General features: G+C 68.4%; 117 protein-coding genes, 2 tRNA genes and 1 riboswitch (2 of these 120 running past the window's edge). Of the genes, 58 read left to right on the forward strand and 61 right to left on the reverse strand.

What is annotated here, in order from left to right; all coding sequences use genetic code 11:
• A protein-coding gene (locus FHR20_RS00555; RefSeq protein WP_167297768.1) for a family 43 glycosylhydrolase crosses the window boundary here: on the reverse strand, positions 1-1,440 show its 5' portion. Its footprint begins 171 nt before the window's first position; only the first 1,440 of its 1,611 coding nucleotides appear in the window; the start codon lies at positions 1,438-1,440; its stop codon lies beyond the left edge, outside the window.
• Positions 1,441-1,625: 185 nt separating this feature from the next.
• Between FHR20_RS00555 and FHR20_RS00560 the strand changes: the two genes are divergently transcribed.
• From FHR20_RS00560 to FHR20_RS00570, 3 genes are read left to right on the forward strand one after another with little or no spacing between them, the layout of a single operon-like run.
• Positions 1,626-3,260: a hypothetical protein gene (locus FHR20_RS00560; protein WP_167297769.1), complete on the forward strand. Its 1,635-nt coding sequence runs from the start codon at positions 1,626-1,628 to the stop codon at positions 3,258-3,260.
• A complete protein-coding gene (locus FHR20_RS00565; protein WP_167297770.1) occupies positions 3,242-4,828 on the forward strand; it encodes a Dyp-type peroxidase in 1,587 nt (528 codons plus the stop codon). Before FHR20_RS00560 ends, FHR20_RS00565 begins: the two co-directional genes overlap by 19 nt.
• Complete coding sequence (locus FHR20_RS00570; RefSeq protein WP_167297771.1) at positions 4,825-6,060, forward strand: cytochrome P450; 1,236 nt, start codon at positions 4,825-4,827, stop codon at positions 6,058-6,060. The genes FHR20_RS00565 and FHR20_RS00570 overlap by 4 nt, the downstream gene beginning before the upstream one ends.
• A gap of 3 nt (positions 6,061-6,063) precedes the next feature.
• On the opposite strand, the gene FHR20_RS00575 is transcribed toward FHR20_RS00570, so the two are convergent.
• On the reverse strand, positions 6,064-7,095 hold the full coding sequence (locus tag FHR20_RS00575) for an aldo/keto reductase (protein WP_167297772.1): 1,032 nt from the start codon (positions 7,093-7,095) through the stop codon (positions 6,064-6,066).
• Positions 7,096-7,409: 314 nt separating this feature from the next.
• On the opposite strand from FHR20_RS00575, the gene FHR20_RS00580 reads away from it, so the two are divergent.
• Both FHR20_RS00580 and FHR20_RS00585 read left to right on the forward strand, forming a co-directional pair.
• Complete coding sequence (locus FHR20_RS00580) at positions 7,410-10,553, forward strand: TonB-dependent receptor (RefSeq protein WP_167297773.1); 3,144 nt, start codon at positions 7,410-7,412, stop codon at positions 10,551-10,553.
• 129 nt (positions 10,554-10,682) lie between these two features.
• Positions 10,683-11,564, forward strand: a complete 882-nt coding sequence (locus FHR20_RS00585; protein ID WP_208413349.1) for an ROK family protein — start codon at positions 10,683-10,685, stop codon at positions 11,562-11,564.
• Between the two features lie 34 nt (positions 11,565-11,598).
• Here the strand turns inward: FHR20_RS00585 and FHR20_RS00590 are convergent, their stop codons facing one another.
• Positions 11,599-12,222 carry a DNA-3-methyladenine glycosylase family protein gene (locus FHR20_RS00590; RefSeq protein WP_167297774.1) on the reverse strand — a complete coding sequence of 208 codons (624 nt, stop codon included), beginning with the start codon at positions 12,220-12,222 and terminating at the stop codon, positions 11,599-11,601.
• Between the two features lie 63 nt (positions 12,223-12,285).
• Here FHR20_RS00590 and FHR20_RS00595 point away from each other — a divergent pair, with 63 nt between their 5' ends.
• Positions 12,286-12,603 (forward strand): 2Fe-2S iron-sulfur cluster-binding protein, encoded by a 318-nt coding sequence (locus tag FHR20_RS00595; protein WP_086130962.1) that lies wholly within the window; start codon positions 12,286-12,288, stop codon positions 12,601-12,603.
• 36 nt (positions 12,604-12,639) lie between these two features.
• On the opposite strand, the gene rlmB is transcribed toward FHR20_RS00595, so the two are convergent.
• A complete protein-coding gene (rlmB, locus tag FHR20_RS00600; RefSeq protein WP_167297775.1) occupies positions 12,640-13,386 on the reverse strand; it encodes a 23S rRNA (guanosine(2251)-2'-O)-methyltransferase RlmB in 747 nt (248 codons plus the stop codon).
• Positions 13,386-15,011 (reverse strand): M20/M25/M40 family metallo-hydrolase, encoded by a 1,626-nt coding sequence (locus FHR20_RS00605; RefSeq protein WP_167297776.1) that lies wholly within the window; start codon positions 15,009-15,011, stop codon positions 13,386-13,388. Before FHR20_RS00605 ends, rlmB begins: the two co-directional genes overlap by 1 nt.
• A 125-nt stretch (positions 15,012-15,136) precedes the next feature.
• Here FHR20_RS00605 and FHR20_RS00610 point away from each other — a divergent pair.
• A tRNA-Tyr gene (locus FHR20_RS00610) sits at positions 15,137-15,222 on the forward strand.
• 78 nt (positions 15,223-15,300) lie between these two features.
• Here FHR20_RS00610 and FHR20_RS00615 read toward each other — a convergent pair.
• The 3 genes from FHR20_RS00615 to rph all read right to left on the reverse strand — a co-directional run bounded on the left by FHR20_RS00615 (position 15,301) and on the right by rph (position 16,936).
• Positions 15,301-15,477, reverse strand: coding sequence for a hypothetical protein (locus FHR20_RS00615; RefSeq protein ID WP_167297777.1), 177 nt, complete (start codon positions 15,475-15,477; stop codon positions 15,301-15,303).
• Positions 15,478-15,569: 92 nt separating this feature from the next.
• Positions 15,570-16,226 carry an RdgB/HAM1 family non-canonical purine NTP pyrophosphatase gene (rdgB, locus tag FHR20_RS00620; protein ID WP_167297778.1) on the reverse strand — a complete coding sequence of 219 codons (657 nt, stop codon included), beginning with the start codon at positions 16,224-16,226 and terminating at the stop codon, positions 15,570-15,572.
• Positions 16,223-16,936 carry a ribonuclease PH gene (gene rph, locus FHR20_RS00625; protein ID WP_167297779.1) on the reverse strand — a complete coding sequence of 238 codons (714 nt, stop codon included), beginning with the start codon at positions 16,934-16,936 and terminating at the stop codon, positions 16,223-16,225. Before rph ends, rdgB begins: the two co-directional genes overlap by 4 nt.
• Positions 16,937-17,029: 93 nt before the next feature.
• On the opposite strand from rph, the gene FHR20_RS00630 reads away from it, so the two are divergent.
• The 4 genes from FHR20_RS00630 to FHR20_RS00645 all read left to right on the forward strand — a co-directional run bounded on the left by FHR20_RS00630 (position 17,030) and on the right by FHR20_RS00645 (position 19,517).
• Positions 17,030-17,533 carry a DUF6438 domain-containing protein gene (locus tag FHR20_RS00630; protein ID WP_167297780.1) on the forward strand — a complete coding sequence of 168 codons (504 nt, stop codon included), beginning with the start codon at positions 17,030-17,032 and terminating at the stop codon, positions 17,531-17,533.
• A gap of 81 nt (positions 17,534-17,614) precedes the next feature.
• Complete coding sequence (hrcA, locus tag FHR20_RS00635) at positions 17,615-18,655, forward strand: heat-inducible transcriptional repressor HrcA (protein WP_167297781.1); 1,041 nt, start codon at positions 17,615-17,617, stop codon at positions 18,653-18,655.
• Between the two features lie 10 nt (positions 18,656-18,665).
• The gene (gene grpE / locus FHR20_RS00640) at positions 18,666-19,220 is read left to right on the forward strand and encodes a nucleotide exchange factor GrpE (protein WP_167297782.1); all 555 of its coding nucleotides are present in this window, start codon (positions 18,666-18,668) and stop codon (positions 19,218-19,220) included.
• Between the two features lie 78 nt (positions 19,221-19,298).
• On the forward strand, positions 19,299-19,517 hold the full coding sequence (locus tag FHR20_RS00645) for a hypothetical protein (protein ID WP_086130971.1): 219 nt from the start codon (positions 19,299-19,301) through the stop codon (positions 19,515-19,517).
• Here the strand turns inward: FHR20_RS00645 and FHR20_RS00650 are convergent.
• From FHR20_RS00650 to FHR20_RS00665, 4 genes are all read right to left on the reverse strand, one after another.
• Positions 19,464-20,048: a JAB domain-containing protein gene (locus FHR20_RS00650; RefSeq protein ID WP_167297783.1), complete on the reverse strand. Its 585-nt coding sequence runs from the start codon at positions 20,046-20,048 to the stop codon at positions 19,464-19,466. The genes FHR20_RS00645 and FHR20_RS00650 overlap by 54 nt on opposite strands.
• A complete protein-coding gene (locus FHR20_RS00655) occupies positions 19,988-20,476 on the reverse strand; it encodes a hypothetical protein (protein WP_167297784.1) in 489 nt (162 codons plus the stop codon). The genes FHR20_RS00650 and FHR20_RS00655 overlap by 61 nt, the downstream gene beginning before the upstream one ends.
• Positions 20,477-20,517: 41 nt before the next feature.
• A complete protein-coding gene (locus FHR20_RS00660) occupies positions 20,518-20,874 on the reverse strand; it encodes a hypothetical protein (protein ID WP_167297785.1) in 357 nt (118 codons plus the stop codon).
• A 65-nt stretch (positions 20,875-20,939) separates the two neighbouring features.
• A complete protein-coding gene (locus FHR20_RS00665; protein ID WP_167297786.1) occupies positions 20,940-21,455 on the reverse strand; it encodes a helix-turn-helix domain-containing protein in 516 nt (171 codons plus the stop codon).
• Between the two features lie 435 nt (positions 21,456-21,890).
• Between FHR20_RS00665 and FHR20_RS00670 the strand changes: the two genes are divergently transcribed.
• From FHR20_RS00670 to FHR20_RS00690, 5 genes are all read left to right on the forward strand, one after another.
• A complete protein-coding gene (locus FHR20_RS00670) occupies positions 21,891-22,325 on the forward strand; it encodes a DUF1003 domain-containing protein (protein ID WP_167297787.1) in 435 nt (144 codons plus the stop codon).
• 83 nt (positions 22,326-22,408) lie between these two features.
• Positions 22,409-22,807, forward strand: a complete 399-nt coding sequence (locus FHR20_RS00675; protein WP_167297788.1) for a hypothetical protein — start codon at positions 22,409-22,411, stop codon at positions 22,805-22,807.
• Between the two features lie 31 nt (positions 22,808-22,838).
• Positions 22,839-23,648: a ferredoxin--NADP reductase gene (locus FHR20_RS00680; protein ID WP_167299304.1), complete on the forward strand. Its 810-nt coding sequence runs from the start codon at positions 22,839-22,841 to the stop codon at positions 23,646-23,648.
• 83 nt (positions 23,649-23,731) lie between these two features.
• A complete protein-coding gene (locus tag FHR20_RS00685) occupies positions 23,732-26,482 on the forward strand; it encodes a [protein-PII] uridylyltransferase (RefSeq protein ID WP_167299305.1) in 2,751 nt (916 codons plus the stop codon).
• 16 nt (positions 26,483-26,498) lie between these two features.
• Positions 26,499-26,882 carry a VOC family protein gene (locus tag FHR20_RS00690; protein ID WP_167297789.1) on the forward strand — a complete coding sequence of 128 codons (384 nt, stop codon included), beginning with the start codon at positions 26,499-26,501 and terminating at the stop codon, positions 26,880-26,882.
• Positions 26,883-27,037: 155 nt separating this feature from the next.
• On the opposite strand, the gene FHR20_RS00695 is transcribed toward FHR20_RS00690, so the two are convergent.
• Positions 27,038-27,898 (reverse strand): glycoside hydrolase family 16 protein, encoded by an 861-nt coding sequence (locus FHR20_RS00695; protein WP_167297790.1) that lies wholly within the window; start codon positions 27,896-27,898, stop codon positions 27,038-27,040.
• On the reverse strand, positions 27,898-28,431 hold the full coding sequence (gene infC, locus FHR20_RS00700) for a translation initiation factor IF-3 (protein ID WP_086127343.1): 534 nt from the start codon (positions 28,429-28,431) through the stop codon (positions 27,898-27,900). Before infC ends, FHR20_RS00695 begins: the two co-directional genes overlap by 1 nt.
• Positions 28,432-28,657: 226 nt before the next feature.
• Here infC and FHR20_RS00705 point away from each other — a divergent pair, with 226 nt between their 5' ends.
• Positions 28,658-30,157, forward strand: a complete 1,500-nt coding sequence (locus FHR20_RS00705; protein ID WP_167297791.1) for a glycosyltransferase family 39 protein — start codon at positions 28,658-28,660, stop codon at positions 30,155-30,157.
• Here the strand turns inward: FHR20_RS00705 and FHR20_RS00710 are convergent.
• Genes FHR20_RS00710 through thrS form a run of 4 tightly spaced genes read right to left on the reverse strand, consistent with a single transcriptional unit; the run spans position 30,123 to position 33,203 of the window.
• Complete coding sequence (locus tag FHR20_RS00710; RefSeq protein WP_167297792.1) at positions 30,123-30,572, reverse strand: acetyltransferase; 450 nt, start codon at positions 30,570-30,572, stop codon at positions 30,123-30,125. The genes FHR20_RS00705 and FHR20_RS00710 overlap by 35 nt on opposite strands.
• Complete coding sequence (locus FHR20_RS00715) at positions 30,572-30,898, reverse strand: YnfA family protein (protein WP_167297793.1); 327 nt, start codon at positions 30,896-30,898, stop codon at positions 30,572-30,574. The genes FHR20_RS00710 and FHR20_RS00715 overlap by 1 nt, the downstream gene beginning before the upstream one ends.
• Positions 30,895-31,215: a hypothetical protein gene (locus FHR20_RS00720; protein WP_167297794.1), complete on the reverse strand. Its 321-nt coding sequence runs from the start codon at positions 31,213-31,215 to the stop codon at positions 30,895-30,897. The genes FHR20_RS00715 and FHR20_RS00720 overlap by 4 nt, the downstream gene beginning before the upstream one ends.
• On the reverse strand, positions 31,212-33,203 hold the full coding sequence (gene thrS, locus FHR20_RS00725) for a threonine--tRNA ligase (RefSeq protein ID WP_208413472.1): 1,992 nt from the start codon (positions 33,201-33,203) through the stop codon (positions 31,212-31,214). The genes FHR20_RS00720 and thrS overlap by 4 nt, the downstream gene beginning before the upstream one ends.
• A 279-nt stretch (positions 33,204-33,482) precedes the next feature.
• On the opposite strand from thrS, the gene FHR20_RS00730 reads away from it, so the two are divergent.
• Both FHR20_RS00730 and FHR20_RS00735 read left to right on the forward strand, forming a co-directional pair.
• Positions 33,483-33,836 (forward strand): VOC family protein, encoded by a 354-nt coding sequence (locus FHR20_RS00730; protein WP_167297796.1) that lies wholly within the window; start codon positions 33,483-33,485, stop codon positions 33,834-33,836.
• Positions 33,826-35,220, forward strand: coding sequence for a class I SAM-dependent methyltransferase (locus FHR20_RS00735; protein ID WP_167297797.1), 1,395 nt, complete (start codon positions 33,826-33,828; stop codon positions 35,218-35,220). Before FHR20_RS00730 ends, FHR20_RS00735 begins: the two co-directional genes overlap by 11 nt.
• 43 nt (positions 35,221-35,263) lie before the next feature.
• On the opposite strand, the gene FHR20_RS00740 is transcribed toward FHR20_RS00735, so the two are convergent.
• Complete coding sequence (locus FHR20_RS00740) at positions 35,264-36,097, reverse strand: LD-carboxypeptidase (protein WP_167297798.1); 834 nt, start codon at positions 36,095-36,097, stop codon at positions 35,264-35,266.
• Positions 36,098-36,137: 40 nt separating this feature from the next.
• Here FHR20_RS00740 and FHR20_RS00745 point away from each other — a divergent pair, with 40 nt between their 5' ends.
• The 4 genes from FHR20_RS00745 (at position 36,138) to FHR20_RS00760 (ending at position 39,428) form a co-directional block, all read left to right on the forward strand.
• Entirely contained in the window at positions 36,138-37,535 is a 1,398-nt protein-coding gene (locus FHR20_RS00745) for a glutamate ligase domain-containing protein (protein WP_167297799.1), read from the forward strand.
• A gap of 365 nt (positions 37,536-37,900) precedes the next feature.
• Positions 37,901-38,311 carry a hypothetical protein gene (locus tag FHR20_RS00750; RefSeq protein WP_167297800.1) on the forward strand — a complete coding sequence of 137 codons (411 nt, stop codon included), beginning with the start codon at positions 37,901-37,903 and terminating at the stop codon, positions 38,309-38,311.
• A complete protein-coding gene (locus FHR20_RS00755; protein ID WP_167297801.1) occupies positions 38,308-38,511 on the forward strand; it encodes a helix-turn-helix transcriptional regulator in 204 nt (67 codons plus the stop codon). The genes FHR20_RS00750 and FHR20_RS00755 overlap by 4 nt, the downstream gene beginning before the upstream one ends.
• Before the next feature lie 5 nt (positions 38,512-38,516).
• On the forward strand, positions 38,517-39,428 hold the full coding sequence (locus FHR20_RS00760; protein ID WP_243857088.1) for an alpha/beta fold hydrolase: 912 nt from the start codon (positions 38,517-38,519) through the stop codon (positions 39,426-39,428).
• A 72-nt stretch (positions 39,429-39,500) separates the two neighbouring features.
• Here the strand turns inward: FHR20_RS00760 and FHR20_RS00765 are convergent, their stop codons facing one another.
• Positions 39,501-40,325, reverse strand: a complete 825-nt coding sequence (locus tag FHR20_RS00765; protein WP_167297802.1) for a DUF2171 domain-containing protein — start codon at positions 40,323-40,325, stop codon at positions 39,501-39,503.
• Positions 40,326-40,533: 208 nt separating this feature from the next.
• Between FHR20_RS00765 and FHR20_RS00770 the strand changes: the two genes are divergently transcribed.
• From FHR20_RS00770 to FHR20_RS00785, 4 genes are all read left to right on the forward strand, one after another.
• Positions 40,534-40,609, forward strand: a tRNA-Ala gene (locus FHR20_RS00770).
• Positions 40,610-40,859: 250 nt separating this feature from the next.
• Positions 40,860-43,955 carry a response regulator gene (locus tag FHR20_RS00775; RefSeq protein ID WP_243857089.1) on the forward strand — a complete coding sequence of 1,032 codons (3,096 nt, stop codon included), beginning with the start codon at positions 40,860-40,862 and terminating at the stop codon, positions 43,953-43,955.
• Positions 43,952-44,818: a CheR family methyltransferase gene (locus FHR20_RS00780; RefSeq protein ID WP_208413350.1), complete on the forward strand. Its 867-nt coding sequence runs from the start codon at positions 43,952-43,954 to the stop codon at positions 44,816-44,818. The genes FHR20_RS00775 and FHR20_RS00780 overlap by 4 nt, the downstream gene beginning before the upstream one ends.
• A complete protein-coding gene (locus FHR20_RS00785) occupies positions 44,805-46,622 on the forward strand; it encodes a response regulator (protein ID WP_167297804.1) in 1,818 nt (605 codons plus the stop codon). Before FHR20_RS00780 ends, FHR20_RS00785 begins: the two co-directional genes overlap by 14 nt.
• Here the strand turns inward: FHR20_RS00785 and FHR20_RS00790 are convergent.
• The 6 genes from FHR20_RS00790 to FHR20_RS00810 all read right to left on the reverse strand — a co-directional run bounded on the left by FHR20_RS00790 (position 46,619) and on the right by FHR20_RS00810 (position 52,751).
• The gene (locus tag FHR20_RS00790; RefSeq protein ID WP_167297805.1) at positions 46,619-46,942 is read right to left on the reverse strand and encodes a DUF3325 family protein; all 324 of its coding nucleotides are present in this window, start codon (positions 46,940-46,942) and stop codon (positions 46,619-46,621) included. The genes FHR20_RS00785 and FHR20_RS00790 overlap by 4 nt on opposite strands.
• Complete coding sequence (locus FHR20_RS00795; RefSeq protein WP_167297806.1) at positions 46,939-48,408, reverse strand: PepSY-associated TM helix domain-containing protein; 1,470 nt, start codon at positions 48,406-48,408, stop codon at positions 46,939-46,941. The genes FHR20_RS00790 and FHR20_RS00795 overlap by 4 nt, the downstream gene beginning before the upstream one ends.
• Entirely contained in the window at positions 48,405-48,707 is a 303-nt protein-coding gene (locus tag FHR20_RS00800) for a DUF3649 domain-containing protein (RefSeq protein ID WP_167297807.1), read from the reverse strand. Before FHR20_RS00800 ends, FHR20_RS00795 begins: the two co-directional genes overlap by 4 nt.
• 14 nt (positions 48,708-48,721) lie before the next feature.
• Entirely contained in the window at positions 48,722-48,856 is a 135-nt protein-coding gene (locus FHR20_RS22980; RefSeq protein WP_279589376.1) for a hypothetical protein, read from the reverse strand.
• Between the two features lie 158 nt (positions 48,857-49,014).
• The gene (locus FHR20_RS00805; protein WP_167297808.1) at positions 49,015-52,074 is read right to left on the reverse strand and encodes a TonB-dependent receptor plug domain-containing protein; all 3,060 of its coding nucleotides are present in this window, start codon (positions 52,072-52,074) and stop codon (positions 49,015-49,017) included.
• A 401-nt stretch (positions 52,075-52,475) separates the two neighbouring features.
• On the reverse strand, positions 52,476-52,751 hold the full coding sequence (locus FHR20_RS00810) for a hypothetical protein (RefSeq protein WP_167297809.1): 276 nt from the start codon (positions 52,749-52,751) through the stop codon (positions 52,476-52,478).
• A gap of 229 nt (positions 52,752-52,980) precedes the next feature.
• Here FHR20_RS00810 and FHR20_RS00815 point away from each other — a divergent pair, with 229 nt between their 5' ends.
• Both FHR20_RS00815 and FHR20_RS00820 read left to right on the forward strand, forming a co-directional pair.
• Positions 52,981-53,505 carry an alpha/beta hydrolase gene (locus FHR20_RS00815; protein ID WP_167297810.1) on the forward strand — a complete coding sequence of 175 codons (525 nt, stop codon included), beginning with the start codon at positions 52,981-52,983 and terminating at the stop codon, positions 53,503-53,505.
• 63 nt (positions 53,506-53,568) lie between these two features.
• Positions 53,569-53,750, forward strand: a riboswitch (yybP-ykoY riboswitch).
• 12 nt (positions 53,751-53,762) lie between these two features.
• Positions 53,763-54,332, forward strand: a complete 570-nt coding sequence (locus FHR20_RS00820) for a TMEM165/GDT1 family protein (RefSeq protein ID WP_167297811.1) — start codon at positions 53,763-53,765, stop codon at positions 54,330-54,332.
• A gap of 3 nt (positions 54,333-54,335) precedes the next feature.
• Here FHR20_RS00820 and FHR20_RS00825 read toward each other — a convergent pair whose 3' ends face one another.
• Complete coding sequence (locus FHR20_RS00825; RefSeq protein WP_167297812.1) at positions 54,336-54,959, reverse strand: response regulator transcription factor; 624 nt, start codon at positions 54,957-54,959, stop codon at positions 54,336-54,338.
• Between the two features lie 368 nt (positions 54,960-55,327).
• On the opposite strand from FHR20_RS00825, the gene FHR20_RS00830 reads away from it, so the two are divergent.
• The 15 genes from FHR20_RS00830 (at position 55,328) to FHR20_RS00900 (ending at position 71,115) form a co-directional block, all read left to right on the forward strand.
• A complete protein-coding gene (locus FHR20_RS00830; protein WP_167297813.1) occupies positions 55,328-55,939 on the forward strand; it encodes a TetR/AcrR family transcriptional regulator in 612 nt (203 codons plus the stop codon).
• A 388-nt stretch (positions 55,940-56,327) separates the two neighbouring features.
• Positions 56,328-56,717 (forward strand): hypothetical protein, encoded by a 390-nt coding sequence (locus FHR20_RS00835; protein WP_208413353.1) that lies wholly within the window; start codon positions 56,328-56,330, stop codon positions 56,715-56,717.
• The gene (locus tag FHR20_RS00840) at positions 56,714-57,988 is read left to right on the forward strand and encodes an efflux RND transporter periplasmic adaptor subunit (RefSeq protein WP_167297814.1); all 1,275 of its coding nucleotides are present in this window, start codon (positions 56,714-56,716) and stop codon (positions 57,986-57,988) included. The genes FHR20_RS00835 and FHR20_RS00840 overlap by 4 nt, the downstream gene beginning before the upstream one ends.
• A 79-nt stretch (positions 57,989-58,067) precedes the next feature.
• Complete coding sequence (locus tag FHR20_RS00845; protein ID WP_167297815.1) at positions 58,068-61,262, forward strand: efflux RND transporter permease subunit; 3,195 nt, start codon at positions 58,068-58,070, stop codon at positions 61,260-61,262.
• Positions 61,263-61,315: 53 nt separating this feature from the next.
• A complete protein-coding gene (locus FHR20_RS00850; RefSeq protein ID WP_167297816.1) occupies positions 61,316-62,716 on the forward strand; it encodes an efflux transporter outer membrane subunit in 1,401 nt (466 codons plus the stop codon).
• Positions 62,717-62,847: 131 nt separating this feature from the next.
• On the forward strand, positions 62,848-63,234 hold the full coding sequence (locus FHR20_RS00855) for an OsmC family protein (RefSeq protein ID WP_167297817.1): 387 nt from the start codon (positions 62,848-62,850) through the stop codon (positions 63,232-63,234).
• Between the two features lie 57 nt (positions 63,235-63,291).
• Entirely contained in the window at positions 63,292-64,017 is a 726-nt protein-coding gene (locus FHR20_RS00860) for a response regulator (RefSeq protein ID WP_167297818.1), read from the forward strand.
• A 29-nt stretch (positions 64,018-64,046) separates the two neighbouring features.
• Positions 64,047-65,348, forward strand: a complete 1,302-nt coding sequence (locus tag FHR20_RS00865) for a sensor histidine kinase (protein ID WP_243857090.1) — start codon at positions 64,047-64,049, stop codon at positions 65,346-65,348.
• 90 nt (positions 65,349-65,438) lie between these two features.
• Entirely contained in the window at positions 65,439-66,803 is a 1,365-nt protein-coding gene (locus tag FHR20_RS00870; RefSeq protein ID WP_167297819.1) for an arylsulfotransferase family protein, read from the forward strand.
• Positions 66,794-67,000 carry a hypothetical protein gene (locus FHR20_RS00875; RefSeq protein WP_167297820.1) on the forward strand — a complete coding sequence of 69 codons (207 nt, stop codon included), beginning with the start codon at positions 66,794-66,796 and terminating at the stop codon, positions 66,998-67,000. Before FHR20_RS00870 ends, FHR20_RS00875 begins: the two co-directional genes overlap by 10 nt.
• Positions 66,997-67,371: a hypothetical protein gene (locus FHR20_RS00880; RefSeq protein ID WP_167297821.1), complete on the forward strand. Its 375-nt coding sequence runs from the start codon at positions 66,997-66,999 to the stop codon at positions 67,369-67,371. Before FHR20_RS00875 ends, FHR20_RS00880 begins: the two co-directional genes overlap by 4 nt.
• A complete protein-coding gene (locus tag FHR20_RS00885) occupies positions 67,355-68,380 on the forward strand; it encodes a sulfotransferase (RefSeq protein ID WP_167297822.1) in 1,026 nt (341 codons plus the stop codon). The genes FHR20_RS00880 and FHR20_RS00885 overlap by 17 nt, the downstream gene beginning before the upstream one ends.
• A gap of 119 nt (positions 68,381-68,499) precedes the next feature.
• A complete protein-coding gene (locus FHR20_RS00890) occupies positions 68,500-69,516 on the forward strand; it encodes an SMP-30/gluconolactonase/LRE family protein (protein WP_167297823.1) in 1,017 nt (338 codons plus the stop codon).
• A gap of 124 nt (positions 69,517-69,640) precedes the next feature.
• The gene (locus FHR20_RS00895) at positions 69,641-70,384 is read left to right on the forward strand and encodes an NUDIX hydrolase (RefSeq protein ID WP_167297824.1); all 744 of its coding nucleotides are present in this window, start codon (positions 69,641-69,643) and stop codon (positions 70,382-70,384) included.
• On the forward strand, positions 70,381-71,115 hold the full coding sequence (locus FHR20_RS00900; protein ID WP_425057368.1) for an extensin-like domain-containing protein: 735 nt from the start codon (positions 70,381-70,383) through the stop codon (positions 71,113-71,115). Before FHR20_RS00895 ends, FHR20_RS00900 begins: the two co-directional genes overlap by 4 nt.
• A 49-nt stretch (positions 71,116-71,164) precedes the next feature.
• On the opposite strand, the gene FHR20_RS00905 is transcribed toward FHR20_RS00900, so the two are convergent.
• Positions 71,165-71,716, reverse strand: coding sequence for a hypothetical protein (locus tag FHR20_RS00905; protein WP_086128509.1), 552 nt, complete (start codon positions 71,714-71,716; stop codon positions 71,165-71,167).
• 421 nt (positions 71,717-72,137) lie between these two features.
• On the opposite strand from FHR20_RS00905, the gene FHR20_RS00910 reads away from it, so the two are divergent.
• Positions 72,138-72,704 carry a CHAP domain-containing protein gene (locus FHR20_RS00910; protein ID WP_167297825.1) on the forward strand — a complete coding sequence of 189 codons (567 nt, stop codon included), beginning with the start codon at positions 72,138-72,140 and terminating at the stop codon, positions 72,702-72,704.
• A 54-nt stretch (positions 72,705-72,758) separates the two neighbouring features.
• Here the strand turns inward: FHR20_RS00910 and msrB are convergent, their stop codons facing one another.
• The 4 genes from msrB to FHR20_RS00930 all read right to left on the reverse strand — a co-directional run bounded on the left by msrB (position 72,759) and on the right by FHR20_RS00930 (position 76,833).
• The gene (gene msrB / locus FHR20_RS00915) at positions 72,759-73,241 is read right to left on the reverse strand and encodes a peptide-methionine (R)-S-oxide reductase MsrB (RefSeq protein WP_167297826.1); all 483 of its coding nucleotides are present in this window, start codon (positions 73,239-73,241) and stop codon (positions 72,759-72,761) included.
• 50 nt (positions 73,242-73,291) lie between these two features.
• Positions 73,292-74,533, reverse strand: coding sequence for a cytochrome P450 (locus tag FHR20_RS00920; RefSeq protein WP_167297827.1), 1,242 nt, complete (start codon positions 74,531-74,533; stop codon positions 73,292-73,294).
• A gap of 144 nt (positions 74,534-74,677) precedes the next feature.
• On the reverse strand, positions 74,678-75,910 hold the full coding sequence (locus tag FHR20_RS00925) for an ABC transporter permease (RefSeq protein ID WP_167297828.1): 1,233 nt from the start codon (positions 75,908-75,910) through the stop codon (positions 74,678-74,680).
• Positions 75,907-76,833, reverse strand: a complete 927-nt coding sequence (locus tag FHR20_RS00930; RefSeq protein WP_243857091.1) for an ABC transporter ATP-binding protein — start codon at positions 76,831-76,833, stop codon at positions 75,907-75,909. Before FHR20_RS00930 ends, FHR20_RS00925 begins: the two co-directional genes overlap by 4 nt.
• Before the next feature lie 80 nt (positions 76,834-76,913).
• Between FHR20_RS00930 and queG the strand changes: the two genes are divergently transcribed.
• Positions 76,914-77,960, forward strand: coding sequence for a tRNA epoxyqueuosine(34) reductase QueG (gene queG, locus FHR20_RS00935; RefSeq protein ID WP_167297830.1), 1,047 nt, complete (start codon positions 76,914-76,916; stop codon positions 77,958-77,960).
• Between the two features lie 262 nt (positions 77,961-78,222).
• Here the strand turns inward: queG and FHR20_RS00940 are convergent, their stop codons facing one another.
• The gene (locus tag FHR20_RS00940) at positions 78,223-78,606 is read right to left on the reverse strand and encodes a hypothetical protein (RefSeq protein ID WP_167297831.1); all 384 of its coding nucleotides are present in this window, start codon (positions 78,604-78,606) and stop codon (positions 78,223-78,225) included.
• A complete protein-coding gene (locus tag FHR20_RS00945) occupies positions 78,603-79,295 on the reverse strand; it encodes an EI24 domain-containing protein (RefSeq protein WP_167297832.1) in 693 nt (230 codons plus the stop codon). Before FHR20_RS00945 ends, FHR20_RS00940 begins: the two co-directional genes overlap by 4 nt.
• A 56-nt stretch (positions 79,296-79,351) precedes the next feature.
• Between FHR20_RS00945 and FHR20_RS00950 the strand changes: the two genes are divergently transcribed.
• Complete coding sequence (locus FHR20_RS00950) at positions 79,352-80,350, forward strand: adenosine kinase (protein ID WP_167297833.1); 999 nt, start codon at positions 79,352-79,354, stop codon at positions 80,348-80,350.
• A 101-nt stretch (positions 80,351-80,451) separates the two neighbouring features.
• On the opposite strand, the gene FHR20_RS00955 is transcribed toward FHR20_RS00950, so the two are convergent.
• The 11 genes from FHR20_RS00955 to hisB form a co-directional block, all read right to left on the reverse strand.
• Entirely contained in the window at positions 80,452-81,993 is a 1,542-nt protein-coding gene (locus FHR20_RS00955; RefSeq protein WP_167297834.1) for an amino acid permease, read from the reverse strand.
• Positions 81,994-82,250: 257 nt separating this feature from the next.
• A complete protein-coding gene (locus FHR20_RS00960; RefSeq protein ID WP_167297835.1) occupies positions 82,251-82,580 on the reverse strand; it encodes an SMR family transporter in 330 nt (109 codons plus the stop codon).
• Positions 82,581-82,635: 55 nt separating this feature from the next.
• Positions 82,636-83,352 (reverse strand): MgtC/SapB family protein, encoded by a 717-nt coding sequence (locus tag FHR20_RS00965; RefSeq protein WP_167297836.1) that lies wholly within the window; start codon positions 83,350-83,352, stop codon positions 82,636-82,638.
• A gap of 26 nt (positions 83,353-83,378) precedes the next feature.
• A complete protein-coding gene (locus FHR20_RS00970; protein ID WP_167297837.1) occupies positions 83,379-83,756 on the reverse strand; it encodes a histidine triad nucleotide-binding protein in 378 nt (125 codons plus the stop codon).
• Between the two features lie 156 nt (positions 83,757-83,912).
• Positions 83,913-84,230, reverse strand: coding sequence for a phosphoribosyl-ATP diphosphatase (locus FHR20_RS00975; protein WP_167297838.1), 318 nt, complete (start codon positions 84,228-84,230; stop codon positions 83,913-83,915).
• Between the two features lie 57 nt (positions 84,231-84,287).
• Entirely contained in the window at positions 84,288-84,491 is a 204-nt protein-coding gene (locus FHR20_RS00980) for a hypothetical protein (RefSeq protein WP_167297839.1), read from the reverse strand.
• Between the two features lie 36 nt (positions 84,492-84,527).
• A complete protein-coding gene (locus tag FHR20_RS00985; RefSeq protein ID WP_167297840.1) occupies positions 84,528-84,788 on the reverse strand; it encodes a PEP-CTERM sorting domain-containing protein in 261 nt (86 codons plus the stop codon).
• Positions 84,789-84,911: 123 nt separating this feature from the next.
• Positions 84,912-85,682, reverse strand: coding sequence for an imidazole glycerol phosphate synthase subunit HisF (gene hisF, locus FHR20_RS00990; protein ID WP_167297841.1), 771 nt, complete (start codon positions 85,680-85,682; stop codon positions 84,912-84,914).
• A 109-nt stretch (positions 85,683-85,791) separates the two neighbouring features.
• Entirely contained in the window at positions 85,792-86,517 is a 726-nt protein-coding gene (gene hisA / locus FHR20_RS00995; protein WP_167299311.1) for a 1-(5-phosphoribosyl)-5-[(5-phosphoribosylamino)methylideneamino]imidazole-4-carboxamide isomerase, read from the reverse strand.
• A gap of 11 nt (positions 86,518-86,528) precedes the next feature.
• Positions 86,529-87,131, reverse strand: a complete 603-nt coding sequence (gene hisH, locus FHR20_RS01000) for an imidazole glycerol phosphate synthase subunit HisH (RefSeq protein ID WP_167297842.1) — start codon at positions 87,129-87,131, stop codon at positions 86,529-86,531.
• Between the two features lie 10 nt (positions 87,132-87,141).
• Positions 87,142-87,729 (reverse strand): imidazoleglycerol-phosphate dehydratase HisB, encoded by a 588-nt coding sequence (hisB, locus tag FHR20_RS01005; RefSeq protein WP_167297843.1) that lies wholly within the window; start codon positions 87,727-87,729, stop codon positions 87,142-87,144.
• 71 nt (positions 87,730-87,800) lie between these two features.
• Here hisB and FHR20_RS01010 point away from each other — a divergent pair, with 71 nt between their 5' ends.
• On the forward strand, positions 87,801-88,289 hold the full coding sequence (locus tag FHR20_RS01010) for an SspB family protein (protein ID WP_167297844.1): 489 nt from the start codon (positions 87,801-87,803) through the stop codon (positions 88,287-88,289).
• 38 nt (positions 88,290-88,327) lie between these two features.
• Here the strand turns inward: FHR20_RS01010 and FHR20_RS01015 are convergent, their stop codons facing one another.
• Positions 88,328-88,984, reverse strand: a complete 657-nt coding sequence (locus FHR20_RS01015; RefSeq protein ID WP_167297845.1) for a PilZ domain-containing protein — start codon at positions 88,982-88,984, stop codon at positions 88,328-88,330.
• Positions 88,985-89,106: 122 nt separating this feature from the next.
• Here FHR20_RS01015 and fumC point away from each other — a divergent pair, with 122 nt between their 5' ends.
• The 4 genes from fumC (at position 89,107) to FHR20_RS01035 (ending at position 92,159) form a co-directional block, all read left to right on the forward strand.
• Positions 89,107-90,495 carry a class II fumarate hydratase gene (fumC, locus tag FHR20_RS01020; RefSeq protein WP_167297846.1) on the forward strand — a complete coding sequence of 463 codons (1,389 nt, stop codon included), beginning with the start codon at positions 89,107-89,109 and terminating at the stop codon, positions 90,493-90,495.
• A gap of 182 nt (positions 90,496-90,677) precedes the next feature.
• Positions 90,678-90,872, forward strand: coding sequence for a hypothetical protein (locus FHR20_RS01025; protein ID WP_167297847.1), 195 nt, complete (start codon positions 90,678-90,680; stop codon positions 90,870-90,872).
• A gap of 50 nt (positions 90,873-90,922) precedes the next feature.
• Entirely contained in the window at positions 90,923-91,573 is a 651-nt protein-coding gene (gmk, locus tag FHR20_RS01030; protein WP_167297848.1) for a guanylate kinase, read from the forward strand.
• A 22-nt stretch (positions 91,574-91,595) separates the two neighbouring features.
• Positions 91,596-92,159 carry a hypothetical protein gene (locus FHR20_RS01035; RefSeq protein WP_167297849.1) on the forward strand — a complete coding sequence of 188 codons (564 nt, stop codon included), beginning with the start codon at positions 91,596-91,598 and terminating at the stop codon, positions 92,157-92,159.
• A 91-nt stretch (positions 92,160-92,250) separates the two neighbouring features.
• Here the strand turns inward: FHR20_RS01035 and FHR20_RS01040 are convergent, their stop codons facing one another.
• The 7 genes from FHR20_RS01040 to FHR20_RS01070 form a co-directional block, all read right to left on the reverse strand.
• Positions 92,251-92,928 carry an ATP12 family chaperone protein gene (locus FHR20_RS01040; protein ID WP_167297850.1) on the reverse strand — a complete coding sequence of 226 codons (678 nt, stop codon included), beginning with the start codon at positions 92,926-92,928 and terminating at the stop codon, positions 92,251-92,253.
• On the reverse strand, positions 92,925-93,158 hold the full coding sequence (locus FHR20_RS01045) for a hypothetical protein (RefSeq protein WP_167297851.1): 234 nt from the start codon (positions 93,156-93,158) through the stop codon (positions 92,925-92,927). The genes FHR20_RS01040 and FHR20_RS01045 overlap by 4 nt, the downstream gene beginning before the upstream one ends.
• Entirely contained in the window at positions 93,155-93,814 is a 660-nt protein-coding gene (locus FHR20_RS01050) for an HAD-IA family hydrolase (RefSeq protein WP_167297852.1), read from the reverse strand. Before FHR20_RS01050 ends, FHR20_RS01045 begins: the two co-directional genes overlap by 4 nt.
• On the reverse strand, positions 93,811-94,413 hold the full coding sequence (locus tag FHR20_RS01055; RefSeq protein WP_167297853.1) for an FMN-binding negative transcriptional regulator: 603 nt from the start codon (positions 94,411-94,413) through the stop codon (positions 93,811-93,813). Before FHR20_RS01055 ends, FHR20_RS01050 begins: the two co-directional genes overlap by 4 nt.
• Positions 94,413-95,672 (reverse strand): RluA family pseudouridine synthase, encoded by a 1,260-nt coding sequence (locus FHR20_RS01060; protein WP_167297854.1) that lies wholly within the window; start codon positions 95,670-95,672, stop codon positions 94,413-94,415. The genes FHR20_RS01055 and FHR20_RS01060 overlap by 1 nt, the downstream gene beginning before the upstream one ends.
• Complete coding sequence (gene crcB / locus FHR20_RS01065) at positions 95,669-96,046, reverse strand: fluoride efflux transporter CrcB (RefSeq protein ID WP_167297855.1); 378 nt, start codon at positions 96,044-96,046, stop codon at positions 95,669-95,671. The genes FHR20_RS01060 and crcB overlap by 4 nt, the downstream gene beginning before the upstream one ends.
• A 76-nt stretch (positions 96,047-96,122) precedes the next feature.
• Positions 96,123-96,857 (reverse strand): hypothetical protein, encoded by a 735-nt coding sequence (locus FHR20_RS01070; protein WP_167297856.1) that lies wholly within the window; start codon positions 96,855-96,857, stop codon positions 96,123-96,125.
• A 148-nt stretch (positions 96,858-97,005) separates the two neighbouring features.
• Here FHR20_RS01070 and FHR20_RS01075 point away from each other — a divergent pair, with 148 nt between their 5' ends.
• Together FHR20_RS01075 and FHR20_RS01080 are read left to right on the forward strand one after the other, a co-directional pair.
• On the forward strand, positions 97,006-97,599 hold the full coding sequence (locus FHR20_RS01075; protein ID WP_167297857.1) for an SOUL family heme-binding protein: 594 nt from the start codon (positions 97,006-97,008) through the stop codon (positions 97,597-97,599).
• A 46-nt stretch (positions 97,600-97,645) separates the two neighbouring features.
• The gene (locus FHR20_RS01080; protein ID WP_167297858.1) at positions 97,646-97,867 is read left to right on the forward strand and encodes a hypothetical protein; all 222 of its coding nucleotides are present in this window, start codon (positions 97,646-97,648) and stop codon (positions 97,865-97,867) included.
• Positions 97,868-97,939: 72 nt separating this feature from the next.
• On the opposite strand, the gene FHR20_RS22645 is transcribed toward FHR20_RS01080, so the two are convergent.
• Positions 97,940-98,461, reverse strand: coding sequence for a glycine zipper 2TM domain-containing protein (locus FHR20_RS22645; protein ID WP_208413355.1), 522 nt, complete (start codon positions 98,459-98,461; stop codon positions 97,940-97,942).
• Between the two features lie 95 nt (positions 98,462-98,556).
• Complete coding sequence (locus tag FHR20_RS01090; protein ID WP_167297859.1) at positions 98,557-99,381, reverse strand: class I mannose-6-phosphate isomerase; 825 nt, start codon at positions 99,379-99,381, stop codon at positions 98,557-98,559.
• Positions 99,382-99,500: 119 nt separating this feature from the next.
• Between FHR20_RS01090 and FHR20_RS01095 the strand changes: the two genes are divergently transcribed.
• Together FHR20_RS01095 and recN are read left to right on the forward strand one after the other, a co-directional pair.
• Positions 99,501-100,316 (forward strand): outer membrane protein assembly factor BamD, encoded by an 816-nt coding sequence (locus FHR20_RS01095; RefSeq protein WP_167297860.1) that lies wholly within the window; start codon positions 99,501-99,503, stop codon positions 100,314-100,316.
• A gap of 48 nt (positions 100,317-100,364) precedes the next feature.
• Positions 100,365-102,026 (forward strand): DNA repair protein RecN, encoded by a 1,662-nt coding sequence (recN, locus tag FHR20_RS01100; RefSeq protein ID WP_167297861.1) that lies wholly within the window; start codon positions 100,365-100,367, stop codon positions 102,024-102,026.
• A 31-nt stretch (positions 102,027-102,057) separates the two neighbouring features.
• Here the strand turns inward: recN and FHR20_RS01105 are convergent, their stop codons facing one another.
• Entirely contained in the window at positions 102,058-102,339 is a 282-nt protein-coding gene (locus FHR20_RS01105; RefSeq protein WP_167297862.1) for a TM2 domain-containing protein, read from the reverse strand.
• Between the two features lie 236 nt (positions 102,340-102,575).
• Here FHR20_RS01105 and FHR20_RS01110 point away from each other — a divergent pair, with 236 nt between their 5' ends.
• A complete protein-coding gene (locus tag FHR20_RS01110; RefSeq protein WP_167297863.1) occupies positions 102,576-102,932 on the forward strand; it encodes a hypothetical protein in 357 nt (118 codons plus the stop codon).
• Positions 102,933-103,023: 91 nt separating this feature from the next.
• Here FHR20_RS01110 and FHR20_RS01115 read toward each other — a convergent pair whose 3' ends face one another.
• The 3 genes from FHR20_RS01115 to tgt all read right to left on the reverse strand — a co-directional run bounded on the left by FHR20_RS01115 (position 103,024) and on the right by tgt (position 105,673).
• Positions 103,024-104,061: a cell wall hydrolase gene (locus FHR20_RS01115; RefSeq protein ID WP_243857092.1), complete on the reverse strand. Its 1,038-nt coding sequence runs from the start codon at positions 104,059-104,061 to the stop codon at positions 103,024-103,026.
• 125 nt (positions 104,062-104,186) lie between these two features.
• A complete protein-coding gene (locus tag FHR20_RS01120; protein WP_167297864.1) occupies positions 104,187-104,513 on the reverse strand; it encodes a hypothetical protein in 327 nt (108 codons plus the stop codon).
• A gap of 29 nt (positions 104,514-104,542) precedes the next feature.
• Positions 104,543-105,673, reverse strand: a complete 1,131-nt coding sequence (tgt, locus tag FHR20_RS01125) for a tRNA guanosine(34) transglycosylase Tgt (protein ID WP_167297865.1) — start codon at positions 105,671-105,673, stop codon at positions 104,543-104,545.
• 51 nt (positions 105,674-105,724) lie between these two features.
• Between tgt and FHR20_RS01130 the strand changes: the two genes are divergently transcribed.
• Positions 105,725-106,036 (forward strand): cupin domain-containing protein, encoded by a 312-nt coding sequence (locus tag FHR20_RS01130; protein ID WP_425057369.1) that lies wholly within the window; start codon positions 105,725-105,727, stop codon positions 106,034-106,036.
• Here FHR20_RS01130 and FHR20_RS01135 read toward each other — a convergent pair.
• Together FHR20_RS01135 and FHR20_RS01140 are read right to left on the reverse strand one after the other, a co-directional pair.
• The gene (locus FHR20_RS01135) at positions 106,005-106,937 is read right to left on the reverse strand and encodes a bifunctional helix-turn-helix transcriptional regulator/GNAT family N-acetyltransferase (RefSeq protein ID WP_167297867.1); all 933 of its coding nucleotides are present in this window, start codon (positions 106,935-106,937) and stop codon (positions 106,005-106,007) included. The genes FHR20_RS01130 and FHR20_RS01135 overlap by 32 nt on opposite strands.
• Before the next feature lie 83 nt (positions 106,938-107,020).
• On the reverse strand, positions 107,021-108,067 hold the 3' portion of the coding sequence (locus FHR20_RS01140; protein WP_167297868.1) for a calcium:cation antiporter. The gene runs 24 nt beyond the window's last position; 1,047 of the gene's 1,071 nt are visible here — the last part of the coding sequence; its start codon lies beyond the right edge, outside the window; the stop codon is at positions 107,021-107,023.

Genomic DNA, 108,067 nt, shown 5'->3' on the forward strand with positions numbered 1-108,067 from the left:
GGCGACGATGTGTTGCCGGTTGGTCACTCGCATCCGCAGCCGCCGGCCATAGGGGTTGGCCGGGCGCCCGCGCTCCATGCCATATTGGTGGGTCACGAAGCGCTTCTCGTCGAAGCCGAGCCCGCAATAGAGCTTCTCGTCATAGAAGAGCACCAGCCCCGCCGTGCCGCCCGGCGCGATCTCGATGTCGCATTCGAATGCATAGCCGGTATCCCCGGCGATCAGCAGCAGCGGGGAGGAGTCCGCCGGCGCCTTGCCCGATGCCTTCAACACCAGCGTGCCGGCTTCGACGGACACTCTGTCCGATTCGCCCGGCGCAGGCTTGAAGAAATTCCATTTCCGCCCGAGCGCGAGCGGGCCCGAAAAGTCGTCCGACAGCGCCTGGCCGTGCGGCACCGGCGCGCCGCCCCCGGGCTTGCGGATCGGCCGGGACAGGTCGCCGCCGGTCATCCGGAACCAGCCGTCCGCCGTCCATTCGATCGGATCGAGCAGCGCCTGGCGCCCCAGCGTCCAATAGCCGTTCTCGAAGCCGTGATAGACCGACCACCAGCTCCCGTCCGGCGCCTCGACCAGCGAAGCGTGGCCGCGCGACCACCAGGCCTCGTCGTTGCGGACGGTCCGGACGAGCGGGTTTGCGGGGCATTGCTCCCAGGGCCCGTGGATCGAGCGCGCGCGCGCCGCGATCACCATGTGCCCGGTCGGCGGGCCCGCCGTGCCGCCCACCGCGGTGATCATGTAGAACCAGCCCTTGTGGCGGTGGATCTTCGGCCCCTCGGGCGAGAAGCTTTCGACGTCCCATGTCTCGGGATAGTGCCAGGGGTCGTAGACATGCTCGACCTTGCCGATCGTGGACAGTCCGTCCTCGGAAAGGCGCACCCGGTCGCCGCCGGAGAGGAACAGCCAGCGCGAGCCGTCCTCGCCCACGGCGTGGCAGGGGTCGATATGGTCGTGCAGGCCCAGGTCGATCGGGTCGCTCCACGGCCCGTCGATGTGATCGGCCCAGATCACGAAGATCGAATTGGGGCTGGCCTTCACCGGGATGTAGAGGAAATAGCGCCCTGCATGCTTCTCCAGGCTCACCGCCCAGACCGCGCCGATGTTCTTCGTGAGCGCCGCCTTGCGCGGCTGCCAGTTCACCAGGTCGCGGCTGTGCCAGATGGTGAGGCCGGGATAGGAATCGAAGCTGGAGAAGGTCATGTAATAGTCCGCGCCGTCCTTCAGGATGGCGGGATCGGGATGGTCGCCGGCGAGCAGCGGGTTCAGGAAGCGCCCGTCGCCCAGGTCGCAGATGCGCTGATCGTCGAAGCCGCGCTTCCAATCGGGGGGCGGAGCGGCCGGAAGCGTCCGGTCGGGAGCGGCCCCCGCCTCGCCGGGCCGCAGCAGCGCCGCCGCGCCGCCCGCCAGAGCCGCCCCAAATGCCGCGCGCCGACTGATGTCCATGCAGTTCCTCTCCCTTTGCCGAAACTTATGACACCGATGTCATCCGGGGGGAAGGGGCCTCGACGATGCTGAAACAGCTGCCTTTGGTGTCCGTTTCGTCCACTTCGGCGTGAAGTCGAATATTTCCTATTATTGTTGGAAATGCCGTGCCTACAAACGTCGCACGTTTGAGGGGGCGGACGCGGATGCGGCAGACCACGCTATCGGTGGCACTTGAAGTGAAGCCCGAGAGCTTCGACCATCTGTCGGGCCTGCTCGACGCGCTGCGCGACCGGCGCAGCCAGGATCCGTCGGGGGGCAAGGGACCCTTCGCCGATTTCCTGACGACGGTGCCGGCGGTGCACTTCCTGTCGCTCAGCGTGTTCCCGGGCTTCGACTATGATCCGCTCTTCGTGATCGAGGCCAATTTCGACGGCGCGCCCGGCCCGTTCTGGGCGCAGCTGGAAGCCGCGATCGGGCCCGATCTCCGGAGCTTCCTGCGCTGCTGCAAGTGCCCGCTCGATCATACCGGCCCATTGTTCGACGCCGTGACCGCGGCGGACAGCCGGGCGCCGATCGCCCCCTATCTGGAGGCGCGGACGCTCACGCCCACCGTGTTCCACCACGGCAATCGCGGGATGACGCGCGACCGCATCCTGGACGAGGGCAAGCTGTTCCTCGCCACCCGTGCCGAGCTGGCGTACAGCAATGATGGCGGGCCCAGCCCCTATCGCAAGCTCACGCCGGTGGAGATCCATGCCCGGCTGCGCGCCGCGCTGCTCCCGCAATTCGGCTGGCTGGACCGGAAGGCGCCGCCGCGCATCCCGCTGGCGCAGAGCCTCGGCGACTATGCCCGGCTCGCCCTGTTCGCGCTGGCGCTGGTATTCGCGCTGTCGATTCCCGGGCTGATCCTGAAGAGCCAGCTCGCCTGGCCGCATTATGTGCTGCTCTGCCTGGCGCTGTTCGCGCTGTTCACCGGCATGCTCTACCGCATGGGCAAGGCACTGCCCGGCACGGCGACGCCGACGCGGTTCAGCTTTCTCGGCTTCTTCCTGAAGCGGCTGCTGGTGCCGGTGGCGCTCGCGGCGGCGGCCTATGTCGTGGTCGCCGCCTTCCTCGCCGCGCCTTTCTGGTCGGCGATCGCGCACCGGCCCTTCTGGGCGGCGTGGCGGGACATGGCGATCTGGGCCGGCTGGAGCGCGGGCAGCGTCGCGGTGGTGGTGGCGGGCCTGCTCGTCTGGTTGCGCTGGCTCGAACGGCGCGACGCGTCGCAGGACGCGCCGCCGGTCGATCCCCGGATGCTGCGCGAGATGGCGCGGCGCGAGGACTGGATCCCGCAGAACCACATGGGCTCGGTGGTGCTGATCAAGCCGGGCGTGCTGCGTACCGCGATCATCCGCGCGGGGCATCTCGGCCTGCACCTGCTGCTGCGCGTGCTGCCCAGGACGCGCCAGGGCTATCTCGGCTCGATGCGGACGATCCATTTCGCGCATTGGGCGCGGGTGAACAACAACAGCCGGCTGATGTTCTTCTCGAACTTCGACCAGACCTGGGAAAGCTATCTCGACGATTTCATCGAGAAGGCGCATGCCGGCCTCACCCTGGCCTGGAGCTGCGGGGTGGGTTTCCCGCCGACGCGCTTCCTGGTGAAGGACGGCGCCAGCCATGGCCGCCAGTTCAAGGAATGGGCGCGCCATTCGATGGCGGTCAGCCGCTTCTGGTATTCGGCCTACAAGGATCTCACCGCGGAGCAGGTGGAGCGGAACTACCGCATCGCCTGCGGCCTGAGGAAGAAGCAGCTCAGCGAGAAGGAGGCCGCGGCGTGGATCAACGACCTGTGAGCGAGGGCGGCCGCACGCCGAGCTGGCATCTCGCCGCGCCGGACAATGCGCAGACCCAGGGCCTGGTGGTGAGCGGTTTCGCCGCGCTGCCCACCGGCCGCGCGCTGTTCCTCGAGCTCGGCTGGAAGGGCGTGAAGAAGAAGGGCGGCGGCGCCTGGCTGGAAGCGCTGCGCAAGGTGGCGCGGGTAAGCGATGCCGAGAAGCCCGATCCGCGCGCGGCGGCGATGGGCTTCACCTGGTCGGGGCTCCAGAAGATGGGGCTCAACCCGAATGCGCTCGCGTCGTTCGATCGCCCGTTCAAGGAGGGCATGTTCCAGGAGGATCGCCTGCGCAGGCTGGGCGATCGGCGCGGCGATGATTGGCAGGGCACGGTGATCCCCGGCGGGCCGAAATGGAGCGGCAACACCCCGCTCGACGCCGCCGCGACGGACGACGAGGCGCGCGCCTTCGACGATCGGCAGGAGGATCCCGAGCAGCGGGTGAGGACGCCGCTGACCGTCCATGCGCTGCTGCTGCTCTATTGCGAGCATGACGAAGCGGCCGAGGCCTGGTGCGAGCAGGTGAGCGCCGCGCTGGCGCCGTTCGAGGTGCGGGTGGTCCATCATCTGCCGCTCGACCTGCGGCTCGATCCGCAGGGCATCGCGCGCGAGCATTTCGGTTTCGCCGACGGCATCTCGCAGCCGATCCCGTTCGAGCCGGGCACCGTCGTCTATCGCGACGGCGGCGACGTGCCCAAGGACTATTGGAACGGCGTGCCGCTGGGCGAGGTGCTGATGGGCCATCGCAACGGGCATAACGAGATCGCGCAGGGGCCGGTGGTCGCGGACGGGATCGGCGACACCGCCGGGCTGCCGCCGCATCCCAAGGGCGTGGGCTTCCGCGACCTGGGGCGGAACGGCAGCTACATGGTGGTGCGCGAGCTCAAGCAGGACGTCTATGCGTTCTGGGAATCGATGCGCGCCGCCGCCCGGCACATTCGCGAGCGCGATCCCGAGGGCTCGGCGCATGTCACCACCACCTGGCTCGCCGAGCGCGTGGTGGGGCGCGACACCCATGGCAATCTGCTGTGCCCGATGGGCGGGACGATCCCGGTGGCGGACAATGATTTCGGCTTCTGGGACCGGGATCGCCACGGCATGGGCTGCCCGCTGGGCAGCCATGTCCGCCGTGCCAATCCGCGCGACGGGCTGGCCCCGGTCGAGGCGGACAGGCAGACGCTGCTCGATGCGGCGAACAACCACCGCATCCTTCGCCGCGGCCGCAAATATGGCAGGACGATCAGCGTGCCGCCGACACCCGACGATGTCGATCGCGGGCTGTTGTTCATCTGCCTCAACACCGACATCACCCGCCAGTTCGAGTTCGTCCAGCAGACCTGGGTGCTCAACCCGAACTTCGCGACGCTCTATGACGAGACCGATCCGCTGATCGGCCCCAAGGGCACGATGACGATTCCCGAGGATCCGCTGCGGCGGATCATCGACGTCGAGACCTTCGTGCAGATGGCGGGCGGCGAATATTTCTTTCTGCCGAGCATGCCGGCGCTCGACTATCTGGGGGCGCTGTGAACGCGCTGGCTTCGCGCGAGGTGCTGCGCCCCGGCAAGAAGGGGCTGGCGCGCTGGATCGAGGGGCGGGTGTTCGCGCTCATGCCCTATGCCTTCGCCTTTCTGCGGCGCTGGAAGCCGGTGGCGAAGTTCGGCGGCATGGTGCTGACGTCGCGCCATGACGATGTGCGCGAGGTGTTCGGCACCGATCCGGTGTTCGGCGCGCCGTACAAGCCCAAGCTCGACGTGATCATGGGCGGCGAGCCCTTCTTCCTCGGCATGGCCGACACGCCGCTCTATCACCGCGACACCGATGCGATGCGCACCGTGGTCCGCCCCGGCGACCTGCCCGAACTGGCGCAGAAGGCGGAGGCGATGGCCGAGGCGATCGTGGCGGCGGCGCCGGGGCGGATCGAAATGGTCGACACGCTGGTCCGGCGCGTGACCTTCAGCCTGCTCGGCGATTATTTCGGCGTGCCCGATCCGGCGGGGGGCGATCTGCGGGTATGGGGTACCCGGCTGTTCGAGTTCCAGTTCGCCGATCCCAAGGGCGATCCGGCGCTGCGTGCGGACGTCGACCAGATCGCCCCGGCACTGCGCGCGCACATCGACAGGGAGATCGCCAGGCGGAAGGCGGCGCCCGGCAAGGACGATGTGCTGTCGCGCTGCCTGGCCCAGCAGAAGCGGGGCGTGCCGGGCTTTTCCGATGTGGAGATCCGCACCAACCTGATGGGCTTCATCGTCGGCGGGCCGCCCCAGCCGCCGATGGTCGTGCCCCAGGCGATGGAGCAGCTGCTGCGCCGGCCCGCCGCGCTGGCCGGGGCGCAGGCGGCGGCGCGGGCCGGGGACGACGATCTGCTCTGGGGCTATGTCCAGGAAGCGATGCGCTTCGATCCGCTCGCGCCGGGGCTGCCGCGCATCGTGCTGGCCGATGGCGTGATCGCGCGCGGCACTGCGCATGCGACTGCGGTGAAGGCGGGCGACACGGTGCTCGCCGCTTTCGCCTCGGCGATGATGGACCCGCGCCGGCTTACCGATCCCGCGCGCTTCGACCCCCATCGCCCGGCGAGCGACTATATCCATTTCGGCTATGGCCTGCATCAGTGCTTCGGCCGCCACATCAACCGCGCGACGCTGCACCTTATGCTCAAGCCGTTGTTGAAGCGTCCGAATCTCCGGAGAGCGCCGGGCAAGGCCGGGCGCCTCGCCAAGAATGGGCCGTTCGCCGAAGCGCTGACCCTGGTGTTCGACTGAGGGTCAGCGCCGCGGCGACGGGCCGCCGCGATAGCCGCGCTGGCGCTCGAGCATCCAGCCGGGATATTCCGCCAGCAGCTTGCTCACCGCATCGAGCCGGGCGAGCTCCTCGGCAGTGAATGCGACGTCCACCGCGGCGAGATTGTCGGCAAGTTGCTCGGGCCGCTTGGCGCCGACGATCACGCTGGAGACCGCATGTTGATGCAGTAGCCAGGCCAGCGCCAGCTGGGCGACCGAACGGCCCTTGCCCTCGGCGAGTTCGCGCAGCACGTCGACCACGTCATGGCCGCGCGCCTTGTCCACCGGTGGGAAGTCGAAGCCGGCGCGGCGGCCTTCGCCGTCGCCCTCGCGCGTATATTTGCCCGAAAGGAAGCCGCCGGCGAGCGGGCTCCACACCATCAGGCCCACGCCTTCGGATTCGAGCATCGGAATCACCTCGCGCTCGAGGTCGCGCCCGGCGATCGTGTAATAGGCCTGGAGCGAGGCGATCGGGGCATAGTTGCGGGCCGCCGCGATGCCGACCGCCTTCATCACTTGCCACGCCGCCCAGTTGGAAAGGCCGATGTACCGCACCGTTCCGCGCCGCACGAGGCCGTCGAGCGCGTAGAGCGTCTCCTCGATCGGCGTCGCCGTGTCGAAGCCATGGATCTGGTAGAGGTCGATATGGCCGGTGCCGAGCCGCTCCAGGCTCTTCTCGACCTGGGCCAGGATGTGGCCGCGCGACGCGCCGGCGCCATTGGGCCCGTCGTGCATGCGGCCGAGCACCTTGGTGGCGACCACCACCTCGTCACGCGCGACGCCCAGGTTCCTGAGCGCCTGGCCCAGGATCCGTTCCGAGCGGCCCTCGGCATAGATGTTCGCAGTGTCGAAGAAATTGATGCCGGCATCCAGCGCCGCCTTGACCAGCCCGTCGGCCGCTTCCTGCTGAAGCTGGCCGATCCGGCCCCAGATGCCTTCCTCGCCGCCGAAGGTCATGGTGCCGAGGCAGAGCTCCGAGACGATCAGGCCCGAACGGCCGAGCTGGTTGTAGCGCATGCGATACCTCTGGAAGCGAGAGGGAGACGCCCCCGCAAATGTGGTCCGGGCGGCGCCTCTGCAATGGCCCGGTGCGACGAAAATCGGCCTGAGTCGGGTGCTGGCAACGGTGTCACTAAACTCATACAATATGGTGCGATGCGGCAATTCTCCCGTCGCGCGCCGATAAGTGATTGTTCCCGCGTCAAACTAACCCGATGCAAATGTATGAGTTGACAGCATCGCAGGCGCGGCATAGCCAAATGTGACCGCTAACATCGCGATCCGCGCGATTGGCTCAATGGCCCGGGAAGAGGCCTTCACAGGAGGGGAATATGCACGCTCGAGTTGCGCCTCGTTTCACTGCGCGCCGTCTGGGAATGATCGGCGCCGCGCTGCTCGCCGGCACGGCCTGGCCTGCGCTTGCCCAGACCCAGCCCGGCGACGCGCCCGCTGCCGCCCAGGACCAGGGCGTCCCGGAAGCGGAGCAGTCGATCGTCGTCACCGGATATCGTGCGTCGCTGCAGAGCTCGACCAATGCGAAGAAGAATTCGGTGGGCTTCACCGATTCGATCTTCGCCGAAGATATCGGCAAGTTCCCGGACACCAACATCGCCGAGAGCTTCAACCGCATCCCCGGCGTGACCATCGCGCGCGAAGTGACGGGCGAAGGCCTCAACGTCACGATCCGCGGCCTGGGCACCAACTTCACGCGCGTGCTGCTGAACGGTGCGCCGGTGGCGGTCGCCTCGACGGGCCGCACCGATTCGCAGAACACCAATCGCGAAGTCGATCTCGACATGTTCCCGACCGAGCTGTTCACGTCGCTGACGGTGAACAAGAGCGGCATCGCCGATCAGGTCGAGGGTGGCGCGGCCGGCACGGTCAACATGCGCAGCGCCCGGCCGTTCGACCGCTCGGGCACGCGCGTCACTTATGGCGCGCAACTGACCAAGAACACCAATGCCAAGGACTGGGGCTATCGCGGCTCGCTGCTCGCCAGCACGACGATGGGCGATTTCGGTGTGCTGCTCGGCGTTGCCGGCGTGCACAACAAGGTGCGCACCACCGGCTTCGAGACGATCGGCTGGACCAATCCGAATCTCTCCGCCGCCCAGTGCGGCGCGACCAGCGGCTGCAATCCCACCGGCGGCGGCAACTGGACGATCCCGGGGACGGTGCCTGCCAATTCGGGTGCGGGCCTGGTCACCGGCACCACGATCGACCAGGCGTTCCTGCTCGCGCGCAATCCGGGCGCGACGATCTCGCAGATCGACAACGGGATCATCCCGCGCCTCGGCCGCCCGATGTTCGAGGAAGGCACCAAGGACCGGATCAACGCGATCGCCAGCCTGGAATATAAGGGCGACCGGCTCCACGCCTATGTCGACGGCATGTTCGGCTGGAAGGACAATCAGCTCGAGCGCGTCGACATGAACTGGGTGGGCCGCAACGGCGCGGCGATCCCGATCAACACCCAATATGACCGTTCGGACTGTACCCAGGGCTGCGTGGTCACCAAGGGCACCTATGCCAATGCCCAGTGGTTCCTCGAATATCGCCCCTTCATCGAGAAGACCAAGTTCTGGGGCGTCAATCCCGGGCTCGAATGGGAGATCGCCGACAAGCTGAAGGTCGACCTGCAGGGCAATTACACCTGGTCGAGCTTCCACCGCGAATCCCCGAGCGTCGTGGTGCTCACCGCGCCCAATTCGGGCGTTGTGGTGAATTACGACAACAGCAGCGGCGACGTGCCGTCGATCACGACGAACATCGACCTGAACAATCCCGCCAATTTCGCCTGGCCGGGCGGGCGCGTGAATATCCAGGACGAAAGGCGCCAGACCGAGACCAAGGGCGTTCGCGGCAACCTGACCTGGGGCGACAACGCGTTCAACCTCAAGGTCGGCGCAGCCTATGACGACACGTCGCGGCGCATCAGCGCCTTCGACAACAGCCAGGCCTGGCAGAATGCGGTGTGCGGCAATCGCCCGAGCGTGTTCCTGCCCTCGCCCAACACCCAGCCACCGTGCAACGGCCTGGTCCAGCCTGGCGCGGCGCCGGCCGGCTATCCCACCTATCCGGCCTATGGCACCGGCTATTCCTCCGGCGCGAGCGGCGGGGTGACCTATGGCGGCTCGCTGATCTCGAACGCGCAGCTTGCCGGGCTGCTGCGCCCGACATCGGCGGGCTTCGTCACCGTGGACTGGAACAGGTTCAAGGCCGCGTCCAACTATGACGCCTTCCACAATGCGGCGCCCGAGGCCGGCTCGTCGAACACGGGCGCCAGCGGCGGCTATGTCCGCGAGAAGGTGGTCGGCGCCTATGCCGAGGTGAATGGCGACCTGCAGCTGGGCGACAACCACCTCAACTACAATGCCGGCGTCCGCTATGTGCACACCGATCAGACGATCGGCGGCCGTGTCTCGATTTCGGATCCGCGCAACTCGCAGGACCCGGACGGCCCCGGCCCGCTGCCCGCGGCGTGCCCGGGCACCGGCAATCCGCGCGACGGCAGCTGCTATCCGAACATCACCAATTTCGTCTACACCGATACGAGCTACACGAACTGGCTCCCCTCGGTGAGCGGTGCCTTCCATATCGGCGACGCTGCCGTAGTGCGCGCCGCAGTGTCGCGGACGATGACCCGGCCCAATCCGAACACGATGCTGCCGGGCCTCAACTTCTCGACGCCCTCCGCCGATGTCGGCTCGGTCGGCAATCCGTCGCTCCAGCCCTATCTCTCGACCAATATCGACCTGGGCTTCGAATATTATACCGGCAAGGAAGGCTATGTCGGCTTCACGGCCTTCCGCAAGGCAGTGACCGGCTTCACCACCACCGGCACGGTGACGGTGCCCTTCACGGCGCTGGCCACCTATGGCGTGACCTATGACACGCTGACGCCCACCCAGCAGATCGCGATCAATTCGCGCGGCGGCCCGAACAGCGCCACCGTGGTGCTGAACCAGCAAGTCAACGCGACCGGCACGCTCAAGGTCAACGGCCTTGAAGTGAACTGGGTGCAGCCGCTCGACTTCCTGCTCGGCAGGATCGGGCTGAACGGCTTCGGGTTCAACGCGAACCTGACGCTGATCGACCAGACCGGCTCGGGTGCCGCCCCGGCAGTTGCGGTGGGCGTGTCGCCGGTGACCTACAACATCACCGGCTATTACGAGCAGGGCGGCATCAACATCCGCCTTTCGACCACCTTCCAGCGCGGCTCGGTCTCGTCCGATGCGAACCAGAACGGCATTGCGCTCGCCCGGCTCTATTCGAACGACTATCAGCAGTTCGATATGTCGGCGAGCGTCGACTTCGCCAAGGTGCTCGACCTGAAATGGGGGCCGGAGCTCACGCTCGACGTGATCAACCTCACCAGGTCGAAGCAGCGCAGCTACTTCCAGTTCAACAATGCCGCCTTCACGCTCTACGATCCGGGCCGCCAGGTCATGGTCGGGCTGCGGGGCCGGTTCTAGGGGCCTCTCGGCAAAAGGGGGAGTGGCGGCCGGGCTTTCCCGGCCGCCGCTGCCAACCCTGTTACCGGGGGCTGTGGCTGCCTGCGGGCGGCCTCTTTTTTGTCACGCCGAACCGGGTTAACGGGCCCCATGACTGAGGCGAAACTGATCGCGGGCATCGAGCTTGGCGGCACAAAATGCGTGGCGCTGCTGGCAACCGGGCCGGACGATGTGCGCGACCGGGCGACCGTGCCCACCACCGATCCGCGGGCGACGCTGGCGGCGATCGAAGCGGTGCTCGATCGCTGGACTTTCGACGCGATGGGCGTGGCGAGCTTCGGGCCCCTGGGGCTCGATCCGGCGCGTGCCGATTACGGCACGATCACCGCGACGACCAAGCCCGGATGGAGCGGCACCGACCTGATCGGTCGCCTGAACGCGCGCTACGGCAAGCCGATCGGCTTCCAGACCGATGTGGAAGGCGCCGCGCTCGCCGAGGGCCGCTGGGGCGCCGCCCAGGGCATGGCCGCGCACGCCTATATCACCATCGGCACCGGCGTTGGCGTGGGTCTGGTGAGCGGCGGCAGGCCGGTGATGGGCTGGGCGCATGGCGAGGCGGGCCATATGCGCCTGCCGCGTGCGCCGGGCGATACCTATCCGGGCTGGTGCCGCTTCCATGGCGATTGCCTGGAAGGGCTGATCGCCGGCCCGGCGCTTGCCGAGCGCTTCGGCATGCCGGGCGATCAGCTGCCCGACGATGCGCCCGGATGGGACCTGTTCGTGCACGATCTGGCCGGCATGCTCCACAATCTCGTCGTCACCGCCGCGCCCGAGCGGATCGCGATCGGCGGCGGGGTGACGGCCGCGCGGCCCTATCTGTTCCCGAAACTGCGCGCGCGGCTGGTCGAGAGCCTGGGCGGCTATGGCGCGCTTGCCGAGTGGGCGGAGGATATCGAGGCCCGGCTGGGGACGCCGGGGCTGGGAACGATGGCGGGGCCGCTAGGCGCGATCGCGGTGGGCCTGGGGACATAGTCGCGCCTGCGGGACCAAGCGGCGCGATCGCGCCTCAGATCACTTCCATCGCGGAATTATAATGGTGCCAGGCCAGCACCGCCGCGGCCCCGCGATGGGGGCGCCAGGCTTCGGCGATTTCCCGCGTCAGCTTCTCGCTCGGCCGCTCGGCATGGCCCATGATCCGGCCGACCTCGATCTGCACGGCCAGGTCGCCGGCGGGCCAGATATCGGGGCGTCCCTCGGCGAAGAGCAGGTAGATCTCGGCGGACCAGCGGCCGATGCCCTTGATCCGGATCAGCTGGGCGATCGCTTCCTCGTCCTCCTCCGGCAGGCGGGCGAAATCGAGCCGGCCGCTGGTCACTTCCTCGGCCAGGCTGCGCGCATAGGCCGTTTTCTGCCGCGACAGGCCGGCGGCGCGCAGATCCTCGTCGCTGGCACGGGCGATATTGCCGGGATCGGCCAGCACCCCCAGCTGCGCGGCCATCTTGTTCCAGATCGATTGCGCCGCGGCGACGCTCACCTGCTGGCCGATGATCGTGCGCAGCAGCGTCTCGTAGCCGCGGTCGCGGATGCGGGGCGGGGGATAGCCCACGCGCCCGATCGCGGCAGCGATCAGCGGCTCGCGCTCCGCCAGCGCATCGAGCGACGCCTTGAGCTGATCGGCGGTCAGGCCCATGCGCGCCCGCCTTGCGAAGCGCCGTTTTCGGCGGCATGGACGGGGCCGGAACAGGAGAATCTCATGCCCAAGCTTATCGTCGTGACCAGGAGTGGTGAAGAGCGCGAGGTCATGGGTGAAGCGGGCCTGAGCGTGATGGAAGTGATCCGCGAGAACGGCTTCGACGAGCTGCTCGCTTTGTGCGGCGGTTGCTGCTCCTGCGCGACCTGCCACGTCCATGTCGATCCGGAATTTGCGGCCAAACTGCCGAAGATGAGCATGGACGAGGACGATCTGCTCGACAGCGCCGGCGACCGCGACGCGACTTCGCGACTGTCGTGCCAGATCCCGTTCGGACCCGAGCTCGACGGGCTGCGCGTGCGGATCGCCGAGGAGGATTGAGGCTTTCCCTTCTCCCCGATGGGGAGAGGGAGATATCTACCGCACCGTCACCGCATAGAGCGCGATCGCCGCCGCGTTCGACACGTTCAGGCTCTCGACCTTGTCCGAGATCGGCAGCTTCGCGAGCTCGTCGCAATGTGCCTCCGTGTTCTGGCGCATGCCTTCGCCCTCGGCGCCGAGCACCAGCGCGATCTTCTGCTGGCCGCCCATCACCTGCGCGAGCGTGCCGTTGGCGTGTCCGGTCAGCCCGATCCGCCAATAGCCCGCCTCGGCGATCTCCTCGAGCGCGCGGGCGAGGTTCACCACGCGGCACCAGGGCACCACTTCCAGCGTGCCCGCCGCCGAGCGGGCGAGCGTACCCGTCTCGGACGGGGCATGCCGGTCCTGGGTGACGATGCCGAGCGCATCGAATGCCGCTGCAGAGCGCAGAATCGCGCCGACATTGTGCGGGTCGGTCACCTGGTCGAGGACGAGCAGCGGGCGGTTGTCGTCCGCGCCCTGGGCGAGCAGGTCGCCCAGCCACATCTCCTCTAGCGGATCGACTTCGGCGACCAGCCCCTGATGCGGCGCGTCGCCGGGCACCAGCCGGCCGAGATCGGCGGCATTGGCGAAGGTGATCGGAATCGTCGAGGGAATGTCGAGCCCGGCCAGCGCCTCGTGCGTGCCCCAGATCTTGCGCACGTTGCGCTCGGGATTGTCGAGCGCCGCCAGCACCGCGTGCCGCCCGTAGAAACGGGGGCGGTTCGACGATGCCTGGCTCGGCCTGTGTCCGCGCTTGGCCATCACTTCGCTCCCGGTGCCGGGTAGAATTCGCTCAAGGTCTTGGGCTGGGTCGCCAGCGGCACGCGCGGCAGCGGGTCGGATGTGTTGGCCGCGTTGATCAGGAAGGCGGCGAGGATGATCGCGCCCTGGCGCATGTCCTCGGGTTTCAGGTGATCGAACGTGTCGACATCGGTGTGGTGCACCGTCGAGGCATAGTCGAGCGGATCCTGGATGAACTGGAAGGCCGGGATGCCCACCACGTCGAAGAACACATGATCCGTGCTGTCGGTGAGGGCGGTCGCCACCTTGGTGGCCCCGAACGAGCTGAACGGCGCGAGCCAGTCGCGGAAGATCGGCACCACGGCGGTGTTGCCCTGGGTATAGATGCCGCGGATCCTGCCCGAGCCGTTGTCGAGGTTGAAATAGGCGGCGAGCCTGGCATGGTCGGGGCCCGGCTTGATCGGGAAGGACTTGCCCCAGGCCGCATAGCGCGCGGGGTCGGTCAGCGTCGGGTCGATCGTGCGGGTGGCGATGTGGTTCTCGATATAGGCCATCGAGCCGAGCAGGCCCTGCTCCTCGCCCGACCACAGCACGAAGCGGATCGCGCGCTTCGTCTTGATATTCAAGGCTTTGATGATGCGTGCGGCTTCCATCACCATCGATACGCCTGCGGCATTGTCCGCCGCGCCGTCGCCCATCGCCCAGCTGTCCATATGCGCGCCGGCCATCACATAGCCTGCCTTGGCATCGGTGCCGGGAATGTCGGCGATGACGTTGTAGGCCTTGGTGTCGCTGTCGTCATAGGTGACGTCGCTGCTCAGCTCGAGGCTGGGGGTCGCGCCCATCTTGGCCAGGCGGGCGAGGCGGCGATAATCCTCGGCGGCGATTTCGAAGCCCGGAAGCGGCGGCGTGGCGCCGACCCTGAACTGGCTGTTCTGGCCATGGATCAGCTTGCCGTTGCGCGACGACATCGTCGCGTACGCAATCGCGCCTTCGGCCTTCAGGAAGGCGTCGCGCTTGGCGAGGAAGATCTGGCGCGCGGGGCCGCGCTGCGGGCGTGTGGCGGCGGAAGGACCGCCCGGCAGCTCGAACGTGTCGGCCTTGTCGAGATCGGCGTCGCCATAGCGGCGGAAGGCGGGGCTGGTCGCATCGGCAATGTCCGCCGGCTCCGTGATCAGCACGATCTTGCCCTTGAGCTTGCCCTTGTACTGGTCGAGCGCGGCTTCGTCGGCCATCGGGGCGAGCACCACCTGGCCGGTGATCGGGCCGTTGGTGCCCGGCGTCCAGGCGAGCGGCGCGGCGATCAGGGTAAGCGGGCGCGGCGCGACCATCTTCACGCTGGCGTTCCTGGCGGACCAGCCGCGGCCGAACTCGAAGCCTTCCTTGTGGACGTTGGTCAGGCCCCATTCGCGGAACTTGGCCTGAGTCCAGTCCTCGGCCTGGCGCATGCCGGGCGAATTGGTGAGGCGCGCGCCGATCACGTCGGTGAGATACTGGGCGATGCGCATCACTTCGCCATGGCGGGTGCCCTGGTCCACGATCTGGTCGACCGGCGCGCTGGGGCCGTCCGGGCCCTTGGCGATGGCGAGCGGCACCGTGGCGGTGGCCGCGAGCAGCGTGGCGATGGCGAAGGAAAGTCGGCGCATGGGTGCCCCCCAATCAAGTCTCTGCATGGAAACGGCGGACGCTATGCCGCACAAAGGTTGTGCGCAAGGCGTTGACAGGGACGCGGGGCTTCGGCAATGGGCCCCCTCTCGCCGAACGGCGCCATGGACAGGTGGCCGAGTGGTTAAAGGCAGCAGACTGTAAATCTGCCCGGTTTTCCGTACGCTGGTTCGAATCCAGCCCTGTCCACCACTTCCCCCCGGCGAGGCTCGGCCCCGGGGCGCTCCGTAGCACAGGAAAATGGCCCGGGAGGCCAGGCCCCCGGGGCAGTCAGGCTTGCACATTCTCCGTTTCGGCAACCTGCGCATCGTCGGCAAATCCGGGTCGGTCGGTGCCGGCCTCGCCTTGCTCGAGCGTGATCCCCTCCGCATCCTCTTCGGCGGTACCGTGGATGTGCGTCTCGTGGACGTGTCGTATCATCGTCGCCAGCTGGCGGAACGAACCCATTTCTGCGACCCCTCGCTTGGCTCTGATTGCAAGGGTCATAACTTAACTTTGGGTTCGGGGTTGCGGGAAATAAATCCTTAACGCGGCGCGAATCACCTTTCCTGGTCGAGCACCGCGGCAACGAGCTGGCGGAAGGCATCGGCGCGGTGGCTCATCACATGCTTGGTCGCGGGCTCCATCTCGCCGAAGCTCTGCGCATGGCCGGCAGGCACGAACATCGGATCATAGCCGAAGCCCTGGCCGCCGCGCGGCGGCCAGACAAGCGTGCCGTCGACCCGGCCTTCGAACCATTCGACATGCCCGTCGGGCCAGGCAAGGGCGAGGGCGCAGACGAAATGCGCGTCGCGGCTGGTCTCGGGCGGCAGCGCCGCGAGCCGCTCTTCCACGCGCTGCATCGCGAAGCCGAAGTCCTTGCCCTCTCCCGCCCAGCGCGCGGAGAAGATGCCGGGCTCGTTGTTCAGCGCCTCGACGCACAGCCCCGAATCGTCGGCGAGCGCGGGCAGACCGGAAAGGTCCGCCGCCTGCAGCGCCTTCAACTCGGCATTGGCGACGAAGGTCGTGCCCGTCTCCTCGGGCTCGGGCAGGTCCAGCTCGGCCGCGGAGACCGGCTCGATCCCATAGGGGCCGAGCAGCTCGCGAATCTCGCGCACCTTGCCGGCATTATGGCTGGCGATCACCAGCCGGCCCGGCTTCAGCTTGCGGATCGCCTGGGGGCCGATGTCCTTGGAAACTTCGCCTTCGCGGGTCATCCGATTGCCTTCAGCTGTGCGTCGAAGATCCGGTTGCAGCCGATCCGCGCGAGGCGGAGCAGGCGGAGCAGCCCTTCCTCGTCATAGGTCGCGCCTTCGGCAGTCGCCTGCGCCTCGGCGATGTTGCCGTTGGAGAGCAGGACGAAATTGGCGTCGGCGTCGGCGGCGCTGTCCTCGTCATAATCGAGGTCGAGCACCGGACTGCCCTTGTAGATGCCGCAGGAGACCGCGGCGACCTGGGCGGTGATCGGGTCTTCCTTGATCAGCCCGGCAGCCATCAGCTTGTTCACGGCGATGCGCAGCGCGACGAAGGCGCCCGAGATCGCCGCGGTGCGGGTGCCGCCGTCCGCCTGGATCACGTCGCAGTCGAGCGTGATCTGGCGTTCGCCGAGCAGTCTGAGGTCCGTCACGGCGCGCAGGCTGCGGCCGATCAGGCGCTGGATCTCCTGGGTGCGGCCGGACTGCTTGCCCTTCGCCGCCTCGCGCTGGCCGCGCGTATGGGTGGCGCGGGGGAGCATGCCATACTCGGCGGTGACCCAGCCCTCGCCCTTGCCCTTGAGCCAGGGCGGCAGCCGTTCCTCGACGCTGGCGGTGACGAGCACGCGCGTGTCGCCGAAGCTGATCAGCACCGAACCCTCGGCATGGCGCGTGAAATGGGGCTCGATCGTGATCGTACGCATCTCGTCGGGGGCGCGGCCGGAAGGGCGCATCTGCTTCAGTCTCCTGCAAGGTTCGCAGCGGCACGTAGACGGAACGGTGGGAACGCGCCAGTCTTGGCGGGTGATCCGTGGAGGAACAGGGGAATGCGCAGGCTCTTGATCATGGGACTCGGCACGCTGGCGCTGGCGGGCTGCGTCAAGCCGAGCGGCGGGCCGGGCGGGCCGGTGCCGATCGAAGGCGATTCGATCCGCTACGAGACTGGCGCCTGTTTCGGCCGCTGCCCGATCTACGCCGTCACCGTGCGCCCCGATGGCACCGGCATGTTCGAGGGCAAGCGTTTCACGGCGGTGACCGGCGAGAAGGCATTCAGGCTCAGCCGCGCGCAATATGACGCCTTTGCCGCCAAGCTCGCGCCGTACCGGCCGGCGAGCGGCCAGGTCCGCTACGCGCCGGGCGAGAAGAATTGCGAGCCGGCGGCAACCGACATGCCCAGCGTCGACATCACCTGGACCCGCGCGATCGGCGACAGCCAGGGGCTCTATTTCTATTATGGCTGCCGCGCGGAGAAGAACCGCGCGCTTGGCCAGGCGCTGGGCGACGCCGTGGAGGCATTGCCGATCCAGGCGCTGATCGGCGAGCGGCCCTGAGATCCATCCTTCGTCGCCCCGGCGCAGGGCCGGGGTGACGGCAGAGGTTGGCGCGCCGGCTGTCCGCGCTACATAGGCTCCATGACCACCCCGCCGATCCGCGAACTGACCGACCGCGCCCGCGACGTGTTCCGCATGGTGGTCGAGTCGTATATCGATACCGGCGCGCCGGTGGGGTCGCGGACGATCGCGCAGATCTCCGGGCTCAACCTCTCGCCTGCCTCGATCCGCAACGTGATGCAGGATCTGGAGGAGCTGGGGCTGCTGGCCGCGCCGCACACCAGCGCCGGCCGCATGCCGACCGAGACGGGCCTGCGCCTGTTCGTCGACGGCATGATGCAGGCGAGCGAGCCTTCGGTCGAGGAGCGCGCGGCGATCGAGCGCAACGCCGCCGAACACGGCCCGGTGGAAGCGGCGCTGGCCAACACCACCGCCGCACTCTCCGGCCTGTCGGCCTGTGCGGGACTGGTGCTGGTGCCCAAGGCCGAACCGGTGCTCCGCCAGTTCGGCTTCGTGCCCCTCAGCCGCGATCGGGCGCTGGCGGTGCTGGTGGGCGAGGATGGTTCGGTCGAGAACCGGGTGGTCGAGCTGCCCGGGATGGACCCGGCGGCACTGCAGCGCGCGGCAAACTACCTCACCGGCACCTTTGGCGGGTTCACGCTCAGCCAGGCGCGGGCCAGGGTGGAGCGCGAGCTCGGCCAGCAGCGCGCGGCGCTCGACAGTGCGGCAGCGGCGCTGGTCGCGCGCGGGCTGGCGGTGTGGAGCGAAGATGGCGGCCGCCGGCCGGTGCTGATCGTGCGCGGCCAGGCGCGGCTGATCGATACCGCGGCGACGGAGGACCTCGACAAGGTCAGTCGGCTGCTCGATGAGCTCGAAGGGCAGGAGGAGATCGCCCGGCTGCTCGATTCGGCCCGAGAAGGCGAAGCGACGCGCATCTTCATCGGATCGGAGAACAAGCTGTTCGCCCTGTCCGGCTCGTCGGTGATCGCCAAGCCGGTGCGTGCGCTGGACGGGCGCGTGGTCGGCGTGGTGGGCGTGATCGGGCCGACGCGGTTGAACTATGCGCGAGTCGTCCCCATGGTGGATTTCACGGCGGCCACATTGGCCCGATTGCTGACCTGAACAGGGAAATATGACGGAAGAATCGAAGGTGACGGACACGGACGACACGACGCTGCGCGCGGAAACCGCGGAGGCTGCGCCTGAAGTGGCCGAGCAGGACCGCGTGGCGGAGCTCGAGGCGCAGCTCGCCGAGGCGAAGTCGGCGGTGATGTATGCCCAGGCCGAGACGCAGAATGTCCGCCGCCGCGCCGAGAAGGAAGCGCAGGACGCCAAGACCTATGCCGCGACCGGTTTCGCGCGCGACGTGCTGTCGGTGGCCGACAATCTTTCGCGCGCGCTTGCCGCGATCCCGGCCGAACTGAAGGACGACGAGAAGTTCAAGGGCCTGGTGACCGGCCTGGAGGCGACCGGCCGCGAGCTTGATTCGGTCTTTGCGCGCCACGGCATCTCGAAGATCGTCGCGCTGGGCGAGGCGCTCGATCCCAATCGCCATCAGGCGATGATGGAAGTGCCGAGCGCCGATGCCGAGCCGGGTACGATCGTGCAGGAGATCCAGTCGGGCTACATGATCCGCGACCGGCTGCTCCGCCCGGCGCTGGTGGGCGTGGCCAAGAAGGCGGACTGAGCGGGGATGCATCCGTAACGGTAGCGATTGTGGGGGCGCGTCCTTTACCCTGCGTCGGCGCGACTATATTTTCCCCGCATGTCCAACGAAGATGCGCGCGCCCGCGCCCTGCGCCTGGCCGCCGAGGCCATCGAGATCTGCGATGAAGCGGGGCTCGACATTGCCGCGACCTATCTCCAGCACGGGCATGATCTGATTGCCCAGACGCCGGGGCGGGTCCGGCAGGATCGCTGGATCTGGGGCTCAGATGAGCCCCAGATTCCGCATGCTGACGATTCCGCTGCCGGCAACGACTAGGTGATCGTGGACGACGACGCCCAGCGTCCTGCCTGCCTCGATCAATTGCCGGGTGATGTCGATATCGGCCTTGCTGGGGGTCGCGTCCCCTGACGGATGATTGTGGACGACGATGATCGCGCCCGCGCCCACCTGAAGGGCGCGGCGCAGGATGTCCCGGACATAGAGCGGCGCTTCGTCGAGACAGCCTTCGCTGACGATCTCGTCGCGGAGGAGGCGGTTGGCCGAGCTGAGGAAGAGTATGCGGACCTGCTCGGTGCGCTTGTACGTCAGGTCTGCGCGCAGATAGGCGACGAGGTCGGCATAGTTGCCGACGATCTCGCGGTCCCGGATGGGTTCGCGCAGCAGGAACAGGTGAATCTCGCGCGCCAGGGCGAGCAGCGCGGCGGCACGATCGTCGCCGTCCAGCTCCTCGCCAAGCAGCGTCTCGTCCGCGTTCAGCACCGCGGCGAGCGAGCCGTGCGCCGCGATCAGGGTTCGCGCGAGATCGCCGGATCGCTCGCCAAGGAACGGCGCGATGAGGCGTTCCACGAGGCGTCCTGCCCCTGCTTCTTCAGGCGCCTGCGATGGTTGTGCGTCGCGACGATCAGGATCGCCGTGACGAGATAGCTCCACAGGCTGCTCGTGAGCCAGTAGAGGAACGGATAGATTTGCGGATCGAGGGTCTTGAGAAAATGCCCCGCGACCTGAACGATCAGCAACGCGGCCATGGGAATCGGCCATAATCGGTTAGCCCGGACGACGAGGATCAGAATCGCGGCCAGCATCGTCGCGTCGACGATCAGCAGGCCCGTTTCCAGATTGAGCCAGCGCGCATGCGCGCCGGACACGGCGAAGAACGACCCGAGCGTGCCTCCCAGCACGACTGCCGCTCCGATCCTCTCGGGGGTGCCGCCACGCCAGAATGCATAGCCGACGCTCGCGACGAGCAGGATCAGAAAGACTGCGACGTGCCACATGGGACGGACGGCTGCCCGTCCCATGGGGCGCGGTCAAGCCGTTAGGCGGCGGCGCGCAGACGCGGCGCCTGCTCGGTGGCGCCGGTCGGGAAGCGCGGGCACGGCCAGAGGTCGCCGAACGACTCCGGCGAGGCGCCGAGCCGCTGCGCGAGCGCGCCGAGTTCCTGATGGGCCATCACCACGGCGCGACGGCTGTCGAAGGCGGCGATCATCGCGGTGCGGAGATGGTCGAGCGTGGATTGGGTGGCATGGGGCGGAAGCTGGATCGCCTCGGCCTGCGTCGTGGTCGCGCTCACCAGGTCCGCCAGGTTGCGCAATGCGGCGTCCGAAGCCTGCTCGCCGGCGATGGTGGCCTTGGCCACGATGGTGATGGCGTCGATATGCGGGAGGTTGGACATGCGTTTTCCTTTCCCCGCGCGGCAGGGCCGGCGCAGGTTGTTGCGACATTGGGTTTTGGCGAGGGCTAGCGGAGGAAGAGGCGGCCTATGGCGACGACGCCGTAGAGCAGCATGCTCAATCCGCCGAGCAGCATCGGCACACCGATGGCGACCAGCAGCGTGAGGATGAACCGCTGTGCGGTACTGAGATCATGTGGCCGTACCCCCTTCAACAGCTGGCGCAGGCTGACATGTCCAACCCCCGGATCCATGTCGAACGCGCTCCGCGTCGCCTGAACCCGCTGGACGGGCATGTCGTTCCTGTCCGCCGCCGACGGAAATGCAGTGGCCGGGGCCGGATAGACAAGCGCCGCCGGGTCACGTGTGATTCGGTCATATCCCGGCTCAAGCCCGGCGTAGATGCGGGCGGCCTCGCGCCGCGAGGACGCTCCGAGCACCTGGCGGGCACGGTCGAGCCGCTGGTCGATGGCCGATTTCGAGATCCCGAGCAGGCGGGCGATCTCCTTCGACGAAAGGTTCTGCTGGACGAGGCGCAGCACCTCGACCTGCTCGGCGGTGAGTCCGGCCGGCAGCTCGTTCATGCGGCGATCGCGACGGCGGCGATCGCGCGCCGGGATTCCGGCCCGAAGGCCCGGAGCCTTTCATCCGGCGGCAAGAGGTCGCCCCATCCCCGAAGCATCGCGACTATCCAATCCCTGTTGCTCAGACATATCCGTCATCGCACCCGGACGGGGTGCCCATCAACTGCTTAAGCATCCGGAAGGGACGCGGAGCGGATTCGGCCCCTGCGCGGCCCATGCGGACATGACGGCTTTTTCATTTGAAATCCGGGGCCGCCGCCGCCATCTCGGCCGTGGACGCACAATCGTGCGCCCGCAACCGCCACAACTCCGAGAATGGGGTCATGTCCAGCAACGATCATAGTCGATCGACCGTGCCGCCCAGGGCCGCCGTGCTGAGCTGATCCGCTCACCTCGCGCACCGGCCCGGGCGGCCGGTCGGCAGTGAGGTGCAATATGAACGCAGCCATCCGTTTCCTGTCGGATCTCCGCCGCCTGGGCATCGGGCGCGATCCGAACGCGCTGTTCGACGCGCGGCTGACCTTCGGCGAGAAGCTGGCCGATCGAGTCGCCGCGGTGGGCGGCTCCTGGAGCTTCATCATCGGCTTCGGCCTGTTCCTCGGCGCCTGGGCGCTGCTGAACACGATTCTGCTCGGCGCGCATGCCTTCGATCCGTTCCCCTTCATCTTCCTCAACCTGATGCTGTCGATGCTGGCCGCGCTGCAGGCCCCGATCATCATGATGAGCCAGAATCGCCAGGCGGCGAAGGACCGGCTGGAGGCGCGGCTCGACTATGAGACCAATCTGCGCACGGAGGTGCAGATCGACAGCCTGCACGAGAAGATCGACGCGCTGACCGCGGAGATAGCCAGGCTTTCGCGCGTCGAATAAAAACTACGCTATTGCTAATCATTCGCAACAAACGCTAAGGCGATTCGCGTGCCCGGATTCCCCCCGGCGCATGGGGATCGCCTTTGTACCAGTTCCTGGATCGCTCCGTCGCCGAGGTCGTGCCGATCGACCAATTGCTGCTCTCCTCGATGCGGCAATGGGTGGCGAGCGTGCGTGCCGGCCGCTGCCCATGCTCGACGCTGGGCCCCGCGTTGCAGAGGCAGGGACTTGCGAACCTGCTTCCCGATCTCAACATGGCAATGCTGCTGCTCGAGCGCGAGTCACTGTCCCAACTTCGCTTCAAACCGCCTTTCGCGGCGGAAATAGGCGACGACGAGGCCTTGCTCCTTTCGCTGCATGCGCTAGCACGCGCCGGCGCGCAGCCGCGCGTCGATGCCATCATCGAGCAGATCGTGAAGCCCGAAGCGCGCCTTCCCCTATCCGTAGCGGTGGCGCGGATTGCCGCCGCAATCGGGCGTTGAAGTGAAATTAGAGAGACCTGATCCCGTGAACATGCATGCCCGCCCGCCGATCGTCCTTCCCGAGCACGCTGCGTTCCAGACGTGCGCCGTCCGCTGGGTGAGGCATTGGAACGAGCATCTGTTCAGCTTCGCGATCGAGCGCCCGGCGAGCTTCCGCTTCCGCGCGGGCGAGTTCGTGATGATCGGGCTCGAAGTGGATGGCAAGGCGCTGATGCGCGCCTATTCGATCGCCAGCCCGACCTGGTCGGACGAGATCGAGTTCCTGTCGATCAAGGTAGAGGATGGGCCGCTCACGTCGCGCCTGCAGCTCGTCCGCCCGGGCGACCAAGTGTATCTCGGCAAGAAGCCGACCGGCACCCTCGTCGCCGACGCGCTGCTGCCCGGCAAGCGGCTCTTCATGCTCGCCACCGGCACCGGCCTGGCGCCGTTCCTGAGCCTGGCGCGCGATCCCGACATCTATGACCGGTTCAGCCAGGTGGTGATCGTCCATTCGACTCGCCGGGTGAGCGACCTTGCCTATCATGACGAGCTGACCGCGCAGCTGGCGGGGGATCCGCTGGTGGCGGATCAGGCGCTGCTCCAGTTCCACTATATCGCCACCGTCACTCGCGAGCCCTTCCGCACCACGGGGCGGATCGGCCAGCTGATCGAGAATGGCTGGCTGTTCCAGCCGCCGGTGCTGGGCGACCGCGCGCTCAATCCCGAGACCGACCGCATCATGCTTTGCGGCTCGAACGCGATGATCAAGGATTTCGCGCACATGCTGGAAGGCCACGGCTTCACCGAAGGCTCGAACGCGAACCCCGGCAGCTTCGTGCTGGAGCGCGCCTTCGTCGGCTGATCGCGCAGTTCCGTCCCCCGGACTTGCCCCGGGGGAAGAACTGAGTGGATGACGCGCTCGCCGCGATTCCCTATCTCCGTCATATGGCCAATCGCTTCGATTCCGTCCCCAATCGCCGCGCGCTGATCGACCGGCGGGGCGTGGGCGAGCGGCTTCATGCGCTGCAGGCCAAGGACAGCGCCAGGCTGCGCGCGGCCGGGACGAAGGAACTCAAGGCGGCGCTCGATGCCGGACGCGCCGAGATCGCCGCCCGCCTCGCCGAGCATCCCTCCCGCGGGCACGAGATCGCGGCGGCGGGGGCCTTTCTGATCGACCAGCTCCTGCGCCTGCTCTGGGATTTCACCACGGAGCGCCTGCACCCCAACCCCAATCCCAGCGCAGCCGAGCGCATGGTGCTGATCGCGGTGGGCGGCTATGGCCGCGGCGAGATGGCGCCGCATTCGGACATCGATATCGGCTTCCTCGCCCCCTGGAAGGTTACCGGCTGGTGCGAGCAGGTGATCGAATCGATGCTCTATTCGCTGTGGGACATGCAGCTGAAGGTCGGCCATTCGTCGCGATCGCTCGACGAGATGGTGCGCCAGTCCAAGGCCGATGTGACGGTGCGCACCGCCCTGCTCGAGGCGCGCTATGTCTGGGGCGACACCGCGCTCTACGACGAGGCTGCGGCGCGCTTCAAGGCGGAGGTCCAGGCCGATACCGCGCGCACCTTCATCGCCGAGAAGCTTGCCGAGCGCGAGGCTCGGCACAAGCGGATGGGCGACAGCCGCTATGTCGTCGAGCCCAACGTCAAGGAAGGCAAGGGCGGCCTGCGCGACCTGCACACGCTCTTCTGGATCGGGAAATACGCCTATAACGTCCGCGAGCCGGCGGAGCTGGTCGAGAAGGGGCTGCTCACCAAGCTGGAGTTCCGCCAGTTCCGCCGGGCCGAGAATTTCCTCTGGGCGGTGCGCTGCCATCTCCACCTGATCACCGGCCGGGCCGAGGACCGGCTCACCTTCGACGTCCAGCGCGAGATCGCCGAGCGGATGCGCTATGCGGACCGGCCCGGCATGTCGAAAGTCGAGCGGTTCATGCGCTTCTACTTCCTCCAGGCGAAAGTGGTGGGCGACCTGACCGGCGTGTTCCTCGCCCATCTGGACGAGAAGTTCGCGGCCCGCGGCAGCCGCTTCGGCTTCCCGACATTGTGGCGCCGCCCCCGCAAGCTCAAGGGCTTCACGCTCGATCGCGGCCGCCTCGCCTTGCCGCGCGACGACTTCTTCCGGGAAGATCCGGTGCGGCTGATCGAGCTGTTCCAGCTGGCCGACCTGCACAATCTCGAGGTTCACCCGCTGGCGATGCGCGCCGCCGCGCGCGACGCCAAGCTGGTCGACGAGGTGCGCGACGATCCCCGCGCCAATGCGCTCTTCCTCGACGTGCTGACGTCGCCGCGCAATCCGGAGACGGTGCTGCGCTGGATGAACGAGGCGGGCGTGTTCGGCCGCTTCGTGCCCGATTTCGGCCGGGTCGTCGCGCAGATGCAGTTCGACATGTACCATCATTATACGGTGGACGAGCATTCGATCCGGGCGATCGGGCTGCTCAACCAGATCGAGAAGGGCGCGCTCAAGGACGACCACCCGCTCGGCACCAGCATCTTCAAGCAGATCGCCCAGCGCCGCGCGCTCTATGTCGCGGTGCTGCTGCACGACATCGCCAAGGGGCGCGGCGGCGACCATTCGATCCTGGGCGCCGAAGTGGCCGGGCGGCTCTGCCCGCGGCTGGGGATGAGCCCGGCCGAGACCGAGACGGTGGCCTGGCTGGTGCGCTGGCACCTGATCATGTCGGCCACCGCCTTCAAGCGCGACCTCAGCGACTTCAAGACGATCCTCGATTTCGCCGGCCAGGTGCAGAGCCCCGAGCGGCTGCGCATGCTGTTGCTGCTCACCATCGTCGACATCCGCGCAGTGGGGCCGGGCGTGTGGAACGGCTGGAAACGCCAGCTGCTCGCCGACCTGTACGACGCTACCGAGGAAGTGCTCCGCCTGGGCCACAAGCAGCGCGGGCGGACCGAGCGGATCGCCGCCAAGCAGGAGGAGCTCGCCCAGCTGCTCCGCTGGGACGAGGCGCGGATGGCCGCGTTCAGGAAGCGGATGACCGAGAGCTACTGGATCGCCGAGCCGGCCGACGTGCTCGAGCGCAATGCCCGCCAGATCGACGCGGCGGGCGATGCCCAGCTCTCGGTCGAGGCGCAGGTCTATCCCGAGCGCGGCGCGACGCTGGTGACGGTCTATGCCGCCGATCATCCTGGCCTGTTCTATCGCATCGCCGGGGCGATCCATGTCGCCGGCGGCAACATCATCGACGCGCGCATCCACACTACCCGCGACGGCATGGCGCTCGACAATTTCCTGATCCAGGACCCGCTGGGGCGGCCGTTCGACGAGGAGGCGCGGCTCAACCGGATCAAGGCGACGATCGCCGATGCGCTGGCCAACCGTGCCAAGCTCCAGGACCGGCTCAAGGCCAAGCCGCTGGTCCGGGCCCGCGCGGAAGCCTTTGCGATCGAGCCGAACGTGCTGATCGACAACAATGCCTCGAACCGCTTCACCGTGGTGGAGATCAACGCGCGCGACCGGCCGGCCTTGCTCTTCCACCTCGCCTATGCGCTGTTCCAGTCGAAGGTGACGATCCATTCCGCGCATGTCGCCACCTATGGCGAGCGCGCGGTCGATACCTTCTATCTGACCGATCTGATCGGCGATAAGATCGAGAGCGGCGGCCGATTGAAGACGATCGAGCGCCGCCTGCTCGAGGCCGCGACGGGCGATGGAACGGTGGCCGAGGCCGCCTGACGGAAGGAGATCGAGAATGCCGGTGATCGGACTGGGGGGCTTCTTCTTCCGGGCGCAGGACCCCGAGGGGCTCAAGGCCTGGTATGGCGAGGTGCTCGGCGTGGGCGGCGGCTTCGGGGCCGATGAGAGCGGCCAGACCAGCCCGTGGTTCTGGCATCCGGAACCCGGCCCGGTGGTGTTCGAGCCGTTCAAGGCGACGACCGACTATTTCGCGTCGGACAAGAGCTGCATGCTCAACTTCCGGGTGCGCGACCTGGACAGCCTGCTTGAGCAGCTCAACGCGCGCGGAGTGGAGATCACCACCAAGGACGAGTGGGACACGCCGGAGACCGGCCGTTTCGCCCGCATCCACGATCCCGAAGGCAACCCGATCGAGCTGTGGGAGCCGCCCGCGGCCTGACGGCCGGCCTCTCCCTGTATTTCAGGGGCTTGTCTCCAGGGAATAATCGCCAGGCAAGTTCAGCATGACGGTGGGGAGGCCATGCGCCTTCGCCTGGGATCCCGGCTTCGCAGAGAGATGGGGAAGGACAGGGCGTCGCCGCCTGCCGCCGCTCGCTAGCCCGGCTTCTTCTGCCACACCCGCACGTAATCGACTTCCATGCGCGACGGGAATGCATCGGCGTCGATTCCCTTGTCGCCGCCCCAGCCGCCGACCGCGACGTTGAGGATCAGATATTGCGGGCCGGCAAAGGGCCAGGTGTCGGGATTGCCCTTGTGGTCGTTGTCGAAGCGCAGAAAGGCGCGGCCGTCCACGCCGATCAGCATGCGATCCTGGTTCCAGTCCAGCTGATAATCGTGGAACGCGGTGCAGGCATCCGGCACCATTGCCTGGGCGGTCTTCTGCGTCTTGATGACGTGGTTATAGGCCTTGGTATGGATCGAGCCATGGATGCGGCCGGGATCCCAGCCGACATGCTCCATGATGTCGATCTCGCCCAGGCCCGGCCAGCCGGCCTTCTCGTCGCTGCCGAGCATCCAGATCGCCGGCCACAGCCCCTTGCCGCAGGCGAGCTTCGCCCGGACCTCGACGAAGCCGCCCGTCCAGTCGGCGAGGCCGCGGGTCTGGATCTTGCCCGAGCTATAGTCCTGGCCGCCATGATCGGCGCGGCCGCTCAGCCGCTCCCTGCGCGCCTCGATGACGAGCCGGCCGCGCTCGAGGCGGACATTCTCGCGGCGGTTCGCGGCATAATATTGCAGCTCGTTGTTCCACCAGCCTTCCTTGTTGCGGCTGGTGTCATAGGCCCATTTGCGGGGGTCGAGGCGCTTGCCGTCGAACTCGTCGGACCAGACGAGCGCATAGCCCGCCGGCACCGCCACCGGCTCGTCGGCATGGGCAGTGGAGAGCGGGGCCTGGATCGTCTGGGCGGAGGCGGCGCCCGGCAGCAGCAGTGCCGCCGCCAGGGCGCCGCATCGCATCACTTGGGCGCCAGCACCATCAGCATCTGGCGGCCTTCCATGCGCGGATAGGATTCGACCTTGGCATCCTCGGCACAGTCCTGCTGGACGCGCTGGAGCAGCGCCATGCCGAGCTGGCCATGCGAAAGCTCGCGGCCGCGGAAGCGCAGGGTGACCTTCACCTTGTCGCCTTCGCCGATGAACTTGTGGATCGCCTTCATCTTCACGTCGTAATCGTGATCGTCGATGTTCGGACGCATCTTGATCTCCTTGATCTCCTGCGTCTTCTGGCTCTTCCGGGCGAGGTTCGCCTTTTTCTGCGCCTCGTACTTGAACTTGCCGACATCGAGGAACTTGGCGACGGGCGGGTCCGCATTGGGGGAAACCTCGACCAGGTCGAGTCCAAGCTCCTGCGCCTGTTCCATCGCCTCGCGCGTGTACATCACGCCGAGATTCTCACCCTCATGGTCGATCACGCGGACCTTGGGCGACTGAATGAATTCGTTAAACCGCGGACCGTTCATCGGCGGTGCCACCATCGAGCGGCGATTCATGGGCGGACGTATACGACTTGCTCCTGTTGTTGCGGACTCAGGGTTTGGGCGGCTCAATAACGCAGGATGCGGCACTCGGGTAGTCCGACGCCTGCATTTCCGCCGAAATTCCGCGCACTGTGGCACGGCAACCGCAGATATCGGGTGTAAAGGCGCGGCCTGCAAGCCCGGTTTTAGCGATGGCTTAGGACCGGCCGGGCCATGAAGGCGGCCGAAAGGGCAGGGCATGGCGCGCATCGCCGCGATCGAATCGAGCGAGACCGGGTGGCGCATGCCCGCCTGGGCGGTGCCGCTCGCGCTGCTGCTCGGGCTCGTCCTGCTGTTCCCGCGTCCCTATGTCGGCGGCGGCGGCGACGACTGGCATTATCTCGAAGCGGCGCGGTGCGCGGCCCGGCATGGCCTCTGCCTTCCCGACACGCATTGGGCGGCGCGGTTTCCGCTGGTGGCGCCGATGGGCGCGGTGCTGGCGCTGCTCGGCGAGCGGCCCTGGACGGTGGGGCTGGTGCCGCTGCTCTATACCGTGGCGGGGCTGCTGCTGTTCGTCGGCAATGTCGAGCGTCGCTTCGGTGCCGCGGCGGCGATGCTGGCGGGATCGGCGCTGGCGCTGACGCCGCTGTTCCCGCTCAACGCGCTCCAGCCGCTGGTCGACCAGCCCGAATTCGCCTGGACCATGGCCGGTCTGCTCGCGATCCAGATCGCGCTGGAGCGGAACGATGCGCGCTGGGCGGCGGTGGCGGGCGCGATGCTGGCGCTGGCCGTGATGACCCGGATGAGCAGCCTGGCGCTGCTGCCGTTGCTCGGCCTGGGCTGGCTGATGCTGGCGCCGGACCGGCGGCGGCTCGCGCTGCCCTTCGCCGCCGCGGCCGTGGCGCTGCTCGGCATCGAGGCGCTTGCCTATGCGATGGCGACCGGCGACCCGCTCCATGGCTGGAAGCTCTCGCTCCATCATGGCCGCATTCCCACCACCGAACTGGCGGCGGGCGTGGACACCGGCCGCAGCCCGCTGCTCAACCTGGACTTCATCCGCAACTGGCGGCGCAGCATGGGCATCCATGTCCATTGGACGGTGGACCCGCTGCTCAACCTTCTGGCCGATCCGTTGTGCGGGCTGACGCTGTGCGGCGCGCTGGCGCTCGCGGTGGCGCGGGCGGGCGCCTGGCGGCGCGATCGGTGGCTGCGCCTGGTCGCGATCGCGGCGCTGCTCCATTTCGTGCTGCTCACCTATGTGCTGGCGGTGGATCCCAAGCCGCGCATGTTTCCCCTCGCCTATGCGGCGGCGGCGGCGACGCTGGGCGTGCTCGGGGCGCGGGCCTGGCGCGACGGCGGCCGGCTGATCGTCGCGGCGCTCTTCGCGCTGCTCGCCGGCCGCGCGCTGCTGATGGCCTATGACCAGCCCGACCTTGCATCGGCGCGGGCCGCCGCCGCGGGCTGGATCGCCGCGGCGCCGCCGGGAAGCCTCGCGACCGACGAATGGACGCGGCGGACTTTCGCCCTCGTTCCCGGCGCCGCTGCGCTGCCGCTGGGCGGGGACGCGCCGCGCCGCGACTTGCTCACGCTCGGCAAGGTGCCGTGCGCGGGCGGACAGGTGCTGCGCGAGGCGCGCTTCGAGCGGAACGAACCGGCGCCGCTTGCCTGGCTGCGCGGGCATGGCCTGTTGCTCGGTGCGCCTGTGCCCGTGCGCCTGTGCCTGGTCAGGCCGGCGCTCCCGCACGGCGCAGGTGGATGATCGGATAGGGCCGGCCGTGCGGATCGGTCTCCGAACGGCCGATCACTTCGAAGCCGCGGGCGAGATAGAAGGGCAGGGCGTTGTCCGCCTGTTCGTTGGCATCGACGAGCGCGTCCGGCGAAAGCGCCAGCGCGTGACCGACCAGCGCGGTGCCGAAGCCGCGGCCATGCGCGGCGGGATCGACGAACAGCGCATCGATCATCGCGCCGTCCATGGCGAGGAAACCCTGCACCGTGCCGGCATCGTCCTCGACCAGCCAGAGCGGCGCCTGGGGCAGGAACTGTTCGGCGACGATCGCGTCGATCTCGGCGCGATGCTCGGGCGAGAGGAAGCCATGCGTCGCATCGACCGCGGCGCGCCAGATCGCCAGCGCGCGCGGGACGTCCGCGTCGGTGCCCGGGCGGATATGCGCCATCAGCGACGCCCCCACAGGATGACGATGCAGCCGAGCACCGCCAGCGCCGCGCCGGCCAGGTCCCAGCGCGTGGCGGGCACGCGCTCGACCAGCACCAGCCAGCCGAGCGAGGCGAGGATGTAGATCCCGCCATAGGCGGCATAGGCGCGACCGGCGGCATCCGCGCTGCTGAGCGTGAGCAGCCAGGCGAACAGGGCCAGCGCCGCGCCGCCGGGCACCAGCCACCAGACCGGCTTGCCCAGCCGCAGCACGCCCCAGAAGGTGAAGCAGCCCGCAATCTCCGCCAGTGCGGCGGCCGCGTAGATCGCGAGCGTGGCGGGGTTCATCGGCCGACGAGCCTCTCTATCGTCAAAAGCAGGACCAGGCTCAGGAGCGGACTGGCAATGGCCAGCGCCAGACCCGGGATGGGCCGGGCGGCATGAAGCCTCGCCCCGGCGCCGAGCGACAGGATCATGAGCGCGGGATAGAGCCAGAACTCTCGCTGCTTCTCCATGTCGCATGCCTGCATCGCGGCACTGCCGTCGCGCGGCAGGCATTCGCCGAGCGCCAGCAAGCCGAACAACACGAAACCGGCACCCAGGGCGCCGATGACTGCCGTTGCGAACATGCCCCAATGGGCCCGCCGGGCGCCGGGCGGGTTCATGCGAGGTCGGGCGGAGTCGCCTCGGCCACCAGCTTCGCCACCGCTTCGTCGAGGCTCAGCATCTGCTGGCCCTGCGAGCCGAGCACGCGCAGCGCCACGGTGCCTTCCTCGGCCTCGCGCTTGCCCACCACCAGCAGGTTGGGGACCTTGGCCACCGAATGCTCGCGCACCTTGTAGTTGATCTTCTCGTTGCGAAGATCGGTGTCGACGCGGATGCCGGCGGCCTGGAGCTTCTGCGCGACTTCCTTCGCATAGTCGTCGGCATCCGAGACAATGGTCGCGACCACGGCCTGGATGGGCGCCAGCCACACCGGCAGCTTGCCGGCGAAATGCTCGATCAGGATGCCGATGAAGCGCTCGTACGAGCCGAAGATCGCGCGGTGGAGCATCACCGGACGATGGCGCTCGCCGTCCTCGCCGACATAGCTGGCATCGAGGCGCTCGGGCAGCACCCGGTCCGACTGGATCGTGCCGACCTGCCAGGTGCGGCCGATCGCGTCGGTCAGGTGCCATTCGAGCTTGGGCGCATAGAAGGCGCCTTCGCCGGGCAGCTCTTCCCAGCCATATTCCTCGGTCGCCAGGCCGGCGCGGACCACGGCGTCGCGCAACTCCGCCTCGGCCTTGTCCCACATCTCCTCGGTGCCGAAGCGCTTGTCGGGGCGCAGCGCCAGCTTGATCGAATATTTGAAGCCGAAGTCGCGATAGATGCGGTCGGCCAGGCGGCAAAAGGCCTGCACTTCCTCGACGATCTGGTCCTCGCGGCAGAAGATGTGCGCATCGTCCTGGGTGAACTGGCGGACGCGCATCAGCCCGTGCAGCGCGCCGTGCGGCTCGTTGCGGTGGCAGCAGCCATTCTCGTAGAGCCGGATCGGCAGCTCGCGATAGGATTTGATGCCCTGGCGGAAGATCAGCACGTGCGCCGGGCAGTTCATCGGCTTGAGCGCCATCCAGTCGGCGGCGTCCGAGACGATCGGGCCCTCGTCGTCGATGTTCGGCACCTCGTCGGGAATGACGAACATGTTCTCGCGATACTTGCCCCAATGGCCGGACTGCTCCCATTGGCGGGCGTCCATCACCTGCGGCGTCTTCACTTCGCTATAGCCGGCGGCGTCGATCGCGCGGCGCATATAGGCTTCGAGCTGGCGCCAGATGGTGAAGCCGTGCGGGTGCCAGAACACGCTGCCATGCGCTTCCTGCTGGAGGTGGAACAGGTCCATCTCCTGGCCCAGCTTGCGGTGGTCGCGCTTGGCGGCCTCCTCGAGGCGGGTCAGATGCTCGTCGAGCTGCTTCCTGTTGAGCCAGCCCGTGCCGTAGATGCGCGAGAGCATCGCGTTCTTCTGGTCGCCTCGCCAATAGGCGCCCGAGACGCGCGTCAGCTTGAAGGCATTGGGATCGACCTTGCCGGTGGAGGCGAGATGGGGCCCGCGGCACATGTCGAGCCACGCGTCCTCGCCCTTGCCGGCGCGGTATACCGTCAGCTCCTCGCCCTCGGGCAGCTCCTGCGCCCATTCGGCCTTGAAGCGCTCGCCCTGCCTGGTCCAGCGCTCGATCAGGTCGGCGCGCGACCAGACTTCGCGGATCAGCGGCGCGTCGGCGGCGATGATCTTGCGCATCTCGGCCTCGATCGCCGGCAGGTCCTCCTCGGTGAAGGGGCGGTCCTTGGGCGCGAAGTCGTAATAGAAGCCGTCGTCGGTCGCCGGGCCGAACGTGATCTGCGTGCCGGGGAAGAGATTCTGCACCGCTTCGGCCAGGATGTGCGCATAATCGTGGCGCGCGAGCTCGAGCGCGTCCTTCTCGTCCTTGGCGGTAACGAGCGCCAGCTGCGCGTCGCCTTCGAACGGGCGGCCGATGTCGCGCAGCTCGCCATCGACGCGCGCGGCGAGCGCTGCCTTGGCCAGGCCCGGGCCGATCGCGGCGGCGATGTCCGCCGGGGTAGTCCCCGGGGCTACCTCGCGGACGGAACCGTCGGGCAGCGTTATGCGGAACATCTCGGACACGGGGATGACTTTCGTGAAGGGGTGATCGGAGCGCGGCTTATGCCTTCGCGGGTGCGATATAAGCAAGCGCTGGTGAAATTGCGCGCCGGAAGGGCGGCAAAGCGAAGGGAGTGGCGTCCCATTGTCCCGCCTTGGCCCGGCAACCCGATCGTTCCCCCGGCGATCGATCCTGCGGCCTGGTTGCGCATGGGGCCGGGGGCGACAGGCAAAATCCTGCATTGGAAGCCCGTTTCGATGGCATAGAGCGGACGGACAGACGGAGAGGCCCAGATGGAAGAGCACCGCGCGACGACGATCCTGCCTTGCAACGACCTGAACGCCAGCCTCGCTTTCTATGTGCGGCTGGGCTTCCGGCTGGTCAGCGACTATGGCGACTACAAGATCCTGGACGACGGCAAGGGCTGGCACCTGCACCTCAACAAGGCGGTGCTCGGCTGGCTGGTGCCGGGGCACAATCCGTTCGGCATCTATCTCTATACCGACGATGTCGACGGCGTGGCGGATCGGGTGCGCGAACTGATCATCGAGAAGGAAGGGCCGAGCCTGAAGCCCTGGGGCTGTTACGAGTTCGCGGTGAGCGATCCGGACGGGACGCTGGTGCGGATCGGCCGCATTGCATCCTGAAGCCGCGCAGCTGCTGGCCATGGCGGGCGAGGCGGCGCACCAGGGCCGCTTCGGCCAGGCGCTGCCGATGCTGAGCCATGCGCTGGCGCTCGACCTCGAAGGGACGGCGCCGGCCTATGCCGAACTGCTGGCGGGGCTGCGGCTCACCGGCTGGCCGCCGCAGCTCGAAGCGGATCTGGCGACCTGCCTGCACGCCGGATCGGTCGATCCCCAGTCGCTGGCGCGCGCGGCGGCGCGCATGCTGCTGGCGAAATATCCCGAGCCGGTGGTGGCGGAGGATCCGTTGTGGGCGGCGTTCCTCACGCGCTGCATCAATGTCGATCCGGCGATGGAGGCGCGGCTGGCATGGCTGGCCGGGCAGGCGCTGCCGGCGGGGTTGCGCGAAGCGCTGGCGGCCCAGGCGTTCGCGAGCGAATATGTGTGGGGCGGAGAGGGGCTGGGGGTGCCGCCCGTCGCCGCGACCGAGATCGCGGAAGAGCGGCGGCTGGCAGCGGCAATGCCTTCGCTCGGCGACTCCTCCGACCAAATCTCGCGGGCGGTGCGCATCCAGTATGAAGCGAACCCCTATCCCCGCTGGCACGCGCCGGCGGGCCGGCAGCCCGTCTCGGTGGCGGCGCATCTCGCCGCGCTGGGGGCGCCGCAGGCCGAGCCGCTGGCGGTGCTGGTCGCCGGGTGCGGCACCGGGTTCGAGCCGATCGACCTGGCGCGGATGGACGCGTCGCTTGCCATCACCGCGCTCGATCTGAGCGCCGCCAGCCTGGCCTATGGCCAGCGCATGGCCGGCGCGCTGGGCATGGGAGCCATCCGCTTCGTCCAGGGCGACATACTCGATGCCGCGAAGCTCGGCGGCCGTTTCGGGCTGGTGAGCAGCACCGGGGTGCTGCACCACATGGAGCGGCCCGCGGACGGGCTGGCGGCGCTGGCGGAGGCGCTTGCGCGTGGCGGCGTGCTGCGGGTCGCGCTCTATAGCGAGCGGGCCCGCGCCTGGGTCGTCGAGGCGCATCGCGCGATCGCCGGGCATGGCTGGGACGCGAGCCCGGCGGGCATCCGCGCCTTCCGCGCCCAGGTCCTCGCACTGCCGGCCGGCCAGCCGCTCGCGCGGCTTCGGGAAAGCGATGATTTCTACACGCTGAGCGGATGCCGCGACTTGTGCTTCCATGTCCGCGAGCATTGGTATCGCCTTCCCGCGATCGGCGAGATGCTGGCGGCGGCCGGGCTCGAGCTGCTGATGCTCGATGCGCCGCCCGAGGCGCAGGCCCGGTTCGCGCAGGCCCACGGCGCCGCAGCCGACCGGCGCGACCTTGTGCTATGGGACCAGGTCGAGGCCGCGCATCCGCAGCTGTTCGCCGGCATGTTCCATCTCTGGTGCCGCAAACGGGACTAGGCTCGCATCGAAGCCGGGCATGCCCGTGCTTCTTGGCGGAGGACTATACCAACCCGAACGGCACCACGCGGTTCAGCTCGACATGGCCGATCTCGGCGCGGCCGAGATAGGGGACGCCCATTTCCCCGCACCAGCGCACGATCATCTGGTCGATCGTCTCGCCGAAGCTGTAGTTGCCGTCCGTCTCGCCATTGTCCTTGACCGCGGTGACCGCGCCCAGCCGCACGCCGGCAATGCCCTTGAGCTGCGTGGCATGCGCCATCTGGAACAGCATCCGGTCGATCCGGTAGAGCGGCTCGTCGACTTCCTCGATATAGAGCACGTGATCGGTGAGGTCGGGCAGATATTTGGTGCCGATCAGCGCGGCCAGGATGGCGAGGTTGAACGCGGCGGCGGGGCGCCCGTCGGCAAGGCCCGGCTCGAAGCCGCGCCTGTCGCCGTCGATCAGCCAGCCGAGCACCCAGCCGGCGCCCTCGCCGGTGTCGTTCATGCCCAGGCTGGAGGCCATCGCGCCATGCGCCACCCGGCCGATCCGCCGGGCATAGAGCGCGCCGAGCAGGAAGCCCATGTCGGAGAAACCGACATAGGTCTTGTGGTTCGCCGCCGGCCCGAGCTTCGGCATCACGGCTTCCAGGATGCGGTTCGAACCATAGCCGCCGCGCGCGAACCAGATCGCGTCGAACGCCGGATCATTCGCGAATTCGAGGAATGCCGCCGCGCGCTCCGCGTCGGTGCCGGCGAAATGGCCGGCCTGCAGATAGCATTGCGGATGGAACACGATCTCGTGCCCGGGATAGGTCAGCGCCATGAACGCGGCCATGCGCAGCGATCCCTCGCGGCTGACCGGTCTTGCTGGTGCGACGACTCCGATGCGCATGCCTTGCCCCTTCGCTTCGAATTGCCGATAGCGCGAGGCCATGGAGCATCGCAAACCTTACTTCTTCGTGGGCATTGGCGGGTCGGGCATGATGCCGCTGGCGATGATCCTGGCCGGACAGGGCGCCAGGGTGGCCGGATCGGACCGCAGCCTCGACCAGGCGCGGCTGCCGGCGAAATTCGATTTCCTGGCGCGCAGCGGCATCGGGCTCTTCCCGCAGGACGGCAGCGGGATCGGCTCGGCCGAGCAGATCGTCGTCGCTTCGGCCGCGATCGAGGAGACCGTGCCCGATGCGCGCCGCGCCGCCGAGCTGGGCAATGCGCGGATGACGCGGGCGGAACTGAACGCCCGGCTGTTCAATGCCGCACCGCTCTCGATCGGCGTGGCGGGGACCAGCGGCAAGTCCACCGTCACCGGCATGATCGGCTGGATCCTCCACGCGCTGGGCCGCGATCCCACGGTGATGAACGGCGCGGTGATGAAGAACTTCGTCACGCCCGATGCCCCCTTTGCTAGCGCGCTGGTGGGAGCCGGCCAGGCCTATGTGAGCGAAGTCGACGAAAGCGACGGCTCGATCGCGCTCTATCGCCCGGGCGTGGCGGTGCTCAACAATGTCAGCCTCGATCACCTGCCGATGGACAAGCTGATCGAATTGTTCGGCGCATTCATCGCGCGGGCGGGCAGGGCAGTGATCAACCTCGACAATGGCGAGGGCGCCCTGCTGGCGGCGACGATGCCGCGCGAGCGGCTGCGCACCTTCGCGATCGGCGCGCCGGCGGATCTGACTGCGATCAACCTGCGCGAGCAGCGCTACGGCATCGCCTTCGAGCTGGCGCGCGAGGGCGAGGCGTCGATCCCGGTGACGCTGCAGGTGCCGGGCCTGCACAATGTCTCCAATGCGCTGGCGGCGATCGGCGCGGCGGCGGCGGCGGGGATCGCCGTGGAGGAGGCCGCCCAGGCGATCCAGGGCTTCCAGGGCCTGAAGCGCCGCTTCGAGCTGGTCGGCGAAGCGGGCGGGATCGCCGTGATCGACGATTTCGGGCACAATCCGGACAAGATCGCCGCGACACTGGACACGCTGCATGCCTTCGAGGGCAGGCTGCTCCTGTTGTTCCAGCCGCACGGCTATGGCCCGCTCAAGGTGATGCGTGCCGAACTCGTCGCGATGTTCGCCGAGAAGCTGGGCGGCGAGGATGTGCTGGTGCTGCCCGATCCCGTCTATCAGGGCGGCACCACCAGCCGCGAGGTGACCAGTGCGGACATCGTGGCCGATATCGCCGCGACCGGGCGCAATGCGTTCTACATTCCCGATCGCGCGGCAGCGGCGGCGCATCTCGTCGCCAATGCGCGCCCGGGCGATCGCATCGTGGTGATGGGCGCGCGCGACGACACGCTCAGCCACCTCGCCGCGGAGATGCTGGCACGGCTAGCGGATTAAAAACTGGTAATCTTTTCACGCATCTGCGCAAAAATATGGACTTTTCGGTGGAAAATGCCACCATTCCCGTGAGATTCCGGGGAGGCGGCACATGCGCTTGCTGCAGCCAGTCTATTGTCTTGTCGGCAAACATCACCGCAGTCGTGGCCGAGCCTGGAATGACGGCTCGGCTTTCCGATCCTGGTGCGAGGGATGCGGCAAACCGATGGTCCGCACCTTCCATGGCTGGCGCCTTGATCCCGAAACACCGGCTGGAAAGTAGCATTAGCATCTAGTCTGGCAGGCTTTCCCATATGGAAAGCTTGGTTGACATTCCGCGCCGACTCGGGTAAAGCTCCCTTTACAAACTGCAAAGGAAGCCAATCATGGCCGGCAATCGGGCACAGAAGCGTTACACGAAATCGGTGATCCTGCTGATGGCGAGCTATGTGCTGATCCTGATCGGCGTGGTCATGCATGCGCGGAACAGTCCGCTGCATGGGCCGCTGGGCTATGTCGCCGGCGTGCTGCCGGCGCTGCCGGTGATCGGCGTGTTCTTCGTCCTCGGCCGCTATCTCGTCGAGGAGCAGGACGAGTATCTGCGCGTGCAGGTGACCCGCCAGGCGCTCGTCGCCACCGGCTTCGCGCTGAGCATCGCGACGGCATGGGGCTTTCTCGAGAATTTCGGCCTCGTGCCGCACGTCTATGCCTATTACGCCGCGATCCTGTGGTTCGCGGGCCTGGGCGTGGGCCGCTGCTTCAACAAGCTCGCGGCGATGCGCGGAGGCGGCGAATGATCAATCGCCTCCGCGTGCTGCGTGCCGAGCGGGCCTGGAGCCAGCAGGACCTGGCCGAGCGGCTCGATGTCTCCCGCCAGAGCGTCAACGCGATCGAGACCGGCCGCTACGACCCCTCGCTCCCGCTCGCCTTCAGGATCGCCGACCTGTTCGGCCTCACCATCGAAGAAATCTTCACCAATCCCAACCGTAAGGACTGACCGTCATGATCAAGCGCATTGCCTTCGCCCTGCTCGCCACCGCCAGCATCCCCGCCATCCTCCATGCCCCTGCGGCGCATGCCGCGACCGCGCCGGCGCCGGCCGAGATGATCCAGATGGATCATCTCTCGGTGCAGGTGATCGGCAAGGGCAGTCCGGTGATCCTGATCCCCGGCCTGTCGAGCCCGCGCGCGGTGTGGGACGGCGTGGCGCCCGAGCTGGCGAAGACGCACACCGTGTATCTCGTCCAGGTCAACGGCTTTGGCGGCGACGCGCCGGGCGCCAATCTGGGCGAGGGGCTACTCCCCGCCATGGTCGCCGAACTGCACAAGCTGGTCGCCGAGCGCAAGCTGGCGGGTGCCGCCGTGGTCGGCCATTCGATGGGCGGGCTGCTGACGCTGATGCTGGCCAAGGCGCATCCCGGCGATGTCGGCAAGGCGCTGATCGTCGACGCGATGCCGTTCGTCGGCTCGGCCTTCTTCCCCGGCTCGACGGTCGAATCGGTCAAGCCCCAGGCCGAGGCGATGCGCGCGCAGATGGCCGGCCTCTACGGCAAGCCGCTTCCCGAAGCGGTGGGCCAGGCCATCGCGCGGCAGAATGCGGCCAAGCCCGAATCGCAGGCGCAGGTCGCGGCCTGGATGACCAAGGCGGACATGCGGGTCTCCGCCCAGACCATGTTCGAGGATCTCCAGACCGATCTGCGCCCCGACCTGAAGGCCATCGCCGCGCCGATCACCGTGCTGGTGCCCTGGCTGGCGGCGCGGGGCGGCGAGGCGCCGACGCTCGACCTCTACAAGCGCGAATATGCCGGCGCGCCCAGGGTGAACCTGAAGGGCGTGGCCGATAGCGGGCATTTCATCATGCTCGACCAGCCCGAGGCGTTCCGCGCGGCGCTGACTGCGTTCCTGGCGGGCTGAGCCGGCGGCAGACAAGGAAGGGCCCGGGACGTGTTCCCGGGCCCAGTTCTGCTCACATCCGTCATCTGGGGATCAATAGGTCCCGGAAAAGCTCCGGTTGAGATTCCGGTCGCGATTCCAGTCCTGGTCGTCGTGCCCTCCGAACAGCGCGCCCGCGCGCTCCTCGTCCTTCCACGCCGCATGCGCTTCGTCCGCGGTCTTGCGCAGTGTCACCTTGTCGTCGACCGACTGGATCCAGCGCGACGGGATCGAATGGTGATGGCCGCCGGCCTCGCTGTCGTTCCTGGTGAGGACGATGCGATCGCCGCGCACCTTGTCGACCTTGCCGACATGGCTGCCGTCCGAGCCAACCACTTCCATGTGCTCGGCCACCCGGCGCAGGCCGTCGCGCTGGCCCTGGCGATCGGTGCGCCAGCTGTTGAACTCGTTCTCGAAGCGCTGGGCGTTCTCGCGGCGATACTCGTCATAGTCGCTGTCGAGCTCGGCGATGCGCTGGCGGCGCCAGCCGGAATAGTGATCGTCGGGGCCATGGGGCCATCGTGCGTCGTAGCGCGTATCGGCTTCGCGGCGGCGCTCCGCTTCCTGGTCGCCGAACCAGGAGCGGACCTCGTCGCCGGCGCGATCGAAGAAGCCGCGGTCCGGATCCTGGCTGCGATACGGGGTGCGGGGCTCGTCCCAGCCGCGCTGCTCGCGGGCGCCGCGGTCCCAGCCGCCGCGATATTCGCTGCCATATCCGCCAGGGCCATAGCCGCGATTGCCGCGCGTTCGGCCGAGCTCGCCGGCCGCGGCATATTCGCGGGCGCTCGAATAATGTTCGCCGCCGGCGCGGCGGGCGCCGCTCACCTGATACTGGTCTTCGGGGCCGAAATAGCGGGGATCGGAGTAACGGTCGCTCATGGGAATCTTCTCCACTGCCGGTCCTTGGGGGACTTGGCCGGCGTGGATTCAGCGGGCGAGAGCCGGCAATGGTTCCGGAAAAAGCCCCGCTTTTCAGTGCAGTTCGCCGCGCCGGCGAAGCGTTTTGCCGCGCTTGTTTCAAGCCGGTTGCATTGGGGAAAAAGCGCCGCTAATGGAGCGCCTCCCGGGGCCACCCGGGACAGGCGGCGGGGCTGTAGCTCAGATGGGAGAGCGCTGCAATCGCACTGCAGAGGTCAGGGGTTCGATTCCCCTCAGCTCCACCAGCCGCCCCTGGTTCCCGCATGTTGGAGCATGGCCGGCCTGGCATCCCGCCAGGTAGCGGGCTTGCGCGCGCCGGGCCATTGCCGTCCCGATTCGGACCGTTGTCCGTAATTTGCGCATTTCCCGGAACCGAATTCGCGTGCAGAACGTTGCGCCGGGCGGCGTCGTTCGGCGCCGATCTTGGTTGCGATCCCCGGATGCTGTTGGAATAAGGCGGCAATTTCTCGGGCTTGCCTTAGAGAACGGGGTTTGATGATCCACCGGTCCGGCGCGAAATACGAAATGCTGCTCTATGGCGCGCTCGCGGTTCTCCTCGTGGTGCCGTTCCTCGCCGACCTTCAGCTGCCGCTCGGCACTTCGGTATGGGTGATCTACCTGCTGCCGATCGTCTTCGCCTATCTGGCGCCGCGCCCGGTGGTGCCCGCCGCGGTCGCCCTGGTCGCGACGGTGCTGACCATCACCGGCTTCATGCTGGCGCGCAGCGGCGTCGACCCCAGCATCGCGCGGGTCAACCGCACCCTGGGCGTGCTCACCGCCTGGACGCTGGGCATCGTCGGCGTGCTGTTCGTCCGCAACCGGCTGGCCGTTCGCCGCGAGGAATGGCTGCAGGCGGGGCAGGTCGGGCTGGGACAGGCGCTCGCCGGAGACCTGGCGATCGACCGGCTCGGCGCGAGCGCGCTGCGCTTCCTCGCCGAATATCTGGGCGCAACGGCGGGGGCGATCTTCATCCGCAACGGCGACGGCTTCCTGCGCCGGGCCAGCTATGGCGTGCCGGCCGGCGCCGCGGTGCCCGAGCGGGTGACGCCGGGCGACGGGCTGCTCGGCCAGGCGATCGCCGACGGGCGGGGCTTCGTGCTGGCGCCGGTGCCGGACGGCTATCTCTATTTCGGCTCGGCGCTCGGCCAGGCCAGGCCCGGGCAGCTGCTGATCGCGCCCGCCCGGATCGACGGCCAGGTCAACACGGTGGTGGAGCTCGGCTTCGCCGGCGCCGCGATGCCGGCGGCGGCCGAGGACCTGCTCGAGCGGATCGCCGAGCAGCTCGGCATCGCGGTGCGCTCGGCCAAATATCGCACCCAGCTCCAGGAACTGCTCGAGGAGACCCAGGCACAGGCGGAGGAACTGCAGGCGCAGGGCGAGGAACTGCGATCGAGCAACGAGGAGCTGGAGGCGCAGGCCCGCGCGCTGCAGGAATCGCAGGCGCGGCTGGAAGTGCAGCAGGCCGAACTGGAGGAAAGCAACGCCCAGCTCGAGGAGCAGACCCAGACGCTGGAGGCGCAGCGCGACGATCTGGCGCATGCGCAGGCTTCGCTCGCCGGCCAGGCGCGCGCGCTGGAACAGGCGAGCCGCTACAAGTCCGAATTCCTCGCCAATATGAGCCACGAGCTGCGCACGCCGCTCAATTCGCTGCTGATCATGGCCCGGCTGCTCGCCGAGAACCGCGCGGGCAATATGAGTGCCGAGCAGGTGCGGCATGCGGAGACGATCGAGACGTCGGGCAACGACCTGCTCGCGCTGATCAACGACGTGCTCGACATCTCGAAGATCGAGGCCGGCAAGCTGGAACTGCAGCCGCGCCGCATCCGGATCTCGCCGATGCTGGAGAAGCTCCGCCAGGGCTTTGCGGCGGCGGCCGAGGCCAAGGGGCTGGCGCTGCGCTGCGAGGCGCTGCCGGGCACGCCCGACGACCTCGAGACCGATCCGCAGCGGCTGGAACAGGTGCTGCGCAACTTCCTCTCCAATGCCGTGAAGTTCACCGGCCGGGGCGAAGTGACGCTGAGCGCCGGGCGGGCCGCCGACGGGCGGCTGAGCTTCGCGGTGCGCGACACCGGCGTGGGGATCGCGCCCGAGCAGCAGAAGATCGTCTTCGAGGCGTTCCGCCAGGCGGACGGCACGATCAGCCGCAGATATGGCGGGACGGGCCTGGGCCTGTCGATCTCGCGCGAGCTGGCCCGGCTGCTGGGCGGCGAGATCCGGCTGGAGAGCAGCGCCGGCGAGGGCAGCGTCTTCACCCTGCTGCTGCCCGAGACCTATGATCCGGGGCTGATCGAGGCCGCGCCCATGGCGGAGGCACCGCTGATCGCCGCCGTGCCCACACCCGCCGCGCCCAGGCGCGCTCCGCGCGCCGCCGAAGTCGCCGACGATCGCGAGCGGCTCAGCGGCGACAGCCGGGTGCTGCTCGTCGTCGAGGACGATCCCGCCTTCGCGCGCATTCTCTATGACCTGGCGCACGAACTGGGCTTCGACTGCCTGATCGCGGGCACCGCCGACGAAGGCGCGCTGATGGCGCGGCAATATCTGCCCAACGCGGTGATCCTCGACATCGGGCTGCCCGACCATACCGGCCTGTCGGTGCTCGACCGGATCAAGCGCGATCCGCGCACGCGGCACATCCCGGTGCATGTCGTCTCGGCCGACGACAACAGCCAGGTGGCGCTCGCCGGCGGGGCGATCGGCTATATGCTCAAGCCGGTGCTGCGCGACCAGCTGGTCGGCGTGCTCGAAGGGCTGGAGGCGCACATGACGCGCCGCCTGCGCCGGGTGCTGGTGGTGGAGGACGATGCGCAACAGGCCGAGAGCGTGCGGCTGCTGCTCGCCTCGCGCGATGTCGAGACCGTCGATGCGCACAGCGCCGCGGCCGCGCTGGAGCAGCTCGGCAGCGAGACGTTCGACTGCATGGTGCTCGATCTCAACCTGCCCGACCTGCCGGGGCTCGACCTGCTCGAGCGGCTGAGCATGGACGAGAGCGTCGGCTTCCCGCCGGTGATCGTCTATACCGGGCGCGACCTTTCGGCCGACGAGGAGCTGCGGCTGCGGCGCTATTCCAAGTCGATCATCGTCAAGGGCGCGAAGTCGCCCGAGCGGCTGCTCGACGAAGTGACGCTGTTCCTCCACCAGGTGGTGTCGGACCTGCCCGAGCAGCAGCAGGCGATCCTGAGCCAGGCGCTCAAGCGCGACGCCGCGCTCGACGGGCGCCACATCCTCGTCGTCGAGGACGATATCCGCAACGTCTATGCGCTCACCTCGATCTTCGAGCCGCACGGCGCGAAGGTGCAGATCGCCCGCAACGGGATCGAGGCGCTGGCGGCGCTCGACGCGGCGCAGGGCGGGGGTGCCCCGGTCGAGCTGGTGCTGATGGACGTGATGATGCCCGAGATGGACGGGATCGCCGCGACCCGCGAGATTCGCGGGCGGCCGGAATGGCGCGGGCTGCCGGTGATCGCGCTCACTGCCAAGGCGATGGCGCGCGACCAGCAGGACTGTATCGCGGCGGGGGCGAACGACTATCTCGCCAAGCCGCTCGACGTCGACAAGCTGCTCAGCCTGGTCCGGGTGTGGATGCCGCGATGAGCGACGCCGCGGATCCGGTGGACGCGCTGGAGCTCGAGCTGCTGCTCGACGCGATCTGGCGGCGCTATCACCATGACTTTCGCGGCTATTCGCGCGGCTCGCTGCGGCGGCGGCTGGAGCGGGCGCAGGCGCGCTTCGGCTGCGATACCCTGTCGCAGCTGCAAGGGCGGGTGCTGCGCGAGCCGGCGCTGTTCGCCGAGCTGATGGGCTTCCTCACCATCCAGGTGAGCGAGATGTTCCGCGACCCGGCCCATTTCCGCGCGATCCGCGAACAGGTGGTGCCGCATCTGCGCACCTTCCCGTCGCTCAAGGTTTGGATCGCGGGCTGCGCGAACGGCGAGGAATTCTATTCGCTCGCCATCCTGTTCCGCGAGGAGGGGCTGGAGGAGCGGACCCTCTTCTACTGCACCGACATCAGCCCCGCCGCGCTCGAGCGGGCGGAGGCCGGCGTCTATGCGCTGGATCGCATCGCGCAGTTCACCGAGAACCACCGCGCCTCGGGCGGCAGGGGATCGCTCTCGGATCATTATACGGCGGGCTATGGCCGGGCGGTGTTCGACAAGAGCCTGCGCGCCCGGGCGGTGTTCGCCGAGCACAATCTCGCCAGCGACCAGGTCTTTGCCGAGGCGCACCTGGTCTCGAGCCGCAACGTGCTGATCTATTTCGATCGGGCGTTGCAGGATCGCGCGCTCGGCCTGTTCGGGCAGAGCCTGGTGCGCGGCGGTTTCCTGGGGCTCGGCGCGAAGGAGAATCTGCGCTTCTCCGCGCATGCCGGCGCATTCGCCGACTTCGTTTCCGAAGAGAAGATATACCGGCGCAACATCCGGCCGATAGCTGCGGAGGTCGACCATGCCGCAGCCTGAAACCGTGAAGATCCTCGTCGTCGACGATGTCGAGAAGAACCTGATCGCGATGGACGCGCTGCTTCGCCGCGACGGCGTGGAGATCCTCAAGGCGCCGTCGGGCCCGGCCGCGCTGGAACTGCTGCTCCGGCACGAAGTCGCGCTCGCCCTCCTCGACGTGCAGATGCCGGGGATGGACGGATATGAACTCGCCGAGCTGATGCGCGGGACGGAGCGGACGCGGCGCGTTCCGATCATCTTCGTGACGGCGGTGGCGACCGACGAGCGCCGGCGGTTCCGGGGATATGAGGCGGGCGCCGTCGACTATCTGTTCAAGCCGGTCGACCCGCAGATCGTGCGCAACAAGGTCGACATCTTCGTCGAGCTGGCGCGCCAGCGGCTGGAGATCGCCCGCCAGCGCGACCAGCTGGCCGCGGCGCTCGGCCGGATCCAGGCGCATAGCGACAACAGCCCGCTCGCCATCGTCGAATTCGATGCCGAGCTCCGGGTGATCGGCTGGTCGAACGGCGCCGAGCGGCTGTTCGGCTGGAGCGCGGCGGAAGTGCTGGGCCGGCGCGCCGCGAAGCTCGACTGGCTGGATCCCGCCAATGGCGCGGCGGTGGAGGCGGTGCTGGGGCAGATGGTCGAGGGGCATGAGCTGCGCCGCGTCGAGACGCTGCGCGCCAACGACAAGGGCGGAACCCTGCTCGACTGCGAATGCTATTGCTCGGCGCTGTTCGAGGGCGACCGGCTGGTCTCGGTCAGCGTCCAGATCCTCGACGTGACCGAGCGCAAGCGCGCCGAGGCGACGCAGCGGCTGCTGATCGGCGAGCTCAACCACCGCGTCAAGAACACGCTCGCCTCGGTCCAGGCGATCGCCACGCAGACGCTGCGCCATTCGGCCGGCCCTTCCGATTTCGCGCCGACCTTCATCGGCCGCATCCATGCGCTGGCCCGCGCCCATTCGCTGCTCAGCGCCACCACCTGGCAGGGCGCCAGGCTGCGCGAGCTGATCGAGGGGCAGCTCCAGCTCGGCACGATCGACCCGCAGCGCCTGAGCTTCGCCGGGCCCGAGATCGAGCTGTCGCCCGAGCCGGCGCTGCACCTTGCCCTGGTGCTCCATGAACTCGGCACCAATGCCAACAAATATGGCGCACTTTCGAACGAGGCGGGGCGGGTACGGCTGGAGTGGCGGCTGCGCGGCGCGATGCTCGAGCTCGAATGGGCGGAGACCGGCGGCCCGGCGGTGACGGCGCCGGGCCGGCGCGGCTTCGGCACGGCATTGATCGAGCGGAGCCTGAAGGCCGAGGGCGGATCGGCGGTGGCGGTCTTCGCGGCCGAGGGGCTGCGCTGGACCCTGACCGTGCCGCATTCCGGTGGCGCGGCGGAACTGCCGGCGGATCGCCCGGCGGATGACGGCGGCTGGACCAGGGGTGCCGGGGCCGCGATGGCGTCCATCGCCGGCAAGCGCTTCGCGATCATCGAGGACGAGCCGCTGGTCGCGCTCGAACTCGCCGCGATCCTCGCCGATGCCGGCGTGGAGGTGGTCGGCCCGGCCGCGACCGCCGAGCATGCCCGGGCGATCGTCGAAGGCGGACGGATCGACGGGGCGCTGCTCGACGGCAATTTGCAGGGCGCCAGCGTCGAGGCGATCGCAGCCGCGCTCGATGCGCATGGCGTGCCCTTCGCCTTTGTCAGCGGCTATGGCCGCGACCATCTGCCCGAAGGGTTCGCCGAGGTGCCGGCGATCGGCAAGCCCTTCGATCCCGTCGAGATCGTGGAAGTTGCCGGAGCCTTGCTGCGCGGCAAGGCGGTCCTCGCCTAGATAAGGGGCGCGAGCAGCACCATCAGCATCGCGACCGGCACCATGGCGCGCGGCACGGCCGGGCGATAGCTGAGCCCCAGCAGGATGATCGCGCTGGCGAAGGGGATAAGCCCGAACCACAGCACCAGCGCCCGCCCGCCGTCGCCCGCGAGACAGGCGATGAGGAAGGAGAACGCGACCAGCGCCCAGCCATAGCGGGCCGGATGCCGGAGCGCGGCATGCCTTGCCCGGGCCCCGAGCAGGGGGTCGGCGTGGCGCGACATGCCGGCGGCGAGCGCGAACATGCCGAGATAGAGCAGGCCGGCGACTGCCATCGTCATGCCGCGCGCCTCCGGCGTTCGGGGGCGCGCTTCGGGGGCCGCAACTGCTTCGCGGCAAGCAGGGCGAGCGCCGCCGCGACGGCCAGCAGCACCACCGACATGACGCTGATCGACAGGCCGATGAGTGCCGCGAGCGCACAGGCGAGCGCGGTCGCGCCGGTGAGCAGCGGCCAGGACCAGCGCGGCGGCAGCGCGGCGCCCATCGCCACTGCCGCGGCGGCGGCCCACAATGCCGTGGAGACCTCCAGCTCGGCCCGGCCGGTGAGACCGAGCGGCAACAGGCGGTTGGCGAGGAGATAGGCGGCGCACCCCAGCGGCACGCCGGGCAGTACGCCCGCGTTCAGCCGTTCGAGCACGCGATTGCCGAGCGAGAGCGGCGCGCGCTCGCGGCGCTTGACGATCCACAGGACCAGGCCCGTCGCGATCGCCAGCGTCAGCATCGCGCCGCCCAGGAAATAGAGCCAGCGCGTCGCGATCGAGGCGAAGCGGGCCATGTGGAGTCCGTAGACGACATTATACGTCTGGATCGCGCCGCGATTCTCCCGCCAGGCGCGGAGCGGCCTGCCGGTGGCGCCGTCGAAGCTGATCTCGGCGGGCGTGAAGCCGATCTGGTCGGCATCCGAGCGGAATATGGTGACCACCGCGGCCCGGTCGCCCGGGTTGATCACATAGACGCGGCCGATCGTGCCGCCGAGCCGGCGCTGGGCCTCGCGCAGCATCGGGGCGATCGGAGCCAGCGGCACGGGCACGTTCGCCCTGGCGCGCTCCGCCACGCCCGGCGCGAGATCGTGGTACACCGCGGCCAGGTCCTTGCCATAGGTGGCGGAGATGGCCCAGGGCATGTTGAGCGAGGCGAGCGTGACCAGCCCGGTGAAGGTGATCATCAAGTGGAACGGCGTGGCAAGCACGCCCAGCGCATTGTGCCCGTCGAGCCAGGAGCGCTGCCCCTTGGCCGGACGGAAGGTGAAATAGTCCTTGAAGATGCGGCGATGCGCGATGATCCCGGTGATCAGGGCGACCAGCATCGCCATCGCCGCGATCGACGCGAGCAGCCGGCCCCAGGGATAGGGCAGCTCCAGTTCGAAATGGAGGCGGTAGAAGAATTCGCCGCCCAGCGTCTCGCGCGGGGCGGGGGCGCCGCGCACCGGATCGAGCGCGCGATAGACGAAGCTGCCGTCGCTGTCATAGGCGGCCTCGACCGTGTTCGTCCGGGCGCTCGGGGCCGTGAGATACCAGCCGGTCGAGCCTCGGGTGTTCGTCGCCAGCCAGTCGGTCGCGGCCTGCACGGCATCGGCCGGATCGGCGGTGGCGCGGGTCTCCGGGCGCATCCACTGGCCGATCTCGGGCTTGAACACGCTGAGCGTGCCGGCAAGGCACATGACGAACAGCACCCAGCCGAGCAGCAGCCCGGTCCAGCCGTGCAGCCAGGCCATGACCTGGCGCGCGCCTTCGCGGAGCGCGCTCATGTCGGCGCCCCCGCGGCCCAGCCGATCGCGGCGAAGAGCGCGGCGAGCAGGACTACCCCGGCCCAGGCGCGCCAGGGACCGCGGGCGAGGAACGCCCACAGCGTGACCGCCGGCCCGACGAGGAAGGCGAGCAGAGTCGCCGGCATGATCGCTTCCACTCTCGGCATCGGCAGCAGGCGCGCCATCGCCGCGGCGAACAGGGCGGCGACCGCATAGGCGCCGATCGTCCCGGCCACCGCGCGCGCCGTGACATTGACGCGGTAGCGCCAGCCCGCGCGCGCTCGTGCTGTTCCCGCCACGCGTTCCTCCCGGTTCAATATGCGAGGCGGAGCGAGACGATGGGGTCGATCGCCTCGCGGCGCTTGTCCTGACCCTCTTCCTCGCCCGGCGCCGGGGCTCGCACGGCCATGGCGCCGGCGGGCAGCGCGCTGTGGAGGAAGGACTTCATCGCGGATCCCCTTGGAACACCCCTGTGGCGGGCTCGTTAGGGAATGGCATATTGCGAGTCAATCTCATTAGCGGAAGGTGGCGCGACGGGCGCACGCGCCGGGCAAAAAAAGAGGGAGCGGCAAAGCCGCTCCCCGGAGTTGCCCTCTTACGGCGGGTCTAGAAATCGATCTTCGCTCCGACGCGGAAATAGCGGCCCATGATGTTGGGGCCGGCCCAGGCCGGGTTGTAGCCGAAGGTGCTGTAGGCGGCGTTCGGATCGAAGGGCGGCTTGGTGTCGAGCAGGTTGAGCACGTTCAGCGACAGCGCGAAATTGTCGTTGATCCGGTGCTGGATCGTCAGGTCGACGTTCCAGATATCCTTCGAGCGGCACTGCACCGGCGTGCCATCGTCATAGGTCGCCGCGCCATTGTCGACCGCGCTCGCGCAGTCGAACGGCGTGGCGCCGAAATCGACCTGCGAGACGTGATAGCCGGCGGTGTAGTAGGCCGTGGCCGTCACGCTGGTGTCGCCGAGCTTGAGCGTGTTCTGCCAGCTCGCCCGCCAGCGCGGCGAACCCGAGCACGACGTGTTGTTGCAGGGGCTGAGCGTGTCCTCGTAGCGCTGCGGCGGCTGCGCCTCGCCGGTGATCGAGTCGATCAGCGTGAGGTGGTTCTTGTCGAGATACGAGACCTCGAGCGAGCTGATCCAGCGTATGTCGCCGGCCAGCTTCAGGTTCGCGTTGAAGCCGGCATCGATACCCTGGACCACCTGCCGGTTGGCATTGGCATAGAGGGCCCGGATGGTCCCGATATGCGGCAACGCGTTCGGATTGGCCGGGTCCACCGGACCGGGCCGGACGGTGACGCCCGGAATGTTCACCACGCCGTTGTTGCGATAATAGGCGTCGAGCACCGGCGCCGTGTTGTTCACGCCGACGATCTGGTCCTTGACGCGGATCCGCCAGAAATCGAGCGTGAAGCTGAGGCCGCGGATCGGCTCGAAGATCAGGCCGGCGGTGATGCTCTCCGACTTCTCCGGACGCAGATCGGGATTGCCGACATTGGTCAGGCCCATGCTGAAGGCCTGGCTGGCGTAGACGTTGTTGCCGTGCGCCGCGCAGAACGCCGCATAGGTCTGGCAGAAGGTGCCGCCGCCGCGCGTGACGAAGCCGGTGGTCGGCGTGCCATAGGCTTCGTTGAAGCTCGGGATGCGGAAGCCCTTCGACCAGGTGCCGCGTACCGCAAGGGCACGGATCGGTGTGAACTTGGCGCCGACCTTGGGCGAGAAGTTCTTCTGCCCGCTCGAATAGGAGTCGTAACGGCCCGAGAGGTTCAGCTCGAGCATGTCCAGCGCGGTCGCCTGGACTTCGCCAAAGGCCGAGAAGACCTTGCGGCTGCCCGAGGTGCCGACTGCGTTGACGTTGTAATAGCGATCCCAGGGGCTGATGTCGCTGCCCGGATTGGCGCTGGGCGAGATGATCGACTCATAGCGATAGGAAAGGCCGCCCGCCGCATCCACGCCGCCGCCCGGCAGGTCGATGACGTGCCGCGACAGGTTCGCCGTGGCCTGCCACAGATCCGAGTTCGACACCGTGGCGTTTTCCGGCGCGATATAGTCCCAGACGCTCTGCGGGTTCGCGGCCAGATTGGTGAAGTTGAACGTGCCGCGTGCCAGCACGTCCATGATCCGCTGCGGCTTCACATAGCCGCGCTGGATGCGGGTGAGCTTCGAATTGGCGGCGACGAAGCTCGCCGAATAGTCGAAGCCGGCGACCTGGCCGGACAGGCCGATCGTGCCGCGCAGCGTACGGGAGATCGCCTCGTCCTCGCGAATCCGGTCGGACCGGAACAGGACCTGCGCGGTCTGGCCGGCAGCGGCATAGGGGTTCTGCGGGTTGAGCGTGCCGTTGGTGGCATCGCAACCGGTGTTCACTCCGTTGGGCGTGCCCCTGCCGGATGCGCACACATAGACCGGCATGATCACGCTGTAGGTGCCCACCGAGGTGGGATCCGGCAGAGTGCCGTTGAAGGCGTGCGGCGAGGACGTGGCGGCGGTGGACGTCTTGTAATAGTTCGCCTGTGCGTAGAACTGGTGCGAGTCGCCGATATTGGCGGTGAAGCGGCTCGACACGCCGAAGCGCTCCACGTCCGGCAGCAGCATCAGATACTCCGCCTGGTTGCCCTGGCAGACGATGCCGCTCGTGGGCGCGGTGGTCGCCTGTGCGATCTGCGCGGCGGAGAGCTGATACGGCGTCCAGCGTCCGCAGGGATTCGACGTGGCCATGTAGGAGAATCGCCCGGAACCGCTCGGGTTGCCCGGTGTCGCCACCGGACGGATCATCGCGACGCCAGGCGGGGCGTACAGGCCGAATACCGTCCCGTTCGCACTGATGCCGTTCCAGGTGTGGTTCGGCAGGCAGGATCCGCTGGCGCCGCAGATCCGGCTCCAGTCCAGCGTGTTGAACGGATAGTCGCGGTCCCGCGCCCAGAGCGGGTCCTGCTTCATATATTCGCCGCTGACGTAGAAGTTGAAGCCCTGGTCGTTGAGGTCGCCATAGCCCCAGGTCAGGTCGGCGCGTCGCTCGCCCGCGTCGCCGCGCTGCGAGATGCCGGCCGAGACATTGGCGTGCAGGCCCTTGATCTCCTTCTTCGTGATCACGTTGATCACGCCGGCGACGGCATCCGCGCCATAGGTGGAGGAAGCGCCGTCCTTCAGCACGTCGATGCGCTCGATGATCGCGTTCGGGATGGTGTTCATGTCGACGAAGTTGCGCTGGCCGTCGTCCGCGAGCGGATAGGGCGCCATGCGCAGGCCGTCGAAGATGGTCAGCGTCGACTGCACGGTGAGGCCGCGCAGCGAGATGGCGCTGGCGCCCGCCGCGAAATTGCCGCCCGCATTCCAGCCCTGGGTGATCGTGCCGGCATTGCCGGCCGACAGGCGCTGCACCGCCTCGGTGACGGTGTTGAGGCCGCGCTGCTCGAGCGTCTCGGCCGAGAGCACGGTGACCGGCGACGGCGTTTCCGTGTCGGTGCGCCGGATCAGCGAGCCGGTGACGACGATCTGGTCCCCGGTTGCTTCCTGGGCAGCCGGGGCGGCCGCGGGAGCGGCAGCGTCCCGTGCGGATGACGCCGCCGGCGCGGCTTCCTGCGCCAATGCCGGCGCGGCGATCAGCATGGCGCCGCAAAGTGCCGTCGAGTCCCGCAACAGCCGGGTGATGGTCCTGGTTCGATTTATCATTGTCAGCCCTTTTGCTTCTGGCCGCGGCGGCAGCCCGTGCTCAGGCTGCTCGCGTGGCGGACCACTCCCTCTTTCGCTCGCGCGGCGGGGCTGCATCGCGCTCTGGCCATTTCGCTTGGGAAATTTCGCCGACCCGATCGTCCAGGATGTCGCCCGGCAGCCCGCCCGCTCGCTGCGCCGCCTTCACGATTGAAGCACGGGCGCAGGAGGTACGCTGCGGGGAGCGGGGGGCAGCTTCCTCCGTTAAGCGACCGAGGCGGCGCGTATTGCGACGAAGCCGGATCGATCGCGCATCGGGCGGACGAACGAAAAAGCCGGCGGGGTTGCCGCCGGCTTCGAAGTCGCTGGTAGGAAATGATCCGGGCCCGGCCGATGCGGGCGGCCGAGCCCGGAGCTGGCGGTCAGGACGGCTTGGCGCCTGCCGTGCCGCACTTCACGAACTTGCCCTTGGCATCCTTGCAGTGCGTTGCCTTGGCGGGCGCGGGCTTTGCCGCCATGGGCTTGGCGGCAACGGGGGCGGCCGCCGCGGGCTTGGTGGCCATGGGCTTGGCCGCGGGCTTGGTCGGGCACTTCATGAACTTGCCGTGCGCGTCGCGGCACGGCGCTGCTGCGATCGAAGGCGTCGCCGCGGCGAGCATGGCGAGCGAGGCTCCGGCGATCATCAACTTCCTGAACATTGGCACTCTCCTGCTTGTGGAGAGGCGAGACTGCACCCGCCCGGGTGGCCGACAGTTCTCCGCAAGATGAACTTTCTGCAATATTCGGACACGGGAGAGTCACAGAGGGGCCGATTATTTCGGCGCGCCGGGAAAACATCCTGGCGCAGGGGCGATTGCATAGTGGTGGAGTAGGAATAGGCTGGCGACTCGTTGAGCGTGCCTTCCCGCCCGGCTGGGAGATAAGCGAATGCCCGAGAATGGCCTCTTCGATCCGTCGCTTCCGACACTGACCATCTATGATCGTGCCGACCGTCCCGCCCGCAGCCTGTTGGCGCATGCCGGGCAGATCATCGAGCTTGGCGGGGGCGGGCGCAACCTGTGGGCCGCGCGGCTCGACGAGGCGGTTCGCCTGACGGAGCGCCCGGTGATCCTGGTCGCGCACGGCATCGGCTGTTTCGCGGTGACCTGGTGGGCGCGGCTCTCGCCGGCTTCCTATGTCGAGAAGGTCGCCGGCGCGGTGTTCGTCCGGCCGCTGGGGTCGGCGGTGACTGCCTCGCCCGAGCAGCTCTTCGCCGGGCCCCGCCTGCGCATCGCCTTTCCCTCGATCCTGGCGGATACCGGAGCCGATGCCGCGGCGCTGGCACGCGACTGGGGCAGCCGCTTCCTCGATTCGACGCCGGTGCGCTCGATCGGCGACCTGCTCGCTTCGCTGCGCGGCGAACCGGACGCGGTGCCCGCGGCCGGGAATCCCCTGCTCTGCCTGGCGGGCTGAACCACAAAGCGCTGGATTCTCACGGGCACCTGCCCTAGGCGGGGCAGGTGCTGCTTCGGCAGTACCTCGCTATTTGGGGAGTAGCCAGCCGCGCCGTCGCGCGGGCTCCTGCGTCAACATGCTTGGCCGAGAGGCCATGGCGCGGGAGGGACGGGTCACCGTTCGGGCGAGACCAATGGCGTCGCATCTCCGCTCTTGCCGGGCGGGGAGGTGCGATGTCGTTGGATTTCGTCTCCGTCCGGCCCGGAGTATTGCCCGTGGAAGCCCTGCTCAGTTCCACCGCACTCGTCGCGCTCGCCGAGATCGGCGACAAGACCCAGTTGCTCGCCATCCTGCTCGCCACGCGCTTCAAGAAGCCGGTGCCGATCATCCTCGGCATCCTGGTCGCGACGCTGGCCAATCATTTCCTTGCCGCCCTGGTAGGTTCGGAAGCCGCCGCGCTGCTCCAGGGCGCCTGGTTCCGCTATCTGATCGCCGCTTCGTTCATCGCCATGGGACTGTGGACGCTGATCCCCGACAAGATCGACGACATCGAGGACAAGCCGGCTCGCTTCGGCGCCTTCCTCACTACCGCCATTGCCTTCTTCCTGGTCGAGATGGGCGACAAGACCCAGCTCGCCACGGTGGCGCTGGGGGCGAAGTTCCATAACATATGGGCGGTCACCGCCGGCACCACGCTGGGCATGATGCTGGCCAATGTGCCGGCGGTGTTCCTTGGCAACGCGTTGCTCAAGCGCGTGCCGCTGCGGCTGGTGCACGGTATCGCCGCGGTGCTGTTCATCGCCGCGGGTATCATGATGCTGGGCGAAACCGCCGGCTGGTTCTGACGCCTAGGGACGCTGGATTTCGCCCATCTCGGCGGTGAAGGTGACGCGCAGCGCTTCGGAGAGGCTGCGCGCACCGAGCTTCTGCATCAGATTGGCGCGGTGCACTTCCACCGTGCGCGGCGAGATGCCGAGATCATAGGCGATGGTCTTGTTGGGAAAGCCGGCCGCGAGCCCTTCCAGCACTTCGCGCTCGCGCGCGGAGAGATTGGCGAGCTGCGTGCGGGCCGCATCGGTGCGCGAGCCGCCGTTCGATTCGCGCATGCGCTCAAAGGCCTTGTCGATCGCGTTCAGCAGGCGATCGGCCTCGAACGGCTTTTCGAGGAAGTCGACCGCGCCCGCGCGCATCGCCTTCACCGCGACCGCCACGTCGCCATGTCCGGTGAGCACGATCACCGGCATGGCGGCACCGCGCTCGTTGAGCAGCTGCTGCACTTGCAGCCCGTCGATTTCGGGCATGCGGATGTCGAGCAGGACGCAGCCCGGCTCGACGCTGCGCAGTTCGCGGAGGAACGCCGTGCCCGATGGCCAGAGGCGCACGGCATAGCCCGTGGTCCGCAGCATGAACCCGATCGAGTTCCGGACGCTGTCCTCATCATCGACGATGTGCACCAGACGCTGGCCGTCCATCTAAATTACTCCATTTTGGTGCAAACGATATGCAGCGTATAAATGAAGGGAGCGGCGCATGGTCGCCGGTTGTTGCGGACGATGCGATGCCATTGCCGTCCAAATGCCCCTGACGCGTCCTGCGATATTCTCGTTCGTCAATTCGGCGGGGCTGCGGGAGGGCCCGCGGCATGCATCCGCGACTTGCATGACGGGCGCCCTATGTTTCCGCCAACTGGTGAGTCGAATGGATTCAACCATGGGAAGCGCGTAATCCCACCGATCGGCAAGTTCACACCCGTGAAAATACAGTGGTTAACCGGAGTGGAATGCGGAAGGGCCGCAAGGCATTGGACTTTTGGGTCCATCAACATTATGTACCGGTCATTATGGAAATCACCGCCTGTGCCGTCGCCAAGGGGCGCCCCCGCGAATTCGACACCGACTCGGCGTTGACCGCGGCGCTGCGCGTCTTCTGGAGCAAGGGTTATGAGGGCGCCTCGCTGAGCGACCTGACCGAAGCGATGGGGATCACCCGGCCGAGCCTCTATGCGGCGTTCGGCAACAAGGAAGCGCTCTTCCGGAAGACGCTGGATCTCTATCAGCGCGAGAAGCTCGACTATATGGGCAAGGCGCTCGACGCGCCGACTGCGCGCGGCGTCGCCGAGCGGCTGCTGATCGGCGCGCTCGAGATGCAGATGAGCTCGTGCGATCCCAAGGGCTGCATGGGCGTGATCAACTCGGTGGCTTGCGGGGCCGAAGCGGAGTCGATCCGCGCCGAGGTGCTCAAGCGCGGGGCAACCGTGAAGCAGGGCCTGATCGATCGATTCGAGCGCGCCAAGGACGAAGGCGACCTGCCCGCCGATACCGACGTGATCGGGCTCACCGCCTATCTGACCGCACTGCTCCAGGGCATTGCGCTCCAGGCCGGCGGCGGCACGTCGTGCGCCGATCTTCAGGCGCTGATCGACACCAGCCTGGCCTGCTGGCCGAGCAAGTAAGCGAGATTGCCGGCATCCGGCTTTCGCCGCGATGACAGGGAGGCGCCCGATCGCGAACGCCTCTTGAAAGTTTTTGTTTGGCCCCGCCTCGACAAAAAATACCGACCAGTATAAAAAGCCCTTGACGCAACGCAGCACGATTTCTATACCAGTCAGTATAGAATGAGGGAAGCTGCCGAAGCGACGACAAGGGGCCGATGCCCCGGGCCATCACTCCAGCAGCGCAGAATTTAGACAGGACCGGGACGGTGCGCCGCAGACACATGCGTCTGCGCGAAAGCCTCGTCTCGTGCCGGTTGGGGATGACCGGAAATGCCGGCGGAAACCGTTCCGCGCGGCACGGGGAGGCTTTTGCCTTCCGCCGGGCAACAAGCAGGAGGAGACGATCATGGCCTATCTCAACTTCGCCGCGCTCCAGGGCAGCCCGATCGCGGTGCCTGCCGATGTCCTCCCGGTCAGCGGCTTTTCCGCGCTCGAATGGCAAGTCGTCGCGATCGCGCAGCACGACCGGCTGGCGTCGCTGGAGAAGCCCGGTCGCCTCTCGGTGGCGCTGGGCGTGATCTTCGGGGGCGAGGTGCCCAATCCGAAACTAGCGGACCAGAAACTCGAGGCGCTGCGCCGCATGTCGGTGCTCGCCTGGCACAAGGGCTATGCCGTGCCCCGCCACGAGATCCGCGCCTTCCACGAAGCGGGCTTCACGCCCGACCAATATGAAACGCTGCTCGCCTCCATCAGCCGCGGCCGGGCAGCCCTGAATCAGGGGAAGCGATTCCAATGAACATGATCACGCGCATCGAATCCGAGACGGGCGACAACAAGCCGGGCGTCTCGGATCGCCTTCGCCGCATGCCGCTGTGGCAGCGCGGCAGCCTCGTCGCGCTGCCGGTGGTGCTGGTCGCCGCCGGCCTCAGCATCGCCAGCAAGGACGCGCCCGCCGCGATGGCGGCGCCGCCGCCGCCGGTGGTGACGGTCGCCACCCCGCTGGTCCGCGACGTCAACGAATGGGACGATTATGTCGGCCGGTTCGAGCCGAGCCGCGCAGTCGAGGTGCGTCCGCGCGTCTCGGGGGCGATCACCGGCGTCCACTTCACCGACGGTGCGATCGTCCAGAAGGGCCAGCTGCTCTTCACCATCGACCAGCGCCCGTTTGCGGCGGCCCTGGCCGAAGCGCGCGCCGGGCTGGCCAGTGCCGAGAGCGATCTCGCGCTTGCCCGTTCCGACCTGGGTCGCGCCGAGCGTCTCGTCTCGGTCGAGGCGGTGTCGAAGAGCGATGTCGAGCGGCTCCAGGCCCGCGTCCGCGCCGCCGGTGCGTCGGTGTCTGCGGCCCAGGCCCGGGTGCGCAGCCGCGCGCTCGACATGGAGTTCACCCAGGTCCGCGCGCCGATCGCCGGCCGCATCTCGGACCGCCGCGTCGATCCGGGCAACCTGGTGGCCGCAGGCGAGGGGCAGGGCGGTTCGCTGCTGACCACGATCAACGCGCTCGATCCGATCTACTTCACCTTCGACGGTTCGGAGGCCCTGTTCCTCAAGACCAAGCGCGCGAAGGAAACCGGCGCCCAGGAATCGCCGGTGGAGATCCGCCTGCAGGACGAGACCGACTATAAGTGGAAGGGCAAGCTCGACTTCACCGACAACGGGCTCGATCCCAAGTCGGGCACGATCCGCGGCCGCGCGGTGCTGAGCAATCCGGGCATGTTCCTGACGCCCGGCATGTTCGGCAACATGCGCCTCTCGGCCGGCGGCACCACCCAGGCGCTGATGGTGCCGGACACCGCGATCCAGACCGACCAGGCCCGCAAGCTCGTGCTTACCGTGGGCAAGGACGGCACCGTCGCGCCCAAGCCGGTGACGCTCGGGCCCGTGGTCGACGGCCTGCGCATCGTCCGCTCCGGCCTGACCGCCCAGGACAAGGTGGTGATCTCGGGTACCCAGTTCGCCGCTCCGGGCGGCAAGGTGAACCCGAAGCCCGGCAAGATCGCGCCGACCGCAACCAGTCAGGCGCCGGCCCTCACGGCGCCGGTGACGGGCGAAGCAACCTTCGCCCGTTGACCGTCAGCCGCCGGATCTCCCCAGGGTCCGGCGGCTGACACTTTCTTCGTTTCAGACCTCTTTTTCGAGGAGTGGCCCCATGCGCCTCTCGCGGTTCTTCATCACGCGCCCGATCTTCGCGGCCGTCATCGCGGTCGTGATCACGATCATCGGTGCGATCGCCTATCTCGCGTTGCCGATTTCCCAATATCCCGACATCGTCCCCCCGACGGTGACGGTCACCGCCTCCTATCCCGGCGCTTCGGCCGAGACCGTCGCCGAGACGGTCGCCGCGCCGATCGAGCAGGAGATCAACGGCGTCGACGACATGCTCTACCAGTCGTCGCAATCGACCGGCGACGGCAACGTCACCATCACCGTCACGTTCAAGTCGGGAACCAATCTCGATTCCGCGCAGGTGCTGGTGCAGAACCGCGTCGCGGTCGCGATCCCGCGCCTGCCCGAGGAAGTGCAGCGTCTGGGCGTCGTCACGCGCAAGACCACGCCGGACTTCCTGCTGGTCGTGAACCTGATCTCGCCGGACAACTCCGTCGATCGCGAATATATCTCCAACTATGCGCTGACCCAGGTGAAGGACCGCCTCGCCCGTGTCGAAGGCGTGGGCGACGTGCGCATGTTCGGCGCGCGCGACTATGCGATGCGCGTGTGGATCGATCCGGGCCGCGCCGCCGCGCTCAACCTGACGGCGGGCGACATCGTCCAGGCGCTGCGCGCGCAGAACGTCCAGGTCGCCGCCGGCACGCTCGGCCAGCCGGGCTCGACGCCGACGGGCAACGCCTTCCAGCTCAATATCGAGACGCAGGGCCGCCTGAAGGATCCCGCGCAGTTCGGCCAGGTGGTGATCCGCACCGATGCCGACGGGCACCAGGTGCGGGTGAGCGACGTGGCGCGCGTGGAACTGGGTGCGGCGGACTATTCGTCCAACACCTATCTTTCCAACAAGCCGACCGTGATCCTCGCCGTGTTCCAGCGCCCGGGCTCGAACGCCCTCGCCGCTGCCAATGCGGTGCAGGATCAGCTCAAGGCGATGTCCAAGAACTTCCCCAAGGGCCTGGAATATCGCGTCATCTACAACCCGACCGAGTTCATCGCGCAGTCGATCGACGCGGTCTATCACACGCTGGGCGAGGCGATCCTGCTCGTCGTGCTCGTCGTCATCGTCTTCCTCCAGAAATGGCGCGCGGCGATCATCCCGGTGCTTGCCATCCCGGTCTCGCTGATCGGCACGATGGCGGTGCTGCTGCCGCTCGGCTATTCGCTCAACAACCTCTCGCTGTTCGGCCTCGTCCTCGCCATCGGCATCGTCGTCGACGACGCGATCGTCGTGGTGGAGAATGTCGAGCGCAACCTGGCGCGAGGGATGACCCCGCTCCAGGCGGCGCGCACTTCGATGGACGAAGTGTCCGGCGCGCTCGTCGCGATCGTGCTGGTGCTGCTCGCGGTGTTCCTGCCGACGCTGTTCCTGAACGGTCTGTCGGGCGCCTTCTACAAGCAGTTCGCCGTGACGATCTCGGCCGCGACCGCGATCTCGCTGCTCGTCTCGCTCACCCTGTCGCCCGCCATGGCGGCGCTGCTGCTGCAGCATCACGAGGGCGAACCCCGGGGACCGATCGGCCGGATCGTGCGCCGCGGCGCCGATGCGTTCAACACCGGCTTCGAGCGGATGAGCGTCGGCTATGCCAAGCTCACCCGCGTGCTGGTCACCCGGCCGAAGCGGATGATGCTCACCTATGTCGGCCTGATCGCCGCGACGATCGGGATGTTCTGGGTGACGCCGGTGGGGTTCATCCCGCAGCAGGACCAGGGTTACTTCCTCACGGTCATCCAGCTGCCGCCGGGCTCGTCGCTCGAGCGGACGGACGAAGTGATGCGCAAGGTCGTCGCCCGTATCCTCCCGATCAAGGGCGTGAAGGGATCGGTGATGCTCGCCGGCTTCGACGGCCCGTCGCAGACGCTCGCCCCGAACTCGGCCGCCGCCTATGTGCCCCTGCTCTCCTTCGAGGAGCGCAAGAAGCTCGGGGTCACCTTTGACGGGATCATGAACGAGGCGCGCCAGCGCACCGCCGACATCAACGAGGCGATGCTGCTGGTCGTCCCGCCGCCCGTCATCCAGGGCATCGGCTCGGCCGGCGGCTACCGGATGATGATCGAGGACCGCGCCGAGCATGGCTATGACGAGCTGGGCAAGACCGCGTTCGGGCTGATCGGCCAGGCCAACCAGACTCCGGGCCTCAAGCAGATCTACACCTTCTTCAACACCGCGACGCCGCGCGTCTTCGCCGATATCGACCGGCGCAAGGCAGACATGCTCGGGGTGCCGCCGGAGCGGGTGTTCGAGGCGCTGAACGTCTATCTCGGCTCGGCCTTCGTGAACGACTTCAACATGCTCGGCCGCACCTATCGCGTGACCGCGCAGGCCGATGCGCCGTTCCGGGCGACCGAGGCGGACATCGCCAACCTCAAGACCCGCTCGAACTCGGGCGCGATGGTGCCGATCGGCTCGGTCTCGACCTTCGAGAACAAGACCGGCCCGTACCGCGTGACGCGCTACAACCTGTTCCCGGCGGTGGAAGTCGATGGCGATACCGCACCGGGCTACAGCTCGGGCGCCTCGCTCGACACGATGGAGAAGCTCGCGAGCGAACTGCCCGCCGGCTATGGCGCCGAATGGACCGGCATCGCCTTCCAGCAAAAGGCGGCCGGCAGCACGGCCGGGCTGGTCTTCGCGCTCGCGGTGGTGTTCGTCTTCCTGGTGCTGGCGGCGCAATATGAGAGCCTGACCATGCCGCTGGCGATCATCCTGATCGTGCCGATGTGTCTGCTCGCGGCGATGGCCGGAGTGAATCTGCGGGGCATGGACAATAACGTGCTCACGCAGATCGGCCTGGTCGTGCTGATCGCGCTCGCCGCCAAGAACGCGATCCTCGTGGTCGAGTTCGCCCACCAGGCGGAAGTGCAGGACGGGCTGTCGCCGGTGGAGGCCGCGGTGCGTGCCGCGCGCGACCGCCTGCGGCCGATCCTGATGACGTCGTTCGCCTTCATCCTCGGCGCCGTGCCGCTGCTGATCGCGAGCGGGGCGGGCGCGGAGCTCCGCCAGGCGCTGGGCACCGCGGTGTTCTTCGGGATGATGGGCGTGACGGCGTTCGGCCTGCTCTTCACGCCGACCTTCTACGTCGTCTGCCGCGCGCTGGGCGATCGCATCGCCAGGATGCGCGGCAACCGCAAGGCAGTCGACGAAGGCGGCCACGAGCCGGCGCTGCAGCCCGCCGAGTGAAACCCTGCCGCCGCTCCGGGCCCGTCCCGGAGCGGCGGGAAGGAGGAAATGAAATGACCTACCGTATCTTCCTCGCAACTGCCTCGGCCCTGGCGCTCGCCGCCTGTGCCGCCGGTCCGAACTATGTCGCGCCGACGCCGCCCCAGACCGCGGCCGGCACCTTCGTCGCGGCCAATCCGGCGGTGACCGCCGCGCCTGTCCAGGGCGACTGGTGGCGGCTCTACAATGATCCGGTGCTCGACAGCCTCGTTGCCGACGCGCTGGCCGCCAACACCGATATCCGCGTCGCCGTGGCGCGGATCGAGAAGGCCCGCGCGGTGCTGCGCGGCGCCAAGGCCAACCAGCTGCCCCAGGCCAGCCTGAGCGCCGGCGCCAATTACGGGCGCCTGCCCGCGGCCCAGCGCCTGCCCGGCGCGCCGCGCGAGGACTGGCAGGTCGATGCCGGGCTTAGCGTCAGCTACGAGGCCGACCTGTTCGGTCGCCTCAGCCGCGGCACCGAGGCCGCGCGCGGCGATGTCGGCGCGGCCGAGGCGGATGCGGACGCGGTCCGCGTGATCGTCGCCGCCGAGACGGCGCGCGCCTATGCCGATGCGGCTTCGTCCGCCGAGCGGCTGGGGGTGGCCGAGCATATCGTCAAGCTGCTCGACCAGTCGATCGACCTGACCGAGCGCCGCCGCGGCGTGGGCCTGGCGACCCGGCTCGACACTGCCCGGATCGGCGCGCTCCGCAACCAGCGCCAGGCCGAGGTGCCGGCGCTCCAGGCCGCGCGCGATGCCGCACTGTTCCGCCTCGCCACGCTCACCGGCCGCACGCCTGCCGATCTGCCGGCGGTGGCGGGCGCGCGCAGCACGACGCTGCGCCTCGGCCAGCCGATCCCGGTCGGCGACGGCGCCGCGCTGCTGGCGCGCCGGCCGGACATCCGCGCCGCCGAGCGCCGCCTGGCCGCCGCCACCGCGCGGATCGGCGTGGCGACCGCGGACCTCTATCCGCGGATCACGCTCGGCGTCTCGGGCGGATCGACCGGCACCGATTTCGGCGACGTGTTCGGCGCCGGCCCGCTGCGCTGGCTCCTTGGCGGGCTGATCAACTGGGCGGTCAACCCCGGCCCGGCCCGCGCGCGCGTCGCCGGGGCGGAAGCGGACAGCAAGGTCGCGCTCGCCACCTTCGACGGCACGGTGCTGAACGCGCTGCAGGAGACCGAGACGGCGCTCTCCGCCTATGGCCATGCGCTGGGCCGGCGCACCGCGCTCCAGGCAGCGCGCAACGAGGCCGAGGCGGCGGTCAACATCGCCCGCGCCCGCCAGCGCGAGGGCGATATCGATTCGCTCGCCCTGCTCGATGCCGAACGCACCTTCGCCGATGCCGAAGCGGACCTGGCACAGGCCGATGCCTTCATCGCCGAGACGCAGGTGGACCTGTTCCGCGCGCTCGGCGGGGGTTGGCAGAAGAGCTGAGGGCCTGCCCTCTTCTCCCTACGTCATCCCCGCGCAGGCAGGGTCCGGAGCCAGGAAGGACAGCGCCTGCGCTCTGGATCCCCGTCTGCGCGGGGATGACGGAACGACTAAACCGTCCTAGTCTTGCCGGCATGACTCACGCCATTGCCAAGACCGGGCGCGCCGCGCCCTATGCCACGGACATCAGCTTCGGCAAGCGCGGCCTCGTCGCCGACGAGCCCGAAGCGCGGGGCGGGGGCGATGCCGGGCCCGCACCCTATGAACTGCTGCTGGGCAGCCTGGGCGCCTGCACCGCGATCACGCTGCGCATGTACGCCGAGCGCAAGGCGTGGCCGGTGGAGAATATCGAGGTCGCCCTGTTCCTCCACGGCCAGGGCGAGACGCTCAATATCGAGCGCATCCTGACGATCACCGGCACCGATGCCGAGCAGAATGCCCGCCTCGCCGAAATCGCCGAAAGGACGCCGGTGACGCTCACTTTGAAGCGGGGTGTTCCGATTGCGACCAGGCTCGGGTGAATCTTGTTACAAATTCGCGCAACACCATAGACGCATTTTGTCGTAGAAGCTGAAACCATGCTTGCTACCGCGACTTCCCAGGACGATTCGGCGACCCTGCTCGTCGTCGACGACGACCGCGACATCCGCATGCTGCTGGCGAACAGCCTCGGTTCGCGGGGCTACAAGGTCGAGACGGCGTCCAGCACGCGCGACATGGACCAGATCCTCGCGCGCACCCCGGTCGATCTCGTGATCCTGGACATCATGATGCCGGGCGAGGACGGGCTTTCCGCCTGTCGCCGCATCGCGCGCGCCGATGGGCCGGAGATCATCTTCCTGAGCGCCCTTGGCGAGGAACAGGATCGCATCCTGGGCCTGGAGGTCGGCGCCGGCCATTATCTGCCCAAGCCGTGCAGCCCGCGCGAGATCCTCGCCACCGTGCGCGCGGCGCTGCGCAAGCGCGGCGCGATCGCCACGAACGAGAGCGGCGACGTCTATGTCTTCGAGGGCTGGCGCATCGACCTCGGCAGTCACGAGCTGTTCGATCCCAACGGCGTGCTGGTCGGCCTCACCGATGGCGAGTTCGCGGTGCTGCGCGTGTTCATCGAGCGTCCGCGCCGCGTGCTGAGCCGCGAGGCGCTGCTCGCCGCGGCCCGTGGTCCGGATTCGGATGCCTATGACCGGGCGATCGACGTGCAGGTGAGCCGCCTGCGCCGCAAGCTGCGCTCGGGCGGCGACGAGATCATCCGCACCGTGCGCAACGAAGGCTATCTGTTCGTGCCCAAGGTGGTGCGCGCGTGACACCGCGGCGCGGGGGTGCGGGTTCCCCGTTGTTCCTGCGCGTCTTCGTCCTGATGGTCGCCTGCGTGGCGATAACCCAGCTGATGAATCTCGGCCTGCTGATCGCGGTGCAGACGCCGTCGACCAAGGTCTACAGCGTCGGGCAGATCGCCAATGCGATGCGCGGCATCGGCGATCCGGACAGCGATCTTCTGATATCCCACCCGGCGTTCATCGAGCCGGCTCCCTGGAATCCCCGGAGCGAGCGCATCGAACTTGCCTTGGCCAAGGCGCTGCAAGTGCCGGTGGAGCGAGTGCGGATCGGCTTCCCGACGCCGTTCATGCAGCGCGAGAAGATCTATGATCGCGCCAGCGTGCCGCGCGCCGTTCCGCCGGCCAGCGATCAGGCGGCGCGGGCCGTGGTGATAATCGGCGATTTCTCCGCCGCGTTCCGCAAGGACGATGGGCAGTGGACCTTGATCGATTCCAACCACAGCTTCGAGCCGTGGCGCCTGTTCGTGCTGTGGTGGCTGATCCTGTCCGCGGCGGCGGTCGCGCCCTTTGCCTGGGCGCTCGCCCACCGCATCGCCAAGCCGATCGGGGCCTTTGCCGAAGCCGCCGAACGGCTCGGCCGCGATCCCCGCGCCGCGCCGATCGCGATCGAGGGGCCGACGGAAATCGCCGATGCCGCGGCGGCGTTCAACCGGATGCAGGCCCGGCTCAATCGCTATGTCGATGATCGTGCCACCGTGGTGGGCGCTGTCGCGCATGACCTGCGCACGCCCCTGATGCGCCTCGGACTGCGGCTGGAGGCGGCGCCCGACGCGTTGCGCCAGGCCTGCGAAGACGACATCCGCGACATGGAGGCGATGATCTCCGCGACGCTGAGCTATCTGCGCGACACGACCAAGCAGGGCGTGCGCAAGCCGCTGGATCTGCGCTCGCTGGCCGAGACGGTCACCGATGACATGAGCGATCGCGGCGCGCCGGTGACGCTTGCGCCGGGAGACCCGGTGGTGGTCGAGGGCAATTCGCCAGCGCTGAAGGCGATGCTCAACAATCTCGTCACCAATGCGCTCAAATATGCCGGGAGCGCCGAAGTCTCGCTGGTCGAGGCCGATGGCCAGGCGCTGATCGAAGTGTGCGACGACGGGCCCGGCGTGCCGCCGGAAGACCTGGACCGCGTGTTCGAGCCCTTCTTCCGCGGCGAGCGTTCGCGCAACCGCGATACCGGCGGGATCGGCCTGGGCCTGGCCAGCGCCCGCGCGGTGGCGCGCGCGCATGGCGGCGACCTCGTCATCCGCAACCGGAAGGAGGGCGGCCTTTCCGCGCTGGTGACCTTGCCCGTCTAACACGGCCACAAAGCGGAAACCTGCCAGCGACGTACCGAAATCCCGCCGACACCCGCACCGTCGAACCACATGCCCGACTGGGGAGGGCGAATGGGTCGGGATCAGCGAGTTCGGGTCGAAGCGGAAGGCAGCGCGTTGGAGCGCCTGCTTGCCCGGCCCGTGCCGTTGTGGAGCCTGATCCTGGTGCTGCTGTTCGTTCCGCTCGCGGCGATGGCCACGGGCGCGATCGTCGACGGATGGGAGAAGGCGGGCACGGTCGGCCGCGTCGCGATCACGCTGGCGCGCGTGCCGGACACGATCCAGCACCTGTTCCGCAGCAACGCGCCCTATTTCCACGGCGCCTATGAGAAGCTGCCGGGCGGCTTCTCCCGCGATCCGGGATTCGTCGATGCCGGCTATGCGCTGATCTCGCCCTTCGAACCCCGCCGCAAGCGATCGGTGGTGCAGCTGGTCCGCCTCGCGGACGGCGCGGTGGTGCGCGAGTTCGTGCCCGATGTCGACGCGGCCAATGCCCGCTCGCGCTTCGCTTCCGCGCTCACCGACGTGCATCGCGACAAGAACGCCGCGCGCAACCGGCTGATGCACCCGCTGCTGCTCGCCGATGGCAGCCTGGTGCTGCACGACAGCTCGCCGCTTGCCCGCTACGACGCCTGCGGCAAGCTGCTATGGTCGCTGGACGGCATCTTCAGCCATTCCACCGAACTGGGCCCGGACGGCGACCTCTGGGTGCCCTATCGCTACCCGGTGCCGCGCGAGCCGGGGGTGAAGCCCGATTTCTGGGACGATGCGGTGGCGCGGGTCTCGCCCGAGGGGAGGCTGCGCAATGTCGACCGCATCGCCGACATCCTCGAGCGCAACGGACTGGCGAAGCTGTGGCGCGGCCGGCCCTATGTGCAGGATCCCTTCCATCTCAACGACATCCAGCCGGCGATGGCGGACGGCCGTTTCTGGAAGAAGGGGGACCTGTTCCTCAGCATCCGCAACCTCTCGCTGATCGCACTCTACCGGCCGGCCACCGGCGAGATCCTGTGGTGGAAGATCGGCCCGTGGCGCTTCCAGCACGATGTCAGCATCCTCGACGATCATCGCATTTCGGTGTTCGATAACAACACCTTGATGGGCTATCCCGACGAGCGCGTGAACGGGCACAACCGCCTGCTCGTCCATGACCTTTCCAGCGGGGCGACCAGCTCGCCCTGGGAGCGGGGCTTCGCCGCCAACCGGATCGCCACCCGCGCCCAGGGGCGGGGCACGCCGCTCGCCAATGGCGATGCGATGATCGAGGAGACCGAGCAGGGGCGCCTCGTCCGCATGTCGCCCCAGGGCGCGGTGCGCTGGCGCTACATCTCCGCCGATTCCGCCGAGCGGCGCATGGCCCTTTCCTGGGCACGCTATCTCGATCCCACCACCGATGGCCCGGCCATTCAAGCTACGGTGAATGCCAAATGCTCGTGAAAACCCTTCGTTTCCTGTCGCTTGTCCTAGCCCTTTCGGCGCCGCTCGCGGCCCAGGCCTATACCGGCCCGGGGCTGGGGCTGGGCGCGATCGGAGTCGCCTTCGGGCTGATCGGCTCGATCCTGCTCGCGATCGTCTCGGTCGTCTGGTACCCGATCAAGCGGCTGGTCCGCCGCATCCGCGGGCGTGCCCGGTGATCCTGTTCTTCCTCGCTGTCGTCGCGATGCTCGAACTGGCGCGCGCCTTGCCGCTGATCCCGGCCTTTCGCGCGCTCGCCGCCTGTGGGCAGCATGCCATGCGGCTGCTCGCCCGGAGGGGCGTTTCCGACTGGGGCAAGGAACGGGCGCTCCGGATACTTTCGGGCCGTATGTTCGTGCGGGCGATGCGTGCAGGCGGATTGCTGTTCGCCACCGCGGCCCCCGTGCTGGTGGTGCTGGCACTGGACGCCAACTGGCCGGAGATCGCCGCCTTCCGGTCGGACTGGATGGCAAGGCTGGCACTGATGCCCTTCACGCTCGGCTATGCCGTGCTGCGCTGGCAGGTGATCCCGCGTGTACAGCGGGGCTGACAAGCTCCTCCACCGCATCGCCCTGGGTTCGCCCGCGCTGCTCGAAGCGACCTTCGACATCGAGCGCGCTACCCACCGCAAGCGGATCGCGGCGGTGCCGATCCGGCGCCCGGTGTTCATCGCCGGGCTGGCGCGCGCGGGCACTTCGATCCTCACCCGGCTGCTCCACCGGGGCGGTAGCTTTGCCGCGCCGTCCTATCGCGACCTTCCGTTTCCGCTCGCGCCGAACAGCTGGGCCAGGCTGGGCGGCAAGCGGCATGTCGAGGCCAGCGAGCGCGGCCATGGCGACGGATTGACCCATGATCTCGACAGCCCCGAGGCGATCGAGGAGGTCTTCTGGCGCACGCGCGAGGGAAGCCGCTATCTGCGCCGCGACGGACTGGCCCCGGTCGCACCCCAGGCAGACACGCTCGCCGCCTTTGGCGACTATGTGCGCCTGGTGCTCCTCTGCCAGGGCGGCACTCGCTATCTATCGAAGAACAACAACAATATCCTGCGCCTAGAGGGGCTCGCCACCGGCTTTCCCGACGCCCTTCTGGTCCATCCGTTCCGCGATCCGCTGCAGCAGGCGCTGTCCTTGCTGTCGCAGCATCGCCGGGCGACCATGCTGGCGCGGGAGGACCCGTTCCGCCGCCGCTTCATGGCCTGGCTCGGCCATCATGAGTTCGGCGCGGATCACCGGCCCTTCCTGTTCGACGGCGCGCCTGGCCGCGACGAGGACGCGACCCGTGTCGACTACTGGCTGAAGCTGTGGGACAGCGTGCACCAGGCGCTGCTTTCGGCACCGGCTCGGGTGCAGGAGCGCCAGCTGTTCCTCGACTATGATGCGTTGTGCGCCAGTCCGCGTCACTATGCCCCCCGGCTCGCGGTGCTGGTCGAGGCGCCGATCGATGCCGCCGCGCTGCGCCTGCCCGACCCCCGCCAGGCCGAAGCCGATCCGGCATTGCTGGCAAGGGCGGCGGAAACGCATGCGGCGCTTCGCGCCTGTTTCCGCGCGCGCTTCGATTGACCGGGCGGGTCCGGCATCCCGCGGCGCGGCCCGGGTGCGGAAGGATTGCGCGACATGGGGTGGATCGAGGCGATATACCGCCAGGGTGGGGCGACCCCGTGGGCATGACGGAGCAGAGAATGACCGAGACGACACGGCGCGCGGTTCTGGCCGGCATGGCGGCGCTGCCCCTGGCGCCCGGGGTGGCGCTGGGCGAGAGGATCGGGGGCATCACGCGCCTCGATCCGGCGCTCGACGCGCTGATCGACACGGCCAGCCCGATCGAAGTGATCGCCACCGGCTTCAAATGGGCCGAGGGGCCGGTGTGGGTGCGGCGGGGCGGCTATCTGCTCTTCTCCGACGTGCCGGCGAATATCGCGTATCGCTGGCGGGCGGGCGAGGGCGCCAGGCCGTTCCTGAACCCCTCGGGCCTGGCCGGGCCGATCCCGGCGGGGGTGCGCGAGGCGGGCTCGAACGGGATGGTGCTCGATGCCCGCGGCGACCTGCTGATGGCCGATTCGGGCACGCGCGCCATCGCGCGGGTGCATCTGGCGACCCGGCGGAAGACGATCGTCTCCGGCGCATTCGAGGGCAGGAGGTTCAACAGCTGCAACGACCTGGCGATCGGGCGGGGCGGGATCATCTACTTCACCGATCCGCCCTATGGCCTGGCCGAGGGAGACGCCTCGCCGCGCAAGCAGCTGGCGTTCAACGGCGTCTTTCGCGTCAATCCCGACGGCAGCGGCCTGCGCCTGATCGACAAGAGCCTGAAGCGGCCGAACGGCATCGGCGTCTCGCCGGGGCTCGACCGGCTCTATGTCAGCCAGTCCGATCCCGAGGATGCACGGATCTTCCACTGCGAACTGGCGGCGGACGGCTCGGCAGGAGGCCCGCTGTTGCCGTTCGTCGACTTCTCGGTGGAAGCGGCGCGCAAGCTGCCGGGCCTGCCCGACGGGATGAAGGTGGCGAAGAGCGGCCACCTGTTCGCCAGCGGCCCGGGCGGCATCTACGTGATTGCGCCCGACGGCAGGAAGCTGGGGCTGATCGCGACGGGCAAGGCGGCCGCGAACTGCTGCTTCGGCGAGGATGGCCGGACGCTGTTCGTCACGTCGTCCGACAGGGTGGCAAGGGTGCGGCTCCGAGTGGCGGGATGGTGAGGCGGGCCTGATCCGGTTCTGTCCCACCCGCCTTCCGCCGCTATCCCCGGTTCTCCACGATCCTCCTCGCCCCGCCCTCGGGAATTGGGTGTCCATCCCCTCCTGCACGACCTAAACTCCTTCCATGACCGACGAACAGGCGATTCCCGCCGCCACCGTGATCGTGATGCGCGAGACCCGCGACGGGCCACCCGAGCTGCTGATGGTCGAGCGCGCGGCGGCGATGTCGTTCGCGGGCGGTGCGCTGGTCTTTCCCGGCGGCCGCGTCGATCCGGGCGATTTCGTCCTGGCCGCCCTTCATGCCGGGGATGTCGAGGAGAATGCCGCGCGCATCGCCGCGATCCGCGAGACGCTGGAGGAAGCCGGCGTCGCCATCGGCCTCGACCCCGCGGGAGACATGCCCGCGCTGCGCCAGCGCCTCTATGCCGGGGAGCCGATGGGCGATCTGCTCGACGAAGCCGGCGCCGCGCTCGCGCTGGACCGGCTGGTGCCTTTCGCGCGCTGGCTGCCCCGGGGCGTGCACCACAAGGTCTTCGACACGCGTTTCTACCTTGCCCGTGCGCCGGAAGGGGCCGAACCGCAGGTCGATGGCAACGAGAATGTCCGCGTCTTCTGGGCGAGCGCGCGCGCGGTGCTCGACGCCGCCGATCGGGGCGAGGCGCACATCATCTTTCCCACGCGACGCAATCTCGAGCGGCTGGCGCTGTTCGCGCGCTACGAGGATGCCGTCGCCGATGCCCGCGCGCATCCGATCCGCACCGTCACGCCCTGGATCGAGGAGCGCGACGGCGAACGCCATCTCTGCATTCCGGACGATCTTGGCTACCCGGTCGCCGCCCAGCCCCTGGATCAGGCGATCCGCATGTGAGGCGGGTGCGCCGCGCCGTGATGGCGGCGATCCTGTTCGCGGTGCTCCTCGGCGGATCGTTCCTCACCTGGGCCGCGCTGCGCAACCGGCCGCAGGACCTGCCCTGGACCCGGCTCGACCTGCGCCGGCCGATCGGCATCTTCACCGGCCGCAAGCTGGCCGGGCTGACCGGCGACTATGCCCGGTGCCGGGCGCTGCTGCGTGCCGCCGGGGTGCGCTACGCGGCGCTCGCCAGGGTTTCCGGCGACGCGCCGCAATGCGGCTATGCGGACGGGGTGCGCTTCGCGCCCGGCGGATCGCGGGGGATCGCCTTCGCGCCGGCCTCCCCCGGCACCTCCTGCCCGGTCGCCGCGGCGCTGTCGCTCTGGGAATGGGAGATCGTACAGCCCGCCGCGCAGCGGCATTTCGGCGCGGCGGTGGTGCGGATCGAGCATCTTGGCAGCTATTCCTGCCGTCGCATGTACGGCCGCAGCGCCGGCGACTGGAGCGAGCATGCGACTGCCGATGCGATCGACATCGCCGCCTTCCGCCTGGCGGACGGGACGCGGATCGGCGTGGCGGAGGATTGGGAGGAAGGGGGCGGGAAAGCCGCCTTTCTGCGCGACGTGCGCACCGGCGCCTGCAAGCTGTTCTCGACGGTGCTCTCGCCGGACTACAATGCGGCGCACCGCGACCATCTGCACCTCGACGAAGCGGAGCGAGGGGAGTGGGGGTGGCGGACCTGCCGGTAGGAAGGCGGCGAAGGGATCCCCTCCCGCAAGCGAGAGGGGAACGGGGAAATCAATGCGAGAGCGACGCCGTGTCGACCTTCTCCACCCAGGCCGGATAGAAGCTCGGCTGGCGGTTCGACCAGCCCGAAGCCGTGGCCGCGGCTTCGCTGATCGACTGGAGCAGCTTGCGGCGCAGGTCCGGATGGAGATGCGGCAGCGCCGCAGCGGCGCAGAAGGCCGAGGGGAGCCAGGGGCGCACTTCGGCGCCGATCAGCCGCTCGTAGAGGAAGCGGAAGCTCGAGAAGCTGGTCAGGCGGCCCTGGCTCAGGTCGAAGGCGGCGATGGCGACGAGCGGCGACATGAACGGCTCGATGGAGTCGAAGTCGCTGTCGTCGGGCATCAGCGCGCGCACTTCGTGGAGGCGCTCATAGACATGCGCCTGGGCGCGGATGCTGGCGGCCTCGACCACGTCGCGCGACCAGCGCGCCATCGCGTCGTCGCGGTCCAGCCCGATGTCGAGCGAGCGGCGCACATAGCGCTGCGTCGCCGCGCTGAAACCCGCGAATTCCTTCATTTCGGCCAGCGTCATCGCGCCTTCCGCCGGTTTCGCCCTTGCTCCCATGGTTCAATACTCCCGCCCAGATCGTGACCCTCCGAGACCGATACTGCGACAATATGGTTAACGAGCCGCTGAACCAGTCGTCGTCCCCTGTTCATTATAGGAAACCAACTGATTCCGCGGCGCAACATGCATGCGATGAACCGAAGTCCCGCTTGTGGAAAACTGCGCATACTGATGGGGTTGCAGGGGGGAGCTGCCCATCCGGGGCGTATCCGGGTCCGGGTTAGCACCTAGGCCCGGCAGGGCGGCCCGGGTGCTTCGGCGGCGGGTTCGCGGCCCCGGTTCCCCGCAAACGGGAGCGAATCCGCAAGTCATCGACTCGTCGCAACGGTTCGTCCCATCGACCGGCCGCGGGCCTATACTTCCGTTCCATGATCTGGTCAGTCGCTGTTCATCAGACTGCTTCCTGACCGGGGGGTCCATGAATTTCCGTGTTTTCGCAGCGCGTTTCGCGTTGATGGCTGTTTGCACCCTGATGATGGCCGCCCCCCAGGCGGCTTCGGCCAAGGGCCGTACCTTCTGGCAGTGCGCGCCCTATGCCCGCGAAATCTCCGGAGTGAACATTCACGGTAATGCCTGGACCTGGTGGTCGCAGGCCGCCGGCCGCTACCAGCGCGGCGAGACCCCGAAGGTCGGTTCGGTGATGTCGTTCCAGCGTACCGCCCGCATGCCGCTCGGCCATGTCGCGATGGTCAGCCAGGTCATCAGCGAGCGCGAAGTGCTGCTCACCCATGCCAACTGGTCGCGTGCCGGCGGCATCGAGCGCAACGTCCGCGCCGTCGACGTCTCGCCCGAGGGCGACTGGAGCGAAGTGAAGGTCTGGTTCGCGCCGATGGGCGGCCTGGGCACCTCGGTCTATCCGGTCAACGGCTTCATCTATTCGGGCGGCGCGCCGCACGACCTCGACGACGACTTCAAGCCGTCGCTCGACCTCGACCTCAGCGACCTGATGGCGGAAGCGAAGAAGGAGACGCCCGACGCGGGCTGATCGCCTCGACAGCGTGGAATGGAAGGGCCCGGCATCGTCCGGGCCTTTTCATGTCTACGCCTTCGGCACGAACGCCAGCGCCACGCCGTTCATGCAATAGCGCTTGCCGGTGGGCCGGGGGCCGTCGTCGAAGACATGGCCGAGGTGCCCGCCGCAGCGGCGGCACAGCACTTCGGTGCGGCGCATGCCGAGCGAATTGTCGGCGCGGGTGATCACGGCGTTGGGCAAGGGCTGCCAGAAGCTCGGCCAGCCGGTGCCGCTGTCGAACTTGGTCGCCGCGTTGAACAGGGGCAGCGCGCAGCCGGCACAGGCGAAGGTGCCGGCCCGGTGCTCGTTGTTGAGCGGGCTGGAAAAGGCGTATTCGGTCGCGCCCTGGCGCAGCACGCGATAGGCGGCGGGGCTCAGCCGCTTGCGCCATTCGGCATCGCTGCGTGTGAATTCGAACTTCTGCGCGGCCTCGGCCGGCGCGCCGCCGCATGCGGCGGTCAGCGTGCCCAGGCCGGCGACGACGAGCAAGGCGCGGCGGCTGGTTTCCATGGGAGGGGATGTGGGGAGGCGCCCGGGCCGCGTCCAGTCCCGGCGATGGCTCAATAGCGGCTGAGCTCCACCGCCATCTTCTTGTAGCCATGGACGAAGCAGGCGGCGACGCGTTCGGGTTCGCGCAGCACGTTCACGCGCAGGCGGCGCCTGGCCATCTCCTCCATCAGCACGCCGATCTGCAGCTCGGCGAGCCGGGCGCCCACGCAGCGATGGATGCCGTGCCCGAAGGCGAGGTGGCGCCGGGCGTTCTCGCGGTCGACGATGATCCGGTCGGCATCGGGGAAGACGCTCTCGTCGCGATTGGCCGAGAGATACCAGAGGCCGAGCTTGTCGCCCGCGCGGATCCTGTGGCCGTCCAGCTCGGTGTCCTGCGTCGCGGTGCGGCGCATGTGCGCGAGCGGCGTCTGCCAGCGGATGATCTCCTGGGTGGCATTGCCGATCAGGCCCGGATCGGCCTCGAGCTTCGCGCGCGCGTCGGGGAATTGCTCGAGCCCCCAGGCGAAGGCGCTCATCGAATTGCGCGTCGTGTCGTTGCCGCCGACGATCAGCAGGATGAGGTTCCCGAGGAACTCCATCTGGTCCATGTGGCTCATCGCATCCGAATGGATCATCATCGAGATCAGGTCCGGCCTCGGCTCCTTGCCCAGCTTGCCCTGCCAGAGATTGCCGAAATAGGCGGCGCATTCGAACAGGATCTGGCGCCGCTCCTCCTTGCGGACGGGATCCTTGGCGATCTCGATATCGCCCGCCCAGTCCGACCAATAGGTGAGCTTGCGCCGCTCCTCCCAGGGAAAGTCGAACAGGAGCGCGAGCATCTGGGTGGTCAGCTCGATCGAGACGCTGTCGACCCAGTCGAACTCCCGATCCACCGGCAGCGAATCGAGGATCTCGGCAGTGCGCATGCGGATATTGTCGGTCATCCGCACCATCTCGCTCGGCGTGAAGGCGGGGGCGACGGTGCGGCGCTGATCGGTGTGCTTGGGCCGGTCCATCGCGATGAACATCGGCATCTTGATGTCGCCTTCCTGCATATCGGCGATGGTGATGCCGCCGGCCTCGGACGAATAGATGTCGGGCAGCGATTCGACCTGGACGATCGGCTTGTAGGTGGCGATCGACCAATAGGGGCCGAAGGCGCTGTTCTCGCAATGATAGATCCCGCCCCGGGCGCGCAGCTCGCGGAACGGGGCCTGCCAGACATCGTCGCGATACAGTTCGGGCCGGCTGACGTCGAGCGGATCGACGGTCTGGGTTCCGGGAATTCCGGTTTCGGTCGCGAGCGTAGCCATGCTGCCTCTCCTGCCTTTTGCAGGGAGGAAACGCCTAATTGACAGAAGTGTCAATAGTGAGAAACGGCCGGAGCAGGGGCGTTACGCAAATAGTCGTCATCCCCGCGAAGGCGGGAATGACGGGTTCGTTGAATAGTCCCGATCTTAGGCCGTCGCCTCGATCTTCGTGCGGCGCTTGGGGCTGCCCGATTTGAGCACGCCGCGGCGAAACACGCGCGCCCCCACGGTGATGATGATCGCCACCCACAGCGCCTGCCAGCCCAGTGCGAGCAGGTGCGGCCAGATCGCCGGCGCGCTGCCCGCCAGCCCGATCATCGCGAAGGGCGAGCTGAACGGAAAGACCTGTGCCGCCGTCTCGATCCAGCTGCCGGGCCGCGTCGCCGCGCCGAGCGCCAAGCCGAACATCATCATCTGGAAGATGGTGATCGGCAGCGACAGCATCTGCAGCTCGCGCTGGGTGGAGGTCAGCGCGCCGATGCTGAGGAACATCGCGCCGAGCAGCATGTAGGACATGGTGAAATAGGCAATGAACAGCAGCGCATAGGTTGGCGCGCCGATCGCCGCGACCAGGCTGGGGAAGCTGCCCGCGATCTCGGGCGGCAGCAGCCGGGTCGCGTTGATGATGATCGTCGCCCAGAACAGCACGAACAGCACCGCGGCGCCGAACATGCCGATCAGCTTGCCGAAGAACACGCTTTCCAGCGGCACGGCCGCGGCCAGGATCTCGATCACCTTGTTCGAGCGCTCCTCGGCCATGGTGCCCACTGCCTGGCCCGAGAGGAACAGGGTGAGGAAGAACATCGCGAACACGCCGATCGAGGCGGCCTGGCCGCGCCCACTGGGCGAGCCCTGGCCGCGCTTCACCACCGTCTGGGTGACGGTGCTGGTGGGGGCGGCGCTGCCCAGCTTCTGCGCGCGCAGGCTCTGCTCGGCCAGCTGCGAGAGGAACTGCGCCTCGGTCCAGCCGCGGCTTGCATAGAGCACCTCCGGCTTGTCGAGCGGGCCATAGAGCACCGCCGCGGTATCGACCTTGTCGTTGTCGAAATAGGCGCGCGCCTGGGCGGCGGGGTCGCCGGTCGGCGCCTCGATCGTGAGCGGGGGCGGCATCAGCTCGCTCTTCTTGGGAAAGAGCTTGCGCAATTGCTGGTCGGTCTCGATCAGCGTCGGCGCCTGGGCGGGCGGCGCGATCACCACCATCCGCATCTGCGAATCGTCGCCGACGATCGACTGGGCGCCGATCCCGCCGACCGTGCCGAAGCCGATCATCAGCACGGGGGCGAGCAGGAAGAGCAGGAAGGTGGGCGTGAACACCGTGGCGGTGAAGTCGCGGCGCGCGACGGTGAGCGCCTGGCGCAGCATGCGCGAAAACTTGCTCACGCCGCTTCCTCCTGATCCACAAGGGCATCCGCGCCGACGATCCGGACAAAGGCGTCGTGCAGCCCCGGCCGCTCGATCGACAGGCCCGAGACGCCGTAGCCGCCGTCGATCAGCTTCACGAGCAGCGATTCGACGCCGCCGGCGGGCAGGGTGAAGCGCCAGCCATCGCCCTCGCGCTCGGCATCGGCGGGAAGCAGCGCGCGCGCACCCTCGACATTGTGGTGCGGCGTGTAGTGCGCCTTCATCGGCAGCGTCGCCCGGGCGTCGTTCACGGTGCCTTCGAAGCGCACCTTGCCGCCGGCGATGATCGAGAGCCGGTCGCACAGCCGTTCGGCATGGGCCATGACATGGGTGGAGAAGAGGATCGTCGCGCCGCGATCGCGCTCGGCACGGATCAGCTTCTCGAGCTTCTCCTGGTTGACCGGATCGAGACCGGAGAAAGGCTCGTCGAGCACCAGCAGCTCGGGCTCGTGGACCACCGATCCGAGCAGCTGGACCAGCTGCGCCATGCCCTTGGAGAGCTTGCGGATCTTCTCGTCCTTGGCATGGCCGAGACCGGCATTGTCGAGCAGCGTGTCGGCGCGCTTGCGCCCCGTCGCCCAGGGCAGGCCGCGCAGCGCGCCCATGAAGGCGATGGCCTCGCGGCACTTCATGTTGGGATAGAGGCCGCGCTCCTCGGGCAGATAGCCGACCAGGTCGCTGGCGTCGCGCGGATGGGCGCGGCCCAGCATGTTCCGATCGCCCTCGTCCGGCTCGATGATGCCCAGCAGCATGCGCAGCGTCGTGGTCTTGCCGGCGCCATTGGGGCCGAGCACGCCATAGACGAGCCCCTTGGGAACCGCGATGTCGACGCCGTCGACGACGCGCCGATCTCCGAAATATTTGACGAGTCCCCGGGCGCTTACGGCCAATTCGCCAGACAAAAGAGCGTCTCCGTCGGTGTCTCGGCCAGGCCGGGAGCGGGCTGGTGCCGTAAACTGCGGAAACGTGGTAGCGGGTCCGCGTGGAACAGCACAAGCCATTGGAAGCACGAATAAAGGCCAAAGCGGCGGAAATCGGGTTCGCCGATTGCGGGATCGCGCGCGCCGACGCCGCGCCGAAGACCGCCGAGCGGCTGCGCCAATGGCTGGAGGAGGGGCGCCACGGCTCGATGCTCTGGATGGAGGAGCGCGCGCACCACCGCGAGCGCCCGGCCGGGCTGTGGCCCGAGGTGAAGTCGGTGATTTCGCTCGGCATGAGCTATGCGCCGCGCACCGATCCGCTCGCCCTGGCGGGGGAGGGCGAGGTCGGCCGCATCTCCACCTATGCCCAGGGTGCCGATTATCACGACGTGATGAAGCGGCGGCTGAAGGAGCTGGGCCGCTGGCTGGTCGGCGCCGCGCCCGGCACGGAACTCAAGGTGTTCGTCGATACCGCGCCGGTGATGGAAAAGCCGCTGGCCGAGGCGGCGGGGCTGGGCTGGCAGGGCAAGCACACCAATCTGGTGAGCCGCACCCATGGCAGCTGGCTGTTCCTCGGCGCGATCTACACCACGCTGGAGCTGGCGCCCGATGCGCCGGTGCGCACCACTTGCGGCAGCTGCGATGCCTGCCAGACGGCCTGCCCGACCGATGCGTTCCCGGCACCCTATCGGCTCGATGCGCGGCGCTGCATCTCGTACCTGACGATCGAGCACAAGGGGCCGATCCCCGAGGAATTCCGCACGGGGATCGGCAACCGCATCTATGGCTGCGACGATTGCCTGGCGGTGTGCCCCTGGAACAAGTTCGCGCGCGCCGCCCAGGCGAACCTGGCCTTCGCGCCGCGTGCGGAGCTGACCGTGCCGGCACTGGCGGACCTGCTCGCGCTCGACGATGCGGGGTTCCGCGAAGTGTTCTCCGGCTCGCCGATCAAGCGGATCGGGCGCGACCGCATGATGCGCAACTGCCTGATCGCGGCCGGCAACAGCGGCAGCGCGGCGCTGGTCGCGCCGGTGCGCGCGCTGCTCGACGACCCTGACGAGACGGTGCGGGAGGCGGCCGCCTGGGCATTGACGAGGCTGGCCCCATGAACTGTCCCCCCGGCGATGATTTCCTGGGGACAGGAAGCATCCGACAGCGATTATCCCAGCTCCACGCCGATCCCCCGCTCTCCCACCGTCCTCCCCGCGCAGGCGGGGATCCAGAGCCAGGTGCGGAGCGGAGAGGGGCGAGCCCGTCCTTTCCGGACGGCGTTCGCGTGGTGGTGCCGATATCCCGCATCACCCTGGATCCCCGCCTGTGCGGGGATGACGGGGTTTGCCGGATGAGTCTCTACCCTGGATCAGCGCCAGATCACCGTCCGCCGCTGAGCGCCGCCACGCAGCTTGCCTCGTCGATCGGGCGGCCGTCGCGCTGGCGGGCGTCGATATGCGTCACCACCGGCTCGCCGCGCTTCTGGGGATAGAGATAGGTGTCGAGCACGCAGATCGGCCCGGCGAACTGGAGCTTGCGGGCAGTGCCCTCGCTCATGTCGAGCTGGGGCTTGCCGAAGCGCGCGATCAGCCCGGGCGCGGTGGCACCCCGCAACGCGCCGAGATTGGCGGGCAGCCCCGCGGCCGGGCTCGGCGCGGGCCGGGCGCTCGGCACCGGGACATAGCCGGCGCGCGGCGGGGGGATCACGCCGCCTTCGCCACAGGCGCCGAGCGCCAGCATACCGATCAGGACTAGTCTCTTCATGCCCGCCTCCCGCGGTGGAATGCATGGGTGGCCATCGCGGCTCCGAGTACCGGGGCGACCAGGTTCAAAATCGGGACGAGGAACAGCGCGGTGCCCGCCGCGCCCAGCGCGAAGCGGCCGACGCCGGTCCGCCGCCGCCAGCCGCGCAGTTCGTCGCGCCGCATGTGCCGCGCCGCGACCATGTCGCCCAGGTCGCGGCCGAGCAGCCAGCTGTTGACCAGGAAAAAGGCCAGCGCCGTGCCCACGCCGGTGACGAGCAGGATCAGATAGAGCGGCGAGAGCAGCAGGTTCACGCCGATCAGCCGCAGCGCCGAGCCCAGGCCCATCGCCAGGGCGCGGCCAAGGGGCAGGTCGTGCGCCCGGGCATGGGCGCCGGGATAGTGTTTCCTCTCCACCGCGGCGACGACTTCGTCGGCGAAGATGCCGATCACCGCCACCGCGATGGCGCGGAACATCAGCCAATGGGCGACGAGCACGATCAGGATCGTGGCGATGTCGGCAAAGGCGTCCGAGCCGCTCCAGCCCCCCAGCCATGCCGCGATCCCGTCGGCCAGCGCATGCATGCCGAACCACAGGCCGACGCTCGCCGCGGCGAACAGCACCAATGTCAGGATCACGGACTTGACGAAGACGGCCAGTATCGGCCGGTCGAACAGCTGGCCCAGCGACAGGAAGAAGGCCTGAATCATTGCATCCTCTATTGCCCGCCACTAGGGCGTCCGCGCAATCTTTTTGGAGCACCAGTTTGACCAGCCCGACTTATGACGTCGTCGCCATCGGCAACGCGATCGTCGACATCCTCGCCCAGGCCGAGGACAGCTTCATCGAGGAGATCGGCGTCGCCAAGGGCTCGATGCAGCTCATCTTCTCGCCCGAGGACGCCGATGCGCTCTATGCCAGGATGGGCCCGGGCCGCGAGATCTCGGGCGGTTCGGCGGCGAACACCGTGGCGGGCATCGCTGCGCTGGGCGGCAGGACCGCGTTCATCGGCCAGGTGGCCGACGACCAGCTCGGCCAGGTCTTCGCGCACGACATCCGCGCCGCCGGCGTCGATTTCGACACCGCGTCGCGCGCCGGCCAGCCCGCCACCGCGCGCTGCCTGATCTTCGTCACGCCCGACGGGCAGCGCACGATGAACACCTTCCTCGGCGCCTCGCAGTTCCTGCCGGCCGCCGCGCTCGACGAGGAGCTGATCGCCAATGGCGCGATCCTGTACCTCGAAGGCTATCTGTGGGACCCCGAAGAGCCGCGCGCCGCGATGCGCAAGGCGATCGAGATCGCCCGTGCCGCCGGCCGCAAGGTGGCCTTCACCCTGTCCGACGTGTTCTGCATCTCGCGCCATGGCGACGATTTCCGCAAGCTGATCGAGGACGGGATGATCGACATCCTGTTCGCCAACGAGAACGAATTGCTGGCGCTGTGCGAGCGCGAGGCGTTCGAGGCGGCGGTGCAGCACCTGCACGGCAAGGTGCCGGTGCTGGTCGTCACCCGCAGCGAGAAGGGCGCGATCGCGCTGGTCGGCGGCGAGCGGGTCGAGGTTCCGGCCGAGCCGATCGCCCGGCTGGTCGACACCACCGGCGCGGGCGACATGTTCGCGGCCGGCTTCCTCCATGGCCAGGCCCAGGGCCGCTCGGTGCGGGACTCGCTGCGCCTGGGCGCGCTCTGCGCCGCGGAGATCATCCAGCACTACGGCGCCCGGGCCGAGGTGGACCTGAAGGAACTGGCCGCCGAGAAGCTGGCCTGAGCCATCCGTTCCTCCCTCCGCCAAGCGGGGGTATTCCAGACAGAAAAAGGGCCGGAGGAGCGATCCTCCGGCCCTTTTCTCATGCCCCGAGGGGCGTGGCCTCAGCGGGTGCCGGGCACCGGCGGGTCCAGCTCCTCATAGGCCTCGGGCTCGTGCACGTCGACGATCCCGCGGCCGACATGGCTGCGCGAGCGGCTATAGCCGAAATAGACCACCAGGCCGATCACTGCCCAGGACAGGAACAGGATGATGCTCTTGTGGTCCAGGCTGACGAACAGATAGAGGCAGCCCAGGATCGCGATCGGCGCCGTCAGGAACACGAACGGCGTCTTGAACGGGCGCTTGCGGTCCGGATCGGTCTTGCGGATCACCATCACCGCGATCGACACGGCGGCGAACGCGAACAACGTGCCCGAATTCGAGATGTTGGCGAGCTGGCCGACCGGGAAGAAGGCCGCGAACAGCGCCACCGCCACGCCGGTGATGATCGTGATCACATGCGGGGTGTTGAAGGTCGGGTGGATCTTCGAGAAGGCGGCGGGGAGCAGGCCGTCGCGGCTCATCACGAAGAAGATGCGGGTCTGGCCGAACATCATCATCAGGATGACCGAGGGCAGCGCCAGGCCGGCGGCGAGGCCGAGCAGGTTGCCGATCTGCGGCCAGCCGATCTCGCGCAGGGTGAAGGCCAGCGCCTCCTTCGAGCAGACCACGTCCTTGAAGCCTTCGGCGGCGCGGGTGGCGCACTGGGCGGCGAGCTCGCGGCTGCCCGGCTCGAGCGCATGGCCGGCGGCGTCCATCACGGGCTGGGTGCTGAGGCCCGGCGCGCCGATCACGCCGGCGGCGACGAGCAGGTAGAAGATGGTGCAGATGGCGAGGCTGCCGATCAGGCCGATCGGCATGTTGCGCTGCGGGTTCTTGGTCTCCTCGGCCGCGGTGGAGACCGCGTCGAAGCCGACATAGGCGAAGAAGATCGACGCGGCGGCCATCGAGACGCCGATGAAGCCGGTGGGCGCGAAGGGCGAGAATTGCGCGCCGTTCATCACCGGCACGGCCAGCACGATGAACGCAGTGAGCGCCGTGATCTTGATCGCGACGAGAATGGCGTTGACGGTGGCGCTTTCCTTGGTGCCGATGACCAGCAGCCAGGTGACCAGGCCGGCGATCAGCATCGCGGGCAGGTTGATCAGGCCGCCGTCGAACGGCCCGGTGACCAGCGTTTGGGGGATGTTTATGTGGAAGCTGTGCTCGATCAGGCCGACGACATAGCCGGACCAGCCGACCGAGACTGCGCCTGCGGCCACGGCATATTCGAGGATCAGCGCCCAGCCGACCATCCAGGCGATCAGCTCGCCCATCACGGCATAGCTGTACGTATAGGCCGAGCCCGAGACCGGGACCATCGCGGCCATTTCGGCATAGCAGAGCGCGGCGAAGGCGCAGACCACGCCGGCGATGATGAAGCTTACCATCATGCCGGGGCCCGCGCGCTGGGCGGCTTCGGCGGTGAGAACGAAAATGCCGGTGCCGATCACCGCGCCGATGCCGAGCATGGTGAGCTGGAAAGCCCCCAGCGAACGGTGGAGCGATTTTTTCTCGGCAGTGGCGAGGATGGCATCGAGTGGCTTTACGCGCCCGAAGATCATTGGATGGTCCCCTCAACGGCGGTTTGTCCCGCCGCCCCTTTTGGATGAAAGCGCGGAGCCTAGCCGCAAAACCGGGGGAGGCAATGCTTTAGTGCCCGCAAGCTCCGCTTTAGCGCGCGAATGCGGCGAGTCGCCGCGCGGGGACGGGGTGGCGGGAACGAATCCCGGCCTAGGTTGAGGACTCATTCAGCGAACCCGTCATCCCCGCGCAGGCGGGGATGACGAAGGAAAATCAGATACTTGTTCGGGTTTCCGGCCTAGTGCGCGGTCGCGCGCGAGAAGAGGTTCATCACCAGCACGCCGGCGATGATCAGCGCCATGCCGAGCAGGGCGGGCAAGTCGAGCTTCTGCCCCTGGAACGCCCAGGCGATCGCCGCGATCAGCACGATGCCGACGCCGGACCAGATCGCATAGGCGATGCCGGTGGGAATCTCGCGCAGCGTGAGCGAGAGGAAATAGAAGGCGATCGCATAGCCGAGGATCGTGATCGCCGAAGGGAGGAGCCGGGTGAACCCCTCGGACTGTTTCATGAACGAAGTCGCAGTGACTTCGGCGACGATCGCGACGGCGAGGTTCAGATAGCGCATGGCGGCGAGGCAAGCAGGCCGCGCCGCCTTTGGCAAGCCGCCCCGTCCCGGCCGCTCAATCGTGCGTCTGCACTTCCCAGGTGGCGTGCAGCACGGTGCGGGTCTTGGCGAGGTGCGCGACGATCGCGTCGAGATCGGCATCCACCGCCCCGGTGCTGACCAGCGTCGCGCGAATCTCTACCAGTTCCTCCGATCGCTCGACGATCTCGGTATCGGCCACCGGATAGCGCATCAATTCCAGGTGATCGACGAGCGTATCGCGCAGGGCCGAGGCGTTGGCCGGATCGGCGGTGAGCGTGACCGAATAGGTCGCCTCCAGCGTCCCGCCGGCCAGCGGGATGCGGTTGATCGCATTCACGACCGGCCGCAACAGGGTGTTGCCGGCCACCACGAAGAGAGTGAGCGTCGCCGCCTCCGCTGCCATGTCGGTGCCGGCACAGGCCCCCACCGCCGCCGAGCACCAGAGCGTGGCGGCGGTATTGAGGCCGCGGACGTTCATGCCCTCCTTCATGATCACGCCCGCGCCGAGGAAGCCGATCCCCGAGACGATATAGGCGATCACCCGCACCGCCTCGACATCGCCGGCCAGCTTCTGGGCGAGGTCCACGAACGCCGCCGCGCCGAGCGCGACCAGTGCGTTGGTGCGCAGCCCGGCGGTGCGCTGGCGATACTGGCGCTCGGCACCGATCAGCGCGCCCAGCACCAGCGCGAGCGCGTAGCTGACCAGGCTGTCCAGATAGGATGCGAGATGGAAGGTGTGCAGGAAGTGCATGATGCCCCCGGATCCGGCGGTTTCGGCTAGCGGGCCAGCATCGGGCCGAGCGGCTTGCCGGCGAAGATGTGGACATGGAGGTGCGGCACCTCCTGATGCGCGTCGAGCCCGGTATTGGCGAGCAGGCGATAGCCCGGCGCCACGAACCCGGCCTCGCGCGCGACCTTGCCGACCGCGCGGACGAAGCCGGCGATCTCCGCCTCGCTCGCCCGGGCGGAGAAATCGTCCCACGAGACATAGGCGCCCTTGGGAATCACCAGCACATGGTGCGGCGCCTGCGGATTGATGTCGTGAAAGGCGAGGGCGAATTCGTCCTCGAATATCCTTCGCGACGGGATTTCGCCGCGCAGGATCTTCGCGAAGACGTTCTGGTCGTCATAGGACTGGGTGGCGTCGATGGGCATGCGCGGCTCCTTCGTTCCGCTCCATACCAGAGCATCGTCGCGGCGGAAGCGAGGATCGCTGAATCGAGTCTCGGCCCTTAGGTTGGGGACTCATAACTTGTTTCCGTCATCCCCGCCTGCGCGGGGATGACGAGGTTTGCTGAACGAGTCTCGATCCTAGACCGAGCGCCCCGCCTTTTCCGCGATCCCCGACACGCCTTCGCGGCGGGCGAGCTCGGCGCGGACGTCGTCCAGGCCCAGGCCGGCATCGGCCAGCAGCACGAGCAGGTGGAAGACCAGGTCGGCCGCTTCCTTGGTGAGTTCTTCGCGATCGTCCCGGATCGCGGCGATCACCGTCTCGGTGGCTTCCTCGCCCAGTTTCTGGGCGATCTTGGCGCGGCCGCGATGCGTGAGCTTCGCGACATAGGAACTGTCGGGGCTCGCCGTGCGGCGGGCGCGGATCACGGCTTCGAGAACATCCAGGGTGTCGGCCATGGCCCCCGGCTGCGGGAGGCAGGCGCGCCTGTCAATCCTTGCGCTAATCCTCGGGCTTCAATCCCGGGGCGCGGCCTTGCGGAAGCGCGCGCGCAGCTGGCGGCGGACGAACCAGATGCCGCCGGCGGCACAGGCGGCAAGCGCCAGGTCCGAAAGCTCGGGCATCGAGCGCGTGCCGGCGCGGCCGGTGTGCGGCGGCTCGTCGGCGGCCAGCGCCGGCGTCGCGGCGAGCAGCAGCAGGGGAAGCAGGGCGTTGCGCATGGTACGCGACCTTAGCCGCAACGCCCCGACAAATCGTTAACCGCGGCGACGGGCCCGGCGCGCGACGAACGCGCCGATGGTCCCGAGCGCGAACAGGCCGAGCATGCCCGGCTCCGGGATCGACGTGGGGCCGCCCGAACCGCCGCTGCTGCTGCTGGTGGTGCCACCCCCACTGCTGCTGCTGCTGCTGGAGGGCGTGCCCGGATCGACGGGCGGCTTGTCCATGGCGAAGGCGGGCGTGGCGGACAGGGTAACGAGGAGGCCGAACGCGGCCAGATTGGCGAAGTTACGGATCATGGTCCTGATTCCCTCTTTGATTGTCTTCGGGAGGGAGCAAGAAGCCGGCCGCTTTGCCGAAACCGGCATTTTCCGCCGCTTTCGATGGTTAAGCTCCGGCGTGCGGAATTGGTGAATGTAAAGCTAACCGACGACCGGGCTTCGCACCGGGATGCCGGCGGCTGCCATCGCGCGATGGGCGTCGGCGATGCTGGCTTCGCCGAAATGGAAGATCGAGGCCGCCAGCACCGCGCTGGCATGGCCGTCGCGAATGCCCTCCACCAGATGGCGGAGGGTGCCGACCCCGCCCGAGGCGACCACGGGCACGGTCACCTGGTCGGCGATCGTGCGGATCAGCTCCAGGTCGTAGCCGTCGCGGGTGCCGTCGCGGTCCATCGAGGTGATCAGCAACTCGCCGGCGCCGAGATGGGCAAGGGCGATGGCGTGAGTCACTGCGTCGATGCCGGTGGGCTTGCGGCCGCCATGCGTGAAGACTTCCCAGCCCTGCGCGGTGCGGCGCGCGTCGACCGAAGCGACGACGCACTGGCTGCCCATCCTCTCGGCGATCTCGGCGACGACCTGGGGGCGCGAGACGGCGGCGGAATTGACCGCCACCTTGTCGGCACCGGCCAGCAGGAGGGCGCGGGCATCCTCGACGCCGCGCACGCCGCCGCCGACGGTGAGCGGCATGAAGCAGACTTCGGCGGTGCGGCGGACCACGTCGAGGATGGTGCCGCGCGCCTCGTGGCTGGCGGTGATGTCGAGGAAGCAGAGCTCGTCGGCTCCGGCCGCGTCATAGGCGCGCGCCTGTTCGACCGGATCGCCGGCATCGACCAGGTCGACAAAGTTGACGCCCTTGACCACGCGGCCGTTCGCGACGTCGAGGCACGGGATGACGCGGGCGCGGACGGTCATGCGATTTGCTCGGGCGAGGGCGCGAGGGCGAGAAGAAGAAGCGATTTCTCCGTGCCTCCGCGTCTCCGCGTGAACAAGATCTTCGCTTCTTCGCGCCTTCCCGCCAACATCATGCCCGACCCACTTCGATCGCCCATTTGAGGTCGAGCCGGCCGTCATAGAGCGCGCGGCCGGTGATCACGCCTTCCACGCCATCCGCGACATGCGGGCGCAGCGCGTGGATGTCGGCGATGTCGGTGACGCCGCCGCTGGCGATGACCGGGATCGAGACGGCGCGGGCCAGGGCGACCGTCGCCTCGACATTGCAGCCCTTCAGCAGCCCGTCGCGGCCGACATCGGTGAAGAGGAGCGCGGCGACGCCGGCATCCTCGAAGCGACGGGCGAGATCGGCTACCGACACGTCCGACACATCGGCCCAGCCGCGCGTGGCGACCATGCCGTCGCGCGCATCGACGGCGACGACGATGCGGCCGGGATTGTCGCGCGCGGCTTCGCGGACCAGGTCCGGATTCTCCAGCGCGGCCGTGCCGATCACCACGCGGCGCACGCCGAGGTCGAGCCAGCGCTCGATCGATTCGCGGTTGCGGATCCCGCCGCCGAGCTGGATCTTGCCGCCGAAGCGCCCGAGGATCGCGGCGACGGCGGCGCCGTTGATCGATTCGCCGGCGAATGCGCCGTCGAGATCGACGACGTGGAGCCATTCCGCGCCGGCTTGCGCGAAGCGCTCGGCCTGGGCCGCGGGATCGTCGCCATAGACGGTGGCGCGGGCCATGTCGCCTTCGGCCAGGCGGACGACCTGACCGGCCTTGAGGTCGATCGCGGGGAAGATGATCAGGCCATCCGGGTCTAGGGGTGCCAAGCGAGGAACCTTTCCATCAGCGCGATGCCGTAGCGCTGGCTTTTCTCGGGGTGGAACTGGACGCCGATCATGTTGTCGCGGCCGATGGCGGCCGTGACCGGACCGCCATGGTCGGTGGTGGCGAGCACCGCGTCGCCGGTGAAGGCGAAGCTGTGCAGGAAATAGGCCTGGCCCGGCTCGATCAGCGGGTGGGAAAGCGTGGGGACGACGTCGTTCCAGCCCATATGCGGCACGCGGATGCCGGGTGCGGGCGCGATCGCCCGGACGGTGCCGGAGACCCAGCCCAGGCCCGGATGGGTGCCGAGCTCCTCCCCCGTATCGGCCATCAGCTGCATGCCGACGCAGACGCCGAGGAAAGGCGCGCCCGCGCGGCGGACGCGCGCGTCCAGCGCCTCGACCATGCCGGGGATCGCCCGCAGCCCCGCGGCACAGGCCCCGAATGCGCCGACGCCGGGCAGGACGATGCGATCGGCCCGCAGCACCGCCCCGGGGTCGGCGGTGACCGCGACATCGGCAGCGCCCGCCGCCTTCAGGGCGTTGTGGACCGAGTGGAGATTGCCGGCGCCATAGTCGATCAGGGCGATGGTCATCGCGTCACCGTCACAGCACCCCCTTGGTGCTGGGTACCGCATCCGCCTTGCGCGGATCGATCTCCACCGCCTCGCGCAGCGCCCGGGCCAGGCCCTTGAACGCGGCTTCGGCGATGTGATGGTTGTTGGTGCCGTAAAGTGTCTCGATATGGAGCGTCAGCCCGGCGGTCTGGGCGAAGGAATGGAACCAGTGCTCGAACATCTCGGTGTCCATCTCGCCGAGCCGCTTCTGGCTGAATGCGGTCTTCCAGACGAGATAGGGGCGGCCCGAAATGTCCACCGCGACGCGGGTGAGCGTCTCGTCCATCGGCGAGAGCGCGTCGGCATAGCGCCGGATGCCCTTCTTGTCGCCCAGCGCCTTCGCGATGGCTTCCCCGATCGCCAGCCCGGTATCCTCCACCGTGTGGTGCTGGTCGATATGCAGGTCGCCCACCGTCTTCACGTCGAGGTCGATCAGCGAATGGCGGCTGAGCTGCTCGAGCATGTGGTCGAAGAAGCCGATCCCGGTGGAAACGGCATAGGCGCCGGTACCGTCGAGGTTGACGGTGACGTCGACGGAGGTCTCGCTCGTCTTGCGGCTCACGGTGGCGGTGCGCATGGCGTCCCACATAGCGATGGTTGCCGCGCATGCAATCTTGACCGCGCTGCCCGGTGCGCTACCCAAGGGGCATGACCGGCAACGTGCCTGACAGCCTGATTCCCTATGATGAGATCGTGCAGGAAGCCCTGCGCGCCGTGGTCGGCCGCGTGCTGGGCTCGGTCGCCGACTCGGGTGGAAACCTGCCCGGCGGGCATCATTTCTACATCACCTTCAAGACGCACGCGCCGGGGGTCGACATCCCGCAGCGGCTGATCGATCGCTTCCCGGACGAGATGACCATCGTCCTGCAGCATCGATTCTGGGACCTGAAGGTCGACGACAACAGATTCTCGGTGGGCCTGAGCTTCAATCAGGTGCCGGCGATGCTGAACATCCCCTTCTCGGCGATCACCGGCTTCCATGATCCGGCGGTGAATTTCGAGCTGCGCTTCCAGGCGGCCGATGGCGGCGACGAGCCCGAGCCCCAGCATGACGAGGCCGAGAATGACGAGCCGCCGGCCAAGCCGGTCGAGGACGGCTCGAACGTCGTCTCGGTGGACTTCAAGCGGAAGAAATAGGCGCGCGCAGCGCCGGCCGGTGCGTGTCGCGGCCGGTGTCAGCGCATCAGCCGTGCGCGCAATTCCTGCATCGCCACTGCATCCACCGCGGCGGCGGGATCGTCCGCACCCAGGATCGCGCCCAGATGGTCGAGGATCTGGCTGGCGCGATCGAGATTCTGCAGCGACGCCATGTGCGCGGCGATCACGTGCGGATCGTCGATCAGCCGCTCGCCGAGCCGGTCGAGCAATTCCCGGACATGGTAGATCTCCTCGACCAGGCGCGTGCCGAGATTGGCGAGGTCCGGCGCGGCGCCTGCCATGGCCGGTTCGGCGGGGAGTTCGCCGCCGCTGCGCACCGCCTGCTGGATCGCATCGACGCGGGCCTGGCCGCGATGGCCCTGGAAGCTCGCGACGCGATTGCCGGAGACCCATTCGTCGACGGTGATCGCGGTCGTATCGAAGGCGACTCCGCAGCGGCCCTGCGTCTGCCACACCACCCTGCCGCCGACTTCGATCTCCGCGCGCGTGAGCGTCAGCAGGGTTCCGGTGCGGGGAAGGGCCGATCCGTCCACCATCGCCCCGCCCTCGGAGAGATTGCGGATGCGCACGGGCACCCTTAGCCCGTCCGCCTCGATCGTGGCGGCGAGCAACAGGTTCTTGCGCGGCTGGCGTTCTTTCGCCGCGCGGGCAGCCATGGACGCATCGACGTACATGATTCGCTTTTAGCCGGCCAAAAACGCACTCTTGGTTAACGCCTCCGCAAAATCCCTGAGCGCTGGAATCGCGGCCGCCCAGGGGCTAGGGGAGCGCGGAACGGACAAGAGGACCAGCCAGCGTGACCACCCGTACCGAAACCGATTCGATCGGCGCCATCGAAGTTCCCGCCAACGCCTATTGGGGCGCGCAGACCCAGCGCTCGATCGAGAATTTCCCGTTCGGCGAGATGGAGCGGATGCCGCTCGGCATCGTCCATGCCCAGGCGATCGTGAAGCAGGCCGCGGCGCGCGTGAACGTGAAGCACGGGCTCGACCCGAAGATCGCCGCAGTGATCGACCAGGTCGCGCAGGAGATCGTCGACGGCAAGCTCGACGACCAGTTCCCGCTGGTGATCTGGCAGACCGGTTCGGGCACCCAGACCAACATGAACGTCAACGAAGTGATCGCGGGCCGCGCCAACGAGATCCTGACCGGCACGCGCGGCGGCAAGTCGCCGATCCACCCGAACGACCACGTCAACATGGCGCAGTCGTCGAACGATTCGTTCCCGACCGCGCTGCACATCGCCGCCGCCCGCGCGGTGACGCTGAAGCTCTACCCGGCGCTCGACCGGCTGCACGCTTCGATCGAGGCCAAGGTCAAGGCCTGGGATCACATCGTCAAGATCGGCCGCACGCACCTGCAGGATGCGACGCCGCTGACGCTGGGCCAGGAATTCTCGGGCTATGCCGCGATGCTGGAGTCGGCCAGGGCGCGCTTCGCCTCGGTGCTCGATCTCGACATCTTCAAGCTGGCGCTGGGCGGCACCGCCGTCGGCACCGGGCTCAACGCCCCTCCGGGCTATGCCGAGGACGTGGCGGCCGAGATCGCCAGGATCACCGGCCTGCCCTTCGTCTCCGCGCCCAACAAGTTCGAGGCGCTGGCAACCAAGGACCAGCTGGTCAACCTGTCGGGCACCTGCAACACGCTGGCCGTTTCGCTGACCAAGATCGCCAACGACATCCGCCTGCTCGGCAGCGGCCCGCGCTCGGGCCTGGGCGAGCTCGACCTGCCGGCCAACGAGCCGGGCAGCTCGATCATGCCGGGCAAGGTCAACCCGACCCAGAGCGAATCGCTGACGATGGTCGCGGCGCAGGTGATCGGCAACCACATGGCGGTCACCGTCGGCGGCATGCAGGGCCATTTCGAGCTGAACGTGTTCAAGCCGCTGATCGGCTCGAACGTGCTGCGCTCGATCGAGCTGATGTCGGTCGGCATGGTGAGCTTCGCCGAGCGCGCGGTGGACGGCGCCAAGGCGAACGAGGCGCGGATCAAGGAGCTGGTCGATCGCTCGCTGATGCTGGTGACTGCGCTGGCGCCGGCGATCGGCTATGACAACGCCGCCAAGATCGCCAAGAACGCGCACGAGAAGGGGCTGACGCTCAAGGAGAGCGGGCTGGCGCTGGGTCTCGTCGACGAGGCGACGTTCGACCAATATGTGCGGCCCGAGACGATGATCGGGCGGTGAGCCTGCTTCCCCTCCCCGGAAGGGAGGGGGCGAGGGGCGAGTAGAGGCCCGGCGATGCGGAGTCGTATCGCCGGGCCTTTTGCGTATCGCGCGCATTCCACCCGCGCCTCGCCCCTCATCGGGGAGGGGAACTTAGTTTGCTTTCAATCGCTTGCTCCCGCGTAACCACCAAGGGAGCGTATATGATCGGGGACGTGATCGCAGGCTGGATCGGCAACCGCATCGACCGCGCGGACGGCGAGGGCGGGGCGCTGGGCGCCGTTGCCGGGGTGCTTGCCTGGAAGGCGGCGAAGAAGATCGTGCCCGCCGCGATCGTGCTCGGCGCCGCCGCCTATGGCGCCCACCGGATATCGCAACGGATGCGCACCCCGGCCTGAGTCGACTCGCATGACTTGACGCGGATGGGACTCCCAAGCCAAAGGCGCCCATGCCCCATCGCACCGAGACCGACCCGCACGGATTCAAGCGCCGCGGTGTGCTGTTCGTGCTTTCCTCGCCCTCGGGCGCCGGCAAGTCGACGATCGCACGCAAGCTGCTCGCCGCCGACGACCATCTCCAGATGTCCGTCTCGTACACCACCCGCGCGATGCGCCCGGGGGAGCAGGACGGCGTCGACTATAATTTCGTCGATCTCGAGAAATTCCGCGAGATGGTCGCGAACCATGAGTTCCTCGAATGGGCGCATGTGTTCGATCATCGCTACGGCACGCCGCGCGCGCATGTCGAGGCGATCCTCGATTCGGGTCGCGACGTGCTGTTCGACATCGACTGGCAGGGCGCCCAGCAGCTCTTCCAGCTGGCGGGGGGCGATGTGGTCCGCGTCTTCATCCTGCCGCCGTCGTTCAAGGAACTGCACCAGCGGCTGATCAACCGCGCCACCGATACCACCGAAGTGATCGACGCCCGCATGGCGCGCGCCGCCAACGAAGTGAGCCATTGGGACGGCTATGACTATGTGCTGGTCAATGACGATGCCGACCAATGCTATCGCTCGGTCCACACCATCCTGAACGCCGAGCGGCTGAAGCGCTCGCGCCAGACGGGCTTGATCGGATACATCCGCGGGTTGATGAAGTAATCTCCCAACAGGGGAGATATCGATGACAAGACTGTTCCTCGGCGGCGCGCTCGGCGGGCTGGCCATGTGGCTGGTGGGCTTCATCTTCTGGGGAACGCCCCTCAGCCTGCTCGCGCTTTCCCAGACCGATGCGGCGACGACGGCTGCGGTGCAGGCGGCGCTCGCCCAGCATCTGGGGCCGCTCGGCAGCGGTGCCTATCCGATCCCCTGGGCGGGCACGCCCCAGGGCACCCAGCTCTATGGCCAGGGGCCGACGGCGCTGGTGATGTTCAACACCGGCGGCTTCGCGATGCCGGACAGCGGCGCGCTGATCGGCGGGCTGGTGCTGGCGATCGTGTGTGCGCTGCTGGCGGGGTTCGCGCTGCGTACGGTGGCGCACGGGCATGATTTCGCAAGGCGGCTCAGGCTGGTGGCGATCGTGGCACTGGCGGTGACTGCCTATTCCGATCTCGGCCAGCCGATCTTCAATCACGCGCCCTGGGGCTATTTCCTCTATCTCTGGGTGAGCGACGTCGCGAGCTGGATCGCGGCGGGCGCGGTGCTCGCCTGGGCGCTGCCGCGGCCGGCCGGAGCATCCGGCGCCTGACCTGGCTCTGCGGTGCGGGTGGTCACGGTGTGACGGATCCTCGGCATTCCGCCCTGCCCTGAATCCTCCTCCCCGCAAGGGAGGGGGATTCCTAAAGCAATCCCAGGAACCGCACCCCCGCATCGAAATCCGCCCGGCGCGCATCGCGAGCCTGCACGGCGAGCGGGTCCTCGCCCCATTGCTCGGCCTGCCACAGCTCGTCGACATGCGCGGCCTGCCACAGCGTCTCGGCACCCGCCGCGCCTTCGAGCAGGGCCAGCGCACCGACCAGCGTGCCGCTCACCGTCACCACCGGCGAGAGGCCGGCGAGGTGAAAGGCGTCGAGCGCATATACGGCTTCGGCCAGTCGCGCGACGGTCGCTTCGGGCTGGGCCCTGTGCATCACCCCGGTCGCCGTCTCGAAATGCACATCGTAGCGGTTGCGCGCCCAGTCGAGCAGCGGATCCCAGGCTTCGGCCTGGCGCACGACCAGCGGCTCGGGGCCGTCGGCGCGGTAATAGAGCAGGTCGCTCTCGCCATAGGCGGCGAGGCCCCGGGCGAAGGGCGCGGAATCCGGCGAGATCTTGTCGATCGCGGCATTGGCGAGCCCGGTGAGCTTCATCGCGCGCGGATCGATCGTCTCGCCCACGGCGCGCCATTCGTCCGCCACCGCCGCTGCCAGCGCCGGGGTGGGCAGGGCGAGGGGCGCGCGATCGGGCGTGCGCACCGGCTTGCCGTCGAGCGCCACCTGGCCGTCCTCGACGGTGACTTCCTTCCAGAAGCGCTTCATGCCTCGGGCGTCGCCTCCACGGGAGTCTTCCAGCGGCGCGCGAGGAAGCGCGGCACCACCGCCATGAAATAGAGCGACGACAACAGGATCGCGCCGCCGAACACGGTGACTCCGTAATGCTGCGCGCGGCCGGCGACCAGCAGCCCGATCACGGCGCCGGCGGTACCGAGCATGTTGACCGCGACGATGATGTAGTAGCGCTTCATCGCCAGGCGTTCGGCGTCTGTCATAGCGTCTCCAGATGCGCGAAGAGCTGGCCGGCATGATCGGCGACGTGGTGCGCGCCGGCGCCGAGCAGCTCCCCGGACGTGTGGTATCCCCATAGCACACCAAGGGCATGGGTGCCAGCGGCGCGCGCCATCGCCATGTCGAAGCTGGTGTCGCCGATCATCGCCGTGGTCTCCGGCGCGGCGCCGGCTTCGGCGATGGCGCGTTCGAGCATCGCGGGATGCGGCTTGGAGGGGTGGCGATCGGCGGTCTGCAACGTGACGAAGCGCTGGCGGATGCCGTGATGCTCGAGGATCAGGCCCAGCCCGCGGTCCGACTTGCCGGTGGCGACGCCGAGCAGCCAGCCGGCGTCGTCGAGCGCCGCGATCGTCTCCAATATGCCGTCGTAGAGCGGTTCGGGATCGAGCGCGTTGGAGGCGCGCATCGCGAAGAAGGCGCGCTTGTATTCGGCTGCCATCGCTTCGTGCAGATCGGCACCGGCCTCGGGCAGGAGGCGGGCGATCGCCGGCACCAGGCTGAGCCCGACAATGCGGCGGATGTCGCTGCGATCCGGCGGATCGAGCCGGTGCGCGGCGAAGGTGGCTTCCATCGCCCGGCAGATGTTCGCTTGCGAATCGACCAGCGTGCCGTCGCAATCGAATACGGCGAGACGGTTCACTTCGCCCCCCGCATCAGCGCGGCGATCCGGTCGCTGCCCCGCGCCGCCAGCGCGTCGGCGGCGGCCAGGCGGGCGGCGTCGGGCTTGTTCTGGCCAAGCTTGCGGGTGCCGCGCCAGGCCCGGATCTCCAGCCGATAGCCGATGATCGCAGTGAGCAGCTTGGCGGTCCGGGCGGGATCGACCTTGGCCAGCGTCCATTCGGGCTTTGGCGCGAGGCGGCGTTCCTGTTCATGGCTGATCGCATCGAGGATCGCGACCAGCCCGTCCTCGTCGGTGCGGGTCACCTGGCCTTCGAGCTCGACCGCGACATAGTTCCAGGTCGGCACTTCATCCGGGCCGGCGCCGTACCAGTCCGGGCTCACATAGGCGTCCAGCCCCTGCAGGTTGAACAGCGCGGTGGCACCGTCCAGATGGCGGGCGAGGCCGTTGCCGCGCGCAAGGTGGAAGCCGAGCGTGTCGTCGCCCAGCCACACCACCGGCACATGCGCCACGCGCGGCCCGTCGGGCGTCGCGGCGAAGAGCGCGCCGAAGCCGATGTCGCGGACGAGGTCGCGGATCGCCGGGCGATCCTCCCAGCGAAAGGCCGGGTGCGGATGCATCAGCGGCTCCGCGGCGCGCGGGGCTTGTCGCCGCCGGCGCGCGGGCCGGGCCGGGCGCCGCGCGGCGCAGGCTTGCGGGCCGCCGGCTTGCCGCCCGGCTTGGCGGCGGGCGACTTGCGCGTGCTCGGCTTGCCGCCGCTGCGAGGCGCGGGCTTGTCGCCGCTAGGGCCTTCGCCGCGGCCGCGCCGTTCGCCGCGGCGCTCCTTGCGGACCGTCTTGGCATGGGCCCGCGCATTGGCCTTTTGCTGCTCCTTGGTGAGCGGGGCGGGGCCGTCGTCGAGCTGCAGCGCGTCGCCTTCGGCTTCCTCGAAGCCCAGCGTGGCGAGCGATTCGGCGAAGTGATGCGGCAGTGCGGCGCGCACGTCGATCTTTTCGCCATCGGGATGGTCGACACGGATGCGGCGCGCATGGAGGTGCATCTTGCGGCTGATGCCGCCGGTCAGGAACGCCTCGGGCCCGCCATATTTGCCGTCGCCGACGATGGGGAAGCCGATCGCCGCCATGTGGACGCGCAGCTGGTGGGTGCGCCCGGTGAAGGGCTGGAGCTCGACCCAGGCGGCGCGGTTGCCGGCGCGGCCGATCACGCGGTAGCGCGAGCGGCTGGGCTGGCCTTCCTTCTCGTCGACCTGCATCTTCTCGCCGCCGGTGCCCGGCTGCTTGCCGATCGGCAGGTCGATGATGCCGTCCTCGATGCTGGGCACGCCGACCACGAGCGCCCAATAGACTTTCCGCGCGGTGCGGCTGGAAAAGTTCTTCGAGAAGGCCGCCGCGGCGCGGGCGGTGCGGGCGACGAGCAGCGCGCCCGACGTGTCCTTGTCCAGCCGGTGGACGAGCTTGGGCCGGCCCTCCGCTTCGAACTGGAGCGCGTCGAGCAGGCCGTCGACATGCTCGGTGGTCTTGGTGCCGCCCTGAGTGGCGAGGCCCGGCGGCTTGTTGAGCACCAGCGCCGCGTCGTCGCGGTGGATCACCAGGCTGCGGGCGAAGTCGATCTGCTCGTCGCTGAGCTTGATGCGCTCGCGCTTCGGGCGGCCGGGCTTTTCGGGCTTGGCCGGCTCGGCGGGAGGCACGCGGATCACCTGGCCCTCGCTGACATGGTCGCCCGGCTTGGCGCGCGCGCCGTCGACGCGCAGCTGGCCGGTGCGGGCCCAGCGCGAGACGGTGTTGAAGCTGGTGTCCGGCATGTGCCGCTTGAACCAGCGATCGAGCCGGATGCCGTCGTCATCGGCCTTGACCAGGAATTGGCGGACGGCATCGCTCATGGCAGAACCCTCAAAACTACGAGCCCGGCGAACAGGGCGAACATCGAACCGATCACCGAGACGAGCGCATAGGCGAAGCCCGATCCCCAATCGCCGCGCTGGACCATGTTCATCAGGTCGAGCGTGAAGGCCGAGAAAGTGGTGAAGCCGCCCAGCACGCCGACGCCGATCAGCAGGCGCCATTGCTCGCCGCCATGGCCGATCCGCGCCAGCGTGCCGACGAGCGTGCCCATCAGGAACCCGCCGATCAGGTTCACGGCGAGCGTGCCCCAGGGATAGTTGGGCCCGAGCCAGCCGAGCGTGAGCTTGCCGGTGAGATAGCGCGCACCGGAACCGAAGGCGCCGCCGAGCATGACGAGGAGAAGGGCAGGCATCCCGAGCGGTTAGCGCGGAATGGCGGTCAGGGGAACCTTGGTAATTCCTCTCCCCGCGGGCGACGGGTTCCGGGGATCAGATCCCGTTGTTCGCCACCATGTCGATATCGGTGCCGCCGTCCGGCCGCCTGGTCAGGAACAGCACATAGGCGCTGCCGTCCTTGTCGCGCGTGCCGCCCAGGATATGCTCCTGGCCGTCGACCTGATGCTCGCTGGTGTAGCCGCCGCGGATCGCCTTGGTGTAATACCAGTCGAGCATCACCTGCATCGGCTGCGGCGAGGAGAAGCTCACCACGCGCAGCTGGCATTTGCCGGCGGTACTGCCCGCCGCCTCGGTCACGCGCGCCTGCGGATAGAGCGGCAGGTCGCGGGGCAGGCGCTGCGCCCAGGCCGCGGCATAGTGCAGCGAGGCGGCGCACTGGCTGGACTTCGGATCCTTCTGGCGCGCGGCGAGGCCGCCGAGCGTCACTGCCTCGCGCGCGGCGGTGCACTGGGTGCATTCCTTGGTCGCCTGGGTCGGGGCCGGAGTCTTGAGCAGCGGCCCGTTGTCGACCTTGCTGCTGTTCGCCGCGACATTGTCGTTCGGCACGCCGCCCGAATAGGGCTGGCCCGGCGGGCGGATCGCGTCGCCATTGGCCTGGCGGCCGAGTTGCGGGTCGACCATGATCTGGTCCTGCAGCGCGCTGGCCAGCGCCGGATCGGCCGCGTTGCCGCTCTCCGTCTCGGCGACGTCGCCCAGGCTCCCGCGGCTGCCGCACCCCGCCAGCGCGAGGGGCAAGGCAAGCATCAGGAAATACTGTCGGCGGACCATCTCGAACGCTCCTTTGGGCCGTTTTCATGCCCGAGGAAGGTTAAGGAAGCCTTGGCCAAGGCGAATTCCGGCCGGTCTCCGGGGCGACGGCAAGCGGAACTCCGGCCGCCCATATGCGTATCTGCACGAGCGATCAGATGGGGTTTTCATGCAGCTCAATGCGAAGATGGTCGGTGCCGGCGTCGCCGCCGCGGTTGCCGCCGGTGTGGGATATGCGCTGCTCTTCAGGCCCGAGGACGAGGCCGCGTTCAGCACCGTCACGCGCGAGGGCGCGTTCAGCGTGCGCGACTATCCCCGGCTGATCGTCGCCGAGGCGGTGGTGCCGGGGCTTCGCCAGGCGGCGCTCTCCGTCGGCTTCACCCGGCTCGCCGACTATGTGTTCGGCAGGGGGCGCGCGGGCGGGCGGCTGCCGATGACGGTGCCGGTGCTGTCCGACGGCGACGAGGACGGGCGCGGCTGGCGCACGCGCTTCGTGATGCCCGCCGATGCGAGCCTCGAGACGCTGCCCGATCCGTCCGCCGGGGTGCGGCTGCGCGCGCTTCCGGCCCGGCGGATCGCCGCGCTGCGCTTCACCGGCGTGGACAGTGACGGCCAGCTCGACGCGCATGAGGCGGAACTGCGCGCCTGGATCGGCGACATGGGCTTCCGCCCCGCCGGGCCGGTCGAGCATGCCTTCTACAATTCGCCCTTCACGCCCGCGCGCCTCAAGCGCATCGAGGTGCTGATCCCGCTCGTGGCGTAACTGTTATATATTGATAACACACCTTGGATGGGATATAGCGGCGGCCATGCTGAACCTGCTCTCGATCCTCGTCGGTATCATCGCCCTGCCGCTCATGCTGATCGGGCTGATCCCGTTCCTCGGCTTGCTCAACTACATGGTGGTCCCGGTCGCGGTGGTCGGCATCGCGCTGGGTGCGCTGTCCGATTCCAATGCCGGGCGGAACCTCAACATCGTCGTCGCGATCGTCGGCATCGTCCGCCTCTGGCTGGGCGGCTTCATCTTCTGATCCGCGCCGTTCGCGGATGAGAAAGGGGCCCGGCGTTTCCGCCGGACCCCTCTCTGCCTGCGTGGCAAGCCCTTAGCGGCAGCGAACCTCGCCGCGATCGACCGACGAGCCCAGCGCCGCGCCCGCGGCCGCGCCGAGCAGTGTGCCCAGCGTGGCGTTGCGGCCGTCCGACAGCGCGTTGCCGAGCAGGCCGCCCGCGACGCCGCCCACGATCAGGCCGGTCGTGCCGTCCGAGCGGCGGCAATAATAGCGGCCGTCATTGCCGCGATAGATGCGGTCGTTCCGGGTCAGGCGGCGTTCGCGATAATAGCGGCCGTCGCGATAATAGTCCGACGGATTGTAATAGCGCTCGCCCGGGGGCAGGCGGTTATAGTCATAGTTGCGATAGCGGCGCCAATCGCTGCGCCACTGGCGGTCGTCGCGACGGTCCCGGCGATCGTAGCGGTCGCGATTGCGGTCGCGGTCGCGCCAGTCCTGCGGAGCGGCTGCGGTCACGGCCGCGATCGCGAGCGGCGCATTGGCGATGGGGGCTGCGGCAACAGGCGTCGCGGCAAGGCCCGCGCCGGCGATCGCAACTGCAAGAAGGATACGCATGGGAGTTCTCCTTATGGTTCCTGCCGTCCAACGTACCGCAAGAAGGCGAGTTGCGTGAACGGGAAACTACCCCCCGTTCATCGCATGGCCATGCTTCAGAGACGTGTCTCGCCCGGATAGGCGAAAAGCAGGTCGCTGCCCGCCTCGGCGTGGAGGCTGGCGCTGCCCTGGAGCGTCACGCACTCGCCGGCGCGGAAGGCCACGCCGTCGACCACGCCTTCGCCGCGCAGCGGGATCAGCCAGCCGGTGACGCCTTCGGGCAGGCTCAGCATGCGCGGACCGCCTTCCCAGCGCTCGAGCACGAATTTCGGCCCCTCGACCAGTATCTCCCGGCCGTCCGCGACGCGCCCCGGCATCGGATGCGGCGTGTAGGGGACGGGATCGGAGACGGCGATGCCCTGGTCGAGATGGAGCTCGCGGGGGCGCCCATAATCGTAGAGTCGATAGGTGGTCTCGCTGTTCTGCTGCACTTCGACCAGCGTGATCCCCGCGCCGATCGCATGGATCGTGCCCGAACCCGAATAGAAGAAATCGCCCGCCTTGACCGGCTTCCAGTCGAGCAGATCCTCGATCGAGCCGTCGAGCGCGGCGGCGCGCAGGGTCTCGCGGTCGACGGGCCGCTTCGTGCCCAGCGCGATCGTCGAATCGGGTTCGGCGTCGAGGATCACCCAGCATTCGTCCTTGCCGCGCGGCAGCCCGGCGGCGCGCGCCTGCGCGTCGTCCGGATGGACCTGGACCGACAGTTTCTCGCTGGTGAAGAGATATTTGATCAGCAGGTCGGGCGCGCTGTCGCCCGGCGTCTGGAACCAGATCTCGCCCACCGGCTCGCCGTCCGCCGCGGGATCGGCGAAGCCCGGCCACAGGCGATGGCGGCCCCAGGGTTTGTCGACGCGGTGTGTGGCGAGCAAGGTGGCGGTCACGAATTTCCTCCCGAATCAGCGCTCGCTAGCGCAACGCGCGGCGCCTGTCGCGGGTCCGCCGCAATCCCGCCGCGAAAAGGATTGTTTGACGCCACTGGACCGGGCTAAGACCCCCACCCATGCGTACTCCCACCACCCGCGCGCTTGCGCTCGCTCTTCTCCCGGTTCTCGCGCTCTCGATGGCCGGTTGCGCCAAGAAGGGCGGCGGCAAGGATCTTCCCTATGTCGCGCGCGACGTCGGCACGCTCTATTCCACGGCCAAGCAGAAGCTCGACCAGCATCAGTACAAGCTGGCCGCGGCGCTGTTCGACGAAGTCGAGCGCCAGCATCCCTATTCGGTCTGGGCCCGCCGTGCGCAGCTGATGGGCGCGTTCAGCTATTATCTGAACCGCGACTATACCGAATCCATTTCGTCGGCGCAGCGCTTCCTCGCCGTCCACCCGGGCAACCGCGACGCACCCTATGCCTATTATCTGATCGGCCTGTGCTATTACGAGCAGATCAGCGACGTGCAGCGCGACCAGAAGATCACCCAGCAGGCACTCGATTCGCTGGGCGAGCTGACCCGCCGCTATCCGAACACCAAATATGCCGCCGATGCGCGCCTGAAGATCGACCTCGTCCGCGACCACCTGGCGGGCAAGGAGATGGAGATCGGCCGCTTCTACGAGACGCGTGGCCAGTGGCTCTCGGCGACGCTGCGCTTCCGCACCGTGGTCGACCAGTATCAGATGACCACGCACGTGCCGGAGGCACTGATGCGCCTCACCGAATCCTATCTCGCGCTCGGCGTGCCGGAAGAGGCGGAGAAGGCGGCGGCCGTGCTCGGCGCCAACTATCCGGGCACCGACTGGTACAACCATGCCTATAAGCTGATGCAGGAGAACCAGGGCAAGCTGAAGCAGGCCCAGGTGGTAGCCAAGCCCGCGAGCTGATGCTCGGGGCTTTCGTTCCTGTTAAGTTCCTGCGATAGGGGCAGGCGCATGCTGACTGCGCTGGCCATTCGCGACGTCGTCTTGATCGAGGCGCTCGACCTGGAGTTCGGGGCCGGGCTGGGCGTGCTCACCGGCGAGACCGGGGCCGGCAAGTCGATCCTGCTCGATGCGCTGGGGCTGGCGCTGGGCGCGCGCGGCGAGACCGGGCTGGTGCGCCAGGGCGCGGCGCAGGCAGTGGTGACCGCGACCTTCGAAGTGCCGGCGCGGGACGGCGAAGTCGCCAACCTCTTCCATCAGAACGGGCTGGAGCTGGAGCCGGGCGAGCCGTTGATCGTCCGGCGCATCGTCAAGGCCGATGGCGGCAGCCGTGCCTTTCTCAACGACCAGCCGGCCTCCGCCGGCCTGCTGCGCGAGCTGGCGCCGCATCTGGTGGAGATCCACGGCCAGCATGACGATCGCGGCATGCTCAATCCGCGCGGTCACCGGGCGCTGCTCGACGCCTTCGGGCGCTGCGATCCCGGCCCGGCGGCGATCGCGCACAAGGCCTGGCGCGATGCCGAGGCGGCGCTGGCGGTGGCGCGGGCCGAGCAGGACCTGGCCGAACGCGACCGCGAATGGCTGGAACATGCCGTCGCCGAACTGAAGGCGCTCGCACCCGGGGCGGGCGAGGAGGAAGTGCTCGCCGAGCGCCGCGCCGCCATGCAGCGCGGCGAGAAGGTCGCGGGCGAGCTGCAGGGCATCGCCGAACTGCTCGACGGCTCGGAAGGGGGGCTGAGCCAGCTCCGCCAGGCGGCGCGCGTGCTGGAGCGGATCGCCGGCGATCACGCGGCGCTTGCCGAAGCGCTTGCCGCGATCGACCGCGCGATCGGCGAGGCGGCCGAGGCGCAGGATCGGGTGGACATGGCGGCCGAGGCGCTGGCCTTCGATCCCGCCGTGCTGGAGGCGGACGAGGCGCGGCTGTTCGAGCTGCGCGGACTGGCGCGCAAGCATCGGGTACAGCCCGACGACCTGCCGGTGCTGCTGGAGGAACTGGCAGGCCGGTTGGAGCGGGTCGAGAGCGGCGGAGCGGGGATCGCGAAGCTCGAAGCCGTGGTCGCCGACGCGCATCGGGCCTATGCCGATGCGGCGAAATCGCTGTCCGCGCTGCGGGCGATGGCCGCCGCCCGGCTCGATGCCGCGGTGGCGACGGAGCTCAAGCCCCTGAAGCTCGATGCCGCGCGTTTCCGCACCGTGGTCGAGCCGCAGGGCGAGGCCGGCTGGTCGTCCTTCGGCATGGACAGAGTCGAGTTCGAAGTCTCGACCAACCCGGGCGCGCCGTTCGCGCCGCTGGTCAAGATCGCTTCGGGCGGCGAACTGTCGCGCTTCATCCTGGCGATGAAGGTGGCGCTGGCCGAGGAGGGCGGGGCGCGGACGCTGATCTTCGACGAGATCGATCGCGGGGTTGGCGGCGCGGTGGCGAGTGCCATTGGCGAGCGGCTGGCCCGGCTGGCGGATACGGCACAGCTGCTGGTGGTGACGCACAGCCCGCAGGTGGCGGCGCGCGGCGCTCGCCATCTGCTGATCGCCAAGAGCCATGACGGGACGGTCACGCGCACCGGAGTCACGCCGCTCGATGCGGCCGCGCGCCGCGAGGAGATCGCGCGCATGCTCTCCGGCGCGGAGATCACCGACGAGGCGCGGGCACAGGCCGAGCGGCTGATCGCGGCCTAGCTGATCTGCTTCCGGACTGCCGCCCGGGGCTTCAGCCGCGCGCGAGCGCGCGCATCATGTCGCGGCGAATCTCGTCCTGGCGCGTGTGGATCATGCCGGGGATCAGCAGCGCGTCGATCAGCACCCAGATGAAGCCGATCAGCACGAAATAGGACAGGATCTGCAGGATCGCCGAGACCGGCCTGCCCAGATAGAAGCGGTGGGCGCTGACGAACCAGAGGAACAGCCAGAGCAGATAGGCCACCACCACGCTCGGTGCGTCGTTGGTCACGCGCTGTTCGACCAGCGTCAGTTCGGCAATCGAGAGCGCCATCTGCTTCCTCTTCGTCTCCAGCCGCGAATCTAGGGGCGCAGCAACCTGCGTCAATCGATTCCACCGACCCTCCGGTCGTCGCGCCGCAGCGGCGTCCTCCCGAAGATGAACGGAACCTCCGCGCGCACGACAGCTTGCGACACAAATGCACGGGGATGGGGACAAGCATGCGACAGCCGCCACCCATACCGGTTTCAGGCCGCAGGGGCGGCCCAGTTCAAAAAGAGGAGCGTAAAATGAATAAGTTGACCCTGATGCTGGCCGGTCTCGGCATCGCCGCTTCGGCCGTTCCGATGACCGCCGCGATGGCCGCGCCGCATCCGGCGCCCGCCTATCAGGCGTGGCAGTCGATCAACGGCCGCCAGGCGAACCTCGAGGCCCGCATCAACCAGGGCGTGCGCTCGGGCCAGCTCAGCCGCAGCGAGGCGGCCCGCCTCCGCGCCGAGTTCAACAGCCTGGCCCGGCTCGAGGCCCAATATCGCCGCTCGCGCCCGGGCCTGACGCTCGCCGAGCGCCGCGATCTCGATCGCCGCTTCGATGCCCTTTCGGCGCGCATCCGCGTCCAGAAGCACGATCGCGAGCGTCGCTGGTAAGCACCAAGGGTTCCCCCTCCCCGATCCCCCGGGGGGGGGAGCCTGACGGGGACGGGCTCTGCCGCGAGGCGGGGCCCGTTGCCATATCCGGTCAGCGTAGCGGCTTGCCGCTGTCCTTCCATTTGTCGAGAATCTGCGATTCGCCATCGTCCGCCGGCGTGGCGGCGGGCTGGGGCCGGGGCGCATAGCCGCCGATCGGCGTGCCGCTCTGGGCATAGGCCGGCTGGATGGTCTCGCGCGGCGTCGCGGCCGTCGCGGCGGTCTTGCCGGCGACCGCGGGCATCGGCACCGGCATCGGCACCACGGGCGCGATCAACGCCGCCAGGTCGGTCCGTACATGCGGCTCGGGCAGTGGCTCGCCGCCGCGATAGGCCTGGCGGAAGGCGGCGGCGGTGCCCCACCAGCCCTTCCAGCGGTGGAAGAAATGTGCGCCGAACACGCCGGTCATCACCAGGCCGCGGTTCCATACGGGCGTGACGGCATAGGTGTGGTAATGCGTCGCCATTCCCACCGGTGCGAACACCTGGCCGGCAAGCGCGGCGGCGGCGACGCGGGCGGCGCGATCCCAGGCTGCGCGGGAGGGGGCGCGGTCCATCGCGCCGTCACAGGCGAAGCTGAACTGGCAGCCGCGCTTCTCCGATCCCTGGAACACCACGCCGCACACGGTGGCGGGAAAGGCCGGATGGCGCACCCGGTTGAGGATAACCTGCGCCACGGCGCGCTGCCCGTCCGCCGGCTCGTTCGCCGCTTCATAGTAGATCGCGGTGGTCAGGCACTGGAGCGCGCGCGCCCTGTCCACGCCGCTGCCGGCGAGGTGGAAGGGCAGTGCGGGCTGGATGGATCCGTCGACCGGCCCCTCCGTCGCGTCCGCGGGAATCGGCATGTCGGGAAGCCTGGCGGTGCCGGTGGTGCCGGCGCCTACCGCGGCATCCTCGTCGACGGCATAATAGAGCGCGGCGCCGGGGAAATGGTCTTCGGCCTCATAGCCGGTCGCGATCGGCCTGGGCTCGGCCTTGGGCTTGCTTGCCGGCGCCAGCGCCTGGGCGGAGAAGCCGGCGCCGATCAGCGACGCGACGAGCGCCGCCGCGATCCCGCGTGCCTGCATCTTCGAGAAACGCTGCCAGAACAAAGTCGCGCCTACCCCGCCCGGGCCTGTCGCCCGCGTGCGGCAATAGCCGATTTCAACAGCCCTCGCGCCCCCGGATTTCCCCGCGTCCCAAGGCGAAACACTTGATGGTAAAGGTAATTTTTACCCTAGTGCCCGCCGCCCGTCATGCGGGGCAGGAGCAGCAGGATCACGACCAGATTGACCGCCATCCCGGCGATCAGCAGCGGCTCGACCGGCTTGCTCGGCACCAGATAGCCCGCAAGCGCGACCGAGAAGACGCCGAACGCATAGGCATTGGCGGCGACCAGGGCCGGCGCTGCGCCCCTGTTCGGGATCAGCGCGGCAAGCACCATCACCGCGCCCACGGCAAGGTCGGGCACCTTGAACAGCGTGCTGGTCATCTGGCCGCCCAGCACGCGCCACGCAGTGAAGCCCCCGACGAGCAGCGAGAGCAGGCGAAGTGCAAGCAGCATGTAAGTCCCCTCTTTCGTCGCGATCCGCTCTAGTCCCGCCCGCCATGATAGGAAGCGCGGAAGCCATTGGCGAATTCGGTCAGCCGCCCTTCGCCGATCGCGGCGCGCAAGTCCTGCATCAGCACCTGGTAGAACCAGATATTGTGCTCGGTCATCAGCATCGCCCCGAGAATCTCGCCCGCGCGAACGAGATGGTGGAGATAGGCGCGGCTCCAGGTGGCGCAGACGGGGCAGGGGCATTCGGGATCGAGCGGCCCCTGATCCTCGGCGAACCTGGCGTTGCGGATGTTGATCGGGCCGGTGCGCGTGAAGGCCTGGCCGGTGCGGCCGGAGCGGGTGGGCAGCACGCAATCGAACATGTCGATCCCGCGCTCGACGGCGCCGACGATGTCGTCGGGCTTGCCGACGCCCATCAGGTAGCGGGGCTTGGCGGCGTCGAGCTGGCCCGGCGCGAAATCGAGCACGCCGAACATCGCTTCCTGGCCCTCGCCCACTGCCAGGCCGCCCACCGCATAGCCATCGAACCCCACGTCGAGCAGCGCATCCGCCGAGGCCTTGCGCAGCCCCTCGTCGAGCGCGCCCTGCTGGATGCCGAAGATCGCATTGTGCGCGGCATGGTCCTCGGCGGCGAAGAAGGCGTCGCGGCTGCGCTTCGCCCAGCGCATCGATCGCTCCATCGCCGCGGCCTGCACTTCGCGGGTGGAGGTGGTGGGGACCAGTTCGTCGAAGGCCATGGTGATCGAACTGCCCAGCAGCCGCTGGATCTCGATCGAACGCTCGGGGCTCAGCATGTGGCGCGAGCCGTCGAGGTGCGACTTGAAGGCGACGCCCTCTTCGCTGCGGGTGGTCAGGTCCGCCAGGCTCATCACCTGATAGCCGCCCGAATCGGTCAGGATCGGTCGATCCCAGCCCATGAACCCGTGCAGGCCGCCCAGCCGCGCGACGCGCTCGGCGCCGGGCCGCAGCATCAGGTGATAGGTGTTGCCGAGGATGATGTCCGCGCCCGCGGCGCGGACGTCGGCGGGCTTCATCGCCTTGACGGTGGCGGCGGTGCCGACGGGCATGAAGGCGGGCGTGCGGATCTCGCCGCGCGGCATCGCGATGGTGCCAAGGCGCGCCTTGCCGTCGGTGGCGTGGATGGTGAACTCGAAACGGGGCATGCGCGAGCCCTTGCCTCCTTTGGCAGGGGAGCGCAACGGCGGGGGATGACCGTGAACCTTCTCGCCGACCTGCCCGATGCCGGCGCAGGCGAAGCCTTCACCGAGCTGCTGCGCCGCCCGGGCATCCGCATCGAGCGCATCGTCTCGCAGGGACAGGCGACTCCGCAGGACGCGCCCATGGTGCAGGACCGGGACGAATGGGTGCTGCTGCTCGAGGGCGCGGCCGGGCTGCGTATCGAGGGGGAAGACGCGCTGACGCTGCGTCCGGGCGATCATCTGCTGATCGCCGCGGGGCAGCGCCACTGGGTGACCTGGACCGCCGGGGATCGCGCTACGGTCTGGCTGGCGGTGCATCTCGGCTGAGGTCGAGCGACCAGGTCTCGCCCATCACCGGCTCGCCGAACATGGTATGGGCGGCGCTGTCGACCAGTTCGAAGCCCTGCGCCGCATAGATGCGCCGGGCGCTCGCGAGGATGGTGTGCGTCCACAGGTCGAGCCGCGCATAGCCCGCGGCGCGCGCGAACTCGACACAGTGGCGCACCAGCGCATCGCCGATGCCGAGCCCCCGCGCATGGCCCTCGACATAGAGGAGGCGCAGCTTGGCAATGTCCCCGCCGCCATCGGCAAGCATCACCGATCCGAGCATTTCGCCCCCGCGTTCGGCGACCCAGCATTGCTCGCGCCCCGGCCGGAAATCGCGCAGGAAGCCGGTGGTGACATCGTTCAGCAGCAGCTCCATCGGCCGCTCCCAGCCATAATGCTCGGCATAAAAGACCGCCTGACGGCTGGCGATCGCGCCCATGTCGCCGGTACGGAGCGTGCGGACGGTCCAGTTGCCCGCGCCGCCCTCGATCAGCGCGCGCGCGGCGGCGAGGTGATGGCCGAGGAGCGGACCGCCGCCAGGGCCCAGCGATTCGAGCTGGCGCCGGCTGTGCGCGCGCGTGGCCGTGTCGAGCGCATCGAATGCCGCCCGGCCGGCGGGGAGCAGGGCGATCGGGCGCCGGCGCGCATCCTCCGCCCCGCGCGCCCGGGCAACCCAGCCGCGCTCCTCGAAGCGCTTGACCGCGCGGCTGACATAGCCGGCGTCGAGCCCGAGCACTTCCTGCAGCTCGATCGCGAGCACCGGCTGGCGGCCGGCGATCTCATAGAGGAGCCGCGCTTCGGCAACGCCCAGCTCGCTGTCCATGTAGCGCGGCGCGAGCACCGCGGCGAAGCGGGTGTGCACCCGGTTGAAGGCGCGGAATTGTTCGATGGCCTGTTCCATGCCGCGAGATTGCACGGATATAATTGATTGAGTCAAGTATATCCGTGCAGGACCTCTTTCCGGTGCGATCGGCCCATGGGGGGTCAGGGCACCAGGGTGGTGAAGACGAACACGCCGAAGATGACGAGGTGCACCACGCCCTGCAGCACCGTCGTCCGCGCGGTGGCAAGCGACTGGGTGGTCACCAGCAGCGTCAGCGAGAGCAGGACGATGCCGCGCGAATCGAGGCCCAGCGCCAGCGGCAGGCCCTGCGACAGCGACAGCACGGCCACGGCCGGGATGGTGAGGCCGATGGTCGCCAGCGCCGAGCCGAGCGCGAGGTTGAGGCTGGTCTGCAGCCGATTGGCCATCGCCGCGCGCACCGCCGCCACGCTTTCCGGCAGCAGGACCAGCGCCGCGATCACCACGCCCACCACTGCGTGCGGGGCGCCGGCCGCGGCGACGCCGTCCTCGATCGCAGGCGCGAGCGCCTTGGCGACCAGCACCACTTCGACGAGGCAGGCGACGAGCAGCACGCCCGACAGCAGCGTCTGGCGCCCGCTAGGCGGCGGGGCGTGCGCCTCCAGGTCGGCGGCTTCCTCGTTGGGCGGGAGGAAATAATCCCGGTGCCGCACCGTCTGCACGGCGACGAAGGTCAGGTAGAGCAGCAGCGAGACGATCGCGACGAAGGCGAGCTGCGACGGCGCATAGAAGGGGCCGGCCGAAGCGGCGAAATTGGGCAGCACCAGCGTTAGTACGGTCAGCGTGCACAGCGTCGCGAGCGAGGCGCTGACGCCGACCTGCTGGAAGCTCTGCTCGCGGTGGCGCAGCGCGCCGAGCAGGATGAACGCGCCGACCAGCCCGTTCAGGATGATCATCACCGCCGAGAAGACCGTGTCCCGCGCCAGTGTCTCCGCACCCGATTTGCCCTGGAGCATCAGCGTGAGGATCAGGCCCACCTCGATCACCGTCACCGCCAGCGCGAGCAGGAAGGTGCCGAAGGGCTCGCCCACCTTGTGCGCGATCAGCTCGGCATGATGGACCGCGGCCAGCACGGTGATGATCAGCACCAGGCCGAGCAGCAGCGGCGGTATGTCGACCACGCCGCCGAAGAGCACGCTGGCCGCGCCCGCGAAGGGCGGAAGCCAGAT

This window comes from Sphingomonas leidyi, from assembly GCF_011761945.1.
Classification (GTDB): Bacteria; Pseudomonadota; Alphaproteobacteria; order Sphingomonadales; family Sphingomonadaceae; genus Sphingomonas; species Sphingomonas leidyi.

Bases quoted from the DNA above. Each gene is read 5' to 3' on its own strand.
- FHR20_RS00560 (WP_167297769.1), top strand. From the start codon at position 1,626: ATGCGGCAGACCACGCTATCGGTGGCACTTGAAGTGAAGCCCGAGAGC.
- FHR20_RS00575 (WP_167297772.1), bottom strand. From the start codon at position 7,095: ATGCGCTACAACCAGCTCGGCCGTTCGGGCCTGATCGTCTCGGAGCTC.
- FHR20_RS00580 (WP_167297773.1), top strand. From the start codon at position 7,410: ATGCACGCTCGAGTTGCGCCTCGTTTCACTGCGCGCCGTCTGGGAATG.
- FHR20_RS00585 (WP_208413349.1), top strand. From the start codon at position 10,683: ATGACTGAGGCGAAACTGATCGCGGGCATCGAGCTTGGCGGCACAAAA.
- FHR20_RS00590 (WP_167297774.1), bottom strand. From the start codon at position 12,222: ATGGGCCTGACCGCCGATCAGCTCAAGGCGTCGCTCGATGCGCTGGCG.
- FHR20_RS00595 (WP_086130962.1), top strand. From the start codon at position 12,286: ATGCCCAAGCTTATCGTCGTGACCAGGAGTGGTGAAGAGCGCGAGGTC.
- rlmB (WP_167297775.1), bottom strand. From the start codon at position 13,386: ATGGCCAAGCGCGGACACAGGCCGAGCCAGGCATCGTCGAACCGCCCC.
- FHR20_RS00605 (WP_167297776.1), bottom strand. From the start codon at position 15,011: ATGCGCCGACTTTCCTTCGCCATCGCCACGCTGCTCGCGGCCACCGCC.
- FHR20_RS00615 (WP_167297777.1), bottom strand. From the start codon at position 15,477: ATGGGTTCGTTCCGCCAGCTGGCGACGATGATACGACACGTCCACGAG.
- rdgB (WP_167297778.1), bottom strand. From the start codon at position 16,226: ATGACCCGCGAAGGCGAAGTTTCCAAGGACATCGGCCCCCAGGCGATC.
- rph (WP_167297779.1), bottom strand. From the start codon at position 16,936: ATGCGCCCTTCCGGCCGCGCCCCCGACGAGATGCGTACGATCACGATC.
- FHR20_RS00630 (WP_167297780.1), top strand. From the start codon at position 17,030: ATGCGCAGGCTCTTGATCATGGGACTCGGCACGCTGGCGCTGGCGGGC.
- hrcA (WP_167297781.1), top strand. From the start codon at position 17,615: ATGACCACCCCGCCGATCCGCGAACTGACCGACCGCGCCCGCGACGTG.
- grpE (WP_167297782.1), top strand. From the start codon at position 18,666: ATGACGGAAGAATCGAAGGTGACGGACACGGACGACACGACGCTGCGC.
- FHR20_RS00645 (WP_086130971.1), top strand. From the start codon at position 19,299: ATGTCCAACGAAGATGCGCGCGCCCGCGCCCTGCGCCTGGCCGCCGAG.
- FHR20_RS00655 (WP_167297784.1), bottom strand. From the start codon at position 20,476: ATGTGGCACGTCGCAGTCTTTCTGATCCTGCTCGTCGCGAGCGTCGGC.
- FHR20_RS00660 (WP_167297785.1), bottom strand. From the start codon at position 20,874: ATGTCCAACCTCCCGCATATCGACGCCATCACCATCGTGGCCAAGGCC.
- FHR20_RS00665 (WP_167297786.1), bottom strand. From the start codon at position 21,455: ATGAACGAGCTGCCGGCCGGACTCACCGCCGAGCAGGTCGAGGTGCTG.
- FHR20_RS00670 (WP_167297787.1), top strand. From the start codon at position 21,891: ATGAACGCAGCCATCCGTTTCCTGTCGGATCTCCGCCGCCTGGGCATC.
- FHR20_RS00680 (WP_167299304.1), top strand. From the start codon at position 22,839: ATGCATGCCCGCCCGCCGATCGTCCTTCCCGAGCACGCTGCGTTCCAG.
- FHR20_RS00685 (WP_167299305.1), top strand. From the start codon at position 23,732: ATGGCCAATCGCTTCGATTCCGTCCCCAATCGCCGCGCGCTGATCGAC.
- FHR20_RS00690 (WP_167297789.1), top strand. From the start codon at position 26,499: ATGCCGGTGATCGGACTGGGGGGCTTCTTCTTCCGGGCGCAGGACCCC.
- FHR20_RS00695 (WP_167297790.1), bottom strand. From the start codon at position 27,898: ATGCGATGCGGCGCCCTGGCGGCGGCACTGCTGCTGCCGGGCGCCGCC.
- infC (WP_086127343.1), bottom strand. From the start codon at position 28,431: ATGAATCGCCGCTCGATGGTGGCACCGCCGATGAACGGTCCGCGGTTT.
- FHR20_RS00705 (WP_167297791.1), top strand. From the start codon at position 28,658: ATGGCGCGCATCGCCGCGATCGAATCGAGCGAGACCGGGTGGCGCATG.
- FHR20_RS00710 (WP_167297792.1), bottom strand. From the start codon at position 30,572: ATGGCGCATATCCGCCCGGGCACCGACGCGGACGTCCCGCGCGCGCTG.
- FHR20_RS00715 (WP_167297793.1), bottom strand. From the start codon at position 30,898: ATGAACCCCGCCACGCTCGCGATCTACGCGGCCGCCGCACTGGCGGAG.
- FHR20_RS00720 (WP_167297794.1), bottom strand. From the start codon at position 31,215: ATGAACCCGCCCGGCGCCCGGCGGGCCCATTGGGGCATGTTCGCAACG.
- thrS (WP_208413472.1), bottom strand. From the start codon at position 33,203: ATGTTCCGCATAACGCTGCCCGACGGTTCCGTCCGCGAGGTAGCCCCG.
- FHR20_RS00730 (WP_167297796.1), top strand. From the start codon at position 33,483: ATGGAAGAGCACCGCGCGACGACGATCCTGCCTTGCAACGACCTGAAC.
- FHR20_RS00740 (WP_167297798.1), bottom strand. From the start codon at position 36,097: ATGCGCATCGGAGTCGTCGCACCAGCAAGACCGGTCAGCCGCGAGGGA.
- FHR20_RS00745 (WP_167297799.1), top strand. From the start codon at position 36,138: ATGGAGCATCGCAAACCTTACTTCTTCGTGGGCATTGGCGGGTCGGGC.
- FHR20_RS00750 (WP_167297800.1), top strand. From the start codon at position 37,901: ATGGCCGGCAATCGGGCACAGAAGCGTTACACGAAATCGGTGATCCTG.
- FHR20_RS00755 (WP_167297801.1), top strand. From the start codon at position 38,308: ATGATCAATCGCCTCCGCGTGCTGCGTGCCGAGCGGGCCTGGAGCCAG.
- FHR20_RS00760 (WP_243857088.1), top strand. From the start codon at position 38,517: ATGATCAAGCGCATTGCCTTCGCCCTGCTCGCCACCGCCAGCATCCCC.
- FHR20_RS00765 (WP_167297802.1), bottom strand. From the start codon at position 40,325: ATGAGCGACCGTTACTCCGATCCCCGCTATTTCGGCCCCGAAGACCAG.
- FHR20_RS00775 (WP_243857089.1), top strand. From the start codon at position 40,860: ATGATCCACCGGTCCGGCGCGAAATACGAAATGCTGCTCTATGGCGCG.
- FHR20_RS00780 (WP_208413350.1), top strand. From the start codon at position 43,952: ATGAGCGACGCCGCGGATCCGGTGGACGCGCTGGAGCTCGAGCTGCTG.
- FHR20_RS00785 (WP_167297804.1), top strand. From the start codon at position 44,805: ATGCCGCAGCCTGAAACCGTGAAGATCCTCGTCGTCGACGATGTCGAG.
- FHR20_RS00790 (WP_167297805.1), bottom strand. From the start codon at position 46,942: ATGACGATGGCAGTCGCCGGCCTGCTCTATCTCGGCATGTTCGCGCTC.
- FHR20_RS00795 (WP_167297806.1), bottom strand. From the start codon at position 48,408: ATGAGCGCGCTCCGCGAAGGCGCGCGCCAGGTCATGGCCTGGCTGCAC.
- FHR20_RS22980 (WP_279589376.1), bottom strand. From the start codon at position 48,856: ATGAAGTCCTTCCTCCACAGCGCGCTGCCCGCCGGCGCCATGGCCGTG.
- FHR20_RS00805 (WP_167297808.1), bottom strand. From the start codon at position 52,074: ATGATAAATCGAACCAGGACCATCACCCGGCTGTTGCGGGACTCGACG.
- FHR20_RS00810 (WP_167297809.1), bottom strand. From the start codon at position 52,751: ATGTTCAGGAAGTTGATGATCGCCGGAGCCTCGCTCGCCATGCTCGCC.
- FHR20_RS00815 (WP_167297810.1), top strand. From the start codon at position 52,981: ATGCCCGAGAATGGCCTCTTCGATCCGTCGCTTCCGACACTGACCATC.
- FHR20_RS00825 (WP_167297812.1), bottom strand. From the start codon at position 54,959: ATGGACGGCCAGCGTCTGGTGCACATCGTCGATGATGAGGACAGCGTC.
- FHR20_RS00830 (WP_167297813.1), top strand. From the start codon at position 55,328: ATGGAAATCACCGCCTGTGCCGTCGCCAAGGGGCGCCCCCGCGAATTC.
- FHR20_RS00835 (WP_208413353.1), top strand. From the start codon at position 56,328: ATGGCCTATCTCAACTTCGCCGCGCTCCAGGGCAGCCCGATCGCGGTG.
- FHR20_RS00840 (WP_167297814.1), top strand. From the start codon at position 56,714: ATGAACATGATCACGCGCATCGAATCCGAGACGGGCGACAACAAGCCG.
- FHR20_RS00845 (WP_167297815.1), top strand. From the start codon at position 58,068: ATGCGCCTCTCGCGGTTCTTCATCACGCGCCCGATCTTCGCGGCCGTC.
- FHR20_RS00850 (WP_167297816.1), top strand. From the start codon at position 61,316: ATGACCTACCGTATCTTCCTCGCAACTGCCTCGGCCCTGGCGCTCGCC.
- FHR20_RS00855 (WP_167297817.1), top strand. From the start codon at position 62,848: ATGACTCACGCCATTGCCAAGACCGGGCGCGCCGCGCCCTATGCCACG.
- FHR20_RS00860 (WP_167297818.1), top strand. From the start codon at position 63,292: ATGCTTGCTACCGCGACTTCCCAGGACGATTCGGCGACCCTGCTCGTC.
- FHR20_RS00870 (WP_167297819.1), top strand. From the start codon at position 65,439: ATGGGTCGGGATCAGCGAGTTCGGGTCGAAGCGGAAGGCAGCGCGTTG.
- FHR20_RS00875 (WP_167297820.1), top strand. From the start codon at position 66,794: ATGCTCGTGAAAACCCTTCGTTTCCTGTCGCTTGTCCTAGCCCTTTCG.
- FHR20_RS00890 (WP_167297823.1), top strand. From the start codon at position 68,500: ATGACCGAGACGACACGGCGCGCGGTTCTGGCCGGCATGGCGGCGCTG.
- FHR20_RS00895 (WP_167297824.1), top strand. From the start codon at position 69,641: ATGACCGACGAACAGGCGATTCCCGCCGCCACCGTGATCGTGATGCGC.
- FHR20_RS00905 (WP_086128509.1), bottom strand. From the start codon at position 71,716: ATGGGAGCAAGGGCGAAACCGGCGGAAGGCGCGATGACGCTGGCCGAA.
- FHR20_RS00910 (WP_167297825.1), top strand. From the start codon at position 72,138: ATGAATTTCCGTGTTTTCGCAGCGCGTTTCGCGTTGATGGCTGTTTGC.
- msrB (WP_167297826.1), bottom strand. From the start codon at position 73,241: ATGGAAACCAGCCGCCGCGCCTTGCTCGTCGTCGCCGGCCTGGGCACG.
- FHR20_RS00920 (WP_167297827.1), bottom strand. From the start codon at position 74,533: ATGGCTACGCTCGCGACCGAAACCGGAATTCCCGGAACCCAGACCGTC.
- FHR20_RS00940 (WP_167297831.1), bottom strand. From the start codon at position 78,606: ATGAAGAGACTAGTCCTGATCGGTATGCTGGCGCTCGGCGCCTGTGGC.
- FHR20_RS00945 (WP_167297832.1), bottom strand. From the start codon at position 79,295: ATGATTCAGGCCTTCTTCCTGTCGCTGGGCCAGCTGTTCGACCGGCCG.
- FHR20_RS00955 (WP_167297834.1), bottom strand. From the start codon at position 81,993: ATGATCTTCGGGCGCGTAAAGCCACTCGATGCCATCCTCGCCACTGCC.
- FHR20_RS00960 (WP_167297835.1), bottom strand. From the start codon at position 82,580: ATGCGCTATCTGAACCTCGCCGTCGCGATCGTCGCCGAAGTCACTGCG.
- FHR20_RS00965 (WP_167297836.1), bottom strand. From the start codon at position 83,352: ATGCACTTCCTGCACACCTTCCATCTCGCATCCTATCTGGACAGCCTG.
- FHR20_RS00970 (WP_167297837.1), bottom strand. From the start codon at position 83,756: ATGCCCATCGACGCCACCCAGTCCTATGACGACCAGAACGTCTTCGCG.
- FHR20_RS00975 (WP_167297838.1), bottom strand. From the start codon at position 84,230: ATGGCCGACACCCTGGATGTTCTCGAAGCCGTGATCCGCGCCCGCCGC.
- FHR20_RS00980 (WP_167297839.1), bottom strand. From the start codon at position 84,491: ATGCGCAACGCCCTGCTTCCCCTGCTGCTGCTCGCCGCGACGCCGGCG.
- FHR20_RS00985 (WP_167297840.1), bottom strand. From the start codon at position 84,788: ATGATCCGTAACTTCGCCAATCTGGCCGCGTTCGGCCTCCTCGTTACC.
- hisF (WP_167297841.1), bottom strand. From the start codon at position 85,682: ATGACCGTCCGCGCCCGCGTCATCCCGTGCCTCGACGTCGCGAACGGC.
- hisH (WP_167297842.1), bottom strand. From the start codon at position 87,131: ATGACCATCGCCCTGATCGACTATGGCGCCGGCAATCTCCACTCGGTC.
- hisB (WP_167297843.1), bottom strand. From the start codon at position 87,729: ATGCGCACCGCCACCGTGAGCCGCAAGACGAGCGAGACCTCCGTCGAC.
- FHR20_RS01010 (WP_167297844.1), top strand. From the start codon at position 87,801: ATGACCGGCAACGTGCCTGACAGCCTGATTCCCTATGATGAGATCGTG.
- FHR20_RS01015 (WP_167297845.1), bottom strand. From the start codon at position 88,984: ATGTACGTCGATGCGTCCATGGCTGCCCGCGCGGCGAAAGAACGCCAG.
- FHR20_RS01025 (WP_167297847.1), top strand. From the start codon at position 90,678: ATGATCGGGGACGTGATCGCAGGCTGGATCGGCAACCGCATCGACCGC.
- gmk (WP_167297848.1), top strand. From the start codon at position 90,923: ATGCCCCATCGCACCGAGACCGACCCGCACGGATTCAAGCGCCGCGGT.
- FHR20_RS01035 (WP_167297849.1), top strand. From the start codon at position 91,596: ATGACAAGACTGTTCCTCGGCGGCGCGCTCGGCGGGCTGGCCATGTGG.
- FHR20_RS01040 (WP_167297850.1), bottom strand. From the start codon at position 92,928: ATGAAGCGCTTCTGGAAGGAAGTCACCGTCGAGGACGGCCAGGTGGCG.
- FHR20_RS01045 (WP_167297851.1), bottom strand. From the start codon at position 93,158: ATGACAGACGCCGAACGCCTGGCGATGAAGCGCTACTACATCATCGTC.
- FHR20_RS01055 (WP_167297853.1), bottom strand. From the start codon at position 94,413: ATGCATCCGCACCCGGCCTTTCGCTGGGAGGATCGCCCGGCGATCCGC.
- FHR20_RS01060 (WP_167297854.1), bottom strand. From the start codon at position 95,672: ATGAGCGATGCCGTCCGCCAATTCCTGGTCAAGGCCGATGACGACGGC.
- crcB (WP_167297855.1), bottom strand. From the start codon at position 96,046: ATGCCTGCCCTTCTCCTCGTCATGCTCGGCGGCGCCTTCGGTTCCGGT.
- FHR20_RS01070 (WP_167297856.1), bottom strand. From the start codon at position 96,857: ATGGTCCGCCGACAGTATTTCCTGATGCTTGCCTTGCCCCTCGCGCTG.
- FHR20_RS01075 (WP_167297857.1), top strand. From the start codon at position 97,006: ATGCAGCTCAATGCGAAGATGGTCGGTGCCGGCGTCGCCGCCGCGGTT.
- FHR20_RS01080 (WP_167297858.1), top strand. From the start codon at position 97,646: ATGCTGAACCTGCTCTCGATCCTCGTCGGTATCATCGCCCTGCCGCTC.
- FHR20_RS22645 (WP_208413355.1), bottom strand. From the start codon at position 98,461: ATGCGTATCCTTCTTGCAGTTGCGATCGCCGGCGCGGGCCTTGCCGCG.
- FHR20_RS01095 (WP_167297860.1), top strand. From the start codon at position 99,501: ATGCGTACTCCCACCACCCGCGCGCTTGCGCTCGCTCTTCTCCCGGTT.
- recN (WP_167297861.1), top strand. From the start codon at position 100,365: ATGCTGACTGCGCTGGCCATTCGCGACGTCGTCTTGATCGAGGCGCTC.
- FHR20_RS01105 (WP_167297862.1), bottom strand. From the start codon at position 102,339: ATGGCGCTCTCGATTGCCGAACTGACGCTGGTCGAACAGCGCGTGACC.
- FHR20_RS01110 (WP_167297863.1), top strand. From the start codon at position 102,576: ATGAATAAGTTGACCCTGATGCTGGCCGGTCTCGGCATCGCCGCTTCG.
- FHR20_RS01120 (WP_167297864.1), bottom strand. From the start codon at position 104,513: ATGCTGCTTGCACTTCGCCTGCTCTCGCTGCTCGTCGGGGGCTTCACT.
- tgt (WP_167297865.1), bottom strand. From the start codon at position 105,673: ATGCCCCGTTTCGAGTTCACCATCCACGCCACCGACGGCAAGGCGCGC.
- FHR20_RS01135 (WP_167297867.1), bottom strand. From the start codon at position 106,937: ATGGAACAGGCCATCGAACAATTCCGCGCCTTCAACCGGGTGCACACC.